We start from the raw sequence: 115,343 nt of genomic DNA, 5'->3' as shown, positions 1-115,343 counted from the left end.
TGTTGTCGCAAACGCTGATTGTGCACATGATCCGTACCCGCCGCATCCCGTTCATCCAGAGCCGTCCGTCCTGGCCGGTGATGGTGATGACGTTGTTAATCATGGCGACCGGCATCGGGCTGGTGTTCTCGCCGCTGGCCGGCTTCCTGCAGCTGCAGGCGCTGCCATTAAGCTACTTCCCGTGGCTGCTGGCGATCCTGAGCGGTTATCTGCTGCTCACTCAGGCGATGAAAGGCTTCTTTGCCCGCCGCTACGGCTGGCAATAACAACAACCGGCGCAGCGGCTGATTACCGCTGCGCCCTGATTTCCTCTCTTGATTCAGCCTGTTCTGCTTACCTTTTTTCCCAAAACGTCATTCACTATAAGAGACAACAAATCACGTCTATACCCGTCATACTTCAAGTTGCAGGTGCGTTGGCTGCTCTCACTCACCCCAGTCACTTACTTGTGTAAGCTCCTGGGGATTCGTTCGATTGCCGCCTTCCTGCAACTCGAATTATTTTGGGTATACACTGATATTAAATCGAATAATGAAATGACCCGCCAAGGGCTTAGGGAGAAACAGGATATGATTTTTCACCGCCGCGTTATCCCGATATTATCCGTCATGGTGCTGCTCGCCGGATGTGCGCAGCCGCAAACCACCCGCGTACAGAACGAACTTGGTCAGATTAACCAGAAACTGCGCGACCTCACCAACCGCGCCGTGGCGCTGGAACAGCAGAATACGTTAAACGCCAACTCCACCTCCGGCGTTTATTTGCTGCCTGCCGCCTACAATCGGGCATTGCTCGACAGCAGCATCGGCAAGTTAAGTCTGGAACTCAGCAAGGTTGAGCCGGAAGCCAACGGCACGCGCGCTTTGCTGACTATCCGCACCATGAACACGCTGACGTTAACGGCCTTCCGCGCGCAACTTGACTGGGGAGCGCTTGACCCGGTCAGCGGTAAGCCGTTAACCGGCGACACGCAGACTCAGTGGCTGACTATCCCGCCAACGCTGACGCCGGTCTCGGAAATCACGGTAGAGGTGCGGCTTTCCGGCCTGACGCCGGAGCAGCTCGGTTTCGTGCGGGTGCATGATGTGGCGGCGGACCCTACGCTGCGTCGCAGCGAACCGAGTCAGTGACAACCCTGAATCGGCCCCCAGCGTCGACCATAAGAAAACCCCGCCGAATGGCGGGGTTTGTGTTTGCAATTCCGGGCAGTGAAAAAGCGGTTACGGCAGCAACGACGGCTGGTCCGCGCCTTCTTTTTCCACTTTCTGCACCAGCATATGCTCGCGCTTCATACCCAGCTTGAGCGCCAGAGCGGATGCCACATAGATAGAGGATGCCGTACCGATGGTGATACCGATCAGCATCGTCAGCGAGAACCCCTGCAGCATCGCGCCGCCGAACAGATACAACATCAGGATAACCACTAACGTCGTCCCCGACGTGATCAAGGTCCGGTGCAGCGTTTGGGTCAACGACACGTTGAAAATCTCGTAAGGCGTACCGCGGCGGATCTTGCGGAAGTTTTCACGAATACGGTCAGAAACCACGATGCTGTCGTTCAGCGAGTAGCCGATGACCGACATCAGCGACGCCACAATAGTCAGGTCGATTTCAACAGAGAACAGCGACAGCACGCCCATGGTGATGATAACGTCGTGCGCCAGCGCGATAACCACACCCGCAGCCAGACGCCATTCAAAACGGAAGCCGACGTAAACCAAAATACAGATTAACGCCGCCAGCAATGCCATGGCGCCGGTCTGCGCCAGATCCGCGCCCACGCTCGGCCCGACGAACTCGATGCGTTTAACCGCTGCATTCTGGCTGGTTGCTTCGTTGATCACGCTGACAACCTTGCTGCCCAGCACCTGACCGCCGGTTTCACCTTGAGCAGGCGGCATACGCACCATAATGTCGCGGCTGCTGCCGAAGTTCTGCACCAACGGATCGGCAAAGCCGGCTTTCTCCAGCGCCCCGCGCATCTGCTCCAGATCCACGGATTTTTCCAGCGAAATTTCGATAACCGTGCCGCCGGTAAAATCCAGCCCCCAGTTGAAGCCGCGCACGCCCATCACGACGATAGACAGCACCAGCAGCAAACCGGAGAAGCCGAAGGCCCAGTAGTCCCAGCGCATAAAGTCATAAACTTTACGGCCGTAGTTCAATTGTTCAACAGTATATTCCTGTGCCACAACGCACTCCTCAGATAGACAGCTTTTTGATGCGTTTGCCGCCGTACAACAGGTTTACGATGGCACGGGTACCCACGATCGCAGTAAACATGGACGTCGCCACGCCGATACCGGTCGTAATCGCAAATCCTTTAATCGAGCCGGTACCGATCGCATACAGGATAATGACCTTAATCAGCGTCGTGACGTTCGCATCGAAGATGGAACTGAACGCGCCCCGGTAACCTTCGTCGATCGCCTGCTGAACGGAACGTCCGTTGCTTAGCTCTTCTTTGATACGCTCGTTAATCAGTACGTTGGCGTCCACCGCAACCGCAAGGGTTAACACGATACCCGCGATCCCCGGCATGGTCAGCGTGGCCCCCGGCAACAGCGACATAATGCCGACCACCAGCACCAGGTTCGACAGCAGAGCCGACGTCGCAATCATGCCGAACTTCTTGTAGAAGATGATCATGAACAGGATCGACACGGCCAGGCCAGCCAGACAGGCTTCCAGCCCCTGGGTAATATTCTGCATACCGAGGGTTGGGCCGATGGTGCGTTCTTCCACAATCTGAATCGGCGCAATCAGCGCGCCGGCACGCAGCAGCAGTGACAGCTGACGGGCTTCGTTCGGGTTGTTGATGCCGGTAATACGGAAGCTATTGCCCAGACGGGACTGGATAGTGGCGACGTTAATCACCTCTTCCTGTTTTTCCAGAATCGCGCGGCCGTTGGCATCTTTCTTACCGCTGTCCTTATACTCCACGAACAGGGTCGCCATCGGTTTGCCGATGTTGTCCTTGGTGAAGTTGGACATCATGTTGCCGCCGGCGCTGTCCAGCGAGATATTTACCTGCGGACGGTTGTATTCATCGTTGCCGGAGGTGGAGTCGGTAATGTGGTCGCCGGTCAGAATCACGCGCTTGTACAGCGCCACCGGTCCGCCATCACGCATATTCATCACTTCGGTGTCGCCCGGCACGCGGCCGCTGCTCAGCGCGGCTGGATCGACATTGCTGTTGACCAGACGGAACTCCAGCGTAGCGGTCGCACCCAGAATTTCTTTGGCGCGCGCGGTATCCTGAATCCCCGGCAGTTCCACCACGATGCGGTCGGCGCCCTGACGCTGCACCAGCGGTTCGGCTACGCCGAGCTGGTTGACGCGATTGCGCAGGATGTTGATGTTCTGCTGCACCGCATATTCGCGGGCTTCACGCAGACGGGCATCGCTCATGACCGCACGCAGCGTATCGCTGCCGCTGGCATTGATCACCAGATCGCGATGACGGGAGGTCAGGTAATTGACCGCGTCGTCACGCAGTTGGCCGTCGCGGAACAGAATGTCCACGCCATAATTGTCTGACTTGCGAACAGAAGCATACTGGATGCCTTTCTCGCGCAGATCGCTGCGCAGGGAATCCATCGTCTGCTCCTGCAGCTTGCCTAACGCGGTGTCCATATCCACTTCCATCAGGAAGTGCACGCCGCCACGCAGGTCAAGACCCAGTTTCATCGGTTCCGCCCCCAGCATTCTCAGCCAGGTAGGGGTAGCGGGCGCCAGGTTGAGCGCAACCACATACTTCTCGCCCAGCGCGGTCAGCAAAACTTCACGAGCGCGGAGCTGTACGTCCGGCGTGGAGAAGCGCGCGAGAATGGCACCGTTTTCCAGCGCAATAGACTTGCTGGCGACATTTTGTTCTTTCAAAACATTCTGGATCTGGACCAGCGTAGATTCACTGGCGGCGGTTCCTCGCGCGCCAGTGACCTGAATTGCCGGATCCTCACCATACAGGTTAGGAAGTGCGTAGAGCAGACCAATGACGATCGCCACGATCAGCATCAGGTACTTCCACAGAGGATAGCGGTTTAACACGGTAGTTCCCTTCGGGAAAGTCGAAAAATTACAGGGCCTTCATGGTACCCTTCGGCAGTACGGACGTCACGTAGTCACGCTTGATCACGACTTCGTTGGTATCGTTCAGGGCGATGGTGATAAATCCATTATCAGCCACTTTGGTCACACGACCCACCAGGCCGCCGTTGGTCAGCACTTCGTCGCCTTTGCTGATCGAATCCATCAACTTTTTGTGTTCCTTAGCACGTTTTTGCTGAGGGCGCAGGATCATGAAGTAAAAAATCAGACCGAACACGGCCAGCATAATCACCAGAGAGTACGGGCTTCCCTGAGCCGGAGCACCTGCGGTTGCTGCCACTGCGTCGGAAATGAAAAAACTCATTTAAATGTCCTCTTTAGTTATCAAAACAACAGTTATCAACACGAAAAGTTATCAAAACAAAAAATTATCAAGACGAAAAGTTATCTGTAAAACGTTCATGCCACGCAAACGTGCTTACTGCGGCGCATGACCTTCATGGTCATTTCCCGCCGCGTTGTCGACTAACGGCGGAACCGGTTTACCGATGCGCTGGTAAAACTCGGTCACAAAGCTCTCTAATCTACCGTCCTCGATAGCCTGACGTAAACCCGCCATCAGGCGCTGATAATAGCGCAGGTTGTGGATGGTATTGAGGCGCGCGCCAAGTATTTCGTTACAACGGTCCAGATGGTGCAAGTAGGCGCGGCTATAATTGCGACACGTGTAGCAATCACAGTGTTCATCCAGCGGTCCGGTGTCATCTTTGTGCTTGGCGTTACGAATCTTGACTACGCCGTCCGTGACGAACAGGTGGCCGTTACGGGCGTTGCGGGTCGGCATCACGCAATCAAACATGTCGATGCCGCGGCGTACCCCTTCCACCAAATCTTCCGGTTTACCCACCCCCATCAAATAGCGGGGTTTATCCGTCGGCAATTGCGGGCAGACATGCTCCAGAATGCGGTGCATATCGGCCTTCGGCTCGCCGACCGCAAGGCCGCCCACAGCGTAACCATCAAAGCCGATGTCCACCAGCCCTTTTACCGACACATCACGTAAATCTTCGTAAACACTACCCTGAACGATGCCGAACAGCGCGTTTTTGTTGCTTAATTCATCAAAACGCTGACGACTGCGCTTCGCCCAACGCAGCGACATTTCCATCGATCGCTTAGCGTAGTCCCAGTCTGCCGGGTAAGGGGTGCACTCATCGAAAATCATCACGATATCGGAACCGAGATCGTACTGAATTTCCATGGATTTTTCCGGGCTAAGGAAAATAGCGTCGCCGTTGATCGGGTTGCGGAAGTGCACGCCTTCCTCGGTGATCTTGCGGATATCCCCCAGGCTAAAGACCTGAAAACCGCCGGAATCGGTCAGGATCGGACCATGCCACTGCATAAAATCATGCAGATCGCCGTGCCGTTTCATGATTTCCTGCCCCGGACGCAGCCACAGGTGGAAGGTGTTGCCCAGAATGATCTGAGCGCCGGTGTCTTTAACTTCTTCCGGCGTCATTCCTTTAACGGTGCCGTAGGTGCCGACCGGCATAAACGCCGGGGTTTCCACCATACCACGATCAAAAACCAGACGACCGCGACGCGCGCGGCCGTCCGTTTGCAACAGTTCGTACTTCACTTAACCTCCAGCATCAGAAAACAGTCTGATGACGTTATTGATATACCCACAGAACCTGGCCTGCGGTATGAAACATGAAAATGAATCGACGGCGGACTACCCCACCTGCTCCTGTTCCGCCGACGGATTACGGGTGATGAACATCGCATCTCCGTAACTGAAAAAGCGGTATTGCTCAGTCACTGCCTGCCGGTAAGCGGTCATGGTGTGGCGGTAACCGGCGAATGCGGAAACCAGCATAATCAGCGTCGATTCCGGCAGGTGGAAATTGGTCACCAGCGCATCCACCACCCGATAATGGTAACCGGGATAGATAAAGATACGGGTATCGCCGAAAAACGGCGCGATAGCCTCCCCGGTACTGGCCTGAGCCGCGCTTTCCAGCGAACGTACCGAGGTAGTGCCGACCGCAATAACGCGATTGCCGCGCGCTTTGCAGGCCAGCACCGCATCCACCACCGCCTGCGGCACCTCGGCATACTCGGCGTGCATGATGTGATCTTCGATGGACTCCACCCGCACCGGCTGGAACGTGCCGGCGCCGACATGCAGGGTAACGAAGGCCATTTCCACGCCTTTTTCTTTCAGCGCAGCCAGCAGCGGCTCGTCGAAATGCAAACCGGCGGTCGGCGCCGCCACCGCGCCGGGGCGCTGGCTATACACCGTCTGGTACAATTCTCGGTCCGCCGCCTCATCGGGGCGGTCAATATAGGGTGGCAGCGGCATATGCCCGATGTCATTGAGAATGGTCAGCACATCGCGCGTATCGTCAAAGCGGATTTCGAACAGCGCGTCATGGCGTTCCAGCATGGTGGCTTTCACGCTTTCATCTTCGCCGAGCAGCAGTTCGGTGCCGGGCTTCGGCGCCTTGGATGCGCGCACATGCGCCAGCACACGCTGGTCATCCAGCATTCGTTCCACCAGCACTTCCAGCTTGCCGCCGCTGGCCTTACGTCCGAACAGGCGCGCCGGAATCACCCGGGTATTGTTGAACACCAGCAGATCGCCCGGCTGTAATTTATCGAGCAGATCGGTAAAGACGCCGTGCGTGAGCGCGCCTGTGGGGCCATCCAGCGACAACAGACGGCAACCGCTGCGTTTTGCCTGCGGATAACGGGCAATCAGAGACTCAGGCAATTCAAACGAAAAATCGGCAACACGCATGACCATTCACTTAATTTTCGGCACAGTGGAACAAAAGAAGCGGCCTAGTCTAGAGCCCGTCGGGACCGGCTGCAAGAAATAAGCGGGACAGAGCGTCGCCTTCCTCTATACTTGCCGCATTGATTACGCCTCTTCACCTTTCAGGGACCGCTCCGACGCCATGAATTTTCTCGCGCACCTGCATCTCGCCACGCTGGCGCAAAGCTCGCTGACCGGAAACCTGATGGCGGATTTCGTACGCGGCAACCCCGACAGTCTGTACCCGCCCGAAATCGTCGCCGGTATCCGTCTGCACCGTCGCGTCGATGTGTTGACCGACAGCCTGCCGGAAGTGCGTACCGCCTGCCGCCATTTCAGCGCCGACTATCGCCGGGTCGCGCCGATCGCGCTGGATGTGCTGTGGGACCACTTTCTGGCGCGCAACTGGCCGAAGCTGGAACCGGCGATACCGTTGACGCGCTTCGTCGCCGACGCGGAACAGCAGATCGCGCCCCATCTGGCCGACAGCCCGGAGCGCTTTCGCAACCTTAACCATTATCTGTGGCCGGAACGCTGGCTGGAACGCTACGCCGAACTGCCGTTTATCGCCGACGTGCTGCACCGCATGTCGGTACGCCGGCCGAAGCTGGCGGCGCTTTCCGGCTCATTCAGCGATATTGAGCATCACTACCATCAATTTGAAACATTATTCTGGCAGTTCTATCCTCGTATGATGCATCTGGCAAAAACAGGTCAGCTTGATGGCCCGGCTGACGCCGCACGGTAAAACGAGGAACAGCTCGCCAGGCTGTTCATCTGTCAGTGAAAAGAATTATCAATTGATTCGATAGACAAAAGCTATCTTATTGATTGGTCGCTTTCGCTTTATTCACCGGCAGGCTGTACCTATACTTACGGCGTTTATTACATTCACCTATCATTAACAGCTATTTACAGGAGTAATTATGGTCCTGGTAACTCGTCCTGCCCCCGACTTCACTGCCGCTGCCGTACTGGGAAGTGGGGAAATCGTTGAGAATTTCAATCTGAAAAAGCACATCAACGGTAAACCGGCTGTGATCTTCTTCTGGCCGATGGACTTCACCTTCGTATGCCCGTCCGAGCTGATCGCGTTCGATCACCGCTACGAAGAGTTCAAGAAGCGTGGCGTTGAAGTGGTTGGTGTGTCTTTTGACTCCGAATTCGTGCACAACGCCTGGCGTAAAACCCCGGTCGAAAACGGCGGTATCGGCGAAGTGAAATACGCGATGGTCGCTGACGTTAAACGCGAAATCCAGAAAGCCTACGGCATCGAACATCCGGAAGCCGGCGTGGCGCTGCGTGGTTCTTTCCTGATCGACAAAAACGGCATCGTGCGTCACCAGGTGGTGAACGATCTGCCGCTGGGTCGTAACATCGATGAAATGGTGCGTATGGTTGACGCGCTGCAGTTCCACGAAGAGCACGGCGAAGTATGCCCGGCTCAGTGGGAAAAAGGCAAAGCGGGTATGGGCGCGTCTCCGGACGGCGTTGCAAAATACCTGAAGGAAAACGCCAACAACCTGTAATCGGCGTATTCGATATCAGTAATCAGCCAGCGGCTTCGTCCGCTGGCTTTTTTATGCCCGCCATCCGGCGGCGGGCAATGCAGGTCAGTACGCTCAGCTACCGCGCCGGCGAAGCGCGTAACTCGCCAGCAGCAGTGCAATCCACACCATGCCGGCGTACAGCGCAATGCGGGTATCCGGGAAGTAGCCAATCAGGCCGATGATAAACACCAGGAACACGATGCCGACCACCGCGGTCGCTGCGCCGCCCGGCAACGGAAACGCCAGCGCTTTGGCCTGCTCGCGGCTCAGTTTGCGGCGAAAGGCAATCTGCGAGCACAGAATCATGATCCACACCCAGACGGTGGCGAAGGTCGCCAGCGAGGCGATCACCAGAAACACCTTCTCCGGCATGATGTAGTTGAGGTACACCGCCACCAGCAGCGCCAGCACCATCACCACCACCGTGACCCAGGGCGTGCCGCGCCGCGACAGGCGGCTGAACACCTGCGGCGCATGCCCCTGCTCCGCCATGCCGTGCAGCATGCGGCCGACGCCGAACACGTCGCTGTTGATGGCGGAGAGCGAAGCGGTAATCACCACGAAATTAAGGATACCGGCCGCCGCCGTGATGCCCATGTGCTGGAAGGTCAGTACGAACGGGCTGCCGCTGGTCCCTACCTGATTCCACGGATAAATCGACATGATCACGAACAGGGTACCGACATAGAACACCAGAATACGCCAGGGCACCGAGTTGATGGCGCGCGGAATGGATTTATGCGGCTCTTTGGCTTCGCCGGCGGTGATCCCGATAATCTCCACGCCGCCATAGGCAAACATCACCATCTGCAACGACAGAATCATCCCCATCACGCCGTTGCTGAAGAAACCGCCGTTGGTCCACAAATTATGGATGCCGGTAGGCTCGCCGCCGTTGCCGATCCCCCAGACGATGATGCCGATCCCGGCCACGATCATCACCACAATGGTGGCGACCTTAAAGAACGACAGCCAGAACTCCAGCTCGCCGAACACTTTAACGTTCATCAGGTTGATGGCGCCGATGATCAGCACCACGCTCAACACCCAGATCCAATGCGGCACCGCCGGAAACCAGACGCCCATATAGATGCCGAAGGCGGTAACGTCGGCAATCGCCACAATCAGCATTTCAAAGCAGTAGGTCCAGCCGGTGATGTAACCGGCCAGCGGGCCGAGGTAATCGCGAGCGTAGCGGGAAAAGGAACTGGCCTGCGGGTTGTTGACGGACATCTCGCCCAGCGCACGCATAATGATATAGGCGAACACGCCGCCAATCAGATACGCCAGCAACACGCTGGGGCCCGCCATCTGGATGGCGCTGGCCGAACCATAAAACAGCCCGGTGCCGATGGCGGAGCCCAGCGCGATAAAACGAATATGCCGCGTACTTAAGCCGCGCTTGAGTCTGGATTGTTGTTCCATAGGTTTGGATTGTTGTTCCATAAATGAGCAACCCTGTCTTTACAAACGAAAAAACCACAGGCAAACGCCTGTGGTGAAAAACATCAGTCAAACCGTACTCAGGAATGTGCGGTAACTTCCTGACGACCGGTGATGCGGTCATAAATCGCCACCACCAGCAGAATGATCAGCGACGGCGGCAGCCAGGCCAGCCCTTGCTCGCTCATCGGCAGGCTCTGCATCCAGCCCGGCAGCAACGGCTGAAAAGCGGACGACTTGATGCCGTCAACCAGACCGAACAACAGACTGACCAACATCACCGGCGCGATGACGTGGGTGCTGTTATTCCACCAGCGGCGGGTGAAACTCAACAGCACCAGAACGATACACGGCGGATAGATGGCGGTCAGCACCGGCACCGACAGCTGAATCAGGTGACTCAGCCCCAGATTGGACACCACCATCGAGAACAGCCCCAGCACAAATACCAACGCACGGTAGGACAACGGCAGGTACTGAGCAAAAAATTCGGCGCAGGCGCAGGTCAACCCTACCGCGGTCACCATACAGGCGATAAAAATCAGCAACGCCAAGAAGCTGCTGCCCATATTACCGAAGGTGTATTGCACATAAGCGTGCAGGATCTCGGCGCCATTCTGCGCGTTCGGCACCAGCGAACCGCTGAAAGAACCGAGGTGGAACAGGCTCAGGTACACCAACGTCAGCCCCAGACCGGCGATCAACCCAGCCAGAATGGTGTAGCGGGTCAACAGCGCCGCATCGGTGATGCCGCGTGAACGGGCGGCGTTGACAATCACAATGCCGAACACCATCGCGCCCAGCGTGTCCATGGTCAGATAGCCGTTGACGAAACCGCTGGAAAACGGCACCTGCTGGTACGCTTCGGCGGTCGGCGCCGGCGAGCCGGCCGGCCATAGCAATGCCGCGATGCCCAGCACGGTCAGCGCGATGATTTTCACCGGCGCCAGAATATGCCCGACGGTATCCAGCAAACGGCCGGGATAGAGCGAAATCGCGATCACAATGGCGAAGTAAATCAGGCTGTAAATCAACAGCGGCGACGCGCCTTCGCCCACCAGCGGCGCGATCCCGACTTCGAACGATACCGTAGCGGTACGCGGCGTGGCGAACAGCGGCCCGACCGCCAGATAGCAGACCGTCGCCAGCAGTACGCCGGCTTTTTTGCCGATCGGGCTGCTCAGCGTATCAATACCGCCGCCCACGCGGGCCAACGCTATCACCGTCAGCACCGGCAGGCCCACCGCGGTAATCAGGAAACCGAGCGCGGCGATCCACACGTGCTCACCAGCCTGCTGACCGACCATCGGCGGGAAAATGATGTTTCCGGCGCCGACAAACAGAGCAAAGGTCATGAAGCCCAATGCCACGATATCTTTGGAAGTTAAACGATGACTCATATGTATGTTGTTGTTGCCTGTAAAAATGTTGTTGTCTGTAAAAAACGGTGTTGCCGGCAGAAACCGGGCGCTAAAGCGGCGCACGCGAAAAGCGAGACGTCCGTGCGATGTGCAGGATTATGGATGTGAGATTTTATTGCACAGCGTTAATGGGGGCTAAGTAAAACGTTTATAGCAATAAAAGGCAATACGCGATCGGTAAACCAGAACATTAATCTGATATTTTGTAAAAAAATAGCATCTCAGTTTATCTTTTCACGGGCAGACTATACATGATTTGTGCATTAAAACAGTTTGTAGCGCGATAAATCAGCTCAAAATTACGACAACGAGCAATAATTATCCATATTAAAAACTTATAGAAATAAAAAACGCCGGTAATACGCGCCGGCGTTATAAAAAAGCATATTGGTTTGCAGCGCCGGTGATTACCAGACGCGTTTGGCGATATCCACCACCAGCTTCAGTTTGTCCCACTGCTGCGCTTCCGACAGCGTGTTGCCCTCTTCGGTAGAAGCAAAGCCGCACTGCGGGCTTAAGCACAGCTGGTCCAGCGCAATATATTGCGTCGCTTCGGCAATGCGCTTCTGCACGTCGTCCGCATTTTCCAGCGTCCCGGTCTTGGTGGTAATCAGGCCCAGCACCACCTTCTGGTGACCCGGCTTGATGAAACGCAACGGTTCGAACCCGCCCGCCCGTTCGGTATCATATTCGAGGAAGAACGCATCCACTTTCACTTCGCCAAACAGGGTTTCCGCCACCGGCTCATAGCCGCCTTCGGAAATCCAGGTGGAACGGAAGTTGCCGCGGCAAACATGCAGGCCCACCACCAGATCGGCCGGTTTACCTTCCAGCGCCTTGTTCAGCACCTGCGCATAGGTGCGACGCAGATAATCCGGATCATCACCGCGTTCGCGGATTTGGCGCTTCTGGTCTTCGGAGCACAGATACGCCCACACCGTATCGTCCAGTTGCAGATAACGGCAGCCCGCGTCATAGAACGCATGGATGGCATCACGCCAGGTCTGCGCCAGATCGTCGAAGTAGTCTGCCAGATCCGGATAAACGGTACTGTCGATTACGCTACGGCCGCCGCGGAAATGCAGCACGCTCGGGCTGGGGATGGTCATTTTGGCTACGGCGTCGCCGGCCACGCTTTTGAGGAAACGGAAATCGTCCAGCATCGGGTGCTGCGGATTAAAGCTGACCTTCCCGGTCACTTTTACACCGCGGGCTTTAGTCTGCACGCCGTTGAACTGGATGCCCTGCTCCGCTTCATAACGTTCCACGCCGTTCAGGTTGTCAAAGAAGTCGAAGTGCCACCAGGCGCGACGAAACTCGCCGTCGGTCACCAGTTGCAGACCCGCCGCGCGCTGCAATTCCACCGCACGCTGAATTTCCTGATCTTCGACGCGGCGCAACGCTGCCGCATCAATCTCACCGGCCTGAAACTGCAAACGCGCCTGCTTGATGGCAGCCGGACGCAACAAACTGCCGACCACATCGGCACGGAACGGAGGAAGGGCTTGTGTCATGTTTAGCTCCTGCACTTCAGCTGACGCGAAACGGATCGGTTTCAGTCAGTCGATTTTTAGATGAATTGATTTTTAGAGGAAATAGTTACGCCGCTGAACTTTATAGCCATCCAGACGGCTAGACATGGAGCTATCCTGTCATGAGTTTTTCTCAGCGACAATGGAAGAATTTTCACGTCACGTGAAATAAATTCATCTTAGGCATCAGTTTATTGCAGGATCACCCATCGACGACGAAACGGCATCGCCAAGCCCAAGCAGTTGTCTGGCCTGCTCGCGCGCCATTTCCGGCAGCGGCAGGTAACCATCCTGGCTGACCAGCGCCTGCCCCGGCGCCGACAGTACCCGCTCCAGAAACGCGGCGGTCAGCGGTTCCAGCGGTTTACCAGGCATTTTATTGACGTAGATGTAGAGATAGCGGGTATAGGGATAACGCCCGCTGCGGATGGTGTCGGCGGTCGGCAGCACGTAATCGTCTTTGTCGCTGGCCGCCAGCGGCAGCACCCGTACCCCGCTGGCGCGAAAGCCGATGCTGGCGTAACCGATGGCGTTGACCGACGCCGCCACCGCCTGCACTACCGAGGCTGAACCGGGCAATTCGTTGACCTGCGGCAGGAAATCGCCGCCGCACAGCGCCTGTTGTTTGAAAAAGCCATAGGTGCCGGAGGCTGAATTGCGCCCATAACGCAGTAGCGATCGTTGTCGCCAGACGCCGTTCAGCCCCAGTTCCTGCCAACGTTGCACCGTTTTTCCAGCGCCGCAGCGGCGCGTCACGGAAAAGATGGCGTCAAGCTGGCGCACCGTCAGCCCGGTAATCGGGTTATCCTGATTGACCAGCACCACCAGCGCGTCCAGCGCCACCGGCACCGCCGTCGGCGCGTACCCGTAATGCTGCTCGAACGCTTCGATTTCGCTGCTCTTCATCGGCCGGCTCATCGGCCCCAGCTGCGCCGCCCCTGCCGCCAGCGCCGTCGGCGCCGACGACGAGCCGGCCGCCTGAATCTGCAGGTTAACGCCGGGGTAATGCTGGCTGAAATCCGCCGCCCAGAAGGTCATCAGGTTCGCCAGCGTGTCGGAGCCGGCGCTGGACAGGTTACCCGCCAGCATCGCCTGCGGCGCAGCGGCGGCGGCCTGACCGAACAGGCACAACAGCAAGGCAAGCAGGCGGCGGGTGGGTATCATGTGCGGTTTCCATCGGGGTGAAAGACAAGAGCACGCTATTTTCGGCACAGCGGCGGAGACAATCAAGCCCCGCCGCCGTCATTACAGCTGTGGATTCGCGGCGTTCTGACTCAGCACCGAGCGGACTATCAGCCGGTTCGGCAACGTGAACATGAAGCGGGAGCCGGCGCCCTCTTCGCTGAGGATCTCCAGCCGGGAGTCGTGGTGGCTGAGCGCATGCTTGACGATCGCCAGCCCTAGCCCGCTGCCGCCGGTCTGGCGCGAACGGGCCTTGTCGACGCGATAAAAACGCTCGGTCAGGCGGGGAAGATGTTCGGCGGCGATGCCCGGGCCGTTATCGCTGACCTGGAACTGCGCGCCCTGCGGCGTCTGCTGCCAGCATACCTCAATGCGGGTACCCTGCGGCGTATGGTTGACGGCGTTATACACCAGATTCGACACCGCGCTGCGCAACTGCTCTTCGTTGCCGAACACCTGCAGTTGCTCGTTGACGCGAAACACAATCTCGTGACGCCCCTGACTCAGGGTATCGGCTTCACGCTTGAGCACCCGCAGCATCAGCGGGATATCCACCTTCTCGTTAAGATCGATGGCGGCGGCGGCTTCGATGCGCGACAGCGTCAACAATTGCCGCACCAACCCGTCCATGCGGCGGGTTTGCTCCTGCATGGTGTGCAATGCCTTAGACTGCAACGCGCCATCCAGCGATTCGTCGTTCATCATCTCCAGATAGCCCTGCAACACCGTCAACGGCGTGCGCAGCTCGTGGCTGACGTTGGCGAAGAAGTTGCGGCGCGCGCCTTCCAGTTGGTGCATCTGGGTCACATCGCGGGCCACCATCAGCAGTTGCCCTTCCGAGTAGGGCATCACCCGGAATTCCACGTGGTGGGAATTTTTCAGCATCAGCGTCAGCGGGCGGCTGAAGTCTTGCTGTTGCATGTACTGAGTGAACTCCGGGTAACGCAGCAGGTTGAGGATGTTCTGACCGTTGTCTTCCGGCCAGCGAAAGCTGAGCAGGTGCTGAGCCAGCCGGTTACACCAGATGATGACGCCCTCTTCGGTGGTGATGACCACCGCATCCGGCAACGATTCCGCCCCGCTGCGAAAGCGTTTAATCAGCAGCGCCAGCTCGCGCCGACGGCGGCGGTTGCGCAGTTGCATCTGATAGAGGCCGTAAAACAGCGGCTCCCAGCTCCAGCGGCCGGGCGGCGGGGTCATGCTGCGGTCAACCCACAGCCAGTAGGACAGGCGCAGCTGGTTATAGAAGTTCCAGCACAGCGCCGCCAGTACCGACGCCAGCAGAAACCAGGGCAGATAGCCGATAATCAGCCCCAGCAGCAGACCGGGCAAACAAAAAAAAGCCAGCTCCAGCGCCAGCTTTTTCCAGGACAAACGTTCTAGCACGTCAGATTTTCTCCGGGACTCACGCTATCAATAACGTGTTGAGAAACGGTATCCAGTTCCCCGAACGGTCTGAACCATCTTGTCGTGTCCGCTGGTTTCCAGCGCCTTGCGCAGGCGGCGGATATGGACATCCACAGTGCGATCCTCAACATAAACGTTAGTGCCCCATACGTGATTCAGCAACTGCTCACGACTATATACCCGTTCCGGGTGCGTCATAAAGAAATGCAGCAGCTTGAACTCCGTCGGCCCCATATCCAGCGCGTGTTCTTCCGTGGTCACCCGATGCGAAGAGGGATCCAGGCTCAACCCGCGCATTTCAATCACTTCCTCAACCGCCATCGGCGAAATCCGGCGCATCACCGCCTTGATGCGCGCCACCAGTTCTTTGGGCGAAAACGGTTTGGTGATGTAATCGTCGGCGCCGACTTCAAGACCACGCACGCGATCTTCTTCTTCACCACGCGCCGTCAGCATCATGACCGGAATATCACGGGTCAGCGCTTCGCGTTTCATGTGCTTGATAAACTGCAAACCGGACCCGCCGGGCAGCATCCAGTCCAGCAGCACCAGTTCAGGATAAGGTTCGGCCAGCCGGGTAACGGCGCTGTCGTAATCCTCAGCCTCAACCGGCTGATAACCGTTCTGTTCCAGCACGAAGCACACCATCTCGCGAATCGGCGCTTCATCTTCCACCACCAAAATACGTCTTGCCATATCAATCCTGCCGTTAATCGTCACGGTTAGCGTGCGGTGTGCATTATGCGTCAGTTTTATGACAGATTTATGAAAAATGGCGCCCCGGACTACGGTACGTTTCCGCCCCGACAGCCGCGGCCCCCTGCCGCTGCCGCAGACCGCCGGTACGCTTAATTTCTCACATTACCTGTCCGCGACGACACTGCCAAATACTCCCGGGTAGCCGGGCCATACAGATATTATGGGACATGCCCTAAACTGCACGCCTATAATCGCCGATGATAAAGACGCGGTGTTTCGCCATGACGAACAAGCGCCTTGCCTCACTGACCGCCATTGTCCGCAAGCACCGCCAAAACAACATATCGTTTGCACTCACCTGCAGGGAGTCTCATGCGAATTATTCACACGTCTGACTGGCATCTCGGTCAGTACTTTTATACCCGGAGCCGTGCGCCTGAGCATCAGGCATTTTTACACTGGCTGGTTCAGCAGGTTGAGCAGTATCAGGCCGATGCAGTAATAGTAGCAGGCGATGTGTTCGACAACGGCGCGCCGCCCAGTTATGCCCGTGAAATGTATAACCATTTTGTGGTGGCGTTGCAGCGCACCGGCTGCCAGTTGGTGGTGATGGGCGGCAACCATGATTCGGTCGCCACCCTGAATGAATCACGCGCGCTGCTGGCCTGCCTGAATACCCGGGTGGTCGCCGGTTTTGACGGCGATATCCACGAACAGGTGCTGGTGCTGAACAACCGTGCAGGCGAGCCCGGCGCGCTGCTGTGCGCCGTTCCTTTTTTGCGTCCGCGCGACGTGCTCACCAGCCAGGCCGGCCAGTCCGGCGCGCAAAAACAGCAGGCGTTGCAGGATGCCATCACCCATCATTATCAGCGCTGTTACCAGCTCGCCTGCGAGCAGCGTGAAGCGCTGGGTCGCGAACTGCCGATTGTGCTGACCGGCCACCTCACCACGGTGGGCGTCGCCACGTCCGATTCGGTGCGCGATATCTATATCGGCACGTTGGACGCGTTCCCGGCGCAGGCCTTCCCCCCGGCGGACTACATCGCGCTCGGCCATATTCATCGCCCGCAGCGGGTGGCGCAATGCGAACACATCCGGTACAGCGGCTCGCCGATCCCGCTGAGTTTTGACGAACTGAATCATGAGAAATCGGTGTATCTGGTGCATTTCGAGCAGGGAAAACTGCAGGAGGTCACCGCGCTGACCGTGCCGACCGAACAACCGATGCAACTGGTGAAAGGCAATCTGCCGGAGATCGAACGCCGGCTAGCCGGATTCCGCGACTATCACGGCGACAAACCGGTGTGGCTGGACATTGAAATCGCCACCCAGGATTACCTGAGCGACATTCAGCAGCACATTCAGGCGCTGACCGAACCGCTGAACGTGGAAGTGCTGTTGCTGCGCCGGGCGCGGGAACAGCAGCAACAAATGCTGGTGCAACTGGAAAAGGAAACGCTGGAGGAGCTGCAACCCGCCGAGGTGTTTGCCCGACGGCTGGCGCTGGAGAGCGATCTGGACGAGGCGCGCCAGCAGCGCCTGAAAGGGTTGTTCGACCGGGTCATTCAGGAGATTGACGAGCAGCGACGGGAGGCGTCCGCATGAAAATTCTTAGCCTGCGATTGAAAAACCTCAACTCGCTGCAGGGCGAGTGGAAAATCGATTTCACCCGCGAGCCGTTCGCCAGCAACAGTCTGTTCGCCATCACCGGCCCTACCGGCGCGGGTAAAACCACGCTGCTGGACGCCATCTGCCTCGCGCTGTACCACCAGACGCCGCGTCTGAAGGTCGGCCCCAGCCAGAACGAGCTGATGACGCGCCACACCGCCGAATGTCTGGCGGAAGTGGAATTCGAGGTGAAGAATGTCGCCTACCGCGCCTTCTGGAGCCAGCGGCGCGCCCATAATAGCCCGGAAGGCAATCTGCAGCCGCCCAAGGTGGAACTGGCGTTGTGCGCCGACGGCAAAATCCTCACCGACAAGGTGAACGACAAGCTGACGATGATCGCCGATATCACCGGGCTGGATTTCGATCGTTTCACCAAATCGATGATGCTGTCCCAGGGGCAGTTCGCCGCCTTCCTGAACGCCGATGCCAATCAGCGGGCCGAACTGCTTGAAGAGCTGACCGGCACCGACATTTACGGCCAGATCTCGGAGCGGGTATTCGAGAAACACAAAGACGCCCAGAGCAAGCTGGAAACCCTGCGGGCGCAGGTCACTACGCTGGAACTGCTGAGCGACGAACAGCGTCAGGCGCTGGAGCAGCAGCTGGAAGCCATCCGCCAGCAGGAACAATCGCTGTCATTGCACCGGGAAGAGGTGTTGGGGCATCAACGCTGGTACGACACGCTGCTGCAGCTCCAGCAGGCGCAACAACAGGCCCAACAGCAGCGTGCCGCACAGGAACAATTGCAACAACAGTCGCAATCGCAGATGGATAAGCTGCAGCGCAGCGAACCGGCGGAAAAACTGCGTCCGCGCTTTGATGAACGCGAACGCGCGCTACGGGAAAAACAGCGCCTGACCCAGCAGTTGAATAGCGTCCGCCAGCAGATCAGCCGCCAGCAGGATGCGCTCAATCTGTTGAAAATCCAGCTGGAAAAAGCGCAGGCCACCCGACAGCAGCACGCCGAGTATCGCCAGCAGCAGGAAACCTTGATCAATGAACGTATCCTGCCGCTCGACCATCACATCGCCACCCAGCAGGCCCAGCGCGCCCAGCAACAGCAGGCGCTGGATAACCTGCTGGAGCAGCAGAAAACGCTGATCGCCAGCCTGACCAGACTACAACGCCAGCAGGAACAAACACGGCAACGGCTGGAAGACATCGAAAACTATCGCCGGCAGCATAGCCGCCATCAGCATTTGGGCAGCCATATTCCGCTGTGGCAGGCGCAATTTCCCCAGCAGCAGAAATGGCAGCAGGACTTGCAGGTGCTGCAGGAAAAAGCGGCGCAGCAGCAGATTCAGGCGGAATACCTTGACCAGCAGCGCGCCTCGCTCGCCGAAAAACATCAGGCGCAGCAAAGCGCCTGCGAGCGAGCGAGCCAACTGCTGACCGAGCACTTGCAGCAGGATGAACAGCTGGAAGCGGAGCAACCGCTGGCGGACCTACGCCAGCAACTGGCCCGGCTCATGGCCGAACGGCCGGATCGTCAGCAACTGGCCACCAGCGCCGCCGTGCTACAGCAGTTGATTAGCCAGCGCACCCTGCTGGAAGCGCAACAGCTGGACACCCAACGCCGCATTCAGGCGCTGGAAGATCAACAGACCCAGCAGCGTCAGGACTATCAGCGTCAGGCCGACCATCTGGCCGACCTCGACAAACGTCACGAACTGGAGCTGCGCATCGTCAGTCTGGAACGCGAGCGCCAGCAACTGCAACCGGGCAAAGAGTGCCCGCTGTGCGGCTCCCCGCATCATCCGGCGGTGGAACGCTATCAGGCGCTGCGCCCTTCGGAAACCCAGCTCCGGCTGCATGCGCTGCGTCAGGAAGTGGAGGCGCTGAAAGCCAGCGTGGTGCAAACCGAAACCCAGCTTCAGTTGCAAAAACAGCACCGCCTGCAGCAGCAAAACGCGCTCGACGGCGTCCGACGCGATTACGAGTCGCTGCAGTTGCAGTGCAAATCAGTCAGTGAACGCTTACTTGTTGATTTCGATCCGCTGCAACTGCCGGCCCTGCATCAGTGGATTGAAGCATCCAACGTGCAGGAGCAGTCGCTGCAAGCGCAGATCGCCAGTCGTGAGCGTAATCAGCGCCATATTCAGGAAAGTAAGGATTTACTCACCTCGGCGCAGCAACTGCTGGCGCAAACCGTACAGCAACTGGAGCTGAACACCCAGCAACAGTCGTCGCTGCACGCCTCGCGGGAAGAACTGCGGTTGTTGCTGGAAAAAACCGAACGCGAGTTGCAACGCCTGCACGACAGCCTCAGCCAGACGCTGGAAACGTTCGAACTGACGGCGCCTACGCTGGCGCAGCAGGAAGACTGGCTGCGTCAGCGCCAGACGGAATGGCTGCGCTGGCAGGAAAACGAACACGAACAGCATCAGTGCCAGCCGCAACTCGCCGCGCTGGAAGCGGAAATCGTCGCCAGCCAGCAGCGGCAGGAAGAAACCGACGCCGCCATCAAAACCTATCAGCAGCAACTGGCCGATACCCAACGCACGCTGGAACAGGCGCAGCAACAGCGCTGGCAATTGATGGGCAATCAGGCGGTGAATGAGGTGCTGAAGCAATTGCGGCAGGTCAGCCAGACGCTGGAGCTGGAAAGCCAGCAGGCGCAGCAGCAGTGGCAACAGGGCCAGTCGTTGCACAGCCGCCTGAACGGGGAAATCGGCAGTCTGGAGCAGCAAAACCAGCATGCCGAAACCGCATTGCAGCAGCTTCAGACCGGATTTGCGGAAGAGCTGACCGCCGCCGGGTTCGACGATGAAGCCGCCTTCCGCCATGCCTTGCTGGCCGAGGCCGAGCGCCATCATCTCCTCACGCTAAAAGAGCGGCTCAACCAGCGTCAGCAGCAGGTGGATGCGTTGCAGCAGCAGGCGGACAGCGCGCTGGAGCAACACATGACGACCCGGCCGGAATCGATGCCGGAAGGCATTAGCGACCATGACATCCGTCAGTTGCTTTCCGGCCTTGGGGACATGGTGAAAGCCGAAGCCGCACATCAGGGTGAACTGCGCCAGCAGCTTGCCAGCGATCAGCAACGCCGCGACAAACAGCGCCAGTTGCTGGAAGCCATCGCCCGCGGTCAGCAACAGTGCGACGACTGGGGCTACCTCAATCAGTTGATTGGCTCGCAGAAAGGCGACAAATTCCGCCGCTTCGCGCAGGGGCTGACGCTAGATCATCTGGTGTTTCTGGCCAACCGCCAGCTGTCGCGTCTGCATGGGCGCTATCTGCTGCAGCGCAAGGCATCCGACACGCTGGAATTGCAGGTGGCCGATACCTGGCAGGCCGACGCGGTACGCGATACCCGCACGCTGTCCGGCGGCGAAAGTTTTCTGGTCAGCCTGGCGCTGGCGCTGGCGCTATCCGATCTGGTCAGCACCAAAACCCGTATCGACTCGCTGTTCCTCGACGAAGGTTTTGGCACGCTGGACGGCGAGACGCTGGATACCGCGCTGGACGTACTGGATAACCTGAATGCTTCCGGCAAGAGCATCGGCGTCATCAGCCATGTGGAAGCGATGAAAGATCGTATCCAGGTGCAAATCCGGGTCAGAAAGCGCAACGGTCTGGGCGTCAGCCAGCTCGACAGCGCGTATGCGGTGAAATAAATTCAGCGGGGACGCATCTGGCGTCCCCGCTGGACGTTTACCGCGCTTGCGGCCACAACCAGGCGGCGCCGCGCACGCCGCTGGAGTCGCCGTGCATCGCCTGTCGAACCGGCGTATCGCACTCGCCGCCGAACACCCACTGTTTCAGCAAACCGGGCACGGTGTCATACAGCCGTTTGACATTACTCATGCCGCCGCCCAACACAATCACATCCGGGTCCAGCAGATTGACGATATGCGCCAGCGATTTGGCCAGCCGCCGCTCATAGCGTTGCAATGCCTGTTCCGCCAGCGCATCGCCCCGCCCGGCCAGATCAATAATTTCATGGCCCTGACGCGTCTGGCCGCTCAGGCGCTGATAATCCATGCCAAAGCCGGTGCCGGAAATAAACGTCTCGATGCACCCCGTGCGGCCGCAATAGCAAGGCATCGACTGCTGGTCGCGCCATTCGTCGGCATCCATCCACGGCAGCGGATTATGCCCCCACTCGCCCGCCACGCCGTTGCGCCCGATGTGCGCCTGCCCATTCAAGGCGATGCCGGCGCCGCAACCGGTGCCGATAATCACCGCAAACACCTTGCCGGCGCCAGCCGCCGCGCCATCCACCGCTTCGGATACCGCAAAGCAGTTGGCGTCGTTCGCCACCCGTACCGGCCGGCCTAACAGCTGCGCCAGATCCTGATCCAACGGCTGCTGATTCAGCCACACCGAATTGGCGTTTTTGACCCGGCCGGTCACCGGCGACAGCGTGCCGGGAATACCGACGCCCACGCTGCCGCGCTGTCCGGTGGCCTGCTCCGCCATGCCAACCAGATCGGCGATAACCTGCAGGGTTTGACGATAATCGTGGCGCGGCGTCGCCACCCGGTGGCGGAATGCCTCACGCCCCGCGTCCGTCAGCGCAATGACCTCGGTTTTGGTACCGCCCAAATCAATACCTATTCGCACGTTGTCTCCTGTTTATCCACCGAACTCGCGTATTCCTGATGATGACATTATCGTACCTTCCCTCACCACAATTCGTTATCATGCCCGCTGCGAATAACCCCTGCGTCCTGATACTCGCCCCACGTTATCACGTGGAAACGCGCCAGCGACGCGCCAGTCTGGGAAGAAAGAATGCTGTGGTTTAAAAATTTGATGATTTATCGCCTGAGCCGCGATATCAGCCTCTCTGCGGACGCCATGGAGACACAGCTGGCCTCCTTCGCCTTTACCCCCTGCGGCAGTCAGGATCTGACCAAAACCGGCTGGGTCTCGCCGATGGGGCCGCACGGCGATGCCCTGACCCACGTGGTCAACGGTCAGATACTGATCTGCGCCCGCAAAGAAGAGAAGATCCTGCCTGCGCCGGTCATTAAGCAGGCGCTGCAGGCCCGGATCGACAAGCTGGAAGGCGAACAGCACCGCAAACTGAAGAAAACCGAGAAGGACGCGCTGAAAGACGACGTGCTGCACAGCCTGCTGCCCCGTGCGTTCAGCCGTTTTAGCCAGATTTCACTGTGGATCGACACCGTCAATCACCTGATCATGGTGGATGCCGCCAGCGCCAAGAAAGCCGAGGATACGCTGGCGCTGTTGCGTAAAACGTTGGGGTCGCTGCCGGTGGTGCCGTTAACCATGGAAAACCCGATCGAGCTGACGTTGACCGAATGGGTACGTTCCGGCCAGACGCCAGCCGGTTTTACGCTGCAGGATGAAGCCGAACTGAAAGCGGTGCTGGAAGACGGCGGCGTCATTCGCTGCAAGAAACAGGAGCTGGTCAGCGACGAAATCGCCACCCACATCGAAGCGGGCAAAGTGGTGACCAAACTGGCGCTGGACTGGCAGGAACGCATCCAACTGGTGCTGGCGGACGACGGTTCGCTCAAGCGTCTGAAATTCGCCGATACCCTGCGCGAGCAGAACGACGATATCGACCGGGAAGACGTGGCTCAGCGGTTTGACGCCGACTTTACGCTGATGACCGGCGAAGTGGCGGCATTGATCGCCAACCTGACGGAAGCGTTGGGTGGCGAGGCGCAGCGGTAATCACACCAGCCGCAACAGGGCACCAGATAAGCTGGCTCCCTGTTGATTGCCGACAAAACTTCTTACAGGTAATGGTTTTTTGTGGCGTCAAAATTGCGCTGAGGTGGGCGACTTCGCCGGGTGAGCGACAGGACGTCGCGAAAGCCCGTGCCGCGCCGGACAAAAACGTCGGGAACGTTTTTGAACAGCGTTTACGCTGGCCCGAAGGGCGAGCCCCAGGGATGGGGCGAGTAAACACGTCACGGGCGGTCCGAATAGCGAAGGCGAATGCCGAAGGAACCGCGCCAGCGGCACAGTTTAGCCGTCAGCCAGAGGTCAAGGAGAGGCGGCGCTGAGTAACCGTGTTGCCAGTCAAGTATTTCAACTGGCTACCACCCCATAATTCTTGTCATAGCGCTGCTGCGTATGCAGCACGCCATAACACAGATGGACCAGTTTCCTCATCGCCGCGCCTACCGCCAACATCTTCGCCTTGCCTTTCAGCAAAAGTCGCTCGTATTGCGCTTTTACATGACGATTGTGACTGATGGCGGCTATGGCTCCCATATACAGCTTTGCCCGCATCGCGGGCGGCCCTATTTTCGACAACCTGGCTCTGCCTCGTACCGAGGTGCCTGAGCGACGCTCTACCGGGATAACCCCCAGATACGCCGCCACCTGCTCCGCGCTCCTGAAGTGACCGCTCCGGATGGTGGCTAACATATTCCAGCCGATTTGGTCGCCAACACCATCAATCGATTTCAGGAGCTTCAGGTCGTTTTTTAGTCCAGGATGCTTGTCTATGTGGTCTTCTATCAGTCGCTCAATACGTTCCAGTTCACTCTTTACATGCCGCACCATCGAGTCCAGCGACGCCACAACCTCTTCCGGGGCCTGTGTGGATGCTAACGTGCTCAGCCGATTTTCTATGCGTTGTTTATCACTCAGCAGACTATCCCTGTGCTGGAGTAATGCCTTGAGTTTCCTTATTTCTGGCGAAGGCGGGCTCCAGCCCTCCGGTTGGCGCAAACCGCCATAACAGGCCAGCACATAGGCATCCACTTTATCCGTCTTCGTGAGTATCCCCATTCCCCTGGCGAATTCACGCAACCGATGAGGGTTTATCACGGATACGGCAATGCCTGACTGATGAAGACCATAAGCGAGGTGTTCGTGATAAACCCCCGTGGCTTCCATGATGATATGGGCCTGACCCGGGTCACATTTTTGTCGCGTTAGCCATTCAGCCAAAGCCTGAACGGCGTTGGGGCCATTGGGTAACGTTTTCGTCTTCCGTTTACCTTTCATGCCATCAGCTAACAAACACACATCGACAAAACGCTTACTGATATCAATACCAACGTAATACATAATGATGTCCCCTTTCACTGAAGCCATCACGCCCGTTCCGCTTGTACATTCAGAGTCAGTGCTCTGGGTAACCGTTCAATGTTAATGCTGGCGTGAAAGGTGAAACAGAGGGCTTAAACTCAACCACAAGGTTTATAGCCCTGGCTCTCCTTCGAAGCTCACTCTGTTTCATGTCGTGATAGCTAATCACGACATGAGCAAGATACAAGCCTCTCCTTGTCGTGCGTGTGGTGAAATGGCAAGGAAACTCCACCGTTTATCTCGCACGAAATCACTCACAGGTCGGACAAACATCACCATTCGCAAAACATCCGGCTCGCCCGATAACCCGGCACCCTGTCGTGTTACAGCTTAAAGTGACTGATCGAGGAGTGCAGCTCTTCCGACTGCGATTGCAACGAGGCGAAAGCGGATGCCGCTTCCTGCACCATCGCCGCGTTCTGCTGCACCATTGAATCCAGCTGCGCCACCGCTTTGTTGATCTCCTGAATCCCGCGCATCTGTTCTCCTGACGCATGGGTGATTTCCGACATCACCGTACTCACGGAAGACACGCCGCCGACAATTTCGGTCATGGTGTTGCCGGCCTGACGCACCTGCCGCGAACCGGTATTCACGCTCTCTACGGTGGACTCGATCAGCGCCTTGATCTCTTTCGCCGCCTGCGCGCTACGCTGCGCCAGCGAACGCACCTCGCCAGCCACTACCGCAAAACCACGCCCTTGTTCGCCGGCGCGGGCGGCTTCCACCGCCGCGTTCAGCGCCAGGATATTGGTCTGGAAGGCAATACCGTCGATCACGCCGATAATATCGCCGATCTTACCGGAAGCTACCTCGATTTCCTGCATGGTGTCGACAACCTCGGCCACCACTTTACCGCCGGCGCTGGCATCGTTCGCCAGCGAGCGGGTACGATCGTTCACCTGCTGGGCGGAACCGGCCGACTGGGTAACGGTGGCGGAAATCTGCTCCAGCGCGGCGGCGGTTTGCTGCAGGCTGGCCGCCGCCGCTTCGGTGCGGGACGCCAGATCGTTGTTGCCGGTCGCCACTTCGTCGGTCGCGGTTTGCAGCGATGCGCTGATGTCGCGAATCTGCAGCATGATCATGCTGAGTTTGTCGACAAAGGTGTTGAACGAGCGGGCAATCTGCGCCACTTCATCATGACCGTCGTCCGGCAGACGCAGGGTCAGGTCGTTGGTGCCGTGGCTGATGTCGTCCATCGCATCGCGAATCTGCAGCAGACGTTTGAGCGAGGCGTTGATCAACAGCCCTACCACCACCGAACCCAGAATGCTGATGATCACCAGCGCGATCACCGACGTCCACAGCAGCGAGCCCATACCGGCGGTGGCTTCCGCCTTGTCCAACGCGACCAGCACATACCAGTCGGTGCCGACCACCGGCTGAGTTCTTACCAGCATGTCGCGCCCGCTGATGTTCAACTGCACCGGGCGGTCGGATTTCAGCACCTGTCCCAGATTCACCTGCGGGGCGATTTCGGTCAGTTTTTTCAACGTCAGTTTGGCGTCCGGATGGGCGATGATGGTGCCATCGGCCTGAATCAGAATGCCGTAGCTGGCGGGCGTAGGATGGATGGCTTTGACGTTGGCGATGACGCTGTCCATGGTCACGTCGCTGCCCAGCACGCCCTTAACGCTGCCGCCGTCCAGCACCGGCGACACAAACGACACCACAATGGTATTGGTCGCCATATCCAGATACGGCGCGGTCGCGATGGCTTTACCTTCTCTCACCGCCTGCTGGTACCAGGGGCGGACGGTAGGGTCATAATTGGCCGGAATGCCGCCGGGATCGGCAAATTTGGCGGTGTGGTTGGCGTACCCCATATACACGTTGATGAAGCTGCCCGCCGTCGTCATCTGTTTGAACACCGGAATCGGATCATCGTTGGTCAGCACCACGCTATTGAGCGACGTAATGATTTGTTTTTTAGCGGCTACCCAGTCGCTGATGGCCAGGCTGTGGCCAGCGGTCACGGCGGTAAGCAGGTTATTGATGGATTCATCGTTATATTTATCAGTCACCCGGTAATTCAAAAAAGTATTAATTACCAGGGCAACCACAATGATAGCCGTGCACACGGCCAGAATACGAGCGCGAGTAGTTTTAAGCATAGTGACCACGTAATTATTGAAATGCTTTTTTTTAGATAACCACAACGATCGCCTCATCAGTTACGAGGCATTCCATTCGAGAAAGTGAAACTGTTTGTCAGAAGTATCTCCTCTCAATTACGCGGACTAACGACACCGCAACCAACAGGAAGGCCCTCTCACAGGAAAATACAATGGCCGCTATCAGATTTACAGATTTATCTGAAATTTTTCATATAAGAAAATAATATGAATTTTGTAATTAATAACAAATCAACAATATAGCTAAATATATATTTTCAGATCACTATCGTTTCGACGGGTAATTACCAAACGTCATTATCACTATACCCCAAATAATTCGAGTTGCAGGAAGGCGGCAAGTGAGTGAATCCCGATGAGCTTACTCAGGTAAGTGATTCGGGTGAATGAGCGCAGCCAACACACCTGCAACTTGAAGTATGACGGGTATATAAAATGGAATAGCAAAACGTTTCGACAATCATATGGCGGCAGGATGACAAACAGATGGCACTGCGGCATGGATAAGCCGGGAGCGTAACTTAATATCAGAAACGACATATCAGAAACGACATATCAGAAAACGGCTGCCGATATCACCGACAGCCGATTATCACGAAAGGAAAAGATGACCGAAATCAGAGATAACGGCACAGATAGGACGATGGTTCGGACACCTTCAGTTTGAATTCGCTTTTTTCCGGCACGTTGAAGACCGCACCGGCTTCAAACAGTTGCCATTCCTGCGCGCCCGGCAGCAGCACGTTCAGCGCGCCGCTGACTACCGTCATTTCTTCCGCCTGCCCGGTGCCAAAGGTATATTCGCCGGCTTCCATCACCCCGACGCTGGCGCGGCCGATGCGGCTGCCGTCAAAACCGATGGATTTTACTTTCCCTTCAAAATACTCATTTACATTCAGCATAATGCCCAACCTTTCTGTTAAAAAATCGATTGACCGTCAGGCCGCCGGCAGACGCAGTGTCTGCACCAGTTCCGAAACAATCACGGCCGGCGCCCGGGTGGCGTCCACCACATAGTGCGCCACATCCTGATACAGCGCTTCGCGCTCCCTGAGCACCGCTTCCATCTCTTCGGCGATCGGCCGCCCGGTCAGCGTCGGTCGCTGATGCGCCTGCGGACTGGCCTGCAACCGCTGAGCCAGCGCCTGTGCCGGCGCGTGTAGGTAGATTACGATCCCCTGCGTACGCATAAACTGACGATTCTGTTCCAGCAGCACCATACCGCCGCCGGTCGCCACAATCCGGTTCGGCGCCGTCACCGCGTGCAATGCCTCGCTTTCCCGGCGGCGAAACCCCGGCCACCCTTCAGCGGCGACCACATCCGCCACGGTCAGGCCACTGGTATGCTGCATAAAAATGTCCGTATCGACAAACTCATAGCCAAGCGACCGCGCCAGCTCACCGCCAACCGTGGTTTTTCCGCACCCTCTGGCACCGACCATAAAAATGGGTTGTGTCATGTCACGACCAGTCCTTATTTTTCTCAGGCCTGCCAGCCGCAGCGGGGACTGCTGCCAGCCGGCGCCTGTCGAACCAAGAGCAGAATCATACAGGCAATAATCCTCATTAAGAAAGCCTCCGCGCTGCCCCGGCATGGGGAAAGCCACTTCACGCCAGCTTTCCGTTTAAATTCAGCACAACACGCCATAATGCTTACCAAATATGGCAAGTTACGCCGTAAAAACCGGTGTTATGCCGCCGGTCGCATGACAAACAGTCAGGCCGCCAGTCGGCGGCCTGTGCGTGCGGCAAAAGCGCCGATCAATAGGTATGGAAATAGTCCTGGATCACCGCCGGATCGCTGGTGCGGGTCAATGCCAGCATCAACAGGATACGGGCATGCGCTGGGTTAAGAGAATCCGCGACCAGACCCGGCAGCGCCTCATCCGGCGGCACGATGCCGTTACCGGTGCGGGAGGAGCGCATCACCACCACGCCTTTATCCTGCGCCTTGCGCATGCCGGCGATGCCGCGCACCGACACCGAACCCGCGCCCATACCGGCATAGACAATGCCTTTCACACCGTGGCTGATGGCGGCGTCGTACAGGTATTCCGGGTCATCCTGATACCCATAAAGAATATCGACTTTCGGCAGCGAGGTCAGGCCGCGCACATCGAACACCGAACGGTTGGTATGCAGTTTGTCGAGACGATTCTGGTAGTAGATATGGTTGCCGATCACGACCCCCAGATAACCTTCTTCATTCGCCCGGAAACTGTCCAGCGTCGAGGCGTTGCTCTTGGTGATATAACGGGCGGAACCGATACGATCATTGAGCACCACCAGCACGCCGCGGCCGCGAGATTGTTTGTCGCTCGCCACGCGAACCGCCTCCAGCAGGTTCATCGGACCGTCGGCGCTGATGGCCGTGGCCGGACGCATCGCCGCCGCAAACACCACCGGCTTGTCGCTTTTCACCGTCAGGTGGAGGAAATAGGCCGACTCCTCCAGCGTGTCCGTACCGTGGGTAATCACCACGCCGTCCACATCGTCGCGCGCCAGCAGCGCGTTCACCCGTTGGCTCAGTTTCAGCACCACATCGCCGGTCATGTTTTCGCTGGCCATGTTGGCGAATTGCTCGCCTTTCACGTTAGCCAGTTTTTTCACGTCAGGCACGGCGTTGATCAGCGTATCCACGCCAAGCGCGCCCGCCTTGTAACCGGTGGTCTGGGTACTCGTCGCCGCCGAACCGGCAATAGTACCGCCGGTTGCCAGGATGACGATATTTGGCAGTTTATCCGCCGCGTTGGCCGTAAAAACAAAGAAGAAAACAAGAATAAACAGAGATTTAAACCATCGTTCCATAACAGATTCTCTTTAATGGGTCAGAGGACGATCGGGCTGTTCCTGCCCGGAAACCGGCATCAGCCGATCGTTTTTTTATCGAAAAACTCCTTATCTGCCAGCCGGAAAGCTGGCATCGGCGCTTATGTTGCAGCGCCCCCTAAAGGCTGTATAGCGTCTGATGGTCAACAGGAGAGCCAGATCACTGAATAAGCGGCCTATTTTCAGCGGCATCTTCTTCAACGAGGCTGATGCGGGCAACCGCATCGCGGCTGGCCTCGCGGCGGGCGTCGCCAACCAGTTCCACCAGCGTGCCGGCGCGCATTTCCAGCAGCCGGTCCGCCTGTTCGAAATAGTGGTCGTCATGGCTGATGGCGATAACGGTTTTTCCTTCCGAGCGCAGTTGCGGCAATAGCACCTGATAAAACACCCGGCGGAATTGCGGATCCTGATCGGCGGCCCACTCATCCAGCAGCAGAACATCGCGCTGCTCCGCTACCGCCAGCAGCAGCGCCACCCGCTTGCGCTGCCCCTGCGAGAGCGACAAATTCAGGATGCGCTGCTCCGTGATATGCAGTTTCTGGCGCATATTGAGCCGGTCGAGCCAATCGGATACCAGCGATGTATCCGGAGCGCCGCCCTGCGGCCCCATCAGGCGATCAAACAGGTGGAAATCGGTAAACACCGCCGAAAACAGCGTCTGATACTGCTCCAGCGGCACCGGCCGGTTATCCAGCGTCAGCTCGCCCGACACCGGCGTGTATAGCCCGGTCAGCAGCATCGCCAGCGTTGACTTGCCGCTGCCGTTGCCGCCGATCAGGAACACCAGCTCGCCGCGCCGCAACGTGAGATTGATCGGTCCGACCTCAAACCCGCCGTCGTCATAGCGAAAGCAGACATCGCGCAGCGTCAGGGTTTGCCACTGCCGGGGGGCGGATGCCGACGAAAACCCCGGCTGATAATCGACCAGCTTCAACTGGCGCAGCTTGTCAAACGCCACCTGGGCGCTGACCAGCGTAGGAAACGCGCCTACCGCCTGCAGCAATGGCGTGCGCAAGAACAGCAGAATCAGGGAATAGGTGGCGGCCACCGCGTTATCGGCCCAGCCCAGACTGTTGGCCATAAAGAACACCGCGCCGATCGCGCCCAGCATCATGATATTCGACCAGTTGATGGCGCTCAGGTGGTAGGTATCCGCCCGGATAATATGGTGACGGTAGTCGTCGGCATGGCGCTGATAATCCTGTTCATACAGCTGGCGCGCCCGGTCGCGGTTCAGCGACAGCTCTTTGCAGCCGTCGATCACCCGCTGGTAATCTTCGTGCAGCCGGTTTTCCTCTTCGCGCACCCGACTGAAATGGCGATACACGCGGGAAACCAGCCAGTAGCCGCCCCAGATGGTGAGCGCCACCCACAACGCCGTCACCAGCATCATGCGCGGTGACAGCCAGGCCAGATAAGCAGCGCAGCCGAAGGTCAGAATGATGCCCTGCACCAGTTCCGGCAGGCGCACAAACGCCAGCGTGATGGTGCGGATATCGCTGGCAAGGCTGGCCTGCAACTGCGCGGGGCCAATCTGCCGCAGCCGTTCCAGCCCGGTGTCGAGAATACGTTTGATCAGTTGCCCGCGCAGGCGGCAGACGAAGTGGTGGCCCAGCACGGTCAGCGCCAGCTGCGAAGCCAGCGTCACCGCCATCAGCAATACCAGTAAGCCGATGAACCCCGGCAGTACCTGCAGCGTCGGGCTAACGGCCTCAATCAGTTGCTGGTTAATGAAAGCGATCAGGCCAATCCCCAGCGCCGCGCTGGCGAGGCTAAGAAAGATGACGGTCAGGAACGGCCAGCGATACTGCCGGTAGACAAGGTGAAGTAACTCCATAATATCCGCTTTTCGGTAACAACGAGCGCAGCCAGTTTAATCAGCCCCGAAGCGATATCAAGAATTATTCTCACCGCGAATTATGCCGTCTTTCAGCAGCTTACTCCGGCAGCGTCCAGATCTCGCGGGCAATACTCACCATATGCCGCAGTTTGGCCCACTGTTGTTCTTCCGTGATGCCGCCCTGGCCGCCGTGTCCAAAGCCGCACTTCGGGCTGATGGCCAGCTGTTGCAGCGGTACATACAACGAGGCGGTATTGATCGCCATCTTGACCGAATCCGGCGCTTCCAGCGCGGCGCTGTGGGAATCCATGACTCCCAGCACCACTTTCTGGCAGCTCACCTGACGCAACGGCTCCAACCCGACCGGACGCCGGTCATCGTATTCGATGAACAGGCTGTCCACCGCCAGATTCGCCATCGCATGCCCCATCACCTCACGCCCGCAGCCATAAACCCAGTTGGGAGAAAAACGCCGGCAGCACATATGCAGGCTGATGAACATATCCGGCGGACGTTGCGCCAGCGCCTGATTCAAAGTACGGGTGCAGCGCTCCAGCAGATCGCGCAATTCAAACCCGGACGCGTTTTCTCGTTCCATCACCTTGCCGTCGCACAGGCGCGCCCAGAACAGGTCATCCAGTTGGAGATAGCGACATCCCTGGCGATAAAACGCCTGGATCACTTTGCGGTACACCGCGGCCAGATCATCGCAAAACGCGTCCAGCGACGGGTAAACGTCATTGTTGCGGATAGCCGGATACATCAGCATGTTCGGGCTGGGAAGCGTCTGTTTCGCCAGAATCTCCCCATCGTTGCCCACCGCCTGATGCAAAAAGCGATAGTGGGTCAGAAAAGGGTGCGCGTCGTCAAAATCGAGTTTGCCCACCACCCGCAACCGGCAAGGCGCATCGCCGTCCGGCAGGGCCGTGTCATCAACGTCAATACCCGTCAGGCAGGAGAAAAAATCGGTGATACCGTCGCGAATACGCAGTTCGCCATCGGTAATCGCGCTCAGACCGCAAGCCTTCTGGCGCTCGACCACATTCAGCACTTCTTCGTTTTCGATTTCCGTGAGCCGATCGTGGGTCATGAGCCCCTGCCGCCACGCCTGCCGGGCCTGCTTAAGGCGGTGCGGCAATAAAAAACTGCCTACATGCTCGGCGTGAAACGGCGGATAAGGTTTTTTCACTGTGCGCATCTCACGCGTCCTTTTGGTTTACACGACACTGTTGGTTTACACGACCGGTTTTGCACGACAATGTCTGCGCTTCAATGCGCGTCTGTTTGCTTGGGTTATCGTCCAGGCGGCGGACTGTCACTGATCCGTTCACCGATGTCAATCGACGGGGCGATGATTGTCGCACCGATTCCTCCTTATCGACAAATAACAAAATTTAATTATTTCATTGCTATTCATTTAGCCCATTCCACGATAGCGTATTTGCCTGCTATCGCCGTTTTCCGGCGCCACTTTTTTATACAAAGGGAAATTGTCCCTACCGGCCGCTATCGTTATGATTCAACGGATGGTTTCCGTCAATCCACCCGTCATACCGTCTTATTATTGTGCGCGCTCGCCCGCAAGGATGGCTTTATGGAATACACGCTCCTCTCTGTCTCGCGCCGGTTGTTAACGGCAAGAACGCTGGCGCTGATGCTGGCAATCACGCTGCCGCTGCTTGCCGCTTGTGGTCGTACCGCGCTTCCCCCGCTGGGGCAGCCTTCTTTCGATGCTTACCAACAGCAAACCGAACAGTGGGTACGGCAACATCGGGCGTTTCAGTCCGACGATCTCCGACAAGAGCTGCGCTGGAATACGCCGCAGGAAACCCGCCCGGCGGACTCCCCCCGGAAAGGCATCCTGCTGGTACACGGACTGGGCGATGCGCCCGGCACCTTCAGCGATGTCGCCCCGGAGTTGGCGCGGCAAGGATACCTTGTTCGCACGGTGCTACTGGCCGGACATGGCACACGACCGGAAGATATGATCCCGGTGTCGCTCGACGACTGGCGACGGGTGGTCGCCGAGCAGGCCAGACTGTTGCAACGTGATGTGGATGAAGTGTATCTGGGCGGGTTCTCCACCGGCGCTAATCTGGCGCTGGAGTATGCGCTGGAACATCCTGAGATCCGCGGGCTGGCGCTGTTTTCCCCCGCTATCCGCTCTAATGAAACCTTTGACTTCCTGACGCCGCTGATTGCCCCGTTTCGGGAGTGGTTGCGCGCGCCGCGACCGGGAGCGCCCGCGCAACTGACGACGCGCTACCTGCGGGTGCCCACCAACGGCTTGGCCCAGTACTATCTCTCCAGCCTGGCGGTTCGCCGCCTGTTGTGGCGCCATGATTACGACCGCCCGGTGCTGATGGTGGTTGCCGAACACGACTCGGTACTGGATACCCCCTACCTGCGACAGCTTTTCCGCACCCACTTCACCCACCCCGCCAGCCGTCTGATCTGGTACGGTCAGCCGGACAACGCCATAACCAGTCGGGAACAGATACGCGACGATCGTCTGCCGGATTGGCGCATCAGCCAGTTCTCACACATGTCGGTGCTGTTCTCGCCGGATAACCCGCTGTATGGCAGCAACGGCTCGGTGATACTCTGCAACAATGGTCCTACGTCTGTTGCTGCCGACCAATGCCGCGATCGCAGCCGGTTCTGGTATTCCGACTGGGGCTATCAGGAAGCGGGTAAAACCTATGTGCGGCTAACCTTCAACCCCTATTTTGACTGGCAGAACGGTATCATGCGGGAGGTTCTGGCGGCGTCTGACCAGACACAACTGCGCTGACGCGCGACTGTCATCATTGACCAATACACTGGTGCGTCGGCGACGCTGCGCCCGACGCACCATCCGCCGCGAACCGACCGCGTGATACCTGTTTTTCACTTACTTTTTTTTCACTTAATTTTTTCAATTACTTGTTTTTAAATTACTTTTTCTAAATTAACTGTTTTTCACTTCCGGAGGCCCCCGATGGATTTAGCCCTGTTTGATCTGGACGAAACCCTGATCTGCGCCGATAGCACCGGCTTGTGGCTGCGCTGGCTGGAATCGCAGGGATTTGCCGGCAAGGAACTGCTACAGCAGGAACAACACCTGATGCAGCGTTACTATCAGGGCACATTGGCGATCGAAGATTACATGTATCTTTCGCTGTCGCCGCTGATTGGCCTGAGCGCCGAAACAGTCTCCGGCTGGGTGGACCGCTTTATCCGGCGCGACATCCTGCCCCGGCTCTACCCGGCGGCGCGCGAGCGCATGGACTGGCACCGTCAGCGCGGCGATACCCTGATCATTATTTCCGCCAGCGGCGAGCATCTGGTACAACCCATCGCCCACCATCTGGGGGCCGATCACGCGCTGGCGATCGGCGTTACGCTGGAAGACGGGCGTTTCACCGGCGACATCTACGGCATGCCGACGTATCAGCACGGTAAAGTGATCCGCATACGCGAATGGCTGGCGCAACGCGATGGCGAACCATTCGACCAGTTGCACGGCTACAGCGATTCGCTCAACGACCAGGCAATGCTGGAATTCGTCGATCAGGCTTACGCCATCAACCCGGCGCCAGAACTGGCGGCGTTGGCGCAGGAGAAAGGCTGGCGTATCTGCCGCTGGCAGCGCTAGCCGGGCGTTTACCGGCTACCGGAACGTATCGGCTCCAGCCCGATATCCGCCGCCAGACGCGCATGCTCACGATTCAGTTCGTCGATAATAAAGGTGATGAAATGGCTTAGCGCGGCGGAGCGATGCTTGCCCGCCAGCGTCTGCACCTGCAGGCTGCGCTGGGTCAGCGGTTCGCTGCGCACCGGCTTGAGCAGCAAACCGTCCTCCCGCGCCCGGTACAGCACCGAAAAATGGCTGCAGGCGGTAACGGCATCCGGCGTCTGCTGCATGAAGTAGTAAAGCGCGGAGAAGTTGTTGCAACTGAGCGCCGGTTCCAGAAAAGTGCCGCTCATCCGGCAGGAGAGATCGAACAATTGGCGAATGGTGGTGCCCTGCTGCGGCAGCACCAGCGGAAACCCGTGCAGATCCGCCAGTTGGACCGCTTTGTCCGCCAGCGGGTGATCCGGTCGCATCAGCAGCAGCACCGGCGCCGGGTAAGACGCCATCACTTCGACGCCGCGCTCCGGCGACAGGCTGAACTGAAACGCCACATCGCATTCGCCGTTGCGCACCATTTCCGACACCTGTATCGCGGTGCCGACCTGCAGGAAGAACGTCACGGCCGGGTTGTCCTGCCGGAAACGGGCAAACAGCCCCGGCAGCAGATCAAACGCCATGCCGTCAGTACAGGCGACGCGCACAAACGTTCGCCGCACCGCCTTCAGCCCCTGAATCTCGGCAATGGCGTACTCCATGTCCATCATGCTCTTGCGCACGTGGTTTTCCAGAATTTGCCCGGCGTCGGTCAATACCATGCCCCGGGCATGGCGTTCAAACAGCGGTGCGCCGATGCGTTCTTCCAGTTTGTGGATCTGTCGGCTGATGGCCGACACCGCTACAAACAGCTGCTGGCTGGCGGCGCTCAGGGAGCCGGTATTGGCGACCGCCAGAAAATACCTGATTTCGTTACTATGCATCGCATCGCCCCTCCGCCTGCCTCGTTTTTGTGCAAGCAAGCTTTATATTAAAAGCAAAGCTTGCTTGCAATTATTATTATTGTGGCAATGCTGGCGATGATTTAGAACGTGGTTAATACCATCACTAAAAAAACATCACTAAAAAAACATCACCACAGACAGACAGGCACAACATGACAACACCACAGGTTATTCAACAGGCGCTGGCGTATTTCGACAGCGGCCGCTTCCGTGACGTACTGGCGCGTCGCGTCGCTATCGCCAGCGAAAGTCAGCGCACCGACCGGGACGCGGCGTTGCAACAGTATTTATCCGAGGAAATCATCCCGGCCCTGCAGGCGCTGGGTTTCGAATTACAGCAAATCGATAATCCGGCCGCGGCCAACCGCCCGTTTTTGGTAGCCTCGCGCATCGAAGACGCCGCCTTGCCCACCGTGCTGTGTTACGGCCACGGCGATGTGGTGTTCGGCGACGACGAACACTGGAGCGAAGGGCTTTCCCCGTGGCAACTGGTGGAACAGGCAGGCCGCTGGTACGGTCGCGGCAGCGCCGACAACAAAGGCCAGCACTCGATCAATATTGCCGCGCTGGAGCAGGTATTTCAGGCCCGTCAGGGACGACTCGGTTTTAACTGCAAGTGGCTGTTCGAAATGGGCGAAGAGATCAGTTCGCCGGGATTGGCCGAGGTGTGCCGCCAGTATGCGCAGGCGCTGCAAGCCGACCTGTTCATCGCCTCGGACGGCCCGCGCCTCAACGCCGAACGCCCAACGCTGTTCCTCGGCTCGCGCGGCTGCGTCAACTTCCGCCTGACCATCCGCGCCCGCGAGCGGGATTACCACTCCGGCAACTGGGGCGGTCTGCTGAGCAACCCCGGCACCCAACTGGCCAACGCCATCGCCAGTCTGGTCAACCAACATGGTCAGATGCAGGTGGCGGCGCTGAAACCGCCGCGCCTGACGCCGGCATTGCGCACGATTCTGGCGGACATCGCGCCCGGCGGGCAAGCGACGGATCCGGCCATCGATCCGCAGTGGGGCGAAGCGGGTCTGAGCCCGTCCGAGCGGCTGTTCGGCTGGAACACGCTGGAAGTGCTGTCATTCCTGACCGGCAATCCGCAGCGGCCGATGAACGCCATTCCCGGTCACGCCACCGCGGTATGTCAGTTGCGTTTTGTCGTCGGCACCGACTGGCAGCAACTGGCGCAGCATCTGCGCCATCACCTCGACGAGCACGGCTTCACGATGGTGGAGATCAGCGACGTGCGCGGTACGCCGGCGACCCGTCTCGACCCGACCGACCCGCTGGTGAACTGGACGCTCGACCTGATGCGCCAGACCAGCGATAAAAAGCCGGCGTTGCTGCCCAACCTCGGCGGCTCGCTGCCCAACGAAGTGTTTGCCGAAATTCTCGGCCTGCCGACCCTGTGGATCCCGCACTCTTACCCGGCCTGCGGCCAGCACGCCGTGGATGAGCACATGCTGGTCAGCGTCGCCCGCGAAGGCTTGCAGATCATGACCCGCCTGTTCTGGGAACTGGGGGAACAGGGCCACGCCGTTCTGGCGCAACACCGCGCACACCGTGCCGCCCACGAGCAGAGCTGAGGTGAATCATGACGACTGCATCCGTTTCGCACTACAGCACCGCGCGCCCCAGCCTGTACAAAACGCTGTTCGCCACCTGCATCGGCAACGCGCTGGAATGGTTTGACATCGCGGTATACGGCTTCTTCGCCAATTACATCGCCCATGCGTTCTTCCCCACGCAGGACCCGGCAGTATCGCTGCTGCTGGCCTTCGGCAGCTTCGGCGTCTCTTTCCTGATCCGGCCGCTGGGCGCGGTCGTGCTGGGCGCTTACGCCGACCGCGCCGGGCGCAAGGCATCGCTGCTGCTGTCCATCAGCCTGATGCTGCTGGGCGGCGCAATGATTACCTTTATGCCCACCTACGCCAGCATCGGTCTGGCCGCACCGGTGCTGATCATGCTGGCGCGCCTGATTCAGGGCTTCTCCGCCGGCGGCGAGTTCGGCAGTTCCACCGCGTTTCTGGTGGAGCACTTCCCGGAACGCCGCGCGTTTATCGCCAGCTGGCAGTTCGCCACCCAGGGCGCCAGCACCCTGCTGGCCTCGGCGTTCGGTCTTGGATTATCGCAATCGCTGAGCGAAGCCCAGATTCAGGAGTGGGGCTGGCGTATCCCGTTTGCCTTCGGTCTGCTGATTGGGCCGGTAGGGTTGTATATCCGCCGCCACGTGCATGAACCGGCAGGCTTCGAACAGGCCGAGAAAAGCCATGCGCCGATCAAGATCCTGTTTACCCGGCAGAAAGCGCTGTTTCTGATTGCGGTCGGCCTGATGGTGATTTCCACCGCCATCAACTACATGCTGAACTATGTCCCCACCTATGCCACCAAGACGCTGCACCTGCCGTCCGGCGCCGCCTTCAGCGCCACGCTGATCGCCGGCATTATTTTGACGGTCGTCACACCGCTGGTTGGATTGTGGGCGGAGAAAGTCGGCCGGCTGCCGCTGATGTGGGGGGCGCTGCTGCTGTTGGCGGTCACCATCTACCCGGCATTCTGGCTGATGACCCAGCACTTGTCGGCCGTGTCGCTGATTGTGGTGGTAGGCTGGATGGCGTTGTTGAAGTCGGTGTATTTCTCCACCGTGCCGTCGATGATGGCCGACCTGTTTCCGATCTCCACCCGCGCCAGCGGCATGGCGATCAGCTACAACGTGGCGGTAACGGTGTTCGGCGGTTTCGCCCCGTTCATCTGTACCTTGCTGATTAGCGCCACCGGCAGCAGCCTGGCGCCGAGTTACTACCTGATGATCACCGCGCTGTTGAGCGTACTGGCGCTGTGGCAGGCGCAGCAGCGCCAGCGCTGACCGCACGACCTCCGTCAGGGCGTCACGCTTACGCCCTGACGGAATCACTCATCGGATAGCAGAACCGAGCGCGCAGCGCGCTGCCGCGTCAGATAAAGCAGCACTGCGGTCAGGGTGATCAGACAGGCTACGCCGAAAGAAAACATCAGGACGCCCCGATCGCCGATCGAGGCCCTGAGCGCCGCATAAACCGACGGCGCGGCGGCAGAAAAAAAGAACCCCGGCGTCAGCAACAGCCCAATCCGGGAGGAGTACCCCGCCCGGCCAAACAATTCCAGCGGCAATGCCGCCTTCACCAGCGTACTGAGTCCATTCGCCGCGCCGTATCCGGCGACAAACAGTACCGCCGCTATCAGCGACTGTTCCCCCAGCAGCGCCAGCAGAAAACAGACCGGCAGCCCTGTCCCCAGAAACAGACTCAGCTTCAACGCCGGAAGGCGTCCGCCCATCAGCACATCGCCCACCCGGGCGCACGCCTGGCCTACGCCCCACAACGCGCCCAGCGAGGCCGATACGCCAAACCCAGTCAGTATTGCCAGCAGGTGCGCGGAAATGCCGGCGGACAGAAAGCTAAACAATGCCATCAGCACCGCGTACAGCACCGCGGGAAGCAGGGTCCGCGCATCCGCGGTCAGCGAGGTTTGAGTCTGCTCCCCGGTCCGGTGCGCCAACTGCGACGCCGGTTGCGGCAGCACCCACAGCCACAGCAAACCCGATAACACGATGACGCCGTAAATCGCCACGCCCCAGCGCCAGCCCAGCCCGTTCAGCAACGCCATGCCCAACGGCCAGAACAGGGACGATGAGATGCCGCCAAACAACGTGACCAGTGAAATAGCGCGCCGGGCCTCGCCGCCATACAGTGCGACCAGCGTGGCGAAGGCCGCTTCATACAGCGACAGCCGCATCCCGACGCCCAGCATGACCCAAGCCATAAAATAGTCCGTCATACCGGTGCTGGCGGCCATCAGCATACAACCGGCGGCGCTGCCGCCACCGCCCAGCATCATGACTCGCCGGCCGCCTGCCCGGTCGAGCAACCGACCGGCGTAAGGCGACAGGCACCCCATGACCATCAGCGCCAGCGTGGCGCCGGAAAACGCCAGCGTCGGGCTCCAGCCGCGATCCGCCGCGATGGCGGCGCAAAACACGCCGGGAAGGTAGAACGCCGTTCCCCAGTTAATCAGTTGGGTCATGCCGATGCAGACGGTGACCCGGCGGCGTCCGGCGGACTCAGACATGCGGCAAAGAGGCATCCCCCTCCCCCAACGCGCGTTGCAGCAACACGGTATCCACCCAGCGACCATGCTTCATACCTACCGAACGCAACGTCCCGATCCGCTCAAAGCCCAGCGACAGATGCAACTGCAGCGAGGCCTGATTTTCGCTGTTGCCCACCACCGATATCACCTGGCGGTATCCCTGCTGCTCCGCCTGCGATAACGCGGCGGACAGCAAGCGCTTACCGACGCCTTTCCCCAGATGGTCCGGGTGCAGATAGATCGAATCTTCCAGCGTGAAACGGTAGGCAAAGCGGGTGCGGTACATCCCCAGATAACAGTATCCCAGCACCTGCTGGTTTTGCGTCGCCACCAGCCAGGGCAGCCCGGCATCACGGATTTTCTGCCAGCGCTGGCGCATTTCCGCCTCATCGGGCGGTTCGGTTTCAAAGGTGGCGATACTATGCAGGACATGTTGAGCATAAATATCCCTGATGGCGGCGATATGTTCCGCCCGGGCATCCTCAATTATAATGGCGCTCATTGGTGTATCCTTGTCAGAACAGCGAGTTAGCGATTAGGCTTAGCCCCCTTGCCGCATCAACCAACGTGTGCGGAAGCGGGACTTCAGCTAGCTTAACCAACGCCCGATACAGGCAACAGACACAAACACTTATGCCCGTCATAAAGGAAAGTTTGATATGGCCAGGTTGAATCTGGAACTGCTGGAAACCTTTACCACGGTGATACGGGAAGGCAGCTTTTCCGCGGCGGCCAACCGGCTCAATCTGAGTCAACCCGCGGTCAGCCAGCAATTCCGTCAACTGGAGCACTATTTTGGCGTGCGGCTGGCCGAGCGCAGCGGTAAAAACCTGCGGCCAACGCCGGCGGGCGATATGCTGTTGATCAAAGCGGAACAGATTCACCGGCTGTTGGGTGAAACCCGTCAGGCCATCGCCGAATATACCGAAGATGTCATGGGACATGTGATTCTGGGCACCGGCGCCACCGCCTGCATTCACCTGATGCCGTCGTTACTGCGTCAGTTGCGACAGGACTACCCCCGACTGACGGTGGGCGTGCGCACCGGCAACACCCGCGACATTATTCAGGCGGTAATTGACAACCGCATCGATGCCGGGCTGGTGACGCTGCCTATCCCCAGCGCCAACGTAGCGGTTACGCCGGTGATGGAAGACGAACTGGTCGCCATCAGCAACGACCCCGCCTTCCCCGAAAGCATCTCGCCGGCATTTCTGCATTCCCGACCGCTGATTCTATTCGAGCGCGGCAGCAGCACCCGCACGTTGATCGACCGCTGGTTCAACGACGCAGGCACACAACCGCAACCGGTGATGGAACTGGGCAGTATCGAAGCAATCAAAGAAATGGTGTTGGCCGGGCTGGGATGCAGCATCGTGCCGAAAATGTCGGTGGGTTCTGACGCGCTGGCGTCGGCGTTTCATATCCGGCCACTGAGTCCGACGCTGCACCGAACACTGGCTATTGTCATGCGGCAGGATAAACCGTTGAATAAGGCGTTGCGCCTGGTCCTGGAAAGGCTAAAAAAAGGAAATATATAAAAATAGTTAACCACCTGATAATTTATCAGGCCATTGATATATTTTCGAAATAGCAAAAATAGCGTCGATTATTTTTACTTATCATCCTGGTTGCGGCAATTCACTTCCGCTACCCGGCAGCGTCCAGGAAACATCGCCGGATTTCACGCCCATCATCTGCTGTATTTTCTCGTAAACTTCAGCTGCCGACATGCCGCTATATAAGCCCTGGCTATAATAACCAAACTCGGCATTACCAACTTGCGAACGGGAACCAATCAGATTCGCTTCAGGGGACGTAATACGTTTACCGGTAAATACGTTATAACTTTCGCTTTGACCATCCGGATATTTGACCACGGAAACCAGCACGCCGCCATAAAGCGGGATACCGGTCATACGCAGCGAGCGCTCAACGGAAGGTTCGCTCTGCTGTTTCTGAAGTTTTTCTTTAGTCAGTCGCTCATCCAGCGATTTAGTACGATCGCTCACATCACTGGTATCGCCGGAATTGTTATCCGCAAATTGATTATTTTGCGAATCATTCATTTTTCCGGTTTTAAAGGAACCGGATTTATTTGTTCCAATAGCATCGACGCTGGCGCTGTCTCCAGGACCAGAATTGCTATTGGCGACATAAGTCGGCTGTGTATAAGAAGATGTAATGTTTTGACTCTGAATGCCTGATATGGACACGATGTCACCCCTTTTTATTTTTTAACGATAGCATGCCTCTAAGGGCACTGATTTATTACGACACACCAACACCTGCACACCGAAAAAAAGCAGCATACCCGCCGAAGCGAGTATCAAGCAGGACGGCTCAACAGATTTATGCCGCCCAAAGCTATCAGGAAATAGAAGAGTGGTTTACGAACCACACGGCGCAGTCTCATTTTTCACACCGCATTTTTTGCATCACACTAGCGGAATAGAAAAGACAGACCCACCTCTAAAATATATCGGCCAATTTATTTTTTTATTAATACGAAAAAGGCATAAAAACGTTCATGAAACGACCACCTCAGCAATATTTAGTCATGAGTGTAAAGACAAACCTGACAGTTCCTTAGCATTTCAGCGGCTTGTCATGTTTCCGTCATCTGCCGCTGTTACCTTAACGGCAGCTTATTTTCCCAGAAAGACAAGACAATGAGTGCCTTACCGCCACAGGAACATCGGTTACGCTTCGTTTCCTTCCCAAGTGCACGCGACTTGTGTATCACCACGCCGGATGTATCTCCCACCACTGACAACGCCACCGTATTGCACCTGTTCAGCCGCCACAAGGATCTGGTGAGCCTGCCGGTGGTGGAAGAGGGGCGGCCGTTCGGCCTGATCAACCGCCACAGCTTTCTGTCGCAGATGGCCCGCCCTTATTACCGCGAACTGTATGACCGAAAAAGCTGTATCGCCTTCATGGATAAGACTCCGCTGATCGTCGAAGCCGCCGCCTCGCTGAGCGACGTGGCGGACAAGGCGGTAATCAGCGGCGACCGCTTTCTGGCCGACGGCTTTATTATTACCGAAAACGGCCGCTACCTCGGTATCGGCCTGGGTATCGATCTGTTCCGCATCGTGTCGGACACCCATGTCCGCCAGCATCAGCACATCGTACAAAGTATAGAATATGCCAGCGTGATTCAGGGGGCGATGCTCACGCCGTTCCGGCAGACGCTGGCCGACACGCTGAAAGACTGGTGTCTGGTCTGGGAACCGCGCGACTGCGTCGGGGGCGACTGCTATGCCTTCAGGCGCTATGACCACGGCTGGCTGGCGGTGCTCGCCGACTGCACCGGCCATGGCGTGCCCGGCGCCTTCATGACGCTGATTTTCAACTCGGCGCTGGAACAGGCGCTGACGCAACACCGCCCGGACCAGCCGGGACGACTGCTTGGCGGCATCAATCGCTATATCAAGGACACGCTGGGCCAAAAGAGCGGCTATCCGGGGCAAACCACGGCCTCCGACGACGGCTGCGACGCGCTGGTGGTGTACGTGAATACCGCCGAACAGACTCTCAGCTGGGCCAGCGCCCGTATGACGGCGTTTCTGATCGAGGCGCAAAGCGGCGAGCTGCTGACGCTCGACAGCGACCGCATGGGCGTGGGCTATACCAACACGCCATACGATTACAGCTGGCCGGCCTTTCAGCACCCGCTGTCGCCGCAAGATCTGTTCTTTGCCACCACCGATGGCCTGCTCGATCAGATTGGCGGCGAGCGGCAGATCAAATTCGGCAAACGCCGGCTGCAAAACCTGCTGCAACGCGTCATGGAGTTACCCATGAGCGCGCTGGCAAACCAACTATTACAACACCATCACACCTGGCAGGGAGCTCAGGAAAGACGGGACGATCTTACATTTTGGGGCTTCAGGCACCCGTGAACTTTATCAACCAGGTAAAACCGGAACATGTCCGAAACGAAGTACGCTGAATTTTTTGACCTCACCCAGCAGCAAAATATCGCGCTGTACTACGTGGGGTACTTTTCACAAAACATCATCTGCTCGCTGGCGGAAACGGTGCGGCTGCAGTTGGAAAAAAGCCGGGTGCCGCCCAACGTGCGCCGCAAGCTGTTTTCCAGCTTTGTGGAAATGGTGCAGAACATCATCCATTACTCCGCCTCGGCGCTCACCTCGGAAGAACAGGAAAATGAAATCCGTCGCGGCTCGGTGTGTATCGGCTTTGAGGCGGGAAAATACTTTTTGTTGAGTGCCAACCGGGTGTATCCGGCGGATGCGGAGAAGCTGCGCCAGCGGCTGGAGCCGCTGTGCGCGATGACGCTGGATGAAATCCGGCTTGCCTATAAGGCCTCGCTGCGTGAAGACATTCCGGCTTCCAGCAAAGGCGCGGATATCGGCCTGCTGACCGTGGCCCGCGACGCTAGCGAGCCACTGCAATTCACCTTTCGTAGCGACGCCACCACCGGGCTCTCCACGTTTTATCTGAAGGCGGTGATTTAACCATGACAGACATAATAACAACGGACAATCTCCACATCGCCGGCACAGCCAGTACGCCGACCGTGGATTTTCGCTTTGACACACATCAGCTTTCGTTATCCGGGGAGTCCTACCCGGAAAACGCGGCGGCATTTTACGGCCCTCTGATTGAGCGCCTTCAGCGCTATCTGCAGACTCGTCTTGACAGCGCGACGGCGCAATCAACCCGCATTGACGTGCATGTGTCGCTGCCCTACTTCAACAGCTCCAGCACCAAAATGCTGTTCAGCCTGTTCAATATTCTCGATCAGGCCGCGCAGCAGCAGCTTCCCATCGCGCTGCACTGGTATTACGACCAGGAAGACGACATCGCCGAGGAGTTCGGGCAGGAACTGCATATCGATTTTTCGGCGCTCGAATTCCACCCTCACATTCTGGAGTAACGGCATGAGTAGCTATGAACTGTTCACCCCCGAATATGACATCCTGCTGTCAGCCCGCAACATCGCCGCGCAGGCCGATATGCCGGCGGAGGTGTACCGGGAAAGCCTGATTATGCTGGCGGAACACTATCAACGGCTGGTGCGGGAAACCCACCGCCTGATTACCCGCAGCGACCGCGCGGAACGGGAGCTGACCCGCCTCAATACCCAGTTGCATCAGTTGGCGGTGGAGCTGGAATACAAAGCCACCCATGACCCGCTGACCGATGTCTTCAACCGCAGCGCGATCATCGATCTGGTCGACCATGCGCTGGAGCAGGATCAGGCGGCGCTGATTGTGCTGGATATCGACCATTTCAAGCAGGTCAACGACGCTTACGGCCATCCGACCGGCGATGCGGTGATCTGCTCGCTGATCGCCCGTATCCGCGACGTATTGCAGGGGAAAGGCAGCATTGGCCGCGTCGGCGGCGAGGAGTTCACCATCCTGCTGGATGGCTATACGCTGATGGCGGCGGTAGATGTCGCAGAGCACATCCACGCCAGTTTGAATTACGCCGCGCTGGAGGCGCTGCCTCAGCAAAAGGTGACCGCCAGTTTCGGCGTCAGTTGGGCGCCGCCGCACACCGGATTCGACACGTTGTACGGCACCGCCGACACCGCGCTGTACCAGGCCAAGCATCAGGGCCGCAATCGGGTGGAATATAGACCGATCGACGCTGTCAGTTGAACAACCCGGGCTGCCCAGAGCAATCCGGGCAGTGCGGGGCATTCATCAATCACGGTTTCTCAGTCGCGGTTTCTCAGATCAGCTTTTCTTCACAAATTCAGATTTCAGCTTCATCGCGCCGAAACCGTCGATTTTGCAATCGATATTGTGATCGCCTTCCACCAGACGAATCCCCTTCACGCGGGTGCCGATTTTCAGCGTCGACGAACTGCCTTTGACTTTCAGATCCTTGACGACGGTAACGGTATCGCCGTCCGCCAGCAGGTTACCGTTGGCGTCGCGCACCACCAGCCCTTCTTCCTGCGCGCCGCTGTCGCCCTGCGTCGACCACACGTGCCCGCATTCCGGGCAGTTAAGCATGGCATCATCCTGCCAGGTGTATTCAGACTGACATTTCGGGCAAGCGGGCAACTGTTGCATACAAATCCTCGTTAAAACCAAATAAGTTAAATAAAATTTAAATATATCAATAGATAAAAAATCCTGTGTTTATTATTTTATCGCCTTTTCCCGCACGCCGACAGCAAAAAGAGCCAGACAAATCAATATTCCTCATCCTTTACCATCAAAGCCACTCAATCCATTCACTTTTCTTTTCGTCGTCGCGCAGGCTAAACGGTCACATCGGAACCTGGCTTTTCAATACGCGCCAGCCCGCATAATCGGTTATATTTTGCTTACATCTGTGGAGAAAACTTCAGTTTAATAAAACAATAACTTGGGTACACTGAACGCTTTTCATTACAACTGCCGTCGTGGATAACAACCTGTGGAAACCGCTTCCCCACTTAAAAACCCCACTTTTCTGTGCTTCTGGATCGGACAAATCGCCTCCTCCTTTGCATTTCAGATGCTGGTGGTCGGGATTGGCTGGCAGATGTATGACCTGACCAACAGCGCCCTGAATCTGGGCCTGGTCGGATTGGCCCAGTTTCTGCCGCAGCTGGCGTTGACGCTGGTTGCCGGTCATGCGGTGGATCAGTACAACCGCCGCGTGATTATTCTGTGCTGCCGCCTGCTTATGGCCGCCACCATACTGGTGCTGGTACTGGGCAACGTCACCCATACCATCAGCGCCACCATGATTTACGCCTGCTCCGCGCTGCTGGGCGCCACGCGGGCATTTGAAATGCCGGCCACGCAGGCGCTGCTGCCGAACCTGATCGCGCCCGGTCTGCTGTCCCGCGCCGTAGCGCTGATGGCCTCCGCCCGCGAAGCCACGGTTATCGCCGGCCCGGCGCTCGGTGGCCTGATTTACCTGCTTGGCGCCACCATCCTTTACGCCGCCAGCGTAGCCTGCTTTCTGATTTCGTTTCTGGTGCTGCTCAACCTGCGCTATGAATACAAGGCGCTGGCCCGTACGCCGGTGAGTCTGGAAAGCCTGTTTGGCGGCATGAACTTCATCCGCCGCAATCCGGTGATTCTGGGGTCCATTTCGCTGGATATGTTCGCCGTGCTGCTCGGCGGCGCCACCGCGCTGCTGCCCATCGTCGCCAAGGATATCCTGCACACCGGCCCGTGGGGGCTGGGGCTGCTGCGCTGTGCGCCCGCCCTCGGCGCGGTACTGATGTCTGTCTACCTGAGTCGGCGCCCGCTCACCCGCAACGTCGGTAAAATCATGTTCTCGGCGGTGGCGATGTTCGGCGCGGCCACCATCGCGTTTGGCCTGTCCACCAATCTGTTTCTGTCGCTGTTCGCGCTGCTGTTTCTCGGCGCGTCCGACATGGTCAGCGTGGTGATCCGCTCAACGCTGGTGCAACTGGAAACGCCGGATGACATGCGCGGCCGGGTCAGCGCCGCCAACTCCATTTTCATCGGCACATCCAACCAACTGGGGGAATTCGAGTCCGGCGTGACCGCCGCCTGGCTGGGGGTAGTGCCGGCCATCGTACTGGGCGGCGTCGGCACCTTGCTGGTGGTGGCGTTGTGGATGAAATATTTCCCGACGCTGACCCAGCGTCAGACGCTGGAGGCGGGAGAAAACACGTAGGACCTGCCGATATGAACAACGGGGCGGATTCGCCCCGTTTCTACTGCTCATCGTCCCGTGACGATTAAAATACCTGCACCCGCCACAACTCACGACTGCGCGATGCTTCGGTCATCGGTAGCCGGCCGTGCAGCGTCTGCCAGTTATCGATGATCAGCAGGTCGCCCTGATCCCAGTCATGGGCAATCATGCAGCGCTCATCGTACACCAGCCGGTCAAGCTCTTCGATGAAGGCGCGGCTCTCCTGCCCGGAGACGCCTTCCACCTCGACGGTAAATTTCTGCAATTCGGAGTCGCTGCCTTCCTGATAACGAAACGCCTTTTTGCCGGTTTTCGGGTGCGCATACACCAGCGGATAAGTGCGTGGTTTGCCGCCGAAATAGGTCATGGGGGTGTTATAGGTGATGTGAACGTCTTCCCATTTTTTCACGACGTCCGGGCCGACCATCTCCATCACGATGCGGCCATCCACCACCGTGGTGCTGCCTTCGCCTTTCTTCGGCGGGGTCTTGCAATACAACATGAAGCGCTCTGCGGTAAACCAGGGATTGCCGCCGACCTGTTCGTGATCCAGCCGGATCATGCTCAGGTCCCAGTGTATCGGCGTTTTCTCCAGCGAATGTACGAATCCGCTCGGTTTTTCCTCCGGTTTCACCACATGCACCGCACCGAACTGCCACTGGAAAATCTCGCCGAACGGCTGGCAAAACGTTTCCAGTTGCTCGCTGCGCTCAAACTGCACGCCCTTGATGCACACGAAACCGAACTGAGCGGACAGGAAAGCCAGAAACGCCGGCGACAGCGCCTCAACCCCCAGCCCTTGCGGGTCGTCAATCTTCAGGCCGAACAACGGTTGCTTGAGCAATTCGTAATCGAATTTCCCGGCGCTGGCGTCCTCACTTTCCACATACACCCAGGGGCGCCCCTGATAGGTCACCAGCACGTGGCGATTTTTATCAACGCTGGCATGTCCCAGCAGGGAAACGTTCCCCGACGCCGACAAAACCGGCACGCTGTGCCACGGTTGACGCACGGTGGAGAGGCCGTCGGCAAAACCGAAGGTAAATTTCGGGCCGTCGTTGTCATACTGATGAACCGACAGACGAACCGCATCAGGAAAAGCCCGTTCCACCAGCGCACTCAGGGCCTGACCGCGGTACATCATCTGATAGGCTTTTTCCGCCACGCTGCTCAGGTAGTCTTCATCAGACTGCTGAGGCTGCCGGTTCAGCCGCACATCGTTATACAAATAACTGCAGATTTTATCGTGCGTCGCCGCCAGTTCATCATGATTCCCGACGCGTTTGATAAAGTCAGCGATTCCCTTGTACGGTAATCCGGCCGATTTGATCAACGCTTTACGCGTTTCATCATCCGAGCGCGTTTCCGGGAAGAAATCTCCGAGTTCTTTCCATTCAATATAAGGCGACTGAATCAGCGCTCGTAACTGATGGTTATATTCTTTACGGGTGTGATCCGGCACCTCGACAATATCATTAAAGGTTGTGCCATCGCTCAGAATGGTCACCTGACAGCCGGGTTCATATAACGCCTGAATCGCTTTCGCCAGCGACTCCAGACGATTGATGGAAATCACATCGCCATAATCCGGCAAAATGCCGAACGACTTGTCGACAACATTAGGGGATTTGCAGGGGAAGCCGGGCAGGACAAACCTGACGGGTTCAAAAGCGTGCAGGAAGGCGCTGATTTGTTTTTCCAGCAATACACGCCCCTCCGGCTCAAAACGATCATTCGGCGCCTGAACCAGATAGGATTTTACGATATCGGCTATCTTGCCGATCGTTTCACTCAAATTATCGTGCATAATTCCACTCCATTGATATTGGGTATTTTCCATTGTTTCCACTCACGGGAAAAAACAATGTGTCGAATATTCCTTGCACTCATAACCAATAAACGGGCTCGCCATTTCATACTGAAATCGCGCCGCCAGAAAAATAACAAGACCAGATAAAATATAAAGCCAACGTATTCTTATAGCCTATTGAGATAGGCTCTTAATGATGTCCGGCACCGCCGTCATCATGATGGTGGTTAAAATAAATATTAATCAGAAAACAACTGTATTAATGATTAATGCATTTCCTGCTGTGCGAGACAGCATCCTCTTTATTTCACGCCATTCACCTCGTTAACGCTTTTTCAGCGCGAGACAACAGATTCCTGCCACGCCAGATGCTGACGCAGACAGGTATTCAATTCCGCCACGTCATGACAAATATGGTTCGGCTGCCAGTCGGCCATGTTATCGGCATCGCCATATCCCCACGTCACGTAAGCGACGGCAACGCCGGCAAGGTTTGCCGTTTGCACGTCAATCGACGTATCGCCCACATACAGACACTGTTCGCTCGTCGTCCCCAGCGCGGCCATCACCTGTTGCAAGCCGCTAATATCCGGCTTGAGCGGCCGATCGGGCCGGGCGCCATACAGCAGCGCAAATGTATCTGGCGGAAATAGCGCCTGCACTATTCGGTGGGACAACGCGTCATCCTTATTGGTCAGTACCGCCAGCCGGACGCCCTGTGCTTTTAGCGCCGCAACCAGTTCTTTCACGCCGGCATAGCAGACGGTCTCGTGCAGACAATGCGCCTGATACAGCGCGTGGTAGCGTTGCGACAGCGCCGCCGTATCGCTGATGCCATGATGCCTGGCGGCGGCAGCCAGCATGTTTCCCGACCCGCCGCCGATATGCGCCCTGACAATGAACGCTGGGTCCGGCGTTACGCCTAATCCGCCCAGCGCCTGACGTAATGCAAATGCGATGCCGGGCAAGGTATCGACCAGCGTACCGTCCAGATCGAAAATCGCAGCTTTATTTACCGACATAGGTTACTCCGCGTTCATCTGAGTGCTGACGTCAGTTATTTGAGTACTGACGTAATGAAACGGGCGGCCCGATTTAAAGATCAGCTGATAATGGCGTTCGTCCACATTGCTGCGTTTTTCCAGATAAATGTCAGCGCCCCGTTTTACCGCCACCGAATGCCACGGCGTCCGCCAGCGATCTTTTACCGGAGCCAGTCTGATGCCGATCTTTTTGGAAATGCGGAATTGCGGATGAATCGACAGACGCACCGCCTGCGGGAATTTCTCTTCCAGATGTTTGCTCCAGGCTTCGCTGCGCTGAATTACGCGGTAAGCCGCCACGCGGGCCACTTTCTGAATTTGCGCGTTGCTGACGCCGGTAAATTCATCCATGCCGCCGTAGTCCTCGCACAGAAAACGCGTCACGCCTCTATACATGGAGGCGGCTTCAGGCTCCTCTTTTACCCTGTTCTTCAGCGCCAATAACGACGTACCGTACTGAATCATCAATTCTTCCCGCAGGGAGTCGAGATCCTTGATTCCCGGATAGGTATCAATCAGGTCATACATAAAAAACATGCCCGGATATTTTTTCGTGCAATAGTCGCTGATCACATCCGTATAAGCTTTCACCTGGCGATCGGGGATTCTGACCACATCGGCAAAGACATAACCGTCAGAACAAATACCGATAACGGCGCCAGGCTGGTAAACGCGGCGAATTTCCTGACATAATTCATGCAAATTATCCAGTGCGTAAAGCTCTGCATAATCAGGAAGATGGCTGAGGGTTTTCTTGCGATTCGGTGACTTTCCCGGAAAGGCGGGCAGAATCATGACTATCGGTTGCTGATGGCTGACCGCCTGCATGACGGTATCAAGATGAGGTGCGACTTCATCCTCATAGCGGCAATTTTCCCGGGCGCCCTCCTCTGCCAGACAGCGACGTGCGAATATCTTCTCTATAATCGCCAACGCGATTTCTTTCGCGCCGGTTTCCATCAGAAAATCATCGGCGTCATTCAGCCGACTTTCCTTTCTCTGAATGTTCATCTGAATAACCTTTATATATGCTTTATACCCGTCATATATCCGATGACGGGTATCGCGGCGGCGTTATGTTCCCCATTCACTGATTGTCGTGAGCGGATGGGCTTTCACTTGCTTCTCATTTTCCTGCAACCTGAATTATTTAGGGTATAGCACTATCACTAATCAAGTTATTTGATTAATAACCCGGTTGTTTTTTCAAAAAATGAGGACATGAAAAACGGCTTATCTGCGGAAATTTCGCAGTGAGCTTAAGTTGATATTTTTAGGTCGTCAATAGAACTTATTGAATATGAAATTCATCTTTTTTGAATAATGGCAATCTCTCTATTGCAAATCATTTACACGCGAAATTTATAATAAAATAATCAATAGAGTTAAAATATGTCTATTCATTTCCAAAAAAGATGCACGCGATCGATAACAACACCATACCCTTAACAAGGAAATAATAAGAAAACAATTTCCATCCCGTCGCTCTATCCGCATACTTATCCTGCGACTAAATCGATTCATTAGCGAAGAGAAAATTCGCCCAAATCCTGTCATCATGAAAATAGCTAATGATTGATCGCCAGACAAACGGCTGTTTTTCATCACACCATCGGCATGGATATATTTAACACGTTTATTGTCGCCTTTATTTCCCGCTAATTACCCGATGATGACTGGCTACTCATCATCAGGCTTATAGGGTGTGATTTCCTTTTCCGTATACAGAACATTGTTCGGATATCACGCGCAGTGAAAATTATTCATTTCATATGATGCTAATCATTTCCAGTGAATTTAATATTCTATCGCCACACATTTGTAACAATTTATTTACCGTCATCGAGCTATGACTCAGGGACTTGCGGTAACGAGCCGCTCGCCATAGGCGAAAGCGTCAGGATAGAATTAGCGAATCGATGATGAAGGGAAGAGTGGGATGAAAAAGGGGTATCGCAATATTATTCTGCTGTTCATCGGGCAAGGGTTAACCGGCTCCATCATCTCTCTATTGACGTTAACCTCCACGCTGGCGGGCCAAAGCCTGTCTCCGGTTCCTTATCTCGCCACCTTACCCGTCACCGCCACCGTATGCGGTTCCACGCTGATGGTCTATTTCGTCTCTTCGCTGATGAGCCGCTATGGCAGAAGAACGGCATTTTTGATCGGCGGACTTATTGGGCTTATCGGCAGCGTACTGGCCGCGATTGCGCTGTATTACCGCTCTTTTACTTTATTTACTGTGTCCACGCTGATTTTGGGAGGCGCCACGGTATTCAACCAGTACTATCGTTTTGCCGCCGCCGAAGTGTCGGACAATGACGCCAGGAATAAAAAAGCGACGTCGCTGGTGATTGGCAGCGGCGTTATCGGCGGATTTTTAGGCCCATTCGTCGCCGGACACGGCATCATGATGTTTGACCGCTACCCGTACCTGGGCGCCTTTCTTATCGCCGCCGTCATTTTTTTACTGGTGCTGGCGACGCAAAACTTTATCAATCTGCCGCATACCGCCCCCTCGCCCGCCATGCGGAACGACGCGCCGGATAACGCGCATTATTCGGCGGCGTTGCGCTCACCGGCCTTCATGACGGGCACCGTCAGTTGCGCGGTGGGATTCGCCATCATGACCCTGATCATGAATTCGACGCCGCTGGCGATGTCTCACCACCATTTCGATATCCGTGCGAGCGCAACGGTACTGCAATGGCATTTCTTTGCCATGTACGCGCCGGCGCTGTGCTTACCGTTGTTGATGAATATCCTGAGCACGCCGGTGACGATCGTTGTCGGCGCCCTGTTTTTCATCGCCGGCACCGGCACCGCGTTAATCAATACGGACATGACCGGCTACGTCCTCTCGTTGATTCTGGTGGGACTCGGCTGGTCTTTTATGTTCAGCGGCGGCACGTTCCTGATTAACAGCATAAAAGAGAACGCGATCAAACATAGACTACAGGGCATCAACTCACTGGCGACCTATTCCTTCAACCTGGTGGCGGCGTTGGGCGCCGGGCTGTTCATGAGCGGTGAAGGCGGCTGGCGCGTGGTGAATATCGTCTCGCTGGCGATCATGGCGTTCTTCGTGCTCTATTTCTGTCTGAGTCGCAAACGCAGGGGCGACGCGAGATAGCGTGACGCGTTCGAATCCCCCGCACGCGTCGCTACACGCGCCAGGGAACTGGCACCAATAACGCTTTTAGTATTTCAACGAACCGTTCCATACGGGCCGCGCGCCCGGCCCGTGGCCCAAGCAGAGCGACAACATCCGCGTTCGGCAGACGCCAGTCAGGCATCACTTCGACCAGGCGCCCGGCTTTCAGATCGTCGGCGATCGCCCACTCGGAGCGCTGAATCAGGCAAAGCCCGGCGACGGCCCAATTCCTGACCACCTCGCCGTCATTACTGGTGAAAACGGGCCTGATACGCACGGTCTTCGTCTCGCCATCGTTACGGCGGGCGAATCCCCACAGCGACGCATCCGCCCGGTCTTCCCGCAGCACGCCGCATACATGGCGGGGAAGATCCATCGGATGCTCGGGCATTCCGTGTTGCGCCAGATAGTCAGGCGCGGCGCACAGAATACGGCGGTTAGGCGCCAGCGGCCGCAGCGCCAGGCTGGAGTCGGTCAACGGGCCGACATGAATCAATACATCCCAGTCATCGATATCCAGCGTCCCAATCGGCGCATCCGACAGCATCAGCGAGGGTTCGATGGTCGGAAATTGCCGACACATGCGCGTTACCGCCTCCGCCACATAGGCTCGCCCAAACCCCAGCGGCGCCAGTACTCTCAACGGGCCGATCACCTCGTTTCGCCGCTCGGCAAGCAAGGCCGCGATCCCCTCGATTTGATCCAACACATCGGCCCCCTTCTCCGCCAGCAAGGCGCCTTCCGCCGTCAGGTGGTAGCGATGGCTGGAGCGATCGACGAGCTGAACCCCCAGACGCTGTTCGAGCGCCTGCAGGCGTTGCGTCACGGCAGGCGCCGTCACATCAAGCGCTCGCGCCGCCGCAGCCAGCGAAGGGGCGCTGGCAAGAACGGAAAAGAAATGCAGGTCCCGGGAGGTGATCATTAATGTCAGTCTTAACAACAGATGCAGTTTTGGTAAATTCCATTCTAAATGGCGACAGGGTAAAAATCTCATACCGACAGAGCAAAATGAGAACTACACCATGACACTGACCGATCGGCTATCGACTTTACCTACCCCCTCGCTGGTACTCGACGAAAAAATCATGCTGACCAACATCGCACGCCTGCGCGATCGCCCGGAGCTTGCCGGCATTACCTTACGCCCGCACCTGAAAACGGCAAAATCGGAGGAGGTCGCCCGCCGGTTGCTCACCGACGGCACCGGACCGGCGACCGTTTCAACGTTACGTGAGGCGGAGGTGTTTTTCGAATCCGGCATCAGGGACATCCTGTACGCGGTGGGCATTGCACCGCAGAAGCTGCCTCGCGTCGTACAGTTGATTAAAGCCGGCTGTGACCTGACCGTACTGCTGGACTCTATCGAGCAGGCGCAGGCGGTTGTCGATGCGTCGCGCGCATCCGGCATCCAGATCCCGGCGCTGCTGGAGGTCGACAGCGACGGCCACCGCAGCGGTTTGCCGCCGGCATCGCCGGCGCTTATCGAGATCGGTCGCGTGCTGCACGACGGCGGCGGATTGCTGCGGGGCGTACTGACGCATGCGGGAGAGAGCTACGGCGTAGCCGGCGCCGGCGCCCACGCGGCGTTTGCCGAACAGGAACGTAGCGCGGCGGTGACCGCGGCTGACAACCTGCGGCAGGCCGGCTTGCCCTGCCCCATCGTCAGCGTCGGTTCAACGCCCACCGCGCACGCCGCCCGCAATCTGGCTGGCGTGACCGAAGTGCGGGCCGGCGTCTACGTCTTCTTCGATCTGGTGATGGCCGGGATCGGCGTGTGCCGCACCGATGATATCGCCTTGTCCGTGCTGACCACCGTCATCGGTCATCAGGCCGCGCGCGGCTGGATCATGGTGGACGCCGGCTGGATGGCGCTCTCGCGCGATCGCGGCACCGCCAATCAGGCGATCGATCAGGGGTACGGCCTCGTCTGCGATGACCACGGAAAGATCATCCCCGATCTTATCGTCACCGCGGCCAATCAGGAACACGGCATCATTGCACTGCGCCCCGGCAGCGACGGACCGTTACCGGATCTGCCGGTCGGCACGCGGCTGCGTATTCTGCCGAATCACGCCTGCGCTACGGCAGGCCAGTTCGACGCCTATCATGTTATTCCTGCGCAAGCGGACGCGCCGCTGTCGCAATGGTCACGTTTCGGTGGATGGTGAGGTAAGCATCATGTTTTTAATCAATGAGAAAGACAGTGCAGCATTGGCCAGCCACGCGATGGCCTATGATGCGGTGCGCGCCGCGCTGATCGATGCGGTACACCCTGCCACCGCCAACTTCCCCGTCGTCCACGGTCATGGCTCCGACCCCGGCAACCGGTTTACCGTGAAGTCAGGCGCCACACCGGAACTGGCGGGGCTGAAAGTAGGTTCTTATTGGCCGGGAAACCTCGCCGGCGGGCTACCGTGCCACAACTCAATCATCTTCCTTTTCGACCAGTCGCGAGGCGTTATCGACTCAGCGGTAGAAGCTGGAACCCTGAATGCCTATCGCACCGCGGCCGCCGATGCGGTGGCTACCGATGCGCTGGCGCGCGCCGACGCCTCGGTACTGGCGGTTTTCGGCACCGGCCATCAGGCGCGTTACGAGGTCGGGGCGGTGGCGCGCATTCGCCCGATCAAGGAGATTCTGGTTGTCGGGCGTACTGAAGCCGCCACCCAAAACATGGTGGAGGCCCTGCGCGCCAACGCGCTGCCGGCGCGGGCATGTCAGGCACAAGCGGCCTGTCGGGCGGCGGACATCATCATCGCCGCCACCACCGCCAGAGCGCCGCTCTTTGATGCCGCCTGGGTCCGCCCCGGCACGCACGTCTCCTCAATGGGCTCGGACGCCGTCGGCAAACAGGAACTGCCGGTCGAACTACTGATGGCCGGCCGGTTATTCTGCGATCTTCCGGCGCAGTCTCGCCGCATTGGTGAATTCCAGCACGCCGACGAGGATAAGGCCGTTTTCGCCATTGGCGATGTGCTTTCCGGCAGCGTCACCGGCCGCGAAGCGGCCTCGGACATCACCGTTTTCGACAGTTCGGGCCTGGCGATTCAGGACCTGTATGTAGCCAAAGCCGTGATTGACGCCTGGCGACGTCAGCACGCTTAAGCCGCTATACACGTCAAACCAGACACGACATATCAAACCGGATGCCGTCCCATCGGGCATCCGGTTTGACGGTCGGCAAAACACCGCGACAAATAACCGTCGGCTCCCCCCTGATTCCACACCGCCCGGCGGGCAGATATGTACCGCCGATTTCACCTGCGGGCTGGGGCGGTATCTGCAAATAAAAAGCCTGGTCGCGATATCAGAATATTATTTAATAAAAATAACGGGCGTTAAGGACAAGAGTAGCGACAGCCGCCAACACATATTGAATGAGTAATATACCATCGCAACTATATCACATATAAATATTCATCTAATTAATAGCAAGCAAATATCCACATATGTATTTAGTTACGTACCTATAATCCCCAAACCACCAAGATCATTTTTTAATCACCGCGACATTAATGGAGAAGTTTCATTTTAATTACCAATTAAATTCATTGGTAACCATTATGGCAAACCAAGGGATTAATCTCTGCTTTCATGTTAAAAAAAAGATATAAACACCTAATTAACCATACAAAAACTAAGTGAACAGAGTTTTATCTCAAATTACAATACATTTTTTAACATTATTGACACAATTATTTATAGCCAATAATATTTGTCACGCGGAATAAACACATTCTGCTTAATTCAAAAAACTCAATGTGAAACTATAAGGAAATTAATATGGATAAGGCTCAAGAATTAGAGTTGGCTGTTGCTGAACTGAATGCAGAAAATACCGAAGCTGAAAATGAAATTCTGCTGGATGTAACCTGCATGGTTTCGAATAAAGAGTGGCAAGAGTAAGAAAAAGTGGCCGCGATGCGGCCACCTTTCCTTAATCTATCCATCTTAAAGCAAACATCAAAACCATATTTTACTTTTCAGTAATCGAAAGGTATTTTTTTATGAGCAACATAGTCGATGGAATTGACAGTATCCGTTCAATATCGATAGATGAATTGAAAGACAGCGACGGTTTTCTTTTGATTGATGTAAGAGAGAGCCATGAATTTCTTGATGGTACTATTCCCAAAGCACTTACTATCGGACGTGGTTTTTTAGAAATAGAGCTAAAGAAAAGAAAAATAGAATTAGATAAACCTATAGTCCTCTTTTGTGCAAGTGGCTTACGCTCCAGGTATGCTGCATTAAATTTAATGCTACTTAATTATTCGAATATCTACTCCCTTCAGGGTGGATTTGAAGCATGGAAAGCTCAGGGGAATCAGATTGAATACCCGCAGAGCCTTAGCGAAAATGATAAAAAGCGTTATGCAAGACATCTGTCGCTACAAGACATCGGTTCCGATGGCCAGTTAAAAATTATGCAAGCGAAAGTACTGGTTGTTGGTGCCGGAGGACTTGGCTCATCATGCCTGTTGTATCTCGCAGCCGCCGGCGTTGGTGAAATTGCCATCATCGATCATGACATTGTCGATCTGAGCAATTTGCAACGGCAGGTCATTCATAACGAAAACATGCTGAAAAAGAAAAAAGTTGATTCTGCATTCCATACACTACGGGCACTCAACTCGGAGATCACCGTTAATACTATTGATGAGCGAGTAACGCCAGAAAATATTGATGCATTAGTAGACGGTTACGACGTCATCGTAGATTGTACCGACAACTTTAAAGCCCGGTACATTATTAACGATTCCGCTGTCGCGGCAGGAAAACCCGTCGTCTCCGCGGCCGTATTCCGTTTTTCCGGACAAGTCATGACACGCTCTAATAATCAGGCGCCTTGTTACCGCTGTGTCTATCCGGAAGCCCCTCCAGCAGAATTAGCGCCATCCTGCACAGAAAATGGCGTTATTGGTGTTATCCCTGGAATGCTCGGGATCTATCAGGCAAATGAAGTACTAAAGATTATTCTTGGGATTGGCGACTGTTTAAATGGAAAACTATTAAAAATAGACATGCTCAACAATCAGCATCAGTTACTAACCACGAAAAAACGCCCTGGATGTCAATGCCATAATAATTAATGGAACTGTATGACGATGATTGAGATATCGCTGCCAGAATCAATAAAAAGCACAAGTAAGATAACAACAGACGCTAAAAATCTTAATGATATTTTACTTGAAATCAGGAGTATGAATCCTGATGCATTTAAATTAATAGCCGTAGAAAAAAATGAAAGCTGCAAGTTAAAACCTTTCATTACCCTTTTTATTAACAATACGATGTCAGTTGATAGTAACCCAATCCTAACCGATGGTGATCATTTGACATTCGAAGTAGCTATTTCGGGAGGTTAATCTTGGACGCGAAAAAGTTACAGAAAGCGTATGTATCGATGCTATATAGCAACAACTATCAGATAAGCGGTGCAGATACCGAGTATCAGTACCTTGCCCAAACGATGGACAGCGAAAGACTGATCGTTGAACGCGCCGCCAGGCAGCGAAATTTGCGTACCGTGCTTTATTCAGACATGCACTTTTCCCCGCGTTTTTTTAGCAAAGAGCAGTTTCTTACCCTGGTAATAGCCTATTGTGAGTCAGACAGTTTCTGGAACTGGAACAGCAGGACGCTTATTGAAAGCTTTTGCTCATTTGTCGTCGAAAAATCCGACCTGACTGAAGAAGAGAAAACCATATTTCTGATTGATGGCATTTATTCTGGCATCTCAACAAACTCGGGAAACTCACCGTGGGAATCGAAAATAAGTCATGTTGCCGAAAAGTCGACAACTGAAGAGATTATTCTCGACAGATATTTTTCATTATCACTGTTGAACAAAGCGGATCATCTCTCAGATGTCACATTCGAGAATAAAACAGCATGTTTACGCTTACACAATGAAAATGGGAAAGTAGCGATTTCACTTAAGGAAACAGCATGAGCTCACTTGTAGGATTAGGGATTGATTACACTCACAGCTATGGTCATAAATTAAGTGAACTATTGAAATTATCCCAAAACGGAATCAGCCATCTGTCAGTCGTCGCTATTCCAGATCTCGCTGTCGCTAAAACATTTCGTCAGACTTTTATTGACTATCCAATCATACACCATTTTTCAGGCATGGAGCCTGCGGGAATTGATGGATTACGGCCTGATGTACTGGAGCGTCAAAGCAACATCAGTGATGTACTGCAAGCGGCATGGTGCCTGGAAGATATCGGCATCTGGAATGTTGGCCCTTATAATCTACCCTATTTCGCCGCACCGGTGCTCTGCGAATCAGTCCTTGCAATGACAATCGAGGGTGTAAAACGTATTCAGCAAGTCTCCCGCATTCCGTTCTGTGCTGAAATTCCCTCGTTCAGTATTGCCGCGGGCGACATGACGCTGGGTGAATTTTTTCATCGTCTGGTTGATGCTACTCAATGCGGTGTTGTGTTGGATATTAGCCATGTATTTTCTTATGCGATCTATTATGGTCTGAAACCGGAAGATGTCCTGAATAGTCTGCCACTTTCAGCCGTTAATGAGATTCATATTGCAGGAGGTAGCGTTCATCCCAAGCATCATTGGCGATATCGTGACACGCACTCAGAAAAAATTGTTGCTGAGGTGTTTCCTCTGCTAGAACAAGCCATTACGCAATGCACCGACCTTAAAGCCATTACCTATGAGCTAGGGGTAGGTATCTCAACTGAAGTGATCGTGACAGATTTGGAAAATATAGAAAACGCCTGTCAGAGGATGAATTTCACTCCTTCATTCTGACTTAAAAAAATAAATATAATAGTACTGGTTAATAAGGCAATGTATGGATACTAACAACACGACTATCCTGCTATTTGATAGTGCAAGAAAAAACGAGATCGTAAGGCTGGCGGAAATATCAAATGTAGAAACACTACATCCACATACGGTTAAAATCTCCAGTTTGCTGGCCAGCGATCTTTTTTCTTGCTCAGGAGAAGACTTTTCACGCGTTGTTTCCGCCAGTTACCTTGATGCCTTATCCCAAGGCTATGATAGCGTGAGAAAGCGTGTCGCCAAACAATTTGGCAACTGTCATATTGAAGCGCATGCTTATTCTTCCGCTGAAAATGAATCTTCTCATTCGCTGCATGCGGCGTTATCTCACTTTTCCGACGAAATTGAAAAGCCTTACATATTGGCATCGGTAGGTCATGATTTCGGCCGCCAGCGTTTTCCAGGCTCTTCGGCGGAAGCAATCGGCGTTGCACTGTTATTAAAAAACAACACCACTCCAGGAAAAACGCCAGCAGGTAATGGCAATATAGAATTTATCGTTAGGGAATTTGACTATCCAACACGTAATAATACTGGTGCGTCAGACTCCATCAAAGGCACTTCCGCCGCCGTAGTTTACCTCGCAGGGCTGGCAGCCAACCTACGCGACTTTCTTATAAAATCGGGGCATCCTCACGATCGCCTTGCGCTGCACGCCGGTATGATCTACCTGGGTGAGGCTTATCAGGGATTGTACTTATTTGAAAATAAGCCACTTCCACAACCAATGCCACAGTGTTGGGATCTCAATGTCGAAAGATCGACGCGGGTGGAAACCGCACTCACATTGCCATCAACAGACACCGGAGTGAAAATCAGCCTGGTCGCCAGTTTTCAGGGAAGCATCGCACGCACAACCCGGTTGACGGCAATAGTCGATGGTCAGAAAATCATTGGGGAAAACGGAACACTGCTAATCTCTACCGAGCGGCTAAGTCATACCGGCGAGCATACGATAGGGTTACAAGCAGAAGGGCTGTTCGATCGGATCACCTTCGCCTCTCAGGCGACCATAGCCACAAATATAACGTCGTCACTCCCTCTGATTAAACCTGATGATGATGTCATTGTCGGCATTTCCGCCAGTCATGATGCGTCGGCATGCCTGATGGTCAACGGAAAAATTCGTTATGGTATTCAACTGGAACGCCTTACGCGGATTAAACATGATGGCCGGAGTATTCTCGACAGTACCCTGGCCGTGAATTACTGCCTTTCAGCAGCAGGCCTTACTTATAATGATGTGAACTGCTTTGCCTATAATATTCAGGCTGCCACACCGGAGTATGTCGGCCTTAATCAGCCGATCCACGCCGCAGATTTCACCCTGTTTGATCCGTTTTCCGCCAAAGCCGTCTTTGCCAGCCATCATCTGTGTCATGCCTTTGCAGCCTGGTCTGGTTCGAAATTTAACCAGGGTAATGTACTGGTCGTTGATGGTTCAGGCGGAACCGTCGTGGGCCGGGAAGATCTTTTATGCAGTGGCGAAGAATTTGCCGCCTACCTGAATGCAGGTCTAAACGGAATTAAGCCGTTGTTGCATGTCGTGTCGCATTATTCTTTTGATCAGCAGGGCTATCAACTAGTAAACCGGGAATACAGCCCGTCGTTTAATATCAGAAATGGCAGTTTTTCCCTTGGAGAGGCCTATGCTTCCGTGAGCCAGTTCGTATTTAATTCCTGGCAAGCCTCCGGTAAATTGATGGGATTAGCGCCGTACGGCACGCCTGAGTATGCTAATGAAATCGCTGTTGAAACACCGTCAGGCCTATCGTATGGCTATTTGTGGAAGCAAAAATTTACTGAAAAGAAATCCAATCCTATGGATTACGCCAACCTGGCGGCTTCGGTGCAAACAGTATTAGAACAAGGAATATTTTCCCGCCTGGAGCGTTACCAGATTACGAATAATACGCCGCTGGTCATGACCGGCGGTGTGGCGTTAAATTCCGTCGTCAACTTCAAGGTTCGCAACCAGCTTAAATTAAAAGACTTCTATCTATTTCCCGCGCAACATGATGCCGGTATCTCCATCGGAGCGGCCAGCGCCGCCTATTACAAAAGGCATGGAAAAACCCTGAATGATGCCTTTAGCCATGACTATCTGGGCAAAGTTTATCATCACCGGGATATTGCTTTTGCCGCCAACCGCTTTGCCGACAGAATAACCATCACCGCCATTGACACTGCCGCGCTGGCGGGGCGATTAAACGCCGGACAAGTCATCGGGTATTTTTCCTGCAGTAAAGGTTCTGAATTTGGTCCGCGCGCATTAGGCGCTCGCTCATTACTGGCAAGTCCATGTTCAATGGACACCTGGAAATTCATCAACAAGTGGGTGAAATTCCGTGAAGACTTCCGCCCCTTTGCCCCAATGGTCGCCGCCGAACATCTTAGCCAGTACTTTGACGGGGATGGTGAACATAAATACATGCTCGAAGTTCTGCCGGTTAAAAAAGCATACCGAGATAAACTCGCAGCAATCACCCATGTCGATGGTACTGCACGGGTACAAACGGTCTCGGAGCATGACAATGCCGAAATCCACGCGTTGTTGAATGCCTTTGGCGAACGCTCTGGATTTCCTGTTTTGCTGAATACCTCATTCAATGTCCGCGGACAACCGATCGTTGAAGAGCCACAGCAGGCAATAGAAATGCTGCTTTCAACGCATATCGATGCCGTGGTATTTGGCGGCTATATCGTTGAACTACGCGAGTGGGAATTGGATGAACAAAACCTGCCGGGATTGTTACGTCTTAGCCCCGGCTGCAAGCTGCACAGCGCGCTGGAAAAAAATGAAGCAAAGTACTGGCTTACTCATGACTATCAGGGAACGTCGCAATCAATCAGCGCCCAACTTTATCATTCGCTAACGGAACTGCTCAGACTCCATTGCCTGGCTGATGCGCAGAAAGCCTATGCTGAACTTCCTTTAACGCTCAGAAAGCAGATAAATAAATATATTCAGTTGAAATGCCTGACTCTTGCCTATGATTTTTCGGCCGGGAGGAATGAACCTTGAAAACGGCAACGCATCCCGGCTTAAGGCGTTATACCGAGAAAGAAGTGCTGGCGCTGGCGCTACCGCTGCGCAAGCGTTTAGGTATTTCAAGACTCACTTCAGTCGGCGAGTTTATTAATCTTCCTGGGGTATCCATCGTCAATGCAGTGAGAACGGAGATAAAAAAAGGCCAGATATCATCCACACAGGGGAAAGGTCGTAGTTTAATCGCTGCGACCTGCAGCGCGCTGATGGAAGCGTATGAACGGCACTGTGCTTGCTGGTGCGAGCATGCCATTTTTCACCATCAGGCAACCAGGGACGATAAAAAGACACTGCAACGATTAGGTTTCACTCCGGAATGTGATATTCAGCAATGGATAAACGGATATGAGTGGCATACGGGTCGCGAGCTGCGCCTCCCGGCTATTGAAGTACAATTTCCATATCATGGTTCCGACAGGCATAGCTCTAATATACAAGCACATACTTCCGGACTGGCTTGCGGCGGCAGTCTGGAGGAAGCGATCTGTTTTGCGATCATGGAGTCGATTGAACGTAATACGACATCCTTGTTTTACAAACACTGCCTGTCCAAAATCTGCGCTGACTTCGTTGATCTCTCGACCATTTCCAGAGCATCGACCATGACGTTGTGGGAACATCTTAACGATAAAGGGTACGAAAGTTTCGCGTTGCGCATACACGGTCCCTTACCCACTTACTACGTTGCTCTGTATGATCCCGTCAGTATGGGGCCAAAGTTTATGATTGCTGGTTCTGCGTCGGGTTTTACCGAATCTGACGCGCTGGATGCCGCAATGATGGAAGCTATTCAGGGGCTGGTGGTGAGTCTGCAAGCCTCCCGGGAAGATTTAAGCCGGCAGGAGAAAAAGTACCGCTCACAATCCTTCTTTGAAACATCGAAATTTAGCAAATTGAAGGCGTTATTCCACAAACATTATGCCAACGTGGCGATGCCGTCATCAGAGCAATCACCTTCAGAACCATCTCCTTCAGAACAGTCTCCCCAAACGCTGACAGCTGCGACGCAATTTCTTGCGAAGGTTCTCGAAAAGCAAGAGATAGAGGATGTTTATATTGTGGACTTATCGCTGCACGATCTACCTTTTCATACGGTTAAAGCCGTTATTCCTGGCCTGTATGACTGGCATGTTAATCCGGGCCGGGTGGGATAATTATGCTTTTTTCACCTAAACGTAAACCGATCGTATTTGGTGGTCCGTCAGTTTCAACGATTAAACAGCGTGACGATATTATTGAATATCGCCCACCGATTCAGGGTGGAGAGCTGGCAGCATTAACAGGTAGCGGTCGCCCAGTATTAATCGTTGATGGTTTATTTGGCACGAAAATGTCTGTAACCGTGGTTGAATGTCTGGAATTTATTCAGGCCGGAGGGTTGTTGCTGGGCTGTTCCAGCATGGGAGCACTGCGCGCTGCCGATTGTTATACTGCTGGGATGGTAGGAGTGGGACAGATTTTTCAGGGATACATTATGGGTTATTACCATTCTGACGCAGATGTAGCATTACGTTATCATTCCGGAAGTTATGAAGAGATAACGCTCTCATGGGTGCATATAGACCATATTACGCGTCATCTCGTCATGCAAAAGCAATTTTCCTCACTCACCGCCCGACTTATTTTAGCGAAGGTTCGTTCTATTAGTTGGTATGAACGTTATATTGATCGAGTAGTAGAAATCATTCGTTCTTTTTCACCACAGATCAAAGACAGTGAATTAAGAGCACTATTTAGTGATGATGCTTTGCATCCTAAAAAGAATGATGCGCAACTGGCGATTAACTATCTGACTCAATTTTATCTGGCAAGGCGTGAGCAATAAAAAATGAAAAATAGTAATTGGTTAAAAAGCATCGGCTATCTGGATAGCACCTTCCGCGCGATGCAATCGACATCAAATCAGTTAAGCCATCTTTTGGTCGGCGCTTTAGGCGGGATGTTTAATTCCGCGGTGTCGCTACGCGTTTCTATCGCATTTTATTCATCAATCCTCCTCGAAGTGCCATCGGGTTTACTCGCCGACAAGCTGGGGCATTTTAGAAGCGTTGCTTTGGGTAGCCATTTTACCGCATCGGCTCTGCTCACACTTTTTTTCTCACTGACAAGCACCCACGATGCCGGCTTGCAAATATCACTGCTGATCCTCAGCTCATTTCTCAGCGCTATCGGTATGAGCCTGATTTCGGGGGCCTATCAGGCAATGCTGCAAGACATGATAGACAACCAAATCATTAAGCATGGTGAGGAAAGTGGGTTGCGCACCAAAGCACTTCTGCTTTCGCAACGATACGGCAAGGAGATTGTGTCGATTGTCCCGATCATCTTTCTGCTCATTTTGCTCGTCATGTATCGAACTATCGGGTATGCAGAAGCGATGCTGTTTATCCCGGCAATTATGTTTATTATTTTAGGTATCTGGCTATGGCGCTATCCGCAAAGAAATAGTGCACAAGAAACTGACACTGAAAATAACCAGAAAGCCGGTGATAAAAACACGCTTAAAAATTTTATTTCTTGTCTCAGAGCGATGACCCGAGATCAGTTGGTCATGCTGATTAAAATTTCGTTGATAATTGTTTTACTTAACTTCTCAATGGTCCATGTTCATACCTACCTGATGGTGGCGGAGTTTAGGGAATACAATATCATGGACATCAGCATTATTTATCTTATCCCTTTATTCCTGTTTATTGCCTCCTTTGACGCCGCCCACTATGTTAAGGGTGTCATTGTGCCACGTGCCGCAGCGAAGTTTGATGATAAATCGCTGGTTATGCTGTCCTTTGGCAGCCTCGCATTATTATCTGCCGGTTGTTATTTCCTCTATATCTATTGCGATGGCATATTTGCACTTATTTTATATGTTTTATTTTTCCGGGCATGCGTAACAATGGGACAGGACGTCGCCATCAGTAATTTACTGGCTCGCCTTCCTGAAGAGATCCGGGCGTTCACCCTTAGTCTGGTGATGAGCTCTGTGATTGTTTTATACGGGGCTTACTCTGTCTATTTAACATTTATCGGTATTGGCGCAGAGCCCGCACAGAATGTTTTGATAGAAATCCTTATAATTGCTTTAATTGGCGGAATCTTCTCGCTTTCGTTAAAAATAGTACCGTTGAATGAACCTGATGGTTCTGAACTACAACCGTCAAATTAATGATCAGACCGGAAAAAGAAACATGAGCACAGAAAAAACAACATTATTCTCCACTGCAAGGACCGATGTTTACTGCCTTACAGAGGATTTTTCCGAGCAACTTCAACTTTTCTTAGTCGAGAACAGGGATAATTTTGCACCATTTGAACCATTGCGTTCTGAAGATTACTTCTCGCTCGACAGCATCAGGCAGCGCATTGCCGATTCTCAGCCTGATTTTAAAGCGAAAAAATGCCTATTGCTTGTTTTCACCCTCAAAGGAGAAGATAAGATCATTGGGAGCATTAACTTTACCAACTTTGTTTATGGTGTATTCCAGGCTGGTTATTTAGGCTTCTCAATCGATAAATCATACCAGGGAAAAGGGTTGATGCATGAAGCTTTGGAAAGTTCAATCGCCTACGTCCATGAAAATTATGGCTTGCATCGTATTATGGCTAACCACCTCCCTGACAATACGCGTAGCCAAAATATATTAGCAAGATTGGGGTTTGTGAGAGAAGGGTTTGCTAAATCCTATTTGAAAATAAATGGAATATGGCAGGACCACGTCCTGAACTCATACATAACCCCTGAAAAACAAGAAGGATAAATAACATGGACAAGAGCGAAATCAATCTATATCTCAAGAAATCATTTGCTGACATCACTACACAGCTATCTGATATTTATGGCCTTGATTCGACAGGACGATTATCCGATTTTCTGGCCGGCATGTTGGGTGAGTCTCATAGTAAACCATCACATCCGCTGCAAAAGCCACGTTTGCTGTTTTTCCCCGGTCTTAGCAACGGCCCGTGGATTGATGAAAGCTCAAGTGAAGCGACTGCGCATGTTGCTAAACTATTGACTGAAAACTTTCATGCGATTAAAGAGGAATTCACCGCCGCAACCGGTCAATTGAAAGAATATTCATCCAGTAATCTGTTTAAAAATCTTTCAGAAAAAGACTGGTCATCCATTTCACTTTGGAGCCGTGGTAAATTCAGTGAAAAAATAGTTCACTTCCCTCACTTAGAAAAATTAATCGGTAGATTTGAAGACATTCTTTTTCCGTGGCGAGGAGAAGTCACTTTTATGCGATTAAAAGCCGGAGCCTGGCTTCCTGAACATTATGACTGGACTAATGCGCAAATAACCTGCCACTTTGGTATTAATATCCCTGAGGATTGCGGCCTAATCGTTGCGGGAGAAGAACGATGCTGGGAAGAAGGGAAGTCCATTTTTTTCGATCATAGTTTCCTTCATAACGTTTACAACCATTCTGCTCGTGATCGTGACATTTTGCTGATTAATCTTTTACATCCAGAGCTCACTGATGCGGAAGTTCATGGAATTAAGTTATTAGGCCCGGTTCTGGCAAAAATCAGCGACGCCCCCCGGTAAACGAGACCATCATCTTTCCTCCAGAATGAGCGGTCTGGGGTGTTCGGCACTATTCAGCAGGTGACAATCAACAAGTGACAATCAGCAGGTGACAAATGGCGGCTTAACCGCACCACCGGCCCAACCGACCAGACGCTACATCCCCGCCATTCAGCGGGGAAAGCAAGATGCCTCAGCGTCCTACTGCGCCGGACGGCCGTAATAGGCGGTGAAACTGGCTTTAGCCAGCGTATTACCGTTAATCATGTAGCCGCCGAGCGCCGGGCTGGCGTCTTTAGGGACATCCAGCGTTTTGGTCTTCAGCGCGTAAACGGTGAAGATGTAGCGGTGCGGTTTGTCACCCGCCGGCGGACATACGCCGCCCCAGGCCTCCACGCCGTAATCGATACGCACCTGACGCGCACCGGCAGGCAGGCGTTTGCCGCCGATTTCGCCGGCGTTGGCGGCAAGACTATTCACATTCGCCGGAATATTGATCACCATCCAGTGCCACCAGCCGGAGCCGGTCGGCGCATCCGGATCATAAACGGTGACGGCGAAGCTCTGAGTCCCTGCCGGCGCGCCGCGCCAGTTTAACGCGGGAGACTGGTTCAGCCCGCTACAGCCGAAGCCCTTGAACTCAAAGCTGGCAGGCAACGCGCTATCAGGCGCGATGGATGGGCTGGATAATGTCAGGGTATCCGCGTGCGCCGCGGCGGTCATCAACAAACCGGCGAGCAGCGGCGCGCAGGAGCGAATCAGGCGAGAACGTGTTTTCATATTAGTATTCCTGTGACTCATGGTAGGCTTGGCTTGCCATTCATCGCCATGCCGCGCAGACGGCCGTATCGGGGATGAATGTCAGGACACAGACTGAACTGTGCTGCCAATGGTAGCGCGCCGATGCCAGTTCCACTGTTCCGGCTCGCGCAACCTTTGTTCCATTTTCACCACGGATACCGGATGACGCTGACCGACCACCCCAACCTGCCTCAGATGCATTCGGCCGAGCCGCTGCCCCGCCATGCGCCGCCGCTTGCCCATCAGATTATCGCCCGCAGCCAGTATGCGCTGCGTACGGTGGTGATGCGTACCGACCTGATTGGGCTGGTCGTCTCCGGCACCAAACAGCTACTGGCGCCGGAAGGCAGCAACGCGTTTGCGCCCGGCGAGTTATTTATATTGCCGCGAGGCACCCAGTGGGACGTGATCAACGACCCGGCGCCGCAAGGGCGCTATGTGGCGCAGATTCTGAACCTGCAACCGGAAACGGTGACGCGCTTTTACCAGAGTTTCGGTCAGTTTGCCGCGCTGACGCCGGTGCGGAGCTTCGCCAGAGTGACGGATAGCCGCACGATAGGGGCGGCGTTTATGCGCGCCGCCGACGCGCTGAGCGACGCCGATTGTTCGGCGACGTTGAGCGAGCACCGGGTGCTGGAAGTCTTGCTCTTGCTGGCGGAGCAGTCCGGCATTGTGCTGACGCCGCCGGGAGCGCTGAACTGGAGCGAGCGGGTGCGGCGGCTGGTGGCGCAGCGTCCGTATGACCACTGGACGGCCGACCGGGTGGCGCAAGCGCTGTCCACCACCGCCAGCACCCTAAACCGCCGGCTGGCGCAGGAGGGCAACACCATCGCCGCCTGCGTGCGGGAAACCCGGCTGGAAGCGGCGATGGTGCTGCTGCAATCATCGGATCGACCGGTCGCCGCTATCGCTCTTGATGTCGGCTACGAATCCCACAGCAAATTCACCGCGGCTTTCCGCCGCCGTTTCGGCGTAGTGCCATCGGCGTTGCGCGATTAGCACAAAGAGACGGGTGGCAGAGGTACTTACACATTGTTTCAATACACATTATTTCGATCATGCTCGAAGAATGCAGTTCCCCCGCAGGTTTTCCTGCCTTAAAGACTTCGTTATCATGCAACCAGCATACAAACGAAAGCCATGTTGGCCGCACATCCCCCTCATCACCGGGTGAGAATCAGGCCCGCCAGCCGTAAAGTACCGGACTTCATGAGAGATAATGAGCATCGCCAGTATCATTAACTCATTAAAATTTAAGAAGATGGACATCACAACGCGATGAGTACACCAGAGAGTTTAGACGCCCACGCCCCCATGATGCAGCAGTACTTATATAGACAATATAAGATCATGAGCTAAAAAGAATAAGTATAAAAACCACCTTCAAAGGCTACCTATAGGCTACATATGAAACGAATAATCGGTTATCTCTTCACTCTACTTTTACTTGTTGCTCTTGTGTATGCCGGGTTAATAAAGGGTGATGTATTCCCTGAATGGGTCATGAACAAGAAGCTCATAATTCGTTGCGGATTGATCGGTGTTCTTGGTGGAACTCTTTACTGTCTCCGTGGAGTGTATCTAAACAAATGTGTCAGGAACTGCTGGGATGACCGTTGGTATGTTTGGTATGTGTTGAGGCCTGTTGTCAGTGGTATCTGTGGTGTTGTGGCCTACCTGTTTCTAAAAGCAGGTTTGATAGTGTTAGATGCATCACAAAACGGTAGTGGTGGAGACTATGGATATATGGCATTTGCCTTCTTTGCTGGGTTGAATGTAGATAAATTCGTTGGCAAAATCGAAGATGTAGGTATGGCTATTTTTGGGATTGAAAAATCTCGCACAGCAAGGTCAAGTGATAATTCCGATCAGAAATAATTAAAAAGGATATGATATGCCTGCAAATATATATTTTTTTCCCGTTGGTAATGGGGATATGACACTTATTCAAACCGAAGATGGAAAGAACATATTAATCGATTGTCGTATCAGAGATGGTGAAGAACATCCCGATGTTCGCTCACAACTTAGAGAAAAACTTTCTCGTGATGATGAAGGTCGTCTATTTGTTCATCTCTTTATTTGGTCACACCCTGATTCAGACCATTGCGATGGAGTATCTGATCACTTCCATTTGGGGAAACCTGAAAATTGGAGTGAAAGGAGTGATAAAATTTTCATCAATGAGATCTGGTCAAGCCCAATTGTATTTAGACGACATCATGCACAGAATCATCCTTTATGTGATGATGCAAGAGCTTTGAATACAGAAATCAAGAGAAGAGTTAATCTTTATAAAGAAAAGGGTTATTTGGATGGAGTCGGAAATCAAGTCTTGGTTTTAGGCAAGGACGAGGGCGATAAAACGGACAACATACCAAATATTCTATTAGAATTAGATCAAACAACTCGCTGTATTAACCAAAGCTATTCCTCATGTTTTGAAGCTCATTTACTGGGTCCTTCACCGAAGAAAGACCTTGATGAATTAGAAGATAAATTGGGTAAAAACCATTCCAGTGTAATAATGAATTATAAAATAACAGGTGATAATAAAACTGCTTATTTTTTAAGTGGTGGAGATGCCGAAGTTGTTTGTTGGGAAGGTGTAAGAGATCGTCTAACCAATAAATATTCAATGTCTTGGTTAGATTATGATATCTTACAAGCACCACACCATTGTTCGTGGCATAGCCTTTCCCATCATAGTTTAAGCGATATGGGTGATGAAGCAGAAACATCAGAAAAAGCAATGGAAGTGTTCAACCGAGCTAAACAAAATGCTTTCATTATTTCCAGCTCAAAAGTAATTGAAGATGATGAGAAAGACCCACCGGCCTATCGAGCAAAAGAGGAATACGAAAAAATAGTAGACAATAAAAAAGGTCATTTTTTATGCGTGTCAGACCATAAAAAGAATGGAGAGAATATTCCGTTAGAAATTGAGATTTCGGATGATGGTATTAAGAAAATTTCAGCATCTGCATTAGGCATAACTGAATCATCAAGTGCCGCCGTAAATAGACAAGGTGGTGGTGGTTATGCCTGATTGTCTTAAAAAAAAGATAGATCAGTTGAGCACAATCCTTGCACCTTATGGTGCAAGGAAACTTTCTACAAATGAATTATTAAAATTCAATAATAAATATACTTGTGCTTGGGAGTTACCAACTGATTTAGAATTTAGTAATGAACCTATTGTATTGCAACTAAGGTACAAAATTCTTAGTCAATTTGACATTCCAGATGTGTACATTTTCTCTCCTAAAATTGATGTCTGCCAACTTCCACACTTAGAAAAAAACGGCAAGTTATGTGTTTGGCCTGACAGTTACATCATCGATCACGATGATATGACCTATGCAGTCGATTTACTAAACGATGCTATATTAATGCTAAGAAAAGGGATAAATGGGGATTTAAATGAGGATTTTATTGATGAGTTCCAGAACTATTGGGTTTATCAATGTAATAAAATAGATCGACTTATAAGCCTGTGTGATCTAACAAATAAAAACACAAGGTTGGTTTTCGGTTATCGGACTCGGAAATTTGGAGTAATATATTCTGACACACAAAAAGAATTAATTAACTGGTTGGAAAACCAAAAAATATTACCATTAGAATCGGACGAAAGTAATTCAAAAGACAAGCGAATAAGGCAACAGCAACTCTTTAAAATAGTTTCAATTCCATTGATATTCTTCAATGAAGCCTGGTATCCGAGTCAGTATCCCAAAACTGCAAGGGATTTTTTTGAACTCATAAATAAGCAACATGAAGATCCAGAAAGCACTATTGAATTGATATTAAGATCTTGTGCTAACATGTTCAATGTCAAGCCAATAATTCTAATTTCTTTCCCGACGCCTTCTGGAATGAATATTATAGCAATACAGATACCCAAGGGAGTGAGTGACTTTGCCTCAGACCGCTTCGATGCCAGAGGTATTAGTCGTGGTCGATTCAGAAGAACAGCTTTATTAGATGGTTATAGGAATTACATCGATGGAAAGATTTTAAAAAATAGAATAGGCGAAACTAAAACAGAAAATCTCATAGTTGACCGTTCTGATGACTCCTGGTTAACGGGGCGTGACCATAACAAAGGCTACAAGAAAATCTCTGAGCATAAAGTAGCTATAGTCGGTTGTGGTTCAGTAGGATCTTCGGTATCAAGACTGTTACTTCAATCAGGTATAAAAAAAATGATGCTTTGGGATGATGATTTAATGAAGAGTGAGAACTCTTCTCGTCATCTATTAGGATTTGATTCTGTTTATAAAAATAAAGCATTAGCTCTTGCCTCAAGGCTACGGGAAGATTTTCCAAATACCTATATAGAAGCTTTTAATGAAGATTGGACAGAAGATTCCAAGAATAACAAAAAAATTGCAGAAGCCGATATTATAGTAAGCTGCACTGCGCATTGGAATACTGAACAGCAGTTAATAAAAAGACAGTCGGAAGACATTCTTGGTGCTATTGTCTTTGCATTTGTTGAAGCTCATGCTATGGCTGGGCATGTAATAGTCAACCAAGTAGATTCTAATGCTTTTAATAGCTGGCATATTACAGAGGGTAAGCATATAGGTGCTTTAAAATATCCTGCTACTTACTGGAAAGAAAATACTCGCAAAAGAATAGCAGCATGTGCCGGAGAGTTCCAGCCATACGGAGCTATCCCATTGACTAATTTACATGCTCTAACGGCAAGAACCGTAATAGATCTTATTATGGATCGTTTTTCTAATAAATCTTTTGCATATATTTATATAGGAAGAGAAGCAGAACTTTTAGAACTTGGTGGAAAATGGAATAATAAATGGATAGCACAATTTGGAAACCCAGGAAAAGGAGATTGTATTATACCTTTTATTTTTGAAAATTCTAATTGGGAAAAACATGATGCATAAATTTAATTGTGTCGAATTAGATTTCAAAATATGCATCAGCCAAAGCATTGTAGATGAATTATTCTCTCACCGTCAGAGTCACTGTTTTAGTAAAGAATCAGGAGGTATGCTATTTTCCAAAAATCTCAATGATTCTGAGATTGAAATCAATAAAATAACTACACCAGGTTCTACTGATTTGAGGAAAAGGAATTATTTCAATTTAGATGAGAAAAAAGCCAAAGAAGATATCATTTCGTTATTCAAAGAAGGTTTTCACTACTTAGGTGATTGGCATACACATAACGAAGTCGTAGCAAACCCATCAGGAACGGATATTCGCAGTATCCAAGACTTGTTTATCAAATCAGGTCATACAAGACCTTTTTTTCTCATGCTAATAATCCCAAATAAAGAATATATTTCCAACTGTTATTTAGTGGCAGCAGATGGAAAGAAACTATATAATTTTAAATATGTTTCAGATAAGGAGTGGTTTTAATGAATAATGCATTACCTCAAAGCTAAATACAGTTTTCGTTAGGAATAATGGTGCTTGAATTTTGAAGGTGTATCTCGGTTACTTTCTTTGAGCTACACCATAAGTAAAACACAATCGGGTTAATAGAGAATGATAAAAATAAAACATTTTATAATAAACTTCATGACTGACAAATTAGATGAAAACTCACTTTCTTTCTTAAAAACATCATTCTACACAATAGAGGGTGTACGTAATTCTGTGTAATTGCCACCGTATTAAAGGTGACCGCTTAGCCTGTCACCGAACTAGATAATAAAACGGCTCATCGCCAGCCGCCAGTTCTGGATCGGCATACTCCATTTTTTCGAGGCCGACTGTATCGCCAGATAAATCACTTTCCGCACTGAGTCGTCCGTTGGGAATACTTTGCGTTTCTTTATCGCCTGGCGGATCACACTGTTCAGCGACTCGATGGCATTGGTGGTGTAGATAGCCTTGCGGATATCGGAGGTACTGACGTTATTGTTCTTACCTGCGCTCTATATTACCTGGTTCAGAATTAAGCATGACGCATGAATAGCCCCAAAGGCATACATTTCATGACCTGACGCCGAACCAGCGCCTTATTCATTTTCTTCAAGGGGGTTTTATGCACATTCAAATCATTATCGGTAGCGTAAGAAAGGGACGTATCGGCCCTAAAATTGCCAGATGGGCAAAAGAAGTTCTTGATGATATTCAGGGGAATAAGAATGAAATTATTGATTTAAAAGAATGGTATTTACCTATGGATGATGAGCCTAACCTTCCAGCAGAGGGCGTTTACGTACAGGAACATACAACGTTATGGAGCGGAAAGATTTCAGAAGCTGATGCCTATATTTTTATTTTCCCGCAATATAACTGGGGGTATCCGGCAGCATTAAAAAATGCCATTGACCATTTATATCATGAATGGAAAGACAAACCTGCGGCCATGATTAGTTATGCCAACAGAGGGGGAGGAAAAGCGGCGGCACAGTTACATCAAGTATTACTGGGGGTACAGATGAAAATTATTCCTGATAATATCGAAATCAAGCTATCAGAGGTTAATTTCTCTGATACCGACAATGAATATCCTATTGAATTAACGGCTTACCAGGCTGCGCTACACGCTTTAGTGCGCAGCTTAGACGAACAATTACTGCAACCCGGAGCGAGCGACTGACGGGTTCATGCTGTTGATATGACACACGGCTTAATTCGGCTGTTTAACGCTCCGAAAGGCAATGATTCCCTGCGCTTACATTGCCTGCATAACACGAGTTATGGCCTTCGCCAGCCCGTCAGGATTATCGTAAGCCATCATATGACTGCTGCCGGATAACAACTCGACATGGCAGCCGGCGTCAATATACCGGCTAATTTCGTCCTGCGTAGCGCTATCCGGCAGAATAATGCCTTTGCGGATGGCCAAGGCGGCCAGATTATCCATCCAGTCGGAAGCATTATCATTGAGCGCTGAATTGGCCCACTGCCAAATGGCTCGGGGGGAGCTGACCTGAAAAGCCCCCAGCCAGGCATCATTTCCACCTTCAGCTTTTAGCTTTAACATCAGTGCAGAAAATCCACGCCGGATAAAACTCGTCTCACTCATGGCGGTAATGTCCTCCAGAAGTGAAACCCCATACTCATTCAGCCCCGGCGTACACAAAATCAGCCGTTCTGGTGCGGGAGATAACATCCGGGCCAGTTTCAGGGCAATAAACGCCCCTGCACTGTGACCAAATAGCGACACTTCAGAAAAATGAACTTCGGTGAGCCAGCGCCGCAAGATTTCAGACTGACTATCGGAGTCATAACTTGTGGTCTGCGGTTTGTCGCTGAAACCGGCGCCAGGTAAATCAACGAGCAGAGATGTGATACAGGAGTAATTCGCAGAAGAGATGACCTGAGCGTAACCACTACTGGAAGCACAGCCAAGTCCATGAATATAAACCAGCGTTTTCTTCCCCTGATGACAGGCTTGCCAGCGTAGATAGTTGTTTTGTGCGTTGAAAGACCATGTATTCATAGCAAGTCCGTCACGTTACTGACTGGCAAGGAGTCATGAATTACAGAATCAGGACGCCGGTGTGGCGCCTTTCCATTGATGTTCATACTCACGAGGCGATAGCGCCCGGCGCTACTGGGCCTTACGCCCCCGAGAAGTCGGGCGCTTCGGCACGCTACTTCCGTACTCCTGCCACCATGCCGTCAGCGCTTCCATCGTTGGCCCAAGCCCACGCGCCTTCTGCGTAATCTCATATTCGACACGCGGCGGTACTTCTGCGAAGACCGTACGTAATACCAGACCATCCGCTTCCAGTTCGCGAAGCTGAGTCGTCAGCATGTGCTGCGTGATGCCGGGAATGGCCTTGCGCAGCTCGCCAAAGCGGTAGATTCGCTGGTTGAGCAACCACATGATCTCAAGCTTCCACTTACCCGAGAGTAGCCCGAATGCACGGCGCATCTCCTCGTGCATATTGATATCGTCATCGCCATTAGTCTTATTATTCATACTAAGAGTCTCTATTTCATCCTACTTGCGAATTTTCATCTTAGACGACATTCTTGCCGCTTGTCGAACCCAGGAACGTAAATGAGAGAACCTTATGGCTGCTACATATACCTATTGGATCAGTACTGCACTGCTATCTCTGCTCTATTTCGCCTCGGCCGCGCTGTATGTCACGAAGAGCGCCGATGTTCGAAAGGCACAGGCGGAGTTAGGCTACTCGGCTTCCAACCTCGTGCCCTTCATGATTGTGGTAAAAGTGCTCGGCCCTATGGCGATTCTGTCGCGCTTCAATCTGGCCCTCAGCGATCTGGCGTATGCCGGCATCTTGTATCACCTGATCCTGTCCGGGCTGGCGCATCTTGGCGTCCGCAAACCCAGGGGTGCCATTCCGGCAGCCGCGGGGCTCATCTTTCTGGCCGCCTCCTTCGCGACGCAGAACGTTGTTCGCGAACCGCCGTCGCCCTACGCACCTGCTGCAACGGCAATCCAGGCGCTGCTTAACTAAAAAGGACACCTGCAGAATCGCCGCAACGGAAAAGCCGCGGTTATCACGGGTGGCGGCCGCGGTATAAGCAGCGCGATCGGCAAGGTGTGCAACCTTGCGGCCCGGCATCACAGGCCTGGCCGATCTATTGGCAGCATCAATTCCATTTCCCCGAGGTCCAGCATGAAAATAACCCTTTTTGGCGCAACCGGAAAAACCGGAAAATACCTGATTGATGAAGGCTTAAAACGCGGCATGGATATGACGGTCTTTGCCCGGACGAACAGCCCGTTTGAAAACGCCAACGTGCGCGTCGTACGTGGAGAACTCACCGACAGGGTGAGTCTAAGAGAAGCCATTTCGGGTTCAGACGCCGTGTTGTCAGCGCTCGGTCCAACCTCGCTAAAACACCCCAAAAACCTGCCGATTACCACGGCTATGGGCGCCATCACGTCGGTCATGATACAGGAAGGGGTAAAGCGCCTGATTGCCGTATCGACCGGCACCGCCCCGGATCCTGAGGACCGATTTGACCCCAAAATCAGGTATCCCGCATTGCTTATCAGGTTTCTCATGCCCCGTTCCTTTCAAGACATTATCGGGCTTGCGAACGCGATACGGGCTTCGGAACTGGACTGGACGATGGTCCGTGTGGCATTTCTGAAAAGCAGCCCCGCGTCCAACCGTCTACATGTCGGGCTGTATGGCCGCTCAACGCATACGCTGACCGTCTCTCGTCAAGACGTTGCCATATTCATGTTCGATCAACTCTCAAGCACCGAATTCGTTAATCAAGCCCCCGGAATCAGCTCACGATAAAGTGGGCTTCTGCCGGGGTCATCATGAATCATCCGAATCGGGGAGTCGGCCGCCCCAACGTCTATTGCAACCGGACGCCGTGAACCGGTATCCGGCCACGTTCTCCGGCTTCATCTGCTGGTGTGAAAACAACCATTATTGCGAAGCGTCAGGCAAACATTGCATCCAATTCACAAAAAGCAGCAAAGCCCCGGCCCCACTCAGTTATGATGAGTACAACGATGGTGAGTACAACTGTGGTAAATACAACGTGCTGATTAAAAAGGTTGTCTGCATCCGGTAGATAAGGCGCCGCTACGTTGGCTGCCTATTCCGGGCTGCGTCCGGGTGAACGACCGCCACACAACGATTACTTAATGCTTGTTGAAGTCTATGCATGCTGGATAGATTCAGCGTCTCACAGGGAGCTGGATCGCATCTGGGAAAACATGAAAAATAGGGATCAAAATGCCCCAATTGCCCCAAAACTGGCATCGTAATTTATAAGTGATTTATTTAAATGGAAAAAGAAGACATTAGCTTGCATACCCCCATGATGCAGCAGTACCTGAAGCTGAAAGCCCAGCATCCCGATATTCTGCTGTTTTACCGCATGGGCGACTTCTATGAGCTGTTTTATGGCGACGCCAAACGCGCCTCACAGTTGCTGGATATTTCGCTGACCAAGCGCGGCGCTTCCGCGGGGGAACCCATCCCGATGGCAGGCGTTCCTCACCATGCGGTGGAAAACTATCTGGCCAAACTGGTGCAGTTGGGCGAATCGGTGGCGATCTGCGAACAAATTGGCGACCCGGCCACCAGCAAAGGCCCGGTGGAGCGCAAAGTGGTGCGCATCGTCACCCCCGGCACCATCAGCGATGAAGCGCTCTTACAGGAAAAACAGGACAACCTGCTGGCCGCCGTCTGGCAGGAAGGCCGGGGATTCGGCTACGCCACGCTGGATATCAGCTCCGGCCGTTTCCGGCTGGCGGAGCCGGTTGACCGGGAAACCATGGCGGCGGAGCTGCAGCGCACCAATCCGGCGGAATTGCTCTATCCGGAAACCTTTGAAGCGATGTCCCTGATTGAGCATCGCCACGGGCTGCGCCGCCGTCCGTTGTGGGAGTTCGAACTGGACACCGCCCGCCAGCAGTTGAATCTGCAGTTTGGCACCCGCGACCTGACCGGTTTCGGCGTAGAACAGGCGCACCTGGGGCTGCGCGCCGCGGGTTGTCTGTTGCAATACGCCAAAGATACCCAGCGAACCTCGCTGCCGCATATCCGCGGCATCACCGTGGAACGCCAGCAGGACGGCATCATCATGGATGCGGCGACGCGCCGTAATCTGGAGCTGACGCAGAACCTGTCCGGCAGCGGTGAGAATACGCTGGCCTCGGTGCTGGACCGTACCGTTACCGCGATGGGCAGCCGCATGCTGAAACGCTGGCTGCACGCGCCGATTCGCGACGTTCAGGCGCTGCTGCGGCGTCAGCAGGCCATCGGCGCACTGCGGGATACGGCGGCCGAACTGCAGCCGTTTTTGCGCCAGGTGGGCGATCTGGAGCGTATTCTGGCGCGTCTGGCGCTGCGCTCGGCACGTCCGCGCGATCTGGCCCGGATGCGTCATGCCTTTCAACAGTTGCCGGACATTCACGCTCTGCTGGAAACGGTCAGCGCCGAAGCGGTACAACAATTGCGGACGCAAGTCGGCCATTTTGATGAGCTGCGCGACCTGCTGGAACACGCGGTGGTGGAAGCGCCGCCGGTATTGGTACGAGACGGCGGCGTCATCGCCAGCGGCTACAACGCCGAATTGGATGAGTGGCGCATGCTGGCCGATGGCGCCAGCGATTATCTGGAAAAACTGGAAATCCGCGAACGCGACCGGCTTGGCATCGACACGCTGAAGGTCGGTTTCAACGGCGTGCACGGTTACTACATTCAGGTCAGCCGTGGGCAGAGCCATCTGGTGCCGATGAACTATGTGCGCCGCCAGACGCTGAAAAATGCCGAGCGCTACATCATTCCCGAGCTGAAAGAATACGAAGACAAGGTACTGACCTCAAAAGGCAAGGCGCTGGCGCTGGAAAAAGCCCTGTACGAAGAATTGTTCGATCTGCTGCTGCCGCATCTGGCGGACCTGCAGCAAAGCGCCGGCGCGCTGGCGGAACTGGATGTTCTTACCAATCTGGCCGAACGCGCCGACACGCTGAACTACGTCTGCCCCACTATCAGCGACAAACCGGGGATCAAGATTACCGGCGGCCGCCATCCGGTGGTGGAACAAGTGCTGAGCGAGCCCTTTATCGCCAACCCGCTGTCGCTGTCGCCTCAGCGTCGGCTGCTGATCATCACCGGCCCCAACATGGGCGGGAAAAGCACCTATATGCGACAAGCGGCGCTGATTGTGCTGATGGCGCACATCGGCAGCTACGTCCCGGCCGAACAGGCGGTGATTGGCCCGGTCGACCGTATCTTCACCCGCGTCGGCGCCGCCGATGATCTGGCTTCCGGCCGTTCAACCTTCATGGTGGAAATGACGGAAACCGCCAACATTCTGCATAACGCCACCGAACACAGTCTGGTGTTGATGGATGAAATCGGGCGCGGTACATCCACTTACGACGGTCTGTCGCTGGCCTGGGCCTGCGCCGAAGCGCTGGCGAACAAAATCAAGGCGATGACCCTGTTCGCCACTCACTATTTCGAGCTCACCAACCTGCCGGAAAAAATGGAAGGCGTGATCAATATCCATCTCGACGCGCTGGAACATGGCGACACCATCGCCTTTATGCACAGCGTGCAGGAAGGCGCAGCCAGCAAGAGTTACGGACTGGCAGTAGCGGCGCTGGCCGGCGTGCCGAAAGAGGTCATCAAGCGGGCAAGACAAAAGCTGAAAGAACTGGAGTCACTGGCAGGTCATGCTTCGGCCAGCCACGTCGACGGCTCGCAACTCGCGTTGCTCACGCCGGAAGAACCGTCGCCGGCGCTGGACGCGCTGGAAGCCATCGACCCGGACACGCTGACGCCGCGTCAGGCGCTGGACTGGTTGTATAAACTGAAAGGAATGATGTAAAAGTGTTGAGCGGAGAACAACGGCTTTCAGGTTCTCCGCTCACGCTATCTCTGTCCGCCCGAGGCTCAAGGCTACATCACAGCGCCACAGGATAGGCAATCACGCGGGAATACGAGTAATAGCTCACGTGCACGGCAGTGATTCCCGGCTCCATCGCAATGGAAAATACATGCCCACCCGGTTGCTTCGTCATATAACGCTCAACCGCAGCCGTTATCGCGCGCATATCACGACCGGGAAGCAGGCTCAGACATGCGGGCTCTACCGGCTTATCCTGCTTATCCACGGCAAGCAGCCGGTAACGCTGAGCGGCGGCGCCCAACGGCTGGCCGTCATCGCCCAAGGCTTCAAGGCCATTGTTTAACGGGCGGAAATAGCGTTTCTCGCCATAGTTATCGGTCAGTACCAGCCGTTCGGCGGTACGGCTCCAGCGGCCCGATTCCGCAACGGTGGTGTTACCGTCAGTCCCGGACGGGTAGCTCTCCTGCATGACAAAACTGCCGTCCGTATTCAAAAACAGTGACGTATCCATCTCGCCGCACGCGCCACAAGGCAACTTACCGCGATAATATTGCGCCATCGGGCGTAATGGCTCTTCCTGAATCTGGGGGCGGGAATGGCACCCCATCAACCCCGATAATAAAAGAACAAGCATCACCCCTGTCGCCAGTTTTTTCATCCTTATTCTCCTGCTGTGTTGTGCTGGCATGCTGTCAGATCATCCTTAACCTTGGGCAATTTGCCAGCTACTGAACGACAATTCCAGATTATTCTGATCGTCAGACAGCCAGATAGTTCCTTCCTGCAACGTAGCCTGTAATGTCATGGAACGTTTCGCCAGGGCAGCCAGGCTCGCCAGTTGCTGATCATCGAGAAAATACACCGTCAGATTGGACAGAGACGCCGCCTTGTCGGCCATGTTTTGCCACCATACTCGGGCAGCGCGCTCGCCATAGGCATACAGCACCACGTCGGGCGACAGACTACAGGCTTTTTTCAGGCGTTTTTCATCAGGCAGGCCCAGTTCAATCCATAACATCAGTTGACCGTCGTCGCTATGTTGCCAGATTTCCGGCTCGTCATCCGCGCTCAATCCCTTGGTGAAACGCAACCGATCATCGGCATGGCAGATCCACGCCAGCAGTCGCAGCATCATGCGCTGGTCGGTTTCGGAAGGGTGCTGGGCCAGCGTCAGGCTGACATCCTGGAAGAACGCGCGATCCATATCGGCGATGTTGACGTTGGCTTTGTAAACCGTTGCTTTTAAGGCCATTCTCTACCCCTAATTACAGAGCCGTTAGTCTACCCCAGCTGCGACGTACATCACAGTCACATGCGCGTTATGGGCGGTAACAGCAGAATTATGCTGTTGCATTATGCTGATAACCTACCGGGGCCTATGCTATAGTCGGAAAGAAGATGAGAGTTTATCTTCGTAGACTTACATTGCAGTCACCATAACAATGAAGGATGCATGAATCTCTACCGGGTTAAGCTCTAAGAGAGGATATTATGCAACAATACAGTGAATTAGTGCGCCGTCTGTACGCGGAGATCGCCAGTGGCGATCTGGGGTTTATACCCGACGCGCTGGGTTGTGTGTTGAAAACCCTGGATGGCATCGCGACAAACAGCGAATTACCATCCTCTGTCAGGGAACAGGCGGCTTATGCCGCCGCTAACTTATTGGTGAGCGATTATGTCAATGAGTAATGAATATCAACCCATCAATTGTGATGACTACGATAACCTGGAAGCCACCTGCCAGCAGCATCTGACGCTGACGGTTGAACTGCGCACTGGCGAGGTCGTGGTCGGTAAAGCCAGTGATATGATCTCTCGAAAAAATATCGAATATCTGGTGATTGAAGAGTCGGGTCAGAAACGCGAGCTCCGTCTCGACCATATCCTCAGCTTCAGTCACCCCGAAATTGGTAAAGTGGTGGTCAGCGAGCCCTGACAGCCCTTTTCGTCTACAGCAACGGACAACGCGGGTTGTCCGTTTTTATTTCAGCCCACGCCAGTCGATAAACCATCCGCTCTCATCCACCGTCGCCTGTCCTTCACGGGTCACAAATCGCCCGACCGCCGCAATCAACTGGTCGTTATAGAAAATCAGCGGCGTGCGTTCCCGCAGCCACGGCGGCACGTCCAGCTCCTGCCATAATTTCTTGATAGGGCGGCCGTGAGCACGCCCGACTATCTGCACATACCCCTGAAAACCGAAACGCACGGTGACGACTTCGTCATGGCGCGGCTGCCGCATCCAGGTTCCCTGCGTCGATACCCGCAGTTGCCCGAGGTTATCCGGCAACGGCAAGGGCGCGGCCGCTGGCTGCCACGGCAGCACATATTCGGTTACCGGCGTCATCGCCGGCAGCAGATACAAGTAGTGGCGAAACCGCCTGACCTGCCACGAACCGAGTTGCAGGCAAGGGTTGGCATCGTCACGGCTGGTCGCCACCTCTTCCCACAATCGCGTCAGTTGTTCGCGGGACGGCATACGCGCGCCCTGCTCCGCCAGCCAACGACGCAATAAAGCGAACCGCCGTGCGGTGCTCATTGGCGTCAACGCCGCCACGCTCAACGCACCATCGGCATTGCGCAGCGTCGCCAGCGACTCAGCCAGCAGTTCATCCAGCAGTTGTTCCTGTTCCGCGCACAGTTCTGCGCTGCGCGCCACCGCTGAAGGGAAATGAGGCCAACGCCGTTTCAGCAACGGCAACACCTGTCGGCGCAGAAAATTGCGGTCGTAGCGCTCATCGGCGTTGCTGTCATCCTCCACCCACGTCAACTGGTACGCGTTGGCATAAGCCTCCAGTTGTTCGCGGGCTATCCCCAGCAGCGGGCGTTGCAGCCGAACGCCGTTTGGTTGCGCGGTCGCCGCCATCGACGCCAGTCCGGCAGGCCCGCTGCCGCGTTTAAGCGCCAGCAGGAACGTCTCGCTCTGGTCATCCTGATGTTGGGCCGTCAGCAGCGTTTCCCCGTCATGCAAATGCTGTTGCAACGCCTGATAACGCGCGGACCGCGCAGCGGCTTCAACGCCGCCGTCGCGGGCATCCACCTGAACCTGCAACACATCGAACGGCACCTGCCAGCGCAGGCACTGGGCGCGGCAATGTTCAGCCCACGCATCGGCATGCGCGCTCAGGCCGTGATGCACATACACCGCCCGCAGAGGCAATTCCTGTAAAGACAATTCCTGTAAAGACAATACCGGTAAAGACGATACACGCCGTCGGCGTAAACGCATCATCAAATGCAGCAGCACGCTGGAGTCCAGCCCGCCGCTGTAGGCCACCAGATAGTGCCCATCGGCCGCAATCTGCGCGTCAATCGCCGTCAGCAGTTCGGGGAAAATATCGGTATCAGCGTTCATACAACTCAAGCGGCAATCCGTCCGGATCGGCAAAGAAGGTAAAACGGCGGCCGGTATACTCGTCTGTCCGCACCGGCTCGCAGTCCACCCCCGCCTCGTTCAGCGCAATGACCGCCTGTTCGATATCGTCAACCGCAAACGCCAGATGACGCAGCCCGCAGGCTTCCGGTCGGCTGACGCGTGCCGGCGGCGAAGGGAATGAAAACAGTTCGATCAGATAAGCGCCGTTAAGCGCCAGATCGCCTTTCCAGGAGTCACGGGCCGCCCGGTAGACCTCCTGTTGCAGCGTAAAACCGAGCACGTCGCAATAGAAACGCTTACTGCGCTCATAATCCGAGGCAATAATCGCGATATGGTGAACATTCAGCAATGTCAGCATAAGAGTGGTTCCCCTGAATGGCGCGCCACCACGCTCGCCGATGCCATGTCATGGTTGAGGAGAAAATGCGGGTCGAACAATAAGCCGCCGCGGTGATGGCACGTCGCGTAACACCGTTATCAGCATAACAAAAAGTCCGCGATCGTTCCCAATCGCGGACTTGTTTGATGCATAGCGAGGTAAATCAGCAGTAGCCGTAATTCATCAAACGCTGGTAACGGCGGTTCAGCAATTCCTGTTCGCTCAGCGTATCCAGTTCGTTCAGGTCAGACAGCAACTGTGATTTCAGCGATGCGGCCATTGCTGCTACATCACGATGGGCTGAGCCCAGCGGTTCCGGAATCACCGAGTCAATCAGCTTCAGCTCTTTCAGACGCGGTGCGGTAATCCCCATCGCTTCCGCAGCCAGCGGCGCTTTGTCGGCGCTTTTCCACAGAATCGAGGCGCAGCCTTCCGGCGAAATAACTGAATAGGTGCTGTACTGCAGCATGTTCACCTTGTCGCCGACACCGATAGCCAGCGCGCCGCCGGAGCCGCCTTCGCCAATCACCGTACAGACGATCGGTACACGCAGGCTGGACATTTCGCGCAGGTTGCGGGCGATCGCTTCAGACTGGCCGCGCTCTTCCGCCCCTACGCCCGGATATGCGCCCGGGGTGTCGATAAAGGTGATGATCGGCATTTTGAAACGTTCAGCCGTCTCCATCAGACGCAGCGCCTTGCGGTAACCTTCCGGCGCCGGCATCCCGAAATTGCGACGGATTTTTTCTTTGGTTTCGCGGCCTTTCTGATGACCAATAATCATCACCGGACGCCCGTCAAGACGGGCGATGCCCCCGACGATTGCCTTGTCATCGGCATAGGCGCGATCGCCGGCCAGTTCGTCAAAGTCGGAGAAAATGTGCTGAACGTAGTCCAGGGTATAAGGACGCTGTGGATGGCGCGCCAGTTGGGCAATCTGCCAGGCGCCCAGATCGGCGAAGATTTTGCGCGTCAGCTCTACGCTCTTTTCACGCAGACGCTTAACTTCTTCATCCAGATTAATATCCAATTTTTCATCTTGGCGGCTGACTGCGGTCAGGGAATCAATCTTTGCTTCCAACTCTGCAATCGGCTGCTCAAAATCAAGAAAATTCAGACTCATAGTATTCCTATTTTAGTCAAATTCCAGTTCTACCTGTTCATTACCAACCAGGGTACGTAAATCATTCAGCAACCCATCGGTGGGCGTGATACGCCATGCCGCACCGAAACGTAGCCGGGCACGCGCGTCCTGGCGCTGGTAGTAGAGATGCACCGGAATCGTCCCCGATCGATGGGGTTCCAACGACTGACGGAGACGGTTTAACAACTGGTCATCAATTTGCCTGTCAGTCAGCGAGATAGCAAGCCCGCGCGCGTATTTTTCCCGCGCTTCGCTGATATCCATTAGCTCTCTGACCGTCATTTTAAGTCCGCCGCTGAAGTCATCAAAGCTGACCTGTCCGCTGGCAATCAAAATGCGATCCTGCTCCAGCAGGTGCTGATATTTTTCCAGCGCGTCGGTAAACAGCATCACTTCCAGACGACCGGAACGATCATCCAGCGTACAGACGCCAATACGGTTGCCCCGTTTGGTCACCATCACCCGGGCGGCGAGCACCAACCCGACGGCAGTGGTCATTTTTCCCCGCTCCGTGGGATGCATGTCTTTTAAACGCACGCCTCCCGCGTAGCGTTCAATTTCCTTCAGATACTGATTGATGGGGTGTCCGGTCAGGTACAACCCCAATGTTTCCCTTTCGCCGTCCAGCACCACCTGTTCCGGCCACGGCGGCACCGTGCTGTAGGATTGCTCCACCTGCTCAGGCGTTTCCGCCAGCACCCCGAACATATCCGCCTGACCGATAGCCTCCGCTTTCGCGTGCTGTTCCGCCGACTTCATGGCATCCGCCAGCGAATTCATCAACGCCGCCCGGTGCGGCCCCAGCCGGTCAAACGCGCCGGACATAATCAGCTTTTCCAGCACCCGCCGGTTCAGCTTTTTGATATCGGTACGGGCGCAGAGATCAAACAAATCGCGGAAATAACCATCGTTATTACGCGCTTCAATGATGGCTTCGATCGGCCCTTCACCCACGCCTTTGATGGCGCCGATGCCGTAGACGATCTCGCCGTCATCGTTGACGTGAAAATGGTACAGACCGCTGTTGATGTCCGGCGGCAGGATCTTCAGCCCCATACGCCAGCATTCATCCACCAATCCGACGATCTTGTCGGTGTTGTCCATATCCGCGGTCATCACCGCCGCCATGAACTCCGCCGGATAATGGGCCTTCAGCCATAACGTTTGATACGATACCAGCGCGTAGGCGGCCGAATGCGACTTGTTGAAGCCGTAACCGGCGAACTTCTCCACCAGGTCAAAGATTTTCATCGACAGCTCGCCGTCGACGCCCATCTTCTCCGCGCCCTCTTTAAACACCGAGCGCTGCTTGGCCATCTCTTCGGGCTTTTTCTTACCCATCGCACGGCGCAGCATATCCGCGCCGCCGAGGGTATACCCTGCCAGCACCTGGGCAATCTGCATCACCTGTTCCTGATACAGGATAATACCATAGGTCGGTTCCAGCACCGGTTTCAGCGTCTCATGCTGCCACTGGATATCCGGGTAGGAAATCTCTTCACGCCCGTGTTTACGGTCGATAAAGTTATCCACCATGCCCGACTGCAGCGGCCCCGGACGGAACAGGGCCACCAGCGCGATCATATCCTCAAAGCAGTCCGGCTTGAGGCGTTTGATCAGGTCTTTCATGCCGCGCGATTCAAGCTGGAATACCGCTGTGGTTTCCGAGCGCTGCAGCATATCGAAACTTTTCTTATCGTCCAGCGGGATGGCGGCGATATCCACCGGCTCCAGCCCTTGTCTGGCGCGCCGGGCGTTGATCATCTCCAGCGCCCAGTTGATGATGGTCAGCGTGCGCAGGCCGAGGAAGTCGAATTTCACCAGACCGGCGTATTCCACGTCGCTTTTATCGAACTGGGTGACCGGGTGGTTGCCTTCCGGGTCGCAGTACAGCGGCGCAAAATCGGTAATTTTGGTAGGCGAAATCACCACGCCCCCGGCGTGCTTACCGGCGTTGCGGGTTACCCCTTCCAGTTTGCGCGCCATGTCGATCAGCGCCTTGACCTCTTCGTCCGCCTCGTAAATTTCGCCCAGCTGCGGTTCCGCGGCGAAGGCTTTCTCCAGCGTCATACCGGGGTCGGGCGGCACCAGTTTGGAAATGCGGTCGACAAAGCCGTACGGATGCCCCAGCACCCGGCCAACGTCGCGGATAACCGCTTTGGCAGCCATGGTACCGAAGGTGATGATTTGCGACACCGCGTCGCGGCCGTACATGTCCGCCACGTGATCAATCACCAGATCGCGTTTTTCCATGCAGAAGTCGACGTCAAAGTCAGGCATCGAAACACGCTCCGGGTTAAGGAAGCGTTCGAACAGCAGGTCAAACTCCAGCGGATCCAGATCGGTGATTTTCAGCGCATACGCCACCAGCGAGCCGGCGCCGGAGCCGCGTCCCGGCCCTACCGGCACGTCGTTGTCCTTCGACCACTGGATAAATTCCATTACGATCAGGAAGTAACCGGGAAAACCCATCTGGTTGATGACGTTGAGTTCGATTTCCAGACGTTCGTCGTATTCCGGGCGGCGCTGGGCGCGAACCTCTTCATCCGGGAACAGGAATTCCAGTCGTTCTTCCAACCCTTTTTTGGAGCACATCACCAAATAGTCTTCGGTCGACATGTCGCCGGTAGGGAATTGCGGCAGGAAATACTCGCCGAGCCGAATGGTGACATTACAGCGTTTGGCTATCTCTACGGTGTTGATGAGCGCTTCGGGGATATCGGCAAACAGCTCGCACATCTCCTCCTCGCTGCGCATGTACTGCTGCACGCTATAATTTCGGGGGCGTTTCGGGTCGTCCAGCGTGAAGCCGTCATGAATCGCCACGCGGATCTCATGGGCCTCGAAGTCATCCTGACTGATGAAGCAGACCTCGTTGGTGGCGACCACCGGCAAGCCATGCGCGGTCGCCAGCTCCACCGCCGCATGCAGGTAGCTTTCCTCATCCGGCCGACCGGTACGGATCAGCTCCAGATAAAACCGCTGCGGAAAATGCTGCTGATAAAAGGCGACGCTCTGTTCCACCAGCACCTGATTGCCGCGCAGCAGAAACTTGCCGATGTCGCCGTGGCGCCCGCCGGACAACAGCAACAACCCGGCCTGATACTCCACCAGCCATGCTCGATCAATCGTCGGCCCAGCGGCGCCGTACCCGCGCTGATAGGCGCGGGAAATCAACAGCGTCAGGTTCTGATAACCTTCGTTGTTCATCGCCAGAATGGTGAGGTGCGCCAGTTCGTCGCCCAGCTCTTCACTCTGCAGATAAAAATCCGCACCGATGATTGGCTTGATGCCGGCGCCGTGCGCGCCGCCATAGAATTTCACCAGCCCGCACAGGTTGGTAAAATCGGTGATCGCCAGCGCCGGCATCCCCAGCGCAGCCGCTTTTTTTACCAACGGGCCGGTTTTCGCCAGCCCATCGATCATGGAATAGTCACTGTGAACACGCAGGTGAACAAAACGTGGTTCGGCCATTTCCGGATCCCATAATCTCTTCAGTAACCCGCCTGGTGAACAACATCAGGCACATATGCGTTTTATGCGTTTGCGTTATGCCAGGCCCAGCGCCCGTTTGACCGGGGCGAAACTGCGCCTGTGATGAAGGGTGGCGCCCAGCGTCGCCAGCTTTTCAAGATGATACGCCGTAGGATACCCCTTGTGCTGCGCAAATCCATACTCAGGAAACTGCTGGTCCAGCACTTCCATTTCGCGATCTCGCGTCACTTTGGCCAGAATCGAGGCCGCGCTGATTTCCGCCACCCGGCTGTCGCCTTTGACCACCGCCTGCGACGGCATCGGCAACGATGGGCAGCGATTACCGTCGATCAGCACAAAATCCGGCGTGATGGGCAATCCGGCTACCGCGCGCTGCATCGCCAACATGGTGGCGTGCAGAATATTGAGCGTATCGATCTCTTCCGGTTCAGCGCGGCCAAGACTCCAGGCCAGCGCTTTTTCACGGATTTCGTCGTACAGCGCCACACGGCGCTTCTCGCTAAGCGTTTTGGAATCCGCCAGCCCGGCAATCGGCCGGTTGGGGTCCAGAATTACCGCCGCCGTAACCACCGCGCCCACCAGAGGGCCGCGGCCCACTTCATCCACACCGGCAATACAATGCGCCTGGGGATAAACAAAAACCTCACTCATGACCGCCACAGCTCCAGTACAGCCTGCGCCGCCTGCTCATCGGCGTCGCATCGAATCTGCTCATGCAGGTGCAAAAAGACCTGCTGCAATTGCTGCGCCGCTTCGCCGCCAGCCAGCCAGGGCTGCAGCGCCGCCGACAGTTTGTCAGGCGTGCAGTCATCCTGCAGCAATTCCCTGACCAGCTCGCGCCCGGCCAGCAAATTGGGCAACGACACCCACGGCGTTTTCACCAGTCGTTTCGCCAGCCAGAACGTGAACGGCTTCATCCGATATCCAACCACCATCGGACTCTTCGCCAGCATGCATTCCAGCGCGGCCGTACCGGACGCGAGCAGTGTGGCGTCGCTGGCGATCATCGCTTCACGCGCCTGCCCGTCCAGCAGGTGAACATCCATCTCTGGCGCAACCTCAGCTTTAATCTGTTCAAACTGTTCGCGGCGACGTTGGTTAACCATCGGCACCACGACTTCCAGCCCAGGATAGGTTTGCCGCAGCAATTGCGCCGTTTTCAGAAAATCGGCGCTCAGCATTTCCACTTCGGCGCTTCGGCTGCCGGGCAGTAGCGCCAGACAACGCGCATCCTCAGCCAGCCCCAGCGCACGCCGGGCCGCAGCTTTGTCCGGATGCAACGGCATCGCATCCGCCATGGTATGGCCGATAAAACGGCAAGGGACATTGAAACGATCGTAAAACGCTTTTTCGAACGGCAGAAACGCCAGCACCAGATTGGTGGCTTTACCGATTTTAAACACACGATTCTGCCGCCATGCCCACACCGACGGGCTGACATAGTGAATGGTTTTGATGCCATTCTGCTTGAGGCGGCCTTCCAGAGTAATGTTGAAATCGGGGGCGTCGATGCCGACAAACACATCCGGCTGCAATTCGCTGAAACGCTGCGTCAGGTCGCGGCGGATTTTCAGTAAGCGCGGCAGGCGCCCCAGCACCTCCACCACGCCCATCACCGCCAGCTCTTCCATCTCGTACCAGGCTTCGCAACCTTCCGCCTGCATACGCGGCCCGGCCACGCCGACAAAGCGGGCATCGGGCACGTGCGTTTTCAGCGCGCGGATCAGGCCTGCGCCAAGAATATCGCCGGAGGTTTCTCCGGCGACCAGTCCGATAGTCAGGGGACGCGGCGTCATAACTTAGCGAATAATGCCGCGCGTCGAGCGGGTAAAGAAATCAAGGTATGCCTGTACCGCCGGGTGCTCCGCCGCCAGCGCTTCGAGATCGGCTTTCACTTCGTCCAGCGTTCTGCCGCTGCGATAGATCAGCTTGTAAGCGTTGCGGATAGCATGCAGGGTTTCTTTTTCAAACCCACGGCGCTTCAGCCCTTCAATGTTGATGCCGAACGGCGTGGCGTGGTTGCCCTGCGCGATCAGATACGGCGGGACATCCTGCGCCACACCGGAGCAGCCGCCCACCATCACGTGCGCGCCAATTACGCAGAACTGATGCACCGCCGTCATGCCGCCAATGATCGCGAAATCATCAACGGAGACATGACCGCCCAGCGTGGCGTTGTTCGCCAGGATACAGCGATTGCCAATGACGCAATCGTGAGCGATATGCGTATTGATCATCAGCAGGTTATCATTACCGACTTTAGTCAACCCGCCGCCCTGCGCTGTGCCACGGTGAATGGTCACGCTTTCACGGATACGGTTACGGTCGCCCACTTCAACGCGAGTCGGCTCGCCTGCGTATTTCAGGTCCTGATTGACTTCACCAATCGTGACAAACTGATAGATTTCGTTATCACAACCAATCTTGGTGATACCGTTAATGACGACATGAGATTTCAGTACCGTACCCGCGCCGATTTCAACCTGCGCACCGATATGGCAGAACGGCCCAATATGCACACCGGCGCCGATAACAGCGCCGTCTTCAACAATCGAACTGGGGTGAATAAAGGCGGTTTGATCAATCACGAATCAGCCCTCCCGACGACGAGCGCACATCATTTCAGCTTCACAAGCAATTTCACCATCAACTTTGGCAACGCCCTTGAATCGCGCGATACCGCGGCGTTCCTTGAGGAACTCGACTTCCAGAATCATCTGATCGCCCGGCGCAACAGGACGTTTGAAACGCGCTTCGTCTACAGCGGCGAAATAGTACAGCTCGCCCGGTTCCAGTTTGCCCAGGCTCTTGAACGCCAGAATACCGGTAGCCTGAGCCATAGCTTCCAGAATCAGCACGCCGGGAAAAATCGGTTTACCAGGGAAATGCCCCTGAAAGAACGGCTCGTTAAAAGAGACATTTTTTACCGCGCGCAGGAATTTTCCTTTCTCAAAATCCAGTACACGATCCACCAGCAAGAACGGATAGCGGTGCGGTAGTAGATCCAGAATCTCTTCGATATGCAGAGTATGCGTGTCTGTATTCAAAATACTCTTCCTGTCAATAAAAACGATAGCATCAACAACACGGCCTGCACATTCCCCAACCAGGGAGGAACAACATGCAGGCCGCAAATAAAAATTGCGCACACGGCGCCAGTCTTGCGTCCAAAACGCAGGGTTGCAAATACGGGCGATTAACGCTCTTCGAGCTTACGCTCGACAGCTTTGAGCCGTTTGCTCATCTCGTCAATATTCATCACCAGCGCTGCAGTCTTACGCCAGACCTTGTTCGGCTGCAATGGGATACCGGAAGAATAAACGCCCGGCTCAGTGATAGGCCGCATGACCATCCCCATCCCTGTGACTGTAACCTTGTCGCAAATCTCCATGTGACCATTGATCACGCTGGCGCCACCAATCATGCAGTACCGGCCAATCTTCAGACTGCCCGCCATGATTACCCCGCCAGCAACCGCGGTATTGTCCCCAATCACAACGTTGTGTGCAATCTGACATTGGTTATCAATGATGACACCGTTACCAATAATGGTATCGTCCAGCGCGCCGCGATCGATGGTGGTACTGGCGCCAATCTCGACACGATCGCCGATGATGACCGTTCCCAGCTGGGGAATTTTGATCCAGTTACCGCGATCATTAGCGTAACCAAATCCATCCGAACCGATTACCGCGCCGGACTGAATCAGGCACTGTTCGCCCAATACGACGTTATGGTAAATCGTGACATTGGCCCATAACCGGGTTCCAGCCCCGATACGGGCATTCTTGCCGATAAAGCAGCCCGCGCCAACGATCGCGCCATTACCCAGTTCCACGCCGGATTCGATAACAGCATTCGCGCCCACCGAAACCCCATCTCCTAAACGCGCATCAGGAGCAATCACCGCGGAAGGTGCGATCCCCTGTGCAGGCGCCGGCGTTGTATCCATCAACTGCGCCATACGCGCATAGGCCAAATAAGGATTCTTTACTACCAGAGCGGCCTTGTCGCAAAACGGCAAATCGGCCTCTGTCAGCACCACGGCGGAAGCCTGAGTGCTGCTCAGTTGCTCGCGATAGCGGCTATCGGATAAAAACGTAATCTGTCCTGCCTGCGCTGAATGCATAGAAGCAACAGCGGTGATGACGATATCGCCATCACCGTGTAATTGTGCATCCAACTGTTGAGCCAAGGCGTCCAGTCGAATTGAAAACATGAATTATTTAACCTGTTTCAGCACATCTGCAGTAATGTCTTTCGCGTTGTCAGCATAGGCAACCGCGTTAGCGTCGATAACCACATCATAGCCCTGCTTAGTGGCAACCGCTTTGACCGCGTCCTGAATACGGCTCAGGATCTTGTTGCGCTCTTCCATCTGACGACGACGGTTGTCCTGATCGAACGCCTGAGCTTTGCTGGAGAATTGCTCGCGCTGGGCCATCACGTCGCTTTCCATTTTGGAGCGTTCGCTGGCTTTCATGGTAGAACCATCACGCTGCAGTTTCTGCATTTTTTCCTGCAGAGCACGTTCCATAGACTGCAGCTCAGAGGCGCGGCCTTTGAACTCGTTCTCCAGCTGTTTGCCCACTGCTTCACGCTGCGGCAGCTGTTGGAAGATGCTGGAAACATTGACAATCGCAATCTTGTCGGCAGCCTGGGCGCCGGCAGATACAGCCAGCGTTAAACCTAAACCTGCGGCATACAACCACTTTTTCACTTTGAAACTCCTCACCCTAAGTATTTCTGCGCTGATCGCGCTTATCGTAATCGCGACATCGGCGGCAAAGCTGTACACTCAAGCCGCCGCCGGATGCCGGTACATCTTCCTTTCAACCTCGAACACCAGGCAGTTCTGCTTACCAGGTCTTACCGATGTTAAACTGGAACTGCTCGGAGCGATCCCCATCGTATTTCTTAAACGGCTGGGCATACGAGAACACCAGCGGCCCCAGCGGCGACATCCATTGCACAGCAAGACCTGAAGACATACGAATATTACCAGGCGTACTGTAATCCGGCACGCCGGCCGCCAGCGTCTGAGCGGTGTTTTCCCAGTGAGTATCCCACACAGTACCGGCATCGACGAAGAAAGATGTACGGATAGAACTGGAGTACTTGTCGCTAATGAACGGCGTCGGCACGATCAGTTCCGCACTGGCGACCGCCATTGCGTTACCGCCCACCGCATCTCTCATTTTAGTGGAGTCGATGCTGCAAGACGACACGCTCTCTGAACCGCACCCGGTGTAGTAGGCCGCTTTCGGACCGATGGTATTGGAGCGGAAACCACGCACCGAACTAGAGCCGCCCGCAAAGAAGTTGTCGTAGAACGGCACTTCCTTACCACTCAGACCATCGGCATAACCGGCTTTGGTTCTCGCCATCAGCACCCAGTTGTGGTTTTCGCTGAGCGGGAAGTAACTCGCCGAATCGAAGGTCAGTTTATAGTATTCGTTGTCCGAACCCGGCACGGTCACCTTGGCGTTCAGGTTGGCGCGGTTGCCCGCTGTCGGGAAGTAACCGCGGTCAAGGTTATTGTAGGTCCAGCCAGACGTCAGGAAGAAGTCGTTGGCATCGAAACTGGCGCTCGACGTGGTACGTGGATCCGGATCCACGCCGGCTTTGTTCAGATAACGCCACATCGCCACCTGCGGCTTCATGTCCGACAGGGAGTTGTGTACATAATCAAGGCCGACGCGCAACGAGTTGTTTTCGTTGATCGGGAAGCCCAGCGTCGTGCCCGCACCGTAACTTTGGTTGGTGTAGTCGGACAGGTCCGCATCCAACGCTTTAAAGTTGTTGTAGAAAATACGGCCGCCGAGGCTGACGCCATCCACCGTGAAGTATGGATCGGTCATCGACAGTTCGACATAGGTCTGGTAGTCGTTGCGGGTACCGCTGATGCCAACCGAGTTACCGGTCCCCAGCCAGTTGTCCTGCTGGACGCCAGCCTGGAAGCTGATGCCGCTTTCAGTACCGAAACCGACACCGAAGTTAAGGCTACCGGTGTTACGCTCCTTGACCTTGTACACCACGTCTACCTGATCAGGCGTTCCCGGTACGCGCTGGGTCTCAACATCCACACTTTCGAAATAGCCAAGGCGGTTCAGTCGTTCTTTACCCTGCTGCACCAGATCGTTGCCGAGCCAGCCGCCTTCCATCTGACGCATTTCGCGGCGCAGTACGGAGTCTTTGGAAACATCGTTGCCGTCAAAGCGAATGCGGCGTACGGTGAAGCGGTTGCCGGCATCCACGTTGATGTTCAGGCGCACGGTCTTGTCGCTATCGTTGATTTCCGGCTGGGTCACCACGCGGGGATAGGCATAGCCATAACGTCCCAGCAGTTTTTTGATGTCCTCTTCCATCCGGGTCACTTTGGTGCCGTTATACAGCTCGCCCGGCTGGACGCGGGTCAAATCTTCGATTTCGGTGGCATGACCAACCAGATTACCGCGCACCACCACGCCGGAGAGCTTGTACTGATCGCCTTCGGTGATGTTGACGGTGATGTAGATGCCTTTCTTGTCAGGCGTCAGGCTGACCTGGGTGGAATCGATATTGAAGCGCGCATAACCGCGGTCGAGATAAAAACTGCGCAGGGTTTCCAGGTCGCCGGAAAGTTTCTGCTTCTCGTATTTGCGATCACCGACCACGTTCCACCACGGCACTTCGTCACGTAACTGGAAGCGGGAAATCAATTCATCAGAGCTGAAGGACTTGTTGCCGACGATGTTGATTTGCTGGATCTTGGCGGATACCCCTTCGGTAAACACCAGTTTGAGGTCGACGCGATTGCGGGGCAGCGGCGTCACGACGGCTTTCACCGTGGCGCTGTATTTACCTACGCTGTAGTAGAAATCTTCCAGTCCTTTTTCGATGTTGGACAAGGTGGTGCGGTCCAGCGCCTCACCGACGCGAACACCGGAGGCCTCAAGATTCTCTTTGAGCATCTCCTCTTTCACCGCCTTGTTGCCGGAGAAGGTCAGGCTGGCAATCGTCGGACGCTCCTTGACCTGAATCAGCAGTGAATCCCCATCGCGCAGGACACGGACATCTTCGAAGTTTCCGGTCGCAAACAAAGCCCGAATGGTGTTACCGATATCCTCGTCAGTGACGGAATCTCCCACCCGGACAGGCATGCTGAGCAATGCCGCACCGACGGCAACCCGCTGCAGGCCCTCGAAATGAATATCTTTCACTACGAACCCGTCTGCACCGTATACGGTGGCGCTGCTAAACAGCAGCGACGCTATGAGCAACTTTTTCATCGCCATCGTTGTTATGCGTTTTTCCTAACCTGTTCCACACCTAAAGGCGGGAGAAATCATTGAAAAGTGCGAGTCCCATTAACATCATCAGCAACACCGTGCCAATGCGATAGCTAACGTCCTGCACACGCTCGGAAACCGGTCCGCCCTTCAGCTTTTCAATCGCCAGAAAGAGCAGATGACCACCATCCAGTACTGGCAGCGGGAACAGATTGATAATCCCCAGGTTGACGCTGATCAACGCCAAAAACATCAGGTAATACACCAATCCGTAGTCTGCTGACATGCCTGCTCCCTGCGCGATGGAGATCGGGCCGCTCAGATTATTCAGCTTCACGTCACCGGTAATCAGCTTACCCAGCATACTGACTGTCAGTTTCATCAACAGCCAGGTTTTATTCCCGGCTTCATAGATGGCGCTGAACGGCCCATACTGGCGCACGGTCTTGTACTCATCAGGCAAAGGGGTGACTTTCGGCACTACACCGGCAAACCCTTCCAGCCGGTTCTTCCCCACCGTTTTGCTATCAGGCGTCAGAGCAACGGACAGCGAGTCACCGCCTCTTTCCACCTCCAGCGTAATCGGTTTGCCTGGGTTATCACGCACGGCAATGACAAACTGCTGCCAACGAGCCAACAGCTGACCATCGACTTTAACGATCCTGTCCCCGACTTGCAAACCCGCTTTTTCAGCCGCGGAACGCGGCTGAACCTGCGTCAGTACCGCTTCGACCTGCGGTCCTTTGGGCACAATCCCCAGCGATACCGCCGGATCCTGCCTTTCCGGATCGAAATGCCAGTCTTGCAGTTCAAGCCGCTTACTCTCGGTTCTGGCGACGCCCAGCGGCGCGGTTTCAATCACCACGTCAGGTTCGCCAATCTTGCCAATCAGGGCCAAACGCGCGCTATCCCAGTCAGGCGTTTCGATGCCATCAATCGACTTTAGTTCCATCCCCGGCGAAATTTGGGCCTGTGCGGCAATCGAACCGGGTAAAACCTCGCCAACCACCGGGCGGACGCCCGGCACGCCAATAATGAACACCAACCAATAGGCGATAACGGCGAAAATGAAGTTCGCGATCGGTCCGGCGCTGACAATCGCCGCCCGTTGCCAGACGGTCTTATGATTGAATGCCTGGTGCTCAAGCCCCGCAGGCACCTCATCGACCCGACCATCCAGCATTTTCACATAGCCGCCCAACGGAATCAGCGCGATCACATACTCGGTTCCCTGACGATCACGGCGACGCCACAGCGCCTTGCCGAAACCGATGGAGAAACGTTCGACGCGAACGCCGCAACGGCGGGCAACCCAGAAATGCCCAAATTCGTGCACGGTGATCAGCACACCGAGTGCGACGATAAATGCGGCCAGGCTCCAGAGAATATTCAGCATAAACAGACTCTACCTGTATTCCTAAACGGCCTTGAACAGCAGCAGCATCAGGCAGGCAAATACCGGAATGGCTGCGGTCAGGCTGTCAATACGATCCAGTACCCCACCGTGACCCGGAATCAGATGACTGCTGTCCTTGATGCCGGCCTCACGCTTGAACATGCTCTCAGTCAGATCGCCCAATACCGAAGCCAGCGTCGCTACTACGGAGCAAACCAGCAAGGTAAAGGTAGAAACAGACAATGGCGCATAGTGGCTAAACAGTAACGCAATCACCGCCGACGTTGCCAGCCCGCCGATAAATCCCTCCCAGGTTTTTCCCGGCGAGACTTTCGGCGCCAGCTTATGCCGGCCGAACAGTTTGCCAAACAGGTAGGCGCCGCTATCGGCGCCCCAAACCAGCACCATCACATACAGCAACCACCAGGCGCCGCTAAAAGGGTTGGTTTCATATTCGAACTGGCGCAGCGCCACCATCCCCCAGAAAAAAGGCACAATGGTCAACAGGCCGAAACACAGACGCAGTACGCGGGAATGACGCCACACCGCAGCGGAAGACGGATAAAACAGGACCATCAGCAACGCCACGCCCCACCAGGCAAGGGAGAGCCATAGCGAAAGGCAAACCGGTACAAGCGCAACGGAATAATGATAATCAGGCAGAGTCAGCAGCATCGCCGCCAGCACGAAACCGCAGGCGATGGAAAGCCAGATTCGCTGTGTGTAAGAAACCAGACCAGCCAGTTGACCCCACTCCCAGGCGGCCAGCATACAGACAGCCAGCGTTACCAGAGAGAAAACCAACGGCGGCAGGAAAAAAAGCGCCGCAATAACCAAAGGAATAAGAACCAGCGCAGTAATCAGGCGATACTTCAGCAAAAATACCCCCTACGATGCACCCGCATCGTCAGGTGTGGTTCCCCCAAAGCGACGCTCACGTTGAGCAAAGGCATGAATGGCACCTTCAAAGGTTTGTTCGTCAAAATCCGGCCAGAGAACATCGGTAAAATAGAGTTCTGCATACGCAATCTGCCACAGCAGGAAATTGCTGATGCGATGTTCTCCACTGGTTCTTATTAGCAGATCAACCGGAGCCAGATCGTTCAAGCACATGTAGCGACTCAGAGTCGACTCGTCAATGGTATCAGGACGCAGCAACCCTTCCTGAACCTGTTCGGCGATTTTTCTGACCCCGTGGATAATATCCCAACGCCCGCCATAATTCGCGGCAATATTCAGAGTGAGACCAGTATTATTTTCCGTCACGGCCTCTGAGCGGCGAATAAGTCCCTGCAATCGACTACTGAAGCGACTGATATCACCGATGACTCTCAGACGGACATTGTGCTTGTGCAAATTCTTGACTTCGCTATCCAGCACGCGCACAAACAGTTCCATCAGCGCAGAAACCTCCTGCGCCGGACGATTCCAGTTTTCGCTGCTGAACGCATACAGCGTCAGTGCTTCAAGGTTCTGGCCGACCGCATAACTGATCGCACGGCGTACTGACTTCACTCCCGCCTGATGACCGAAGATCCGCAGCTTTCCCCTCTGTTTAGCCCAGCGGCCATTGCCATCCATGATTATCGCTACATGGCGCGGACCGTTAGGTAACAACTTCTGACTACCTTGTTGATTTTCGGAGGGCATAGCGTGTATTGATTTCCTCGAGCAAGAAAATGATTATTCCAGTCGCGCCAAACCTGACAGCATAAAAAAAGCTGTGAACACACAGCTTTCCATCACCGTGGCTTTTATTAATAACCACCTGCATCAAGCGGCGCAGACTATACCATTTCAGGCGCATGTGAACAAACACACCAGCGTAAGGTTACTGATAACGCCGCAATACATTTTCTGCGGCTTGTCTTGCCCAGGTATCGATAGACAATACATCATCAACGCTTTGCGGTTCAGGTAATGTCAACTGTTCCATCACGCTCTGATTGACTGCGGCGATATCGGTAAAACGAATACCGGATTGTAAAAATGCCGCAACCGCAATTTCATTTGCCGCATTGAGTGCCGTCGTAGCGGCTTGCCCCTGATTGCATGCGTCGATCGCCAGACGCAGACAAGGGTACCGCTGGAAATCCGGCGCAGAGAAGGTCAAAGCCCCTAACTGGCAGAAATCAAGCGCCGGCGCGCCGGAAAAAACGCGATCGGGGTAGGCCATCGCATAGGCTATGGGGGTTCGCATATCGGGCGTTCCCAACTGCGCCATCACACTGCCATCCCGGTAACGCACCATGGAATGGATGACTGATTGGGGATGGATAACCACTTCCATCTGTGCTTCCGAGGCGTTAAACAGCCAGCGCGCCTCGATATATTCCAGTCCCTTATTCATCATGGTGGCGGAATCCACCGAAATTTTTCGCCCCATAGACCAGTTTGGATGGGCGCACGCCTGATCAGGGGTGACGCAATCCAATGCGGCAAACGGAATCTCGCGGAATGGCCCACCTGAACCGGTCAGCACAACCCGCTCAACCCCGTATTGCTTCAGGGAAGCATATCCCAGTTGCCGTTGGATTGGCTCAGGTAAACTCTGAAAAATGGCGCTGTGTTCACTATCAACCGGCAACAGTTGCGCCCCGTTCTTCGAAACCTCGTCCATAAACAGACGGCCGCAGGTCACCAGAGATTCTTTATTGGCCAGCAGCACCTGCTTGCCGGCGCGAATCGCCGACAATGCCGGCAACAAACCGGCTGCGCCAACAATCGCCGCCATCACCTGATCGACCTCGTCCAGCGCCGCCAGCTCACAGGCAGCCTTCTCGCCTGACAGCACGGTTGTCCGACTACCGGCTTCGTTTAAGCGGATGCGGAGTTCACGCGCAGCGTCTTCGTCTGCCATTGAGGCGTATGCCGGGCAAAACTCCAGGCACTGTTCCGCCATCAGGGAAACATTGCGTCCGGCAACCAGTGCCGTTATCGAAAATTTGTCTGGATTGGCCCTGACCACGGCCAGGGAACTGACGCCAATAGAACCGGTGGAACCGAGGATTGTCAGTTGCTTCATGAATATGACCTGATAAAACTGGGTTTGATAACAGGCGTGGTGCCAGTCTGTAACGTCAGCGCCGGCCTGTCGATAAGGCTGGCGTGAAAATGCGCGGCGTTACGCAAAACATCCCGCATCCAAAAGCTGAAAAACAAAACGCCGCAGGAGGCGCGGGCCTGACCCTGCACCTGCCGCGGCGCTGTGCCTGACTGACGGATTAGAAATCCATCAGTTCTTTTTCTTTCTCGGCCAGAACGGCATCGATCTTCTTGATAAAGCTGTCAGTGAGCTTCTGAACGTCGTCCTGAGAACGGCGTTCATCATCTTCGCTGATGGTCTTATCTTTCAGTTGCGCCTTCAGCTTGTCGTTGGCATCACGGCGAACGTTACGTACCGCCACTCGGCTCTGCTCGGCTTCGCCGCGCACCACCTTGATCAGGTCTTTACGACGTTCTTCCGTCAGCGGCGGCAGCGGAACGCGGATAACCGTACCGGCGGACATCGGGTTAAGACCCAGATCGGATGCCATGATGGCTTTTTCCACCGCCGGGCCCAACGTCCGGTCAAATACGGTGACGGCCAGCGTACGCGTGTCTTCCACCACGATGTTGGCTAACTGGCGTAACGGGGTTGCGCTACCGTAATATTCCACATGAATGCCGTCCAGAAGACTGGGGGACGCGCGGCCAGTACGCACTTTGCTGATCTGGTTCTTGAAAGCTTCTACGCATTTGTCCATGCGCGTTTCAGCGTCTTTTCTGATTTCATTAATCACGTTGTGAACCCTTGAAAACTGGTTGCCAGTCAGGTCACGCGCGGCTTGCATGACCCAGCGAATCATTGATTACCAGCGGCAGGCTGGCGATGTATGGCGCAATCTTGTATACCCGTCATATTTCAAGTTGCAGGTGTGTTGGCTGCGTTCGTTCACCCGAATCACTTACCTGAGTAAGCTCATCGGGATTCTCTCTCTTGCTGCCTTCCTGCAACTCGAATTATTTGGGCATATCACCAAAACAAGATATTACCTTAAATTAGACGTCAGCCGTTATTACTGATCAACGTCCCTTCTTTTTCGCCCATGACGACGCGACGCAGCGCCCCCGGCTTATTCATATTGAACACCCGGATCGGCAGGTTGTGGTCACGCGCCAGCGTAAAGGCCGCCAGATCCATCACTTTAAGTTCGCGCTCCAGCACTTCCTGATAGCTCAACGATTCGTAGAGCGTCGCATTGGGATCTTTAACCGGGTCAGCCGAAAATACGCCATCCACTTTGGTGGCTTTCAGTACGACATCAGCTTCGATTTCAATCCCGCGCAGGCAAGCAGCGGAGTCGGTGGTGAAGAAGGGGTTGCCGGTACCGGCGGAGAAAATCACCACGCGGTTGTTGCGCAGCAGGCTGATGGCTTCAGCCCAGCTGTAGTTATCGCACACGCCATTGAGCGGAATGGCCGACATCAGGCGGGCGTTGACATAAGCACGATGCAGCGAATCACGCATCGCCAGACCGTTCATGACGGTAGCCAACATCCCCATATGATCACCCACCACACGGTTCATGCCTGCTTTGGCCAGACCAGCGCCGCGGAACAGGTTGCCGCCGCCGATCACTACACCGACCTGAATGCCCAACTCAACCAGTTCCTTCACTTCCTGGGCCATGCGATCGAGGATGCTCGCATCGATACCGAAACCTTCAGCTCCCTGCAGCGCTTCGCCACTCAGCTTCAGCAGGATACGTTGATATACGGGTTTTGCGTTGGTTGCCATGGTGTTCTTGTCCTAACAGGCTGTCATCGTACTGGGGGTTATTACTGCCACACCCGGCACACCATCGATAGGGGCCAGATGCCATGAAATTGCTTGTATCACGAATTACAGGTATCGCGAATAGTTTGGCTGGATAAAAAGGAACCGCCAACTGGCGGCTCCTTTTTTATTAAGACTGCTTGCTCATTGCTGCGACTTCGGCAGCAAAGTCAACTTCAGCTTTCTCGATGCCTTCACCCACTTCGTAGCGGATGAAGCTGCTCACGGAGGCATTGTGCTCTTTCAGCAACTGGCCAACGGTTTTGTTCGGGTCCATTACGAAGTTCTGACCGGTCAGAGAGATCTCGCCGGTGAACTTACGCATGCGGCCTTCAACCATTTTTTCAGCGATTTCGCGCGGCTTGCCGGACTGCATGGCGATGTCCAGCTGGATCTGATGCTCGCGGGCAACGACGTCAGCCGGCACGTCTTCAGCATTAACGTATTCCGGTTTGCTGGCGGCGATGTGCATGGCAACGTGCTTGATCAGCTCTTCGTCGGCACCGGTAGCGGCAACCATAACGCCGATACGAGCGCCGTGCATGTAAGAACCCAGCGCGTCGCCAGTCTGAACGGCGATACGACGGATGTTGATGTTTTCACCGATTTTCGCTACCAGCGCGGTGCGCTGTTCTTCGAATTTCGCTTTCAGAACTTCAACATCAGTGATGCGTTCGTTCAGCGCAGCGGCGATAACTTCTTCGCCAAACGCTTTGAAGCCGGCGTCTTTTGCTACGAAGTCAGTTTCGCAGTTCAGTTCAACGATGACGCCGTATTTGCCGTCAGCGGCAATTTTGGTCAGGATCACGCCTTCAGCAGCAACGCGACCTGCTTTTTTCGCAGCTTTAGCCTGGCCGGATTTACGCATGTTGTCGATTGCCAGCTCGATGTCGCCATTGGCTTCAACCAGAGCTTTTTTACATTCCATCATGCCTGCGCCGGTACGTTCGCGCAGTTCTTTTACCAGGGCAGCGGTAATTTCAGCCATTATCTTTTCCTCGGTTATCTCGTGGGGGAGATAAGTAAGAGATAAGTAAAAAGGGGGCCTGACAAGGCCCCCTAACCAACATATGTCAATACCTGGTTAATAAGGGCTCAACAGAGCTGGCCTTATTATTCAGCTTCGACGAAGCTCTCTTCTGCCTGTTCAGCCAGATCCTGAGAACGGCCTTCACGGACAGAGGCGGCAACAGCGCTCAGGTACAGGGTTACTGCACGGATGGCGTCGTCGTTACCAGGGATGATGTAGTCAACGCCATCCGGATCGGAGTTGGTATCAACAATTGCAAATACCGGGATACCCAGGTTGTTTGCTTCTTTGATAGCAATGTGTTCGTGATCGGCGTCGATAACGAACAGCGCGTCAGGCAGACCGCCCATGTCTTTGATACCGCCCAGGCTGTTTTCCAGCTTGTCCAGTTCACGGGTGCGCAGCAGCGCTTCTTTCTTGGTCAGCTTGTCGAACGTGCCGTCCTGAGCCTGAGTTTCCAGATCTTTCAAACGTTTGATGGACTGACGAACGGTTTTCCAGTTAGTCAGCATACCGCCCAGCCAGCGATGGTTCACGAAGAACTGGTCGCAACCGGTAGCAGCTTCTTTTACCGCTTCGCTTGCTGCGCGTTTAGTACCGACAAACAGGATCTTGCCCTTGCGGGAAGAAATTTTGCTCAGCTCAGCCAGGGCTTCGTTGAACATCGGTACAGTTTTCTCAAGGTTGATGATGTGAACTTTGTTGCGTGCACCGAAGATGAACGGTTTCATTTTCGGGTTCCAGTAACGAGTCTGGTGACCAAAGTGTACGCCCGCCTTGAGCATGTCGCGCATGGAAACAGTTGCCATGATTACCTCTGTAGATTAAGTATGGGGTTATGCCTCCACGTGTCCCATTGCGCCGACCTGAATGGAAAACCATTCTGGCACCCCGGCGAATGTGTCGACACGTGTGTGTTATACACATAGTGAGTTCAGTTTGAACCAGTCGGTATTCAGTTGCCTGAACGCCAGCCGGATCACCGGCGCGCTTTATACCATAAACCGCCCCCGGACACCAACTTTTGTTGCATTCTACCGTGACGCCCCAAGCCCCGGATGACAGCTTCGTGACGGAATGATGATTTGGCAGTGTCAGGCTGGGCTGATACCATAAATCACTATTTACCGACCCTCTTTCGCCGGAAAAGGCGATACCTGTGGACTGAATTCAATGGCAATCTCAATCAAAACCTCTGAAGATATCGAAAAAATGCGTGTGGCCGGCCGCCTGGCGGCGGAAGTGCTGGAAATCATCGAGCCGCACGTGGTTCCAGGCGTAAGCACCGGCGAGCTGGACCGAATCTGTCATGATCACATCACCAACAAGCAAAACGCGATTTCCGCCAGCCTCGGCTACCACGGCTTCCCGAAATCCGTCTGCATCTCCGTTAACGAAGTGGTGTGCCACGGCATTCCGAGCGACGAGAAAATCCTCAAAGACGGCGATATCGTCAACATCGACGTCACGGTGATCAAAGACGATTTTCACGGCGACACCTCCAAAATGTTCATTGTCGGCAAACCGACCATTCTGGGGGAGCGCCTGTGCAAGGTGACGCAGGAAAGTCTGTATCTGGCGCTGCGGATGATTAAACCGGGCGTCCGGTTGCGCACGCTGGGCCGCGAAATCCAGAAATTCGTGGAAGCGCAGGATTTCTCCGTGGTGCGCGAGTACTGCGGTCATGGCATCGGCCGTGGTTTCCACGAAGAGCCGCAGGTGCTGCACTATGACGCCGACGACGGCGGCGTGGTGCTGCAGCCGGGCATGGCGTTTACCGTGGAACCGATGGTCAACGCCGGCGATTACCGTATCCGCACCATGAAAGACGGCTGGACGGTAAAAACCAAGGATCGCAGCTTGTCGGCGCAATACGAGCATACTATTGTGGTGACTGAAAACGGCTGCGAAATAATGACGTTGCGTAAGGATGACACCATCCCCAACATCATCACGCATCAGGAATAATTGAGCATAAGCCGGCTGATGCCGGCTTTTTTTATGTTTATGGTGGCGCAACATGATCGACAGAGACCTTCCGCACGATATCCCCGGTTCCACCACCACGGTTCATCCGGCACCGGCTTCTCCCCTTACCTTCACGGACGACATGCTGAAATGTCAGACGCTGAAAACCCATCTGGAACAGTTCCAGAGCTGGCTGGCGGAGGAGTTCAAAGCCGGTGTCAGCGCGGAAGCGTTGATCGATGCCCGCACGCTGTTTATCGATCACCTGATGCAACGACTATGGCGCTTTTACGGTTTTGAGAGCGCGCCGCAAACCGCGCTGGTAGCGGTAGGCGGCTACGGGCGCGGAGAATTGCACCCGCTGTCGGACATTGACCTGCTGGTCCTGAGCCAGCACAAGCTGACGGACGCTCAGTCACAGACTATCGGCACCTTTATCACGTTGCTGTGGGACTTGCGGCTGGAAGTCGGCCACAGCGTGCGCACGCTGGACGAATGTCTGGAAGAAGGCCGGGCGGATATTTCCGTCGCCACCAACCTGATCGAATCCCGCATGATTTGCGGGGACGTCGCGTTGTTCCTGATGCTGCAAAAACACATTTTCAGCGACGCGTTCTGGCCATCGGAAACCTTCTTTCCCGCCAAGATCGCCGAGCAGCGGGAACGCCACCAGCGCTACCACAGCACCAGCTACAATCTGGAGCCGGATATCAAGAGCAGCCCCGGCGGACTGCGGGATATCCACACTCTGCTGTGGGTCGCCCGTCGTCATTTTGGCGCCACGTCGCTCAACGAAATGGTCGGATTCGGTTTTCTGACCGAAGCTGAACGCAACGAACTGAATGAGTGCCAGAGTTTTCTGTGGCGCATTCGCTTCGCGCTGCATTTGATCCTGCCCCGTTACGATAACCGCCTGTTGTTCGACCGCCAGCTCAACGTGGCGCAACTGCTGCAATATCAGGGCGAAGGCAACGCGCCGGTAGAACACATGATGAAAGACTTCTACCGTATGACGCGTCGGGTGGGCGAACTGAATCAGATGCTGCTGCAACTGTTTGACGAAGCCATCCTGGCGCTGGATGCCAGCGAGAAACCCCGTCCGCTGGACGAGGAATTCCAGTTGCGCGGCCAGCTTATCGACCTGCGTGACGAAACCCTGTTCGAGCGCAAGCCCGAAGCCATTATCCGCATGTTCTACCTGATGGTGCGCAATCAGGAAATCAGCGGCATCTATTCAACAACCCTGCGGCATCTGCGCCATGCGCGCCGGCATCTGAGCCAGCCGCTGTGCACTATTCCTGAAGCGCGCAGCCTGTTCATGAACATTCTGCGCCACCCGCGCGCCGTCAGCCGGGCGTTGCTGCCGATGCACACCCACAGCGTGCTGTGGGCCTATATGCCGCTGTGGGGCAACATCGTCGGGCAGATGCAATTTGACCTGTTCCACGCCTATACCGTGGATGAGCACACCATTCGGGTGCTGCTGAAACTGGAAAGTTTTACCGAAGAGGCCACTCGCGCGGCGCATCCGCTGTGCGTGGAGCTATATCCGCGACTGCCGCAGCCGGAACTGTTGCTGCTGGCCGCCTTGTTCCACGACATCGCCAAAGGACGCGGCGGCGACCACTCGGAACTGGGCGCCAAGGACGCGCTGGAGTTCGCCGCGCTGCACGGGTTGAATTCACGAGAAACCCAGTTGGTCGCCTGGCTGGTGCGCTGTCATCTGTTGATGTCGGTCACCGCGCAACGCCGCGACATTCAGGATCCGGCGGTAATCCAGCAATTCGCCGAACAGGTGCAGAGCGAAACCCGGTTGCGCTACCTGCTGAATCTGACCGTAGCGGATATCTGCGCCACCAATGAGACGCTGTGGAACAGCTGGAAACAGAGCCTGCTGCGCGAATTGTATTTCGCCACCGAGAAGCAGCTGCGCCGCGGCATGCAGAACTCGCCGGACCTGCGCGAACGGGTGCGCCATCACCGTTTGCAGGCGCTGGCGCTGTTGCGCATGGACAATATCGACGAGGAAGCGCTGCACCACATCTGGAGCCGCTGCCGCGCCGACTACTTCCTGCGCCATTCCCCGAATCAATTGGCCTGGCACGCCCGCCATCTGCTGGAGCATGACGTCAGTAAACCGATGGTGCTGATCAGCCACCAGGCCAGTCGCGGCGGCACCGAAATTTTTATCTGGAGTCCGGACCGCCCTTACCTGTTCGCCGCGGTCGCCGGTGAACTGGACAGGCGTAACCTGAGCGTACACGACGCCCAGATCTTCACCAGCCGCGACGGTATGGCAATGGACACCTTTATCGTACTGGAGCCGGACGGCAGCCCGCTGGCGCCGGATCGTCACGAGATGATCCGCCACGCCATCGAGCAGGCGCTGACCCAACGGGATTACCAGCATCCGAGAGCACGTCGGCCCTCCTCCCGCCTGCGCCACTTTAGCGTGCCGACGGAAGTCGGTTTTCTGCCGACGCATAACGACCGGCGCAGTTATATGGAGCTAATCGCGCTCGACCAACCCGGCCTGTTGGCGCGGGTGGGCGAAGTGTTCGCCGACCTTAATCTGTCGCTGCACGGCGCCCGTATTTCCACCATCGGCGAACGAGTAGAAGACCTGTTTATTCTGGCAGATAGCGAAAGACGGGCATTAAGCCCCGAATTACGGCTTAAGTTGCAACAACGGTTGACAGAAGCCCTCGACCCAAACGATAAAGTAGCTTCTTAAATGTTAAGCCGCGTCCCGCATGGCGGCGCGCGGCCTGGTTTGATTAATCACGAAAGAGAAACAGGATGCAGCAATTACAGAACATCATCGAAACCGCATTTGAGCGTCGCGCAGACATCACCCCGGCCAACGTGGACACGGTGACGCGCGAAGCGGTGAATCAGGTTATCAGCCAGTTGGACAGCGGCGTGCTGCGTGTGGCTGAGAAAATCAACGGCCAGTGGGTGACGCATCAGTGGCTGAAGAAAGCGGTGCTGCTCTCTTTCCGCATCAATGACAACCAACTGATGGAAGGAGCCGAAACCCGCTACTACGACAAAGTGCCGATGAAATTCGCCGGTTACGACGAAGCGCGTTTCCAGCGTGAGGGTTTCCGCGTCGTGCCGCCAGCCAGCGTACGTCAGGGCGCGTTTATCGCCCGTAACACCGTACTGATGCCGTCTTACGTCAACATCGGCGCCTATGTCGATGAAGGCTCGATGGTTGACACCTGGGCGACCGTCGGCTCCTGCGCTCAGATCGGCAAAAACGTGCACCTGTCCGGCGGCGTCGGCATCGGCGGCGTTCTGGAACCGTTGCAGGCTAACCCGACCATCATCGAAGACAACTGCTTCATCGGCGCCCGCTCCGAAGTCGTGGAAGGCGTGATCGTGGAAGAAGGCTCGGTGATCTCAATGGGCGTGTTCATCGGCCAGAGCACCAAAATCTACGACCGTGAAACCGGCGAAGTGCATTACGGCCGCGTACCGGCGGGCTCGGTAGTCGTATCCGGCAACCTGCCATCTAAAGACGGCAGCTACAGCCTCTACTGCGCAGTGATCGTGAAAAAAGTGGATGCGAAAACCCGCGGTAAAGTGGGAATTAATGAGTTATTACGCACTATCGACTAATACCACTATCGACTAAACTGAATGGCGGGTTATGACCCGCCATTTTTTACGGCATCAAGCCGTCACGACCAACAATACTGGCCCAGTTTTTCAAGCCGACGTAAAACAAGAAAGGTGGTGTTATGTACGACAATCTGAAAAGTCTTGGGATTTCCAACCCGGAAGATATCGACCGCTATAGCCTCCGCCAGGAAGCCAGCAACGATATTCTGAAAATTTACTTTCGCAAGGATAAAGGGGAATTTTTCGCTAAAAGCGTCAAGTTCAAATATCCGCGCCAGCGCAAAACCATCGTCGCAGATAACGCCGGGCAGGGTTACAAAGAAATCAACGAGATCAGCCCCAATCTGCGCTATGTCGTGGACGAGCTCGATCAGATTTGCCAGCGCGATCAGGTTGAGGTGGATTTGAAGCGCAAGATTCTGTCCGACCTGCGTCATCTGGAAAGCGTAGTCACCAACAAGATCAGTGAAATCGAAGCCGATCTGGAAAAACTGACCCAGCGCTGAGTGGGTGTCGTCGACAAGGCTGTAACGCAGCCGATTCAGCATAAGAAACGGGGCCTGAAAGGCCCCGTTTTCACAACTGGCTCCCGGCATTACTTATCCAGCAACGCGGCCCAGGACTCCACCCACGGGCAGGAAACCACTTCGGGTTCCGGATGCTCGGCCGCATCAATTTCCAGCAACTCGCCCAGGCGCTTCGCGCCCATCTCCTGCAACAACGCATCAAACTGATGGCCGCCGCCGCAGAAGTTATCGTAGCTGCTGTCGCCCAGCGCAATCAGCCCGTAGCGTAAATCCGGCTGATAACCGACTTTTTCACGCAGCGCTTCGTACAACGGCACGATAGACTCCGGCAACTGCCCCTGACCGGTGGTGGAGGTCACCACCAGCACCGTCAGCTGGCTGTAAGCCAGCCAGTCATCTACCGAAGCCTCTTCGAAAATCTTTACCTCATGCCCGTGCGTCTTAAGGATGCTTTCCGCTTCCTCCGCCACCAGCAACGCGTTGCCGTACACCGTGCCAACAAAAATACCGACTTGCGCCATGACGCTGATTCTCCTGTTTATGCTGACGTCAGGCGTTATCCTGACCCGACGCCTGAGGAAACTCAACCCTTTCAACATCAGGGAGACTGCCTTGCCAGCCGAATTGCGTCATTACGCCCTGCCAGGGTTCGTCCCAGCGTGCCGATATTACCAGCGGCTCGTTGGTAACCGGGTGAGTCAGCGACAAGCGGCTGGCGTGCAACATCAGGCGGGCGCAGTCGAAGTGCGCCGCCATACCGCGGTTCTGGCGCAGGTCGCCGTGGGTAGTATCCCCAATAATAGGATGACGCAAATGCGCCATATGTCGCCGCAACTGGTGCTTGCGTCCGGTCCTGGGGCTCAATTCCAGCAGGCTGTAGCGAGAGGTGTCATAACGCCCGATCGCCACCGGCATCTCGGCACACGCCAGTACCCGATAGTGGCTGACGGCAGGCTGCGGCGCTTTGTCGGGGTCGGCGTATTTATCGGCGATGCGATCCAGCTCTTCCGTCAGCGCATAATCAATCACGCCGTCTTCCATCACATAGCCGCGAACCACCGCATGATAGGTTTTCTCCATCTGATGCTGCTCGAACTGCTGCGCCAGTAGCCGCGCCACCTCAGGGGACAACGCCATCAACAGCACGCCGGAAGTAGGACGGTCCAGACGGTGCACGGTAAACACGTGCTGACCAATCTGGTCGCGTACCGTTTGCATCACCACCACTTTTTCCTTGCGATCCAGCCAGCTACGGTGCACCAGCCAGCCTGCCGGTTTATTCACCGCAATCAGATGCTCATCCTGATAGACAATCTCCAGCATCCTCATTCCTCAAACAATACGTCCAACGCACGCAACTGCGTCAGCAATTCACCGACATCATCCGAACGCCCGTCGAACGCCACCTCAAAATAAGGCAGGATGGCAAGCCGGGCCGGCAACGGCGCGCCGCTGTCCAGTAATGCGTGCATACGCGGCAGAAATACCCATTGCAGCCACTGTTCGGCCGCCATCGTATCAATGCAGAACGGCTCCTGACTGGCAAACGCCGCCTCATCAGGCGCAGAAGACTGCCATAACGGGCTCGCCTTCAGGGCATGCTCGATAGCGAACAGCGATTGTCGGATGCGAATCTCTACACTCATGGGCCGGGGTCTCATCAGGCTTGGTAACAGGGCGGCAAAGCATAGCATCGTTGTCCTGTTCTGGCATCCCGGATGCATCCCCCGCAACCGGAATGCGCGTACTGAGCGGCAACAGGTAAAAACGAAAAGAGGGAACCGATTTCTCGGTTCCCTCTTAGTTCGTTTGCAGCAGTCCCGCTACCTTGTTGCTTCCCTGCTCGTCCTTGAAAACTTGTCCTTGATGGTCTTCCTAACCCACAATCCTTGCTGGCGATCCCTCTTTCATCCGTGACGGTCGATCCTTCATAATCATCCGTGATCGCATTCCTTTAGGCTCCTGCCCCACCGGCATTCCCAGGCCGGCTCTCATTCTCCTTCCTGGAGGTGTCCCTTATTTCATCCTGAAAAAAGAGTCTGGTTGTAACAGCAATTGACTCCCTGCCCTCCTGGCATGGTCGACATACCCTGTTACCGTGTTACGAAACTGAATAATAAGATGTATTAATTAAACCGAATCAGCAAGCCACCCAAACGCCCCAATAGCCGCATAAAAAACACGGTTTATTGACGAACACCATTAATTCATTAATTAATAATGCAAAAATTAAACGGAAATCTTAGTTTAATATTAAAGATAAGAGATCGCTTACACGCAATGTAAGAGATCTCTCACACGTCGAAAAGCGAAACGCGATTCAGCATTATGGAATCAATGGCAACAGCTTATACAGAAAATCAACCAGATCCGATGACAACACTCGACGCTGGCGTGTTCCGAATTCTTCCAGCACAACTTCGCCGCTCAGGTTGCACAAAGAGATTAGCGCCATTTCAGAATGCGTTGTCGCAAGAAATAACGTAGGTGACAATTTTAGTCGTTTTTGTGTCAAAAGGTGACCAATCAGGTTCTCCTGCAGACGGATAAAATCGTCTTCGCTCCAGGCCTGAAGCAGCGTGCATTCCAAATCATCAAAGCGAGCCGTCATGTCGCCGGCGAACTGGCTGGTGAAAAAGGCATGCGCATCCGGGTGCAGTTGAATCTCCAGCGCCCGTTCAACGCCATCCAGCCGCGCAGGCACGACCGGCGCCTGCGGCAACCAGTGCACCCGGCTATCCTGCGTGGCGACGATGCAGGGCGAGGCCACGCCGTACAAATCCTCGCTGGCTGGCGGATGGCCCGTTTCCCGTTGCCATAATTCGACATAACGCTGGGTGAATGCGTTCAGCGCCTGTGATACCTGCTGCTCCATCTTACCTCTCAATCTGAGTCTGTCGGATTTCACTGAATACACATTCTATCCCGACTATAACGCCTGCCGTCGACAGAATACGCATCAAAGTGCGTAACGCCGCGCAACTTTATCGTTGGAAGGTCACCCTGCATTGGCAAAAGGCTCTTCGACACGTTAAGGTGAGATAGCAAAGAAACGTATCACACAAACGCATCGAACCTGCGTGTTGGGCAAACGTCTTGAACAACTGTCGTCGCACACTGCGTTTCAGGGAGTAGTATGATCACACATATCAGCCCGTTAGGGTCCATGGATTTACTGTCGCAGTTGGAAGTGGATATGCTGAAAAGCACCGCCAGCAGCGATCTTTACCGGCTATTCCGCAATTGTTCCCTCGCCGTCCTGAACTCCGGCAGTCAGACGGACAACAGCAAGGAGTTGCTCTCCCGCTACGAGGATTTCGACATCAACGTGCTGCGTCGTGAGCGCGGCGTGAAACTGGAACTGGTCAACCCGCCGGAAGAAGCATTTGTCGACGGGCAGATTATCCGTTCGTTGCAGGCCAACCTGTTCGCCGTGCTGCGCGATATCCTGTTTGTGAACGGCCAGATCGCCAGCGCCGGGCGTTATCAAAACCTGGATCTCGAAGATTCCACCCACATCACCAATCTTGTGTTCTCCATCCTGCGCAACGCCAGAGCGCTGCACGTGGGCGAGGAGCCGAATCTGGTGGTGTGCTGGGGCGGTCATTCGATCAATGAAACCGAATACCTGTACGCCCGTAAAGTCGGCAGCCAGCTCGGCTTACGCGAGCTGAACATCTGTACCGGTTGCGGACCTGGCGCGATGGAAGCCCCGATGAAAGGCGCCGCCGTGGGCCATGCCCAGCAACGTTACCGGGACGGGCGTTTCATCGGCATGACCGAGCCGTCCATCATCGCCGCCGAGCCGCCCAATCCGCTGGTGAATGAACTGATCATCATGCCGGACATTGAAAAACGTCTGGAAGCGTTTGTGCGCATCGGCCACGGCATCGTGATTTTCCCGGGCGGGGTTGGCACCGCGGAAGAGTTCCTCTATCTGCTGGGCATCATGATGGACCCGGCCAACAGCGAGCAGGTGTTGCCGATTATTCTTACCGGCCCGCAGGAAAGCGCCGACTACTTCCGGGTGCTTGACGAGTTCATCGTTAGTACGCTGGGTCGCCAGGCGCGCCGTTATTATTCCATCATCATCAACGACGCCGCCGAAGTGGCCCGGCAGATGAAAAAAACCATGCCGCAGGTGAAAGAACACCGCCGCCACACCGGCGACGCCTACAGCTTCAACTGGTCGCTGCGTATCGCGCCGGACTTGCAACTGCCGTTCGAGCCGACGCACGAGAACATGGCTAACCTCAATCTGCATCCCGACCAGCCGGCCGAACAGTTGGCCGCCACGTTGCGCCGGGCGTTTTCCGGTATCGTGGCCGGTAACGTCAAAGAGGCGGGTATTCGGGCCATCGAAGAATACGGCCCTTACAAATTGCACGGCAATGCCGACATCATGAAAAGCATGGACCGGCTGTTGCAGGACTTCGTGTCCCAGCAGCGTATGAAGCTGCCTGGCAGCGCTTACGTCCCGTGCTACGAAATCTGTTCCTGACCATCAGTTCGCCGCCGGCGCTAGGCCGGCGGCGACTCACATGACTACCGCTTATGGCCGTACATCTGCTTATTGTCGACGCGCTCAACCTGATCCGACGCATTCATGCGGTACAAGGTTCTCCTTGCCTGACTGCCTGCCGGCACGCGCTGGGCCAGTTGATACAGCACAGTCAACCCACGCATGCCGTTGCCGTCTTTGATGACGAACAGCGGGATCAGAGCTGGCGCCACCAGTTGCTGCCGGAATACAAGGCCGGCCGCGCGCCCATGCCGGAAAATCTGTCGCAGGAACTGCCGCAGATCAGGGACGCC

The 115,343-nt window shown here is 54.9% G+C and carries 104 protein-coding genes and 1 pseudogene (2 of these 105 running past the window's edge); 48 read left to right on the top strand and 57 right to left on the bottom strand.

Going from position 1 to position 115,343, the window contains the following annotated elements:
- Nucleotides 1–266 carry the 3' end of a magnesium-translocating P-type ATPase gene (gene mgtA, locus CVE23_RS05860; protein WP_049854119.1) on the top strand. It extends 2,446 nt beyond the left edge of the window, so only the last 266 of its 2,712 coding nucleotides appear in the window; its start codon lies off the left edge, out of view; it ends in the stop codon at nt 264–266.
- 303 nt (nt 267–569) lie between these two features.
- Nucleotides 570–1,130 (top strand): SadB/YajI family lipoprotein, encoded by a 561-nt coding sequence (locus CVE23_RS05850; RefSeq protein ID WP_100849097.1) that lies wholly within the window; start codon nt 570–572, stop codon nt 1,128–1,130.
- Between the two features lie 90 nt (nt 1,131–1,220).
- Here CVE23_RS05850 and secF read toward each other — a convergent pair whose 3' ends face one another.
- The 5 genes from secF to queA all read right to left on the bottom strand — a co-directional run bounded on the left by secF (nt 1,221) and on the right by queA (nt 6,856).
- The gene (secF, locus tag CVE23_RS05845) at nt 1,221–2,192 is read right to left on the bottom strand and encodes a protein translocase subunit SecF (protein WP_038918160.1); all 972 of its coding nucleotides are present in this window, start codon (nt 2,190–2,192) and stop codon (nt 1,221–1,223) included.
- Nucleotides 2,193–2,202: 10 nt separating this feature from the next.
- Nucleotides 2,203–4,050, bottom strand: coding sequence for a protein translocase subunit SecD (secD, locus tag CVE23_RS05840; RefSeq protein WP_071605171.1), 1,848 nt, complete (start codon nt 4,048–4,050; stop codon nt 2,203–2,205).
- Between the two features lie 28 nt (nt 4,051–4,078).
- The gene (yajC, locus tag CVE23_RS05835; RefSeq protein ID WP_012770768.1) at nt 4,079–4,414 is read right to left on the bottom strand and encodes a preprotein translocase subunit YajC; all 336 of its coding nucleotides are present in this window, start codon (nt 4,412–4,414) and stop codon (nt 4,079–4,081) included.
- A 114-nt stretch (nt 4,415–4,528) separates the two neighbouring features.
- Nucleotides 4,529–5,692: a tRNA guanosine(34) transglycosylase Tgt gene (tgt, locus tag CVE23_RS05830; protein ID WP_038918156.1), complete on the bottom strand. Its 1,164-nt coding sequence runs from the start codon at nt 5,690–5,692 to the stop codon at nt 4,529–4,531.
- A gap of 96 nt (nt 5,693–5,788) precedes the next feature.
- Entirely contained in the window at nt 5,789–6,856 is a 1,068-nt protein-coding gene (queA, locus tag CVE23_RS05825; protein WP_100850416.1) for a tRNA preQ1(34) S-adenosylmethionine ribosyltransferase-isomerase QueA, read from the bottom strand.
- A 160-nt stretch (nt 6,857–7,016) separates the two neighbouring features.
- On the opposite strand from queA, the gene CVE23_RS05820 reads away from it, so the two are divergent.
- Together CVE23_RS05820 and CVE23_RS05815 are read left to right on the top strand one after the other, a co-directional pair.
- Nucleotides 7,017–7,622, top strand: a complete 606-nt coding sequence (locus CVE23_RS05820) for an acyl carrier protein phosphodiesterase (RefSeq protein ID WP_049854117.1) — start codon at nt 7,017–7,019, stop codon at nt 7,620–7,622.
- A gap of 178 nt (nt 7,623–7,800) precedes the next feature.
- Nucleotides 7,801–8,403 (top strand): peroxiredoxin C, encoded by a 603-nt coding sequence (locus tag CVE23_RS05815; protein ID WP_038661321.1) that lies wholly within the window; start codon nt 7,801–7,803, stop codon nt 8,401–8,403.
- 93 nt (nt 8,404–8,496) lie between these two features.
- Here the strand turns inward: CVE23_RS05815 and proY are convergent, their stop codons facing one another.
- The 6 genes from proY to phoB form a co-directional block, all read right to left on the bottom strand.
- The gene (proY, locus tag CVE23_RS05810) at nt 8,497–9,849 is read right to left on the bottom strand and encodes a proline-specific permease ProY (RefSeq protein WP_038920839.1); all 1,353 of its coding nucleotides are present in this window, start codon (nt 9,847–9,849) and stop codon (nt 8,497–8,499) included.
- 98 nt (nt 9,850–9,947) lie between these two features.
- Nucleotides 9,948–11,267 (bottom strand): branched-chain amino acid transport system II carrier protein, encoded by a 1,320-nt coding sequence (gene brnQ / locus CVE23_RS05805; protein ID WP_038918152.1) that lies wholly within the window; start codon nt 11,265–11,267, stop codon nt 9,948–9,950.
- A 428-nt stretch (nt 11,268–11,695) separates the two neighbouring features.
- A complete protein-coding gene (locus CVE23_RS05800) occupies nt 11,696–12,802 on the bottom strand; it encodes a cobalamin-independent methionine synthase II family protein (RefSeq protein WP_038918151.1) in 1,107 nt (368 codons plus the stop codon).
- 204 nt (nt 12,803–13,006) lie between these two features.
- On the bottom strand, nt 13,007–13,984 hold the full coding sequence (locus CVE23_RS05795) for a PstS family phosphate ABC transporter substrate-binding protein (RefSeq protein WP_038918150.1): 978 nt from the start codon (nt 13,982–13,984) through the stop codon (nt 13,007–13,009).
- 81 nt (nt 13,985–14,065) lie between these two features.
- On the bottom strand, nt 14,066–15,388 hold the full coding sequence (gene phoR, locus CVE23_RS05790; protein WP_049842511.1) for a phosphate regulon sensor histidine kinase PhoR: 1,323 nt from the start codon (nt 15,386–15,388) through the stop codon (nt 14,066–14,068).
- Between the two features lie 27 nt (nt 15,389–15,415).
- Complete coding sequence (phoB, locus tag CVE23_RS05785) at nt 15,416–16,105, bottom strand: phosphate response regulator transcription factor PhoB (protein ID WP_012770778.1); 690 nt, start codon at nt 16,103–16,105, stop codon at nt 15,416–15,418.
- A gap of 375 nt (nt 16,106–16,480) precedes the next feature.
- Between phoB and sbcD the strand changes: the two genes are divergently transcribed.
- On the top strand, nt 16,481–17,713 hold the full coding sequence (gene sbcD, locus CVE23_RS05780; RefSeq protein ID WP_038918149.1) for an exonuclease subunit SbcD: 1,233 nt from the start codon (nt 16,481–16,483) through the stop codon (nt 17,711–17,713).
- On the top strand, nt 17,710–21,393 hold the full coding sequence (locus CVE23_RS05775; protein WP_100849096.1) for an AAA family ATPase: 3,684 nt from the start codon (nt 17,710–17,712) through the stop codon (nt 21,391–21,393). Before sbcD ends, CVE23_RS05775 begins: the two co-directional genes overlap by 4 nt.
- Before the next feature lie 37 nt (nt 21,394–21,430).
- Here CVE23_RS05775 and mak read toward each other — a convergent pair whose 3' ends face one another.
- On the bottom strand, nt 21,431–22,342 hold the full coding sequence (gene mak, locus CVE23_RS05770) for a fructokinase (protein ID WP_100849095.1): 912 nt from the start codon (nt 22,340–22,342) through the stop codon (nt 21,431–21,433).
- A 171-nt stretch (nt 22,343–22,513) separates the two neighbouring features.
- On the opposite strand from mak, the gene rdgC reads away from it, so the two are divergent.
- On the top strand, nt 22,514–23,425 hold the full coding sequence (gene rdgC / locus CVE23_RS05765; RefSeq protein WP_033570236.1) for a recombination-associated protein RdgC: 912 nt from the start codon (nt 22,514–22,516) through the stop codon (nt 23,423–23,425).
- 360 nt (nt 23,426–23,785) lie between these two features.
- Here the strand turns inward: rdgC and CVE23_RS05755 are convergent, their stop codons facing one another.
- From CVE23_RS05755 to CVE23_RS05720, 7 genes are all read right to left on the bottom strand, one after another.
- Nucleotides 23,786–24,775 (bottom strand): IS110 family RNA-guided transposase, encoded by a 990-nt coding sequence (locus CVE23_RS05755; RefSeq protein ID WP_049853876.1) that lies wholly within the window; start codon nt 24,773–24,775, stop codon nt 23,786–23,788.
- A 344-nt stretch (nt 24,776–25,119) separates the two neighbouring features.
- Nucleotides 25,120–26,910 (bottom strand): methyl-accepting chemotaxis protein, encoded by a 1,791-nt coding sequence (locus tag CVE23_RS05750; RefSeq protein ID WP_225622645.1) that lies wholly within the window; start codon nt 26,908–26,910, stop codon nt 25,120–25,122.
- Nucleotides 26,911–27,548: 638 nt separating this feature from the next.
- Nucleotides 27,549–27,833 carry a pyrimidine/purine nucleoside phosphorylase gene (gene ppnP / locus CVE23_RS05740; RefSeq protein ID WP_012770784.1) on the bottom strand — a complete coding sequence of 95 codons (285 nt, stop codon included), beginning with the start codon at nt 27,831–27,833 and terminating at the stop codon, nt 27,549–27,551.
- A gap of 36 nt (nt 27,834–27,869) precedes the next feature.
- Complete coding sequence (gene aroL, locus CVE23_RS05735) at nt 27,870–28,391, bottom strand: shikimate kinase AroL (RefSeq protein WP_038918143.1); 522 nt, start codon at nt 28,389–28,391, stop codon at nt 27,870–27,872.
- 301 nt (nt 28,392–28,692) lie between these two features.
- A complete protein-coding gene (locus CVE23_RS05730; RefSeq protein ID WP_100849093.1) occupies nt 28,693–29,739 on the bottom strand; it encodes an asparaginase in 1,047 nt (348 codons plus the stop codon).
- 181 nt (nt 29,740–29,920) lie between these two features.
- Nucleotides 29,921–31,597 carry a multidrug ABC transporter permease/ATP-binding protein gene (locus CVE23_RS05725; protein WP_100849092.1) on the bottom strand — a complete coding sequence of 559 codons (1,677 nt, stop codon included), beginning with the start codon at nt 31,595–31,597 and terminating at the stop codon, nt 29,921–29,923.
- A 100-nt stretch (nt 31,598–31,697) separates the two neighbouring features.
- Complete coding sequence (locus CVE23_RS05720; RefSeq protein WP_038918140.1) at nt 31,698–32,798, bottom strand: 5-methyltetrahydropteroyltriglutamate--homocysteine S-methyltransferase; 1,101 nt, start codon at nt 32,796–32,798, stop codon at nt 31,698–31,700.
- A gap of 456 nt (nt 32,799–33,254) precedes the next feature.
- Between CVE23_RS05720 and CVE23_RS05715 the strand changes: the two genes are divergently transcribed.
- Nucleotides 33,255–34,394, top strand: a complete 1,140-nt coding sequence (locus CVE23_RS05715; RefSeq protein WP_373287802.1) for an alpha/beta hydrolase — start codon at nt 33,255–33,257, stop codon at nt 34,392–34,394.
- A gap of 186 nt (nt 34,395–34,580) precedes the next feature.
- Complete coding sequence (locus CVE23_RS05710) at nt 34,581–35,237, top strand: HAD family hydrolase (protein ID WP_038918139.1); 657 nt, start codon at nt 34,581–34,583, stop codon at nt 35,235–35,237.
- A gap of 8 nt (nt 35,238–35,245) precedes the next feature.
- On the opposite strand, the gene CVE23_RS05705 is transcribed toward CVE23_RS05710, so the two are convergent.
- Complete coding sequence (locus tag CVE23_RS05705; RefSeq protein WP_100849090.1) at nt 35,246–36,193, bottom strand: LysR family transcriptional regulator; 948 nt, start codon at nt 36,191–36,193, stop codon at nt 35,246–35,248.
- A 173-nt stretch (nt 36,194–36,366) separates the two neighbouring features.
- On the opposite strand from CVE23_RS05705, the gene CVE23_RS05700 reads away from it, so the two are divergent.
- Nucleotides 36,367–37,794, top strand: coding sequence for a M20 family metallopeptidase (locus CVE23_RS05700; protein WP_100849089.1), 1,428 nt, complete (start codon nt 36,367–36,369; stop codon nt 37,792–37,794).
- Nucleotides 37,795–37,802: 8 nt separating this feature from the next.
- Complete coding sequence (locus CVE23_RS05695; protein WP_038918135.1) at nt 37,803–39,074, top strand: MFS transporter; 1,272 nt, start codon at nt 37,803–37,805, stop codon at nt 39,072–39,074.
- 44 nt (nt 39,075–39,118) lie between these two features.
- Here the strand turns inward: CVE23_RS05695 and CVE23_RS05690 are convergent, their stop codons facing one another.
- Entirely contained in the window at nt 39,119–40,315 is a 1,197-nt protein-coding gene (locus tag CVE23_RS05690; protein WP_225622644.1) for an MFS transporter, read from the bottom strand.
- The gene (locus CVE23_RS05685; RefSeq protein ID WP_038918132.1) at nt 40,308–40,838 is read right to left on the bottom strand and encodes a GNAT family N-acetyltransferase; all 531 of its coding nucleotides are present in this window, start codon (nt 40,836–40,838) and stop codon (nt 40,308–40,310) included. The genes CVE23_RS05690 and CVE23_RS05685 overlap by 8 nt, the downstream gene beginning before the upstream one ends.
- Before the next feature lie 157 nt (nt 40,839–40,995).
- On the opposite strand from CVE23_RS05685, the gene CVE23_RS05680 reads away from it, so the two are divergent.
- Entirely contained in the window at nt 40,996–41,877 is an 882-nt protein-coding gene (locus CVE23_RS05680; protein WP_100849087.1) for a LysR family transcriptional regulator, read from the top strand.
- 81 nt (nt 41,878–41,958) lie between these two features.
- Here CVE23_RS05680 and CVE23_RS05675 read toward each other — a convergent pair whose 3' ends face one another.
- Nucleotides 41,959–42,552 (bottom strand): hypothetical protein, encoded by a 594-nt coding sequence (locus tag CVE23_RS05675; protein WP_100849086.1) that lies wholly within the window; start codon nt 42,550–42,552, stop codon nt 41,959–41,961.
- A 456-nt stretch (nt 42,553–43,008) separates the two neighbouring features.
- Between CVE23_RS05675 and CVE23_RS05670 the strand changes: the two genes are divergently transcribed.
- The 4 genes from CVE23_RS05670 to CVE23_RS05655 are packed head-to-tail and all read left to right on the top strand — an operon-like array spanning nt 43,009 to nt 45,975.
- Nucleotides 43,009–44,244: a SpoIIE family protein phosphatase gene (locus tag CVE23_RS05670; RefSeq protein ID WP_100849085.1), complete on the top strand. Its 1,236-nt coding sequence runs from the start codon at nt 43,009–43,011 to the stop codon at nt 44,242–44,244.
- Between the two features lie 27 nt (nt 44,245–44,271).
- On the top strand, nt 44,272–44,823 hold the full coding sequence (locus tag CVE23_RS05665) for a SiaB family protein kinase (RefSeq protein WP_038918127.1): 552 nt from the start codon (nt 44,272–44,274) through the stop codon (nt 44,821–44,823).
- Nucleotides 44,824–44,825: 2 nt separating this feature from the next.
- The gene (locus tag CVE23_RS05660; protein ID WP_100849084.1) at nt 44,826–45,245 is read left to right on the top strand and encodes a DUF1987 domain-containing protein; all 420 of its coding nucleotides are present in this window, start codon (nt 44,826–44,828) and stop codon (nt 45,243–45,245) included.
- Between the two features lie 4 nt (nt 45,246–45,249).
- The gene (locus CVE23_RS05655; protein ID WP_100849083.1) at nt 45,250–45,975 is read left to right on the top strand and encodes a GGDEF domain-containing protein; all 726 of its coding nucleotides are present in this window, start codon (nt 45,250–45,252) and stop codon (nt 45,973–45,975) included.
- Between the two features lie 78 nt (nt 45,976–46,053).
- On the opposite strand, the gene CVE23_RS05650 is transcribed toward CVE23_RS05655, so the two are convergent.
- Complete coding sequence (locus tag CVE23_RS05650) at nt 46,054–46,395, bottom strand: zinc ribbon domain-containing protein YjdM (RefSeq protein ID WP_038918124.1); 342 nt, start codon at nt 46,393–46,395, stop codon at nt 46,054–46,056.
- 349 nt (nt 46,396–46,744) lie between these two features.
- On the opposite strand from CVE23_RS05650, the gene CVE23_RS05645 reads away from it, so the two are divergent.
- On the top strand, nt 46,745–47,965 hold the full coding sequence (locus CVE23_RS05645; protein WP_100849082.1) for an MFS transporter: 1,221 nt from the start codon (nt 46,745–46,747) through the stop codon (nt 47,963–47,965).
- A gap of 64 nt (nt 47,966–48,029) precedes the next feature.
- Here the strand turns inward: CVE23_RS05645 and CVE23_RS05640 are convergent, their stop codons facing one another.
- The 3 genes from CVE23_RS05640 to CVE23_RS05630 form a co-directional block, all read right to left on the bottom strand.
- A complete protein-coding gene (locus CVE23_RS05640; RefSeq protein ID WP_038918122.1) occupies nt 48,030–49,793 on the bottom strand; it encodes an L-tyrosine/L-tryptophan isonitrile synthase family protein in 1,764 nt (587 codons plus the stop codon).
- 338 nt (nt 49,794–50,131) lie between these two features.
- Nucleotides 50,132–50,818, bottom strand: a complete 687-nt coding sequence (locus CVE23_RS05635) for an HAD family hydrolase (RefSeq protein WP_038918121.1) — start codon at nt 50,816–50,818, stop codon at nt 50,132–50,134.
- 3 nt (nt 50,819–50,821) lie between these two features.
- Entirely contained in the window at nt 50,822–51,850 is a 1,029-nt protein-coding gene (locus CVE23_RS05630; protein ID WP_225622643.1) for an L-tyrosine/L-tryptophan isonitrile synthase family protein, read from the bottom strand.
- A 928-nt stretch (nt 51,851–52,778) separates the two neighbouring features.
- Between CVE23_RS05630 and CVE23_RS05625 the strand changes: the two genes are divergently transcribed.
- Entirely contained in the window at nt 52,779–53,972 is a 1,194-nt protein-coding gene (locus tag CVE23_RS05625; RefSeq protein ID WP_100849080.1) for an MFS transporter, read from the top strand.
- Nucleotides 53,973–54,003: 31 nt separating this feature from the next.
- On the opposite strand, the gene CVE23_RS05620 is transcribed toward CVE23_RS05625, so the two are convergent.
- The gene (locus CVE23_RS05620) at nt 54,004–54,915 is read right to left on the bottom strand and encodes a LysR family transcriptional regulator (RefSeq protein ID WP_038918119.1); all 912 of its coding nucleotides are present in this window, start codon (nt 54,913–54,915) and stop codon (nt 54,004–54,006) included.
- A gap of 100 nt (nt 54,916–55,015) precedes the next feature.
- Here CVE23_RS05620 and CVE23_RS05615 point away from each other — a divergent pair, with 100 nt between their 5' ends.
- The 13 genes from CVE23_RS05615 (at nt 55,016) to CVE23_RS05560 (ending at nt 68,413) form a co-directional block, all read left to right on the top strand.
- Entirely contained in the window at nt 55,016–56,161 is a 1,146-nt protein-coding gene (locus CVE23_RS05615) for a DSD1 family PLP-dependent enzyme (protein WP_100849079.1), read from the top strand.
- A gap of 10 nt (nt 56,162–56,171) precedes the next feature.
- Complete coding sequence (locus tag CVE23_RS05610) at nt 56,172–57,098, top strand: ornithine cyclodeaminase family protein (RefSeq protein ID WP_038918117.1); 927 nt, start codon at nt 56,172–56,174, stop codon at nt 57,096–57,098.
- A gap of 678 nt (nt 57,099–57,776) precedes the next feature.
- Nucleotides 57,777–57,899 carry a hypothetical protein gene (locus CVE23_RS23160; RefSeq protein ID WP_022632489.1) on the top strand — a complete coding sequence of 41 codons (123 nt, stop codon included), beginning with the start codon at nt 57,777–57,779 and terminating at the stop codon, nt 57,897–57,899.
- A gap of 101 nt (nt 57,900–58,000) precedes the next feature.
- Nucleotides 58,001–59,086: a molybdopterin-synthase adenylyltransferase MoeB gene (gene moeB / locus CVE23_RS05605; RefSeq protein WP_100849078.1), complete on the top strand. Its 1,086-nt coding sequence runs from the start codon at nt 58,001–58,003 to the stop codon at nt 59,084–59,086.
- A 9-nt stretch (nt 59,087–59,095) separates the two neighbouring features.
- Nucleotides 59,096–59,362: a hypothetical protein gene (locus tag CVE23_RS05600; RefSeq protein ID WP_100849077.1), complete on the top strand. Its 267-nt coding sequence runs from the start codon at nt 59,096–59,098 to the stop codon at nt 59,360–59,362.
- Between the two features lie 2 nt (nt 59,363–59,364).
- Nucleotides 59,365–59,949, top strand: a complete 585-nt coding sequence (locus tag CVE23_RS05595; RefSeq protein ID WP_100849076.1) for a hypothetical protein — start codon at nt 59,365–59,367, stop codon at nt 59,947–59,949.
- On the top strand, nt 59,946–60,779 hold the full coding sequence (locus tag CVE23_RS05590) for a multinuclear nonheme iron-dependent oxidase (RefSeq protein ID WP_100849075.1): 834 nt from the start codon (nt 59,946–59,948) through the stop codon (nt 60,777–60,779). Before CVE23_RS05595 ends, CVE23_RS05590 begins: the two co-directional genes overlap by 4 nt.
- A gap of 43 nt (nt 60,780–60,822) precedes the next feature.
- On the top strand, nt 60,823–63,840 hold the full coding sequence (locus CVE23_RS05585; RefSeq protein WP_100849074.1) for a carbamoyltransferase C-terminal domain-containing protein: 3,018 nt from the start codon (nt 60,823–60,825) through the stop codon (nt 63,838–63,840).
- Complete coding sequence (locus tag CVE23_RS05580) at nt 63,837–65,018, top strand: YcaO-like family protein (RefSeq protein WP_100849073.1); 1,182 nt, start codon at nt 63,837–63,839, stop codon at nt 65,016–65,018. Before CVE23_RS05585 ends, CVE23_RS05580 begins: the two co-directional genes overlap by 4 nt.
- Nucleotides 65,019–65,020: 2 nt before the next feature.
- Nucleotides 65,021–65,689, top strand: coding sequence for a TfuA-like protein (locus CVE23_RS05575; protein WP_100849072.1), 669 nt, complete (start codon nt 65,021–65,023; stop codon nt 65,687–65,689).
- Nucleotides 65,690–65,692: 3 nt separating this feature from the next.
- Nucleotides 65,693–67,027, top strand: coding sequence for an MFS transporter (locus CVE23_RS05570; RefSeq protein WP_100849071.1), 1,335 nt, complete (start codon nt 65,693–65,695; stop codon nt 67,025–67,027).
- 22 nt (nt 67,028–67,049) lie between these two features.
- Nucleotides 67,050–67,619 (top strand): GNAT family N-acetyltransferase, encoded by a 570-nt coding sequence (locus tag CVE23_RS05565; RefSeq protein WP_100849070.1) that lies wholly within the window; start codon nt 67,050–67,052, stop codon nt 67,617–67,619.
- A 5-nt stretch (nt 67,620–67,624) separates the two neighbouring features.
- Nucleotides 67,625–68,413, top strand: a complete 789-nt coding sequence (locus tag CVE23_RS05560; protein ID WP_100849069.1) for an aspartyl/asparaginyl beta-hydroxylase domain-containing protein — start codon at nt 67,625–67,627, stop codon at nt 68,411–68,413.
- 180 nt (nt 68,414–68,593) lie between these two features.
- Here CVE23_RS05560 and CVE23_RS05555 read toward each other — a convergent pair whose 3' ends face one another.
- On the bottom strand, nt 68,594–69,172 hold the full coding sequence (locus CVE23_RS05555; RefSeq protein WP_071605166.1) for a YbhB/YbcL family Raf kinase inhibitor-like protein: 579 nt from the start codon (nt 69,170–69,172) through the stop codon (nt 68,594–68,596).
- Between the two features lie 183 nt (nt 69,173–69,355).
- Here CVE23_RS05555 and CVE23_RS05550 point away from each other — a divergent pair, with 183 nt between their 5' ends.
- From CVE23_RS05550 to CVE23_RS05530, 5 genes are all read left to right on the top strand, one after another.
- The gene (locus tag CVE23_RS05550; protein ID WP_167389541.1) at nt 69,356–70,192 is read left to right on the top strand and encodes a helix-turn-helix transcriptional regulator; all 837 of its coding nucleotides are present in this window, start codon (nt 69,356–69,358) and stop codon (nt 70,190–70,192) included.
- Between the two features lie 408 nt (nt 70,193–70,600).
- A complete protein-coding gene (locus tag CVE23_RS05545; RefSeq protein ID WP_100849067.1) occupies nt 70,601–71,071 on the top strand; it encodes a hypothetical protein in 471 nt (156 codons plus the stop codon).
- A gap of 16 nt (nt 71,072–71,087) precedes the next feature.
- Nucleotides 71,088–72,242, top strand: coding sequence for a ComEC/Rec2 family competence protein (locus CVE23_RS05540; RefSeq protein WP_100849066.1), 1,155 nt, complete (start codon nt 71,088–71,090; stop codon nt 72,240–72,242).
- Nucleotides 72,235–74,109 carry a ThiF family adenylyltransferase gene (locus CVE23_RS05535; RefSeq protein WP_100849065.1) on the top strand — a complete coding sequence of 625 codons (1,875 nt, stop codon included), beginning with the start codon at nt 72,235–72,237 and terminating at the stop codon, nt 74,107–74,109. The genes CVE23_RS05540 and CVE23_RS05535 overlap by 8 nt, the downstream gene beginning before the upstream one ends.
- Nucleotides 74,099–74,590 (top strand): Mov34/MPN/PAD-1 family protein, encoded by a 492-nt coding sequence (locus tag CVE23_RS05530; protein WP_225622642.1) that lies wholly within the window; start codon nt 74,099–74,101, stop codon nt 74,588–74,590. Before CVE23_RS05535 ends, CVE23_RS05530 begins: the two co-directional genes overlap by 11 nt.
- A 287-nt stretch (nt 74,591–74,877) precedes the next feature.
- Here CVE23_RS05530 and CVE23_RS05525 read toward each other — a convergent pair.
- Nucleotides 74,878–75,078, bottom strand: a pseudogene (locus tag CVE23_RS05525) (transposase); the annotation flags it as partial.
- A gap of 143 nt (nt 75,079–75,221) precedes the next feature.
- On the opposite strand from CVE23_RS05525, the gene CVE23_RS05520 reads away from it, so the two are divergent.
- The gene (locus CVE23_RS05520; protein ID WP_100849064.1) at nt 75,222–75,782 is read left to right on the top strand and encodes an NADPH-dependent FMN reductase; all 561 of its coding nucleotides are present in this window, start codon (nt 75,222–75,224) and stop codon (nt 75,780–75,782) included.
- 75 nt (nt 75,783–75,857) lie between these two features.
- Here the strand turns inward: CVE23_RS05520 and CVE23_RS05515 are convergent, their stop codons facing one another.
- Both CVE23_RS05515 and CVE23_RS05510 read right to left on the bottom strand, forming a co-directional pair.
- Nucleotides 75,858–76,628 carry an alpha/beta fold hydrolase gene (locus CVE23_RS05515; protein WP_100849063.1) on the bottom strand — a complete coding sequence of 257 codons (771 nt, stop codon included), beginning with the start codon at nt 76,626–76,628 and terminating at the stop codon, nt 75,858–75,860.
- A gap of 111 nt (nt 76,629–76,739) precedes the next feature.
- A complete protein-coding gene (locus CVE23_RS05510; protein WP_038918102.1) occupies nt 76,740–77,114 on the bottom strand; it encodes a winged helix-turn-helix transcriptional regulator in 375 nt (124 codons plus the stop codon).
- 94 nt (nt 77,115–77,208) lie between these two features.
- Here CVE23_RS05510 and CVE23_RS05505 point away from each other — a divergent pair, with 94 nt between their 5' ends.
- The 3 genes from CVE23_RS05505 (at nt 77,209) to mutS (ending at nt 81,472) form a co-directional block, all read left to right on the top strand.
- Entirely contained in the window at nt 77,209–77,619 is a 411-nt protein-coding gene (locus CVE23_RS05505) for a DoxX family protein (RefSeq protein ID WP_038918101.1), read from the top strand.
- A gap of 162 nt (nt 77,620–77,781) precedes the next feature.
- Nucleotides 77,782–78,417 carry an NAD(P)-dependent oxidoreductase gene (locus tag CVE23_RS05500; RefSeq protein ID WP_100849062.1) on the top strand — a complete coding sequence of 212 codons (636 nt, stop codon included), beginning with the start codon at nt 77,782–77,784 and terminating at the stop codon, nt 78,415–78,417.
- Nucleotides 78,418–78,916: 499 nt separating this feature from the next.
- Nucleotides 78,917–81,472, top strand: coding sequence for a DNA mismatch repair protein MutS (gene mutS / locus CVE23_RS05495; protein WP_188726079.1), 2,556 nt, complete (start codon nt 78,917–78,919; stop codon nt 81,470–81,472).
- A gap of 76 nt (nt 81,473–81,548) precedes the next feature.
- Here mutS and CVE23_RS05490 read toward each other — a convergent pair whose 3' ends face one another.
- Together CVE23_RS05490 and CVE23_RS05485 are read right to left on the bottom strand one after the other, a co-directional pair.
- Entirely contained in the window at nt 81,549–82,151 is a 603-nt protein-coding gene (locus tag CVE23_RS05490; protein WP_038918098.1) for a copper resistance protein NlpE N-terminal domain-containing protein, read from the bottom strand.
- Nucleotides 82,152–82,196: 45 nt separating this feature from the next.
- Complete coding sequence (locus CVE23_RS05485) at nt 82,197–82,745, bottom strand: YaeQ family protein (protein ID WP_038918097.1); 549 nt, start codon at nt 82,743–82,745, stop codon at nt 82,197–82,199.
- Between the two features lie 239 nt (nt 82,746–82,984).
- On the opposite strand from CVE23_RS05485, the gene CVE23_RS05480 reads away from it, so the two are divergent.
- Together CVE23_RS05480 and rof are read left to right on the top strand one after the other, a co-directional pair.
- Nucleotides 82,985–83,185 carry a YaeP family protein gene (locus CVE23_RS05480; protein WP_013316770.1) on the top strand — a complete coding sequence of 67 codons (201 nt, stop codon included), beginning with the start codon at nt 82,985–82,987 and terminating at the stop codon, nt 83,183–83,185.
- Entirely contained in the window at nt 83,172–83,432 is a 261-nt protein-coding gene (rof, locus tag CVE23_RS05475; RefSeq protein WP_038661467.1) for a Rho-binding antiterminator, read from the top strand. Before CVE23_RS05480 ends, rof begins: the two co-directional genes overlap by 14 nt.
- A 45-nt stretch (nt 83,433–83,477) precedes the next feature.
- Here the strand turns inward: rof and tilS are convergent, their stop codons facing one another.
- The 19 genes from tilS to rpsB form a co-directional block, all read right to left on the bottom strand.
- Nucleotides 83,478–84,851 (bottom strand): tRNA lysidine(34) synthetase TilS, encoded by a 1,374-nt coding sequence (gene tilS, locus CVE23_RS05470; RefSeq protein WP_100849061.1) that lies wholly within the window; start codon nt 84,849–84,851, stop codon nt 83,478–83,480.
- Nucleotides 84,841–85,230: a VOC family protein gene (locus CVE23_RS05465; RefSeq protein ID WP_100849060.1), complete on the bottom strand. Its 390-nt coding sequence runs from the start codon at nt 85,228–85,230 to the stop codon at nt 84,841–84,843. The genes tilS and CVE23_RS05465 overlap by 11 nt, the downstream gene beginning before the upstream one ends.
- A 184-nt stretch (nt 85,231–85,414) precedes the next feature.
- Nucleotides 85,415–86,374, bottom strand: a complete 960-nt coding sequence (gene accA / locus CVE23_RS05460; protein ID WP_038661476.1) for an acetyl-CoA carboxylase carboxyl transferase subunit alpha — start codon at nt 86,372–86,374, stop codon at nt 85,415–85,417.
- A gap of 12 nt (nt 86,375–86,386) precedes the next feature.
- Entirely contained in the window at nt 86,387–89,869 is a 3,483-nt protein-coding gene (gene dnaE, locus CVE23_RS05455) for a DNA polymerase III subunit alpha (protein ID WP_100849059.1), read from the bottom strand.
- Between the two features lie 75 nt (nt 89,870–89,944).
- Nucleotides 89,945–90,541 (bottom strand): ribonuclease HII, encoded by a 597-nt coding sequence (gene rnhB, locus CVE23_RS05450; RefSeq protein ID WP_038918091.1) that lies wholly within the window; start codon nt 90,539–90,541, stop codon nt 89,945–89,947.
- Complete coding sequence (gene lpxB / locus CVE23_RS05445) at nt 90,538–91,686, bottom strand: lipid-A-disaccharide synthase (protein ID WP_100849058.1); 1,149 nt, start codon at nt 91,684–91,686, stop codon at nt 90,538–90,540. Before lpxB ends, rnhB begins: the two co-directional genes overlap by 4 nt.
- A 3-nt stretch (nt 91,687–91,689) precedes the next feature.
- Nucleotides 91,690–92,478 carry an acyl-ACP--UDP-N-acetylglucosamine O-acyltransferase gene (lpxA, locus tag CVE23_RS05440; protein ID WP_038661490.1) on the bottom strand — a complete coding sequence of 263 codons (789 nt, stop codon included), beginning with the start codon at nt 92,476–92,478 and terminating at the stop codon, nt 91,690–91,692.
- A 3-nt stretch (nt 92,479–92,481) separates the two neighbouring features.
- Entirely contained in the window at nt 92,482–92,937 is a 456-nt protein-coding gene (gene fabZ / locus CVE23_RS05435; RefSeq protein ID WP_013316761.1) for a 3-hydroxyacyl-ACP dehydratase FabZ, read from the bottom strand.
- A gap of 149 nt (nt 92,938–93,086) precedes the next feature.
- Complete coding sequence (gene lpxD, locus CVE23_RS05430; protein WP_038918089.1) at nt 93,087–94,109, bottom strand: UDP-3-O-(3-hydroxymyristoyl)glucosamine N-acyltransferase; 1,023 nt, start codon at nt 94,107–94,109, stop codon at nt 93,087–93,089.
- 3 nt (nt 94,110–94,112) lie between these two features.
- Nucleotides 94,113–94,610 (bottom strand): molecular chaperone Skp, encoded by a 498-nt coding sequence (gene skp / locus CVE23_RS05425; RefSeq protein WP_024104884.1) that lies wholly within the window; start codon nt 94,608–94,610, stop codon nt 94,113–94,115.
- A gap of 139 nt (nt 94,611–94,749) precedes the next feature.
- Nucleotides 94,750–97,167 carry an outer membrane protein assembly factor BamA gene (bamA, locus tag CVE23_RS05420; RefSeq protein WP_038918088.1) on the bottom strand — a complete coding sequence of 806 codons (2,418 nt, stop codon included), beginning with the start codon at nt 97,165–97,167 and terminating at the stop codon, nt 94,750–94,752.
- Between the two features lie 34 nt (nt 97,168–97,201).
- On the bottom strand, nt 97,202–98,557 hold the full coding sequence (gene rseP / locus CVE23_RS05415) for a sigma E protease regulator RseP (protein ID WP_038918087.1): 1,356 nt from the start codon (nt 98,555–98,557) through the stop codon (nt 97,202–97,204).
- A gap of 21 nt (nt 98,558–98,578) precedes the next feature.
- Complete coding sequence (gene cdsA, locus CVE23_RS05410; RefSeq protein ID WP_038918086.1) at nt 98,579–99,436, bottom strand: phosphatidate cytidylyltransferase; 858 nt, start codon at nt 99,434–99,436, stop codon at nt 98,579–98,581.
- Nucleotides 99,437–99,445: 9 nt separating this feature from the next.
- Nucleotides 99,446–100,207 (bottom strand): (2E,6E)-farnesyl-diphosphate-specific ditrans,polycis-undecaprenyl-diphosphate synthase, encoded by a 762-nt coding sequence (gene ispU / locus CVE23_RS05405; protein WP_038918085.1) that lies wholly within the window; start codon nt 100,205–100,207, stop codon nt 99,446–99,448.
- 181 nt (nt 100,208–100,388) lie between these two features.
- Nucleotides 100,389–101,582, bottom strand: a complete 1,194-nt coding sequence (ispC, locus tag CVE23_RS05400) for a 1-deoxy-D-xylulose-5-phosphate reductoisomerase (RefSeq protein WP_038918083.1) — start codon at nt 101,580–101,582, stop codon at nt 100,389–100,391.
- A gap of 199 nt (nt 101,583–101,781) precedes the next feature.
- Nucleotides 101,782–102,339: a ribosome recycling factor gene (gene frr, locus CVE23_RS05395; protein ID WP_024104878.1), complete on the bottom strand. Its 558-nt coding sequence runs from the start codon at nt 102,337–102,339 to the stop codon at nt 101,782–101,784.
- A gap of 266 nt (nt 102,340–102,605) precedes the next feature.
- The gene (gene pyrH / locus CVE23_RS05385) at nt 102,606–103,337 is read right to left on the bottom strand and encodes a UMP kinase (RefSeq protein ID WP_013316752.1); all 732 of its coding nucleotides are present in this window, start codon (nt 103,335–103,337) and stop codon (nt 102,606–102,608) included.
- A 169-nt stretch (nt 103,338–103,506) separates the two neighbouring features.
- Entirely contained in the window at nt 103,507–104,364 is an 858-nt protein-coding gene (tsf, locus tag CVE23_RS05380) for a translation elongation factor Ts (RefSeq protein WP_100849056.1), read from the bottom strand.
- A gap of 125 nt (nt 104,365–104,489) precedes the next feature.
- Nucleotides 104,490–105,215: a 30S ribosomal protein S2 gene (gene rpsB / locus CVE23_RS05375; RefSeq protein ID WP_033569777.1), complete on the bottom strand. Its 726-nt coding sequence runs from the start codon at nt 105,213–105,215 to the stop codon at nt 104,490–104,492.
- A 364-nt stretch (nt 105,216–105,579) separates the two neighbouring features.
- Here rpsB and map point away from each other — a divergent pair, with 364 nt between their 5' ends.
- The 4 genes from map to CVE23_RS05355 all read left to right on the top strand — a co-directional run bounded on the left by map (nt 105,580) and on the right by CVE23_RS05355 (nt 110,507).
- Nucleotides 105,580–106,374, top strand: a complete 795-nt coding sequence (gene map, locus CVE23_RS05370; protein ID WP_038918081.1) for a type I methionyl aminopeptidase — start codon at nt 105,580–105,582, stop codon at nt 106,372–106,374.
- Between the two features lie 52 nt (nt 106,375–106,426).
- Nucleotides 106,427–109,108 carry a bifunctional uridylyltransferase/uridylyl-removing protein GlnD gene (gene glnD, locus CVE23_RS05365; protein WP_100849055.1) on the top strand — a complete coding sequence of 894 codons (2,682 nt, stop codon included), beginning with the start codon at nt 106,427–106,429 and terminating at the stop codon, nt 109,106–109,108.
- A 65-nt stretch (nt 109,109–109,173) separates the two neighbouring features.
- The gene (dapD, locus tag CVE23_RS05360; RefSeq protein WP_038661525.1) at nt 109,174–109,998 is read left to right on the top strand and encodes a 2,3,4,5-tetrahydropyridine-2,6-dicarboxylate N-succinyltransferase; all 825 of its coding nucleotides are present in this window, start codon (nt 109,174–109,176) and stop codon (nt 109,996–109,998) included.
- 122 nt (nt 109,999–110,120) lie between these two features.
- A complete protein-coding gene (locus tag CVE23_RS05355; protein ID WP_038661528.1) occupies nt 110,121–110,507 on the top strand; it encodes a DUF3461 family protein in 387 nt (128 codons plus the stop codon).
- A gap of 89 nt (nt 110,508–110,596) precedes the next feature.
- Here the strand turns inward: CVE23_RS05355 and CVE23_RS05350 are convergent, their stop codons facing one another.
- The 4 genes from CVE23_RS05350 to syd all read right to left on the bottom strand — a co-directional run bounded on the left by CVE23_RS05350 (nt 110,597) and on the right by syd (nt 113,403).
- On the bottom strand, nt 110,597–111,049 hold the full coding sequence (locus tag CVE23_RS05350) for a flavodoxin (protein ID WP_038918078.1): 453 nt from the start codon (nt 111,047–111,049) through the stop codon (nt 110,597–110,599).
- A 28-nt stretch (nt 111,050–111,077) separates the two neighbouring features.
- On the bottom strand, nt 111,078–111,851 hold the full coding sequence (truC, locus tag CVE23_RS05345) for a tRNA pseudouridine(65) synthase TruC (protein WP_100849054.1): 774 nt from the start codon (nt 111,849–111,851) through the stop codon (nt 111,078–111,080).
- Nucleotides 111,852–111,853: 2 nt separating this feature from the next.
- On the bottom strand, nt 111,854–112,174 hold the full coding sequence (locus tag CVE23_RS05340; RefSeq protein ID WP_038918076.1) for a YqcC family protein: 321 nt from the start codon (nt 112,172–112,174) through the stop codon (nt 111,854–111,856).
- 680 nt (nt 112,175–112,854) lie between these two features.
- Nucleotides 112,855–113,403 (bottom strand): SecY-interacting protein, encoded by a 549-nt coding sequence (gene syd / locus CVE23_RS05335; RefSeq protein WP_038918074.1) that lies wholly within the window; start codon nt 113,401–113,403, stop codon nt 112,855–112,857.
- A 261-nt stretch (nt 113,404–113,664) separates the two neighbouring features.
- Here syd and ppnN point away from each other — a divergent pair, with 261 nt between their 5' ends.
- Entirely contained in the window at nt 113,665–115,029 is a 1,365-nt protein-coding gene (ppnN, locus tag CVE23_RS05330; RefSeq protein WP_038661540.1) for a nucleotide 5'-monophosphate nucleosidase PpnN, read from the top strand.
- A gap of 53 nt (nt 115,030–115,082) precedes the next feature.
- A protein-coding gene (gene xni / locus CVE23_RS05325; RefSeq protein WP_049854458.1) for a flap endonuclease Xni crosses the window boundary here: on the top strand, nt 115,083–115,343 show its 5' portion. Its footprint extends 501 nt past the window's final position; the window shows 261 of its 762 coding nt (coding positions 1–261); the start codon lies at nt 115,083–115,085; the stop codon falls past the right edge of the window.

It is taken from the genome of Dickeya fangzhongdai, assembly GCF_002812485.1.
Taxonomy (GTDB): domain Bacteria; phylum Pseudomonadota; class Gammaproteobacteria; order Enterobacterales; family Enterobacteriaceae; genus Dickeya; species Dickeya fangzhongdai.
Note: the sequence above shows the minus strand (reverse complement) of the source record. Positions and strands in the feature narration are given on the sequence as shown.

Bases quoted from the DNA above. Each gene is read 5' to 3' on its own strand.
- rdgC (WP_033570236.1), top strand. From the start codon at position 22,514: ATGCTGTGGTTTAAAAATTTGATGATTTATCGCCTGAGCCGCGATATC.
- ppnP (WP_012770784.1), bottom strand. From the start codon at position 27,833: ATGCTGAATGTAAATGAGTATTTTGAAGGGAAAGTAAAATCCATCGGT.
- dnaE (WP_100849059.1), bottom strand. From the start codon at position 89,869: ATGGCCGAACCACGTTTTGTTCACCTGCGTGTTCACAGTGACTATTCC.
- CVE23_RS05350 (WP_038918078.1), bottom strand. From the start codon at position 111,049: ATGGCGCAAGTCGGTATTTTTGTTGGCACGGTGTACGGCAACGCGTTG.
- ispU (WP_038918085.1), bottom strand. From the start codon at position 100,207: ATGCCCTCCGAAAATCAACAAGGTAGTCAGAAGTTGTTACCTAACGGT.
- rpsB (WP_033569777.1), bottom strand. From the start codon at position 105,215: ATGGCAACTGTTTCCATGCGCGACATGCTCAAGGCGGGCGTACACTTT.
- phoB (WP_012770778.1), bottom strand. From the start codon at position 16,105: ATGGCAAGACGTATTTTGGTGGTGGAAGATGAAGCGCCGATTCGCGAG.
- truC (WP_100849054.1), bottom strand. From the start codon at position 111,851: ATGCTGGAGATTGTCTATCAGGATGAGCATCTGATTGCGGTGAATAAA.
- CVE23_RS05585 (WP_100849074.1), top strand. From the start codon at position 60,823: ATGGATACTAACAACACGACTATCCTGCTATTTGATAGTGCAAGAAAA.
- CVE23_RS05690 (WP_225622644.1), bottom strand. From the start codon at position 40,315: ATGTCTGAGTCCGCCGGACGCCGCCGGGTCACCGTCTGCATCGGCATG.
- aroL (WP_038918143.1), bottom strand. From the start codon at position 28,391: ATGACACAACCCATTTTTATGGTCGGTGCCAGAGGGTGCGGAAAAACC.
- CVE23_RS05555 (WP_071605166.1), bottom strand. From the start codon at position 69,172: ATGAAAACACGTTCTCGCCTGATTCGCTCCTGCGCGCCGCTGCTCGCC.
- CVE23_RS05505 (WP_038918101.1), top strand. From the start codon at position 77,209: ATGGCTGCTACATATACCTATTGGATCAGTACTGCACTGCTATCTCTG.
- CVE23_RS05755 (WP_049853876.1), bottom strand. From the start codon at position 24,775: ATGTATTACGTTGGTATTGATATCAGTAAGCGTTTTGTCGATGTGTGT.
- CVE23_RS05575 (WP_100849072.1), top strand. From the start codon at position 65,021: ATGCTTTTTTCACCTAAACGTAAACCGATCGTATTTGGTGGTCCGTCA.
- CVE23_RS05355 (WP_038661528.1), top strand. From the start codon at position 110,121: ATGTACGACAATCTGAAAAGTCTTGGGATTTCCAACCCGGAAGATATC.
- CVE23_RS05685 (WP_038918132.1), bottom strand. From the start codon at position 40,838: ATGAGCGCCATTATAATTGAGGATGCCCGGGCGGAACATATCGCCGCC.
- CVE23_RS05775 (WP_100849096.1), top strand. From the start codon at position 17,710: ATGAAAATTCTTAGCCTGCGATTGAAAAACCTCAACTCGCTGCAGGGC.
- CVE23_RS05480 (WP_013316770.1), top strand. From the start codon at position 82,985: ATGCAACAATACAGTGAATTAGTGCGCCGTCTGTACGCGGAGATCGCC.
- bamA (WP_038918088.1), bottom strand. From the start codon at position 97,167: ATGGCGATGAAAAAGTTGCTCATAGCGTCGCTGCTGTTTAGCAGCGCC.
- CVE23_RS05850 (WP_100849097.1), top strand. From the start codon at position 570: ATGATTTTTCACCGCCGCGTTATCCCGATATTATCCGTCATGGTGCTG.
- CVE23_RS05490 (WP_038918098.1), bottom strand. From the start codon at position 82,151: ATGAAAAAACTGGCGACAGGGGTGATGCTTGTTCTTTTATTATCGGGG.
- mutS (WP_188726079.1), top strand. From the start codon at position 78,917: ATGGAAAAAGAAGACATTAGCTTGCATACCCCCATGATGCAGCAGTAC.
- CVE23_RS05340 (WP_038918076.1), bottom strand. From the start codon at position 112,174: ATGAGTGTAGAGATTCGCATCCGACAATCGCTGTTCGCTATCGAGCAT.
- CVE23_RS05550 (WP_167389541.1), top strand. From the start codon at position 69,356: ATGACGCTGACCGACCACCCCAACCTGCCTCAGATGCATTCGGCCGAG.
- CVE23_RS05465 (WP_100849060.1), bottom strand. From the start codon at position 85,230: ATGCTGACATTGCTGAATGTTCACCATATCGCGATTATTGCCTCGGAT.
- CVE23_RS05545 (WP_100849067.1), top strand. From the start codon at position 70,601: ATGAAACGAATAATCGGTTATCTCTTCACTCTACTTTTACTTGTTGCT.
- moeB (WP_100849078.1), top strand. From the start codon at position 58,001: ATGAGCAACATAGTCGATGGAATTGACAGTATCCGTTCAATATCGATA.
- CVE23_RS05800 (WP_038918151.1), bottom strand. From the start codon at position 12,802: ATGACACAAGCCCTTCCTCCGTTCCGTGCCGATGTGGTCGGCAGTTTG.
- CVE23_RS05705 (WP_100849090.1), bottom strand. From the start codon at position 36,193: ATGCATAGTAACGAAATCAGGTATTTTCTGGCGGTCGCCAATACCGGC.
- CVE23_RS05650 (WP_038918124.1), bottom strand. From the start codon at position 46,395: ATGCAACAGTTGCCCGCTTGCCCGAAATGTCAGTCTGAATACACCTGG.
- CVE23_RS05795 (WP_038918150.1), bottom strand. From the start codon at position 13,984: ATGATACCCACCCGCCGCCTGCTTGCCTTGCTGTTGTGCCTGTTCGGT.
- CVE23_RS05820 (WP_049854117.1), top strand. From the start codon at position 7,017: ATGAATTTTCTCGCGCACCTGCATCTCGCCACGCTGGCGCAAAGCTCG.
- tsf (WP_100849056.1), bottom strand. From the start codon at position 104,364: ATGGCTGAAATTACCGCTGCCCTGGTAAAAGAACTGCGCGAACGTACC.
- CVE23_RS05590 (WP_100849075.1), top strand. From the start codon at position 59,946: ATGAGCTCACTTGTAGGATTAGGGATTGATTACACTCACAGCTATGGT.
- rof (WP_038661467.1), top strand. From the start codon at position 83,172: ATGTCAATGAGTAATGAATATCAACCCATCAATTGTGATGACTACGAT.
- CVE23_RS05600 (WP_100849077.1), top strand. From the start codon at position 59,096: ATGACGATGATTGAGATATCGCTGCCAGAATCAATAAAAAGCACAAGT.
- CVE23_RS05715 (WP_373287802.1), top strand. From the start codon at position 33,255: ATGCTGGCAATCACGCTGCCGCTGCTTGCCGCTTGTGGTCGTACCGCG.
- CVE23_RS05670 (WP_100849085.1), top strand. From the start codon at position 43,009: ATGAGTGCCTTACCGCCACAGGAACATCGGTTACGCTTCGTTTCCTTC.
- CVE23_RS05655 (WP_100849083.1), top strand. From the start codon at position 45,250: ATGAGTAGCTATGAACTGTTCACCCCCGAATATGACATCCTGCTGTCA.
- CVE23_RS05815 (WP_038661321.1), top strand. From the start codon at position 7,801: ATGGTCCTGGTAACTCGTCCTGCCCCCGACTTCACTGCCGCTGCCGTA.
- tilS (WP_100849061.1), bottom strand. From the start codon at position 84,851: ATGAACGCTGATACCGATATTTTCCCCGAACTGCTGACGGCGATTGAC.
- CVE23_RS05640 (WP_038918122.1), bottom strand. From the start codon at position 49,793: ATGCACGATAATTTGAGTGAAACGATCGGCAAGATAGCCGATATCGTA.
- CVE23_RS05620 (WP_038918119.1), bottom strand. From the start codon at position 54,915: ATGATCACCTCCCGGGACCTGCATTTCTTTTCCGTTCTTGCCAGCGCC.
- CVE23_RS05720 (WP_038918140.1), bottom strand. From the start codon at position 32,798: ATGCGCACAGTGAAAAAACCTTATCCGCCGTTTCACGCCGAGCATGTA.
- map (WP_038918081.1), top strand. From the start codon at position 105,580: ATGGCAATCTCAATCAAAACCTCTGAAGATATCGAAAAAATGCGTGTG.
- pyrH (WP_013316752.1), bottom strand. From the start codon at position 103,337: ATGGCAACCAACGCAAAACCCGTATATCAACGTATCCTGCTGAAGCTG.
- brnQ (WP_038918152.1), bottom strand. From the start codon at position 11,267: ATGAGTCATCGTTTAACTTCCAAAGATATCGTGGCATTGGGCTTCATG.
- CVE23_RS05560 (WP_100849069.1), top strand. From the start codon at position 67,625: ATGGACAAGAGCGAAATCAATCTATATCTCAAGAAATCATTTGCTGAC.
- ispC (WP_038918083.1), bottom strand. From the start codon at position 101,582: ATGAAGCAACTGACAATCCTCGGTTCCACCGGTTCTATTGGCGTCAGT.
- accA (WP_038661476.1), bottom strand. From the start codon at position 86,374: ATGAGTCTGAATTTTCTTGATTTTGAGCAGCCGATTGCAGAGTTGGAA.
- glnD (WP_100849055.1), top strand. From the start codon at position 106,427: ATGATCGACAGAGACCTTCCGCACGATATCCCCGGTTCCACCACCACG.
- ppnN (WP_038661540.1), top strand. From the start codon at position 113,665: ATGATCACACATATCAGCCCGTTAGGGTCCATGGATTTACTGTCGCAG.
- CVE23_RS05750 (WP_225622645.1), bottom strand. From the start codon at position 26,910: ATGCTTAAAACTACTCGCGCTCGTATTCTGGCCGTGTGCACGGCTATC.
- CVE23_RS05665 (WP_038918127.1), top strand. From the start codon at position 44,272: ATGTCCGAAACGAAGTACGCTGAATTTTTTGACCTCACCCAGCAGCAA.
- CVE23_RS05635 (WP_038918121.1), bottom strand. From the start codon at position 50,818: ATGTCGGTAAATAAAGCTGCGATTTTCGATCTGGACGGTACGCTGGTC.
- CVE23_RS05660 (WP_100849084.1), top strand. From the start codon at position 44,826: ATGACAGACATAATAACAACGGACAATCTCCACATCGCCGGCACAGCC.
- CVE23_RS05565 (WP_100849070.1), top strand. From the start codon at position 67,050: ATGAGCACAGAAAAAACAACATTATTCTCCACTGCAAGGACCGATGTT.
- CVE23_RS05710 (WP_038918139.1), top strand. From the start codon at position 34,581: ATGGATTTAGCCCTGTTTGATCTGGACGAAACCCTGATCTGCGCCGAT.
- CVE23_RS05615 (WP_100849079.1), top strand. From the start codon at position 55,016: ATGACACTGACCGATCGGCTATCGACTTTACCTACCCCCTCGCTGGTA.
- yajC (WP_012770768.1), bottom strand. From the start codon at position 4,414: ATGAGTTTTTTCATTTCCGACGCAGTGGCAGCAACCGCAGGTGCTCCG.
- lpxD (WP_038918089.1), bottom strand. From the start codon at position 94,109: ATGTTTTCAATTCGACTGGACGCCTTGGCTCAACAGTTGGATGCACAA.
- dapD (WP_038661525.1), top strand. From the start codon at position 109,174: ATGCAGCAATTACAGAACATCATCGAAACCGCATTTGAGCGTCGCGCA.
- CVE23_RS05530 (WP_225622642.1), top strand. From the start codon at position 74,099: ATGATGCATAAATTTAATTGTGTCGAATTAGATTTCAAAATATGCATC.
- CVE23_RS05700 (WP_100849089.1), top strand. From the start codon at position 36,367: ATGACAACACCACAGGTTATTCAACAGGCGCTGGCGTATTTCGACAGC.
- CVE23_RS05695 (WP_038918135.1), top strand. From the start codon at position 37,803: ATGACGACTGCATCCGTTTCGCACTACAGCACCGCGCGCCCCAGCCTG.
- lpxB (WP_100849058.1), bottom strand. From the start codon at position 91,686: ATGACGCCGCGTCCCCTGACTATCGGACTGGTCGCCGGAGAAACCTCC.
- CVE23_RS05485 (WP_038918097.1), bottom strand. From the start codon at position 82,745: ATGGCCTTAAAAGCAACGGTTTACAAAGCCAACGTCAACATCGCCGAT.
- CVE23_RS05570 (WP_100849071.1), top strand. From the start codon at position 65,693: ATGAAAAATAGTAATTGGTTAAAAAGCATCGGCTATCTGGATAGCACC.
- CVE23_RS05625 (WP_100849080.1), top strand. From the start codon at position 52,779: ATGAAAAAGGGGTATCGCAATATTATTCTGCTGTTCATCGGGCAAGGG.
- rnhB (WP_038918091.1), bottom strand. From the start codon at position 90,541: ATGAGTGAGGTTTTTGTTTATCCCCAGGCGCATTGTATTGCCGGTGTG.
- CVE23_RS05725 (WP_100849092.1), bottom strand. From the start codon at position 31,597: ATGGAGTTACTTCACCTTGTCTACCGGCAGTATCGCTGGCCGTTCCTG.
- CVE23_RS05510 (WP_038918102.1), bottom strand. From the start codon at position 77,114: ATGAATAATAAGACTAATGGCGATGACGATATCAATATGCACGAGGAG.
- rseP (WP_038918087.1), bottom strand. From the start codon at position 98,557: ATGCTGAATATTCTCTGGAGCCTGGCCGCATTTATCGTCGCACTCGGT.
- CVE23_RS05680 (WP_100849087.1), top strand. From the start codon at position 40,996: ATGGCCAGGTTGAATCTGGAACTGCTGGAAACCTTTACCACGGTGATA.
- CVE23_RS05535 (WP_100849065.1), top strand. From the start codon at position 72,235: ATGCCTGATTGTCTTAAAAAAAAGATAGATCAGTTGAGCACAATCCTT.
- CVE23_RS05730 (WP_100849093.1), bottom strand. From the start codon at position 29,739: ATGGAACGATGGTTTAAATCTCTGTTTATTCTTGTTTTCTTCTTTGTT.
- syd (WP_038918074.1), bottom strand. From the start codon at position 113,403: ATGGAGCAGCAGGTATCACAGGCGCTGAACGCATTCACCCAGCGTTAT.
- CVE23_RS05500 (WP_100849062.1), top strand. From the start codon at position 77,782: ATGAAAATAACCCTTTTTGGCGCAACCGGAAAAACCGGAAAATACCTG.
- sbcD (WP_038918149.1), top strand. From the start codon at position 16,481: ATGCGAATTATTCACACGTCTGACTGGCATCTCGGTCAGTACTTTTAT.
- CVE23_RS05540 (WP_100849066.1), top strand. From the start codon at position 71,088: ATGCCTGCAAATATATATTTTTTTCCCGTTGGTAATGGGGATATGACA.
- CVE23_RS05610 (WP_038918117.1), top strand. From the start codon at position 56,172: ATGTTTTTAATCAATGAGAAAGACAGTGCAGCATTGGCCAGCCACGCG.
- proY (WP_038920839.1), bottom strand. From the start codon at position 9,849: ATGGAACAACAATCCAGACTCAAGCGCGGCTTAAGTACGCGGCATATT.
- CVE23_RS23160 (WP_022632489.1), top strand. From the start codon at position 57,777: ATGGATAAGGCTCAAGAATTAGAGTTGGCTGTTGCTGAACTGAATGCA.
- CVE23_RS05520 (WP_100849064.1), top strand. From the start codon at position 75,222: ATGCACATTCAAATCATTATCGGTAGCGTAAGAAAGGGACGTATCGGC.
- CVE23_RS05515 (WP_100849063.1), bottom strand. From the start codon at position 76,628: ATGAATACATGGTCTTTCAACGCACAAAACAACTATCTACGCTGGCAA.
- CVE23_RS05630 (WP_225622643.1), bottom strand. From the start codon at position 51,850: ATGAACATTCAGAGAAAGGAAAGTCGGCTGAATGACGCCGATGATTTT.
- queA (WP_100850416.1), bottom strand. From the start codon at position 6,856: ATGCGTGTTGCCGATTTTTCGTTTGAATTGCCTGAGTCTCTGATTGCC.